We start from the raw sequence: 115,343 nt of genomic DNA, 5'->3' as shown, positions 1-115,343 counted from the left end.
TCATTTGTACCGTGTGTAAAAGATTGTAACGCTGCAGTGAAAATCTGCAATCTACGGAATCCTTTATTAGTTCGGTACAAATTCAAATCTCTGAAAATCACTTTGAAAATTGACATCATGATGAAACCGGCGATGATTGCGATAAATGGTGAGAAGATCAATGCTTTGATAATTTTGATAAAACCTTCATAGTTCAAAATAGCAAAACCTGCAGCAGCGATTGCTGCTCCTGCTAGTGAACCGATTAGGGCATGTGATGAACTGGATGGGATACCATAGTACCAGGTTACTAAGTTCCAAATAATGGCGGAAAGCAAAGCAGCTAAAATAATAACAACCCCATTGTCGATTGCAAATGGGTCAACGATATCTTTTGCTAGCGCTTTTGCCACGCCTGTGAATGTAATAGCACCTACAAAGTTCATAGTTGCGGCCATTAGTACAGCTACTCGAGGTGGTAAAGCACGAGTAGAAACAGCTGTAGCAATGGCATTTGCAGTATCATGAAAACCATTAATGAAGTCGAATACTAATGCGAAGACAACGACAAGAACGGTCAAAAATAAGACAGTATCCAATATTTCTACATCTCCTAGGCGTTACGCATTATAATCGTATCCATTGTTTTGGCAACATCTTGACAGTAATCAGCTACCTCTTCAAGTTGCTCATAAATATCTTTGAATTGGATAATGCGAATAGGATCCTTTTCATGTAAAAATAATTGTTTAATTGATGTACGAAGAACTTCATCACATTTTCGTTCATAATCTTTAATAAGAATGGCATGTTCACGCATAGCCATTAGTTTTTTGTTTGCTAAATGTCCCATAGCAAGGACAATTTCATCTGTGCTTTTTACAATATATTTAAGGAATTCACGCATATATTCGTCTACCTCTGTTAATGAGAACATTTCAAAGTGAGCAATACAGCCTTCGATGCCATCAAGAACATCATCCATACGTACAGCTAATTCCAAAATATCTTCGCGTTCGATCGGTGTCATAAATGATTTGTTCAACATGAAAATTAATTCATGAATTAATTTATCTCCATCGGTCTCATACCGTTTTAATGTTACGCTAAGCTCTTTTAAGTCAGCGATGCTTGTAATTTTAAAGTCATTTGCATAATGTACAGCTTCATTAACTGTTTCAGCAATTTTCAAAAGCGACGCAAAGAAAGGGTCTTGTTTTTTTGAGCTAAACATGTGAATCCTCCTAGGTTAAATATCAACTAATAAATCTCTTTTTAATGCTTCATAATCATAACAAAATGACATAAAAATCCCTACATTATTTACATGAATTCGACTAAAATTTACATTCCTGTAATATAAGAAAAGTTCACGAAATAATTATGTGAATTATTAGGAAAAATGAAACTTTTCTTTTGCTTAACCGTATAACATAGTGAAAGAAAAATAACGTGAATATGAGAGGTGAGTCGAATAGAACTGTTTGGAATGGCAATCGAACAAGTATATTTATATTCCCTAATAATTCTAGCAATATGCATGGTATTATTTTTATTTTTTGGTGATGTAGTCGATGGTATTGGAGAAGGTATTCCGTATTTTAATCCTGCAGTTATTCTTTCTTTTCTAACATTCTTCGCAGCTGTAGGTTTTATCTTCGAAAGTTTAACGGCATTTTCAAGTATCATTAATATGGCAATTGCAGTAATTATCTCTACCGTATTAAGTGTTTTACTGTATTTCTTTATACTACTGCCGCTGAAATCTGCAGAAGTATCGATGGCGTATACAGATGAGTCATTGGCTGGGCAGATTGGTAAGGTGATTGTACCTATTCCTATTGATGGTTTCGGTGAAGTTGTCATTGAAACGGTGAATGGTTTGATTTCAAAACGTGCTGTAGGTTTTGATAATGAAGAAGTTGAGTATGACAAAAAAGTTCTCATAGTAGAAGTAAGAGAAGGCACGGTGTATGTCAGAGAATATGAACCAATGTTTTCAAAAATAGATTAAAGGGGGAAATGGAATGAATTTCGACAATATAGGGTTATTAATCGTAATTGGAGTTGTAGCATTCGTGCTATTAGCAATTATTGGTGTTTACGTAACAAAATATCGTACAGCAGGTCCAGATGAAGCATTGATCGTGACAGGTAGTTATTTAGGATCAAAAAATGTACATACAGACGAATCGGGTAATCGTATTAAAATTATCCGTGGTGGAGGTACATTCGTATTGCCTGTATTCCAGCAAGCAGAACCACTAAGCTTATTATCTAGTAAACTAGAAGTGACAACACCAGAAGTATATACGGAGCAAGGTGTGCCAGTTATGGCAGATGGTATTGCAATCATCAAAATTGGCGGGTCTATATCTGAAATTGCAACAGCAGCAGAGCAATTTTTAGGCAAGCCAAAAGTAGAACGTGAAAATGAAGCGAAAGAAGTTTTAGAAGGTCATCTACGCTCAATTTTAGGTTCAATGACAGTGGAAGAGATTTATAAAAACCGTGATAAATTCTCGCAAGAAGTTCAACGTGTAGCATCGCAAGATTTAGCGAAAATGGGCTTAATCATCGTATCGTTTACTATTAAAGATGTACGTGATAAAAACGGTTACCTAGATTCATTAGGTAAACCGAGAATTGCACAAGTTAAACGTGATGCAGATATCGCAACAGCTGATGCAGAAAAAGAAACGCGTATTAAACGTGCAGAATCAGATAAAGAAGCACAAAAAGCAGAACTTGAGCGTGCAACTGAAATTGCAGAGGCGGAAAAAGAAAACCAATTAAAAGTGGCAGAATTCCGTCGTGAGCAAGATGTCGCTAAAGCCCGCGCTGACCAAGCATACGAGCTAGAAGCAGCTAAAGCAAAACAAGAAGTAACAGAACAAGAGATGCAAGTTCGCATCATCGAGCGTCAAAAGCAAATCGAATTAGAAGAAAAAGAAATTCTACGTCGTGAGAAGCAATATGACTCTGAAGTGAAGAAAAAAGCTGATGCGGATCGTTATGCGATAGAGCAAAATGCAGAAGCAGATAAAATGAAGCAATTAGCACAAGCCGATGCGGAGAAATATAGCATTGAAGCAAGAGCGAAGGCCGATGCCGAAAAAGTACGTTTAGATGGTCTTGCAAAAGCCGATTCAGAACGTGCACAAGGTGAAGCAGAAGCGGATATTATCCGTCTTAAAGGTCTTGCAGAAGCAGAAGCGAAACGTAAGATTGCCGAAGCATTCGAGCAATACGGCCAAGCAGCTGTGCTTGATATGGTCATCCATATGATGCCTGAATATGCGAAACAAGTTGCTAGCCCACTTTCTAACATCGACAAAATTACAGTCGTTGATACAGGTAGCGGTGGCGAAGGTGGCGGTGGTGCCAACAAAGTCACTGCTTACGCAACAAATTTAATGTCAACATTACAAGAATCGCTAAAAGAAACATCAGGTATCGACATGAAAGAACTAATAGAAAACTACTCTGGTAAAGGTACAATTCGCCCGAGTATTGAGCGCCTAGCAGATGAAATTCAAGGCAAAAAGAACCCGACTCCAATTATCGAAACAAAAAACGAAGCAGAATAAATGAAGGGCTGTCTCATGAAAATGAGGCAGTTTTTTATTTTTAAGGAAATTATAAAGTTGTGCAATGTGCATAACATTACTACGAGGCGTCGACTGCATCCAGATCCGAGCGCTCTACACTTTTGGTCTGTAAATCAGAGCTAAGACAAGAGTACACGGAAAATCTAAAGAAAAATAATGTTCCTGAATTGCCATATAAGTTGTGATTCATAATAAGGTACAATAGTGGAAAAGTGTATGAAGGAGTTTTAGCAATGAAATTTAGATGGTTTACGTTGTTATTAGCGGGCTCCATGTTACTGACAGCTTGTAGCAGTGATCAGGACAAGGCAGATGAGCCGGTAAAACAAGAGCAGCACAAAGAAGAGCAAGCAGGGCATCAGCATACTGTGGCCAATGGTGATATACAAGAGACAACGGCTTCAGCAGATGATTTACCTAACTTTTTAGATACACAATCAGATGATTTGAAGCTGGTCTATAAAGCTACTGGACAAGCGACTGAAATTTTACAATGGATCCCTTGCTATTGTGGTTGTGGGGAAAGTGCAGGCCATAAAAGTAATATGAATTGCTTCATCAGTGAAGTAAAAGAGGATGGCTCAATCGTTTGGGATGATCACGGCACACGTTGTGTAGCATGTGTAGAAATCGCAATTCAATCGATTAAAATGGCACAAGAAGGAAAAACTTTAAAAGAGATCCGTCAATTTATTGATGAAACTTATAAAGAAGGTTACGCTGAACCAACGCCAACACCATTCCCAGCTTAATATCTTTATCCAAATCTTGTACTAGCTTTTTGGTACAAGGTTTTTTATATCTTTATCCAAACACAATATAAGACAATTCAATGAGAAAACGCTATCATAAATAGTTGAGGGGGAAACAAATTTCGTAGAAAAGCAAGGGAGATGAGTGGTATTGGATTATCGTATTGAACATGATTCTATGGGAGAAGTAAAAGTACCGGCAGCACATAAATGGGGTGCGCAAACGCAACGTAGTAAGGACAATTTTAAAATTGGTACAGAACATATGCCAATTGAATTTATTTATGCGTATGCACTTCTTAAAAAAGCGGCCGCTACTGTCAGTGCAGAGCTTGGTAATTTGTCGCAAGTGAAGGCGAAAGCTATCGTTCACGCAGCGGATGAAATTATAGCGGGTAAGTGGGATGAAGAATTCCCACTTGTCGTATGGCAAACCGGCAGCGGCACACAGACGAATATGAATGTAAATGAAGTCATCGCACATCTTGGAAATGCGTATTTGCAAAATCAAGGCAGTGAAGAAATGCTTCATCCAAATGATGATGTTAACAAATCCCAAAGCTCAAACGACTCGTTCCCAACAGCGATGCATATTGCAGCTGTTACTGTTGTAACGAATGATTTACTACCAGCTTTACAAGAAATAAAAGCAACATTGCTCGCAAAAGCTGAGCAATTTAAAATGAAGATTAAAATTGGCCGTACTCATTTACAAGATGCAACGCCATTAACACTTGGCCAAGAAATTAGCGGCTGGCTGCATATGATTGAGAAGTCAGAGCAGATGATTACGGAAAGTAAAGAACATTTACTAGAGCTTGCCATCGGTGGCACGGCTGTAGGAACGGGCATCAATGCACCTAGCGAATTCGGTGAAAGTGTTGCACAAGCGCTATATGAAGAAACGGGACTTCATTTTGTTTCATCTGAAAACAAATTCCATGCACTCACTAGCCATGATCAAATCGTTCATGTGCATGGTGCTTTAAAAGGTTTGGCAGCAGATATGATGAAAATCGCCAATGATGTACGATGGCTTGCAAGTGGTCCGCGTAGCGGAATCGGTGAAATTACGATTCCTGAAAATGAACCGGGCAGCTCTATCATGCCGGGCAAAGTGAACCCAACGCAAAGTGAAGCAGTCACGATGGTTGCAACGCAAGTTATGGGTAATGATGTCACGATCGGTATTGCTGCTAGCCAAGGGAATTTTGAACTCAATGTGTTCAAACCGGTTATTCTCTACAATTTTATGCAATCGGTTTGCTTATTAAGCGATGTCATCCGTAGCTTCAACGAGCATTGTTTAGTAGGCATTGAGGCAAATGAAGAGAAATTAGACCATTTTGTAAAAAATTCGCTGATGCTAGTGACAGCACTTAACCCGCATATCGGTTATGAAAATGCAGCTAAAATTGCAAAGCATGCACATAAAAATGGCCTGACATTAAAAGAGGCAGCTCTTGCAACTGGATTATTAACCGAAGCGCAATTTGATGAGATTGTTGATCCAGTAAAAATGATTCAATTCTAAAAAAGAATTAAAAAGGCCTTGCACAACTATTGCGGATAATCGCTGTGTGCAAGGCTTTTTGTCATTTAATATAGTAGTTACTAATAAGGTCTTTTTGAATAATGCTTGTTGGGATTTTGAATTGTACAGTACCCATAGAACCCGGTGCTACATCATATTCATTAAAGTAGATAATTAGTTCATGATCCTTTGTAATAGAGAAGTTTTGATTAGGACTAATTTTATCAAAACCGCCATCAACCTCTTCTTCTCCTGCAATGAAGTAACTCTTAGAATCATCTGCTGCCATTTGCTTATGCATTTCAACCTTAATGTAAGCTGAGATGGAACTGATATAAGCATTGTCTTTGAATAGGCTTGGTAAAGTGATGAGTAGCTCATTCTTTTTATCAATTGTATCGTTATGAAGTGTTTCATAACTTGAAGCTTGTGTTTCGACAGTATAGCGGCTAATTGATAGTAAAGCATCTGTGTCAGTTAATATTGTATAGCCCGAGTCTACGCCTAAATGGCCTCCGCCTTGTTCTTTGATTGCTGCCATATCTTTTTGGAATTGTAAGTATAGCTTGGCATTTTCTTGCTCATATTTTGCATTTAAAGTTTGTTCTAGCTCTTTATTTTCAAGACCTGTAATTTTGGGGGTCGAAATTTTAGCTTGTGAGTTATCATTGCCATCAGTTAGTTCATCAATTGTAATGACTTTGATAATGGAGTTCAAGACAGGTATATTAGCCATTGATTGTGCAAATGCGGGGCTTATGTTCACGCTACCTGTGAATAATAATGCAGCAGCTGCAGCACCAATGCCGAATTTTTGAACAGGGTTGATTTTTTTGCGTGTATTTTTTTTCATTGGGTTGGCTTCCTTAATCGCTTTTTGGACGACAAAATTTAGTTCCTCTGGAATTTCAATATTATCGTATTTTACTTTGGCGTCGTTTAATTTACTCATGCGTCCACATCCTTTTTCAATTCTATACGTAGCTTACGTAATGCGGTATATAGCCTTGTTTTAATCGTGTTGCTATTTTCTCCGAGTGTTACAGCAATATCATCGATTTTCATATCTTCGAAGAAGCGCAAAATGATAATGGTTTTGTAAGGTATGGGTAAATGATCAATGGCGTCATATAAATCTAAATCATGCAGTTTGTTTTCTTGATTGGGTAAATGGAAATCCAATATGTCATCTGGAGCGACAATAGTGCGTTTGTTTCTGTTTATATAATCTATGGATGTATTGATCATAATGCGGTAAAACCAAGTTTTAATATATTCAGTTTGCTCTATATAATCGATTGATTTGAGGGCCTTCATAATACTTTCCTGTATGATATCTAGTGCATCTTCTTTGTTTTTGACATAGCTAAAGGCTAGTCGGTAATATGATTGCTGGTTTTCTAGGATAAATGCTTCTACAAGCTTGTATTTTTCTTCTTTTGTCATGACTAGTTAACTCCTTTACAAATATAGCGCATCGCGAAAACACTACATTGATTTGACTGAGAAGTGCCTCGAAAAGTTTGCTTCTATATAAAAAATTATTTAACCAATTTCAACTATTACTATTAAAGTGGTAGGTTGATTTCCGCTACGGGATGCTCGATTTCCGCGGGCAAGCGTACTGAGCCGCTTCCTTCGCTACGCTCCGTGCAGGGTCTCGGTACGCTTGCATTTCCCGCAGGAGTCGAGCACTCTCCGCTACAATCAACTAAAATATGTAGTAACATACGTTAGTGAAAAAATCATTTTAACGGTAAATAACAACCTAATATTCCCCTAATCGACACACCTGATAAAAAATATAGAAATACCGTAACGCCACTATATTGAATCTTAAGAATTTCTTCATCTTTACCCTTCATATTACTTAAGATTCTTACTGTATACTTAATTTTAGTAAGCAAGTAGAGAGGGGCTTAAATAAATTGATAGAAATAAAAAATGTTAGTCATACATTTGCTATTGGGAAGAAGGGCAAGGAAAAAAAGGTGCCTGTGTTAAAGGATTTATCATTTGGTATTGCTAGAGGAGAAATCGTGTCAATTGTTGGTAAGAGCGGTTCCGGAAAATCAACATTGCTTAATACTATTGCAGGGTTTATGGCACCTGAGCAGGGGTCAATTGTGGTTAACGGTCAAGAGACAGCTTCTATGAATGAGGTTACACATGCACAGTTTCGATTAGAAAATTTCGGGTTCATCTTCCAAAACTTTCAACTAATGCCAGGACTAACGGCATTGGAAAATGTTGAGTTACCATTGAAGATTAAAGGTATCCCGTCGGCAAAGCGTAAGGTGAAGGTAAAAGAACTTTTGCAACAAGTTGGATTGGAGAACGTTTCGGACCATTATCCAAATGAATTATCAGGTGGCCAGCAACAACGTGTGAGCATTGCGCGTGCATTAGTGACGAATCCTCCGATATTATTGGCGGACGAGCCAACAGGAAGTCTAGATTCAGAAACAGAACAAGATATTTTACTACTTATTCAAAGTCTTAACAAAGCACTGAATTTAACGTTTGTCATCATTACACATGATGAAGAAGTGGCTAATATAGCACATCGCAAATTCAGAATGCACGATGGCGAATTAGTTAAGGAGGTATTGTAATATGTTATTTAAGGATCAAGTAGATTTTGTTAGACAACACTTAAAGAAAAATAGGCTACGTGTGTTTACAACTATTTTAGCAACCACTATGGGCTGTGCGTTTTTAATTGTATTAGCATCCATTGGTTTTGGTTTACAAGGGTCGATGGAAAGAGGAATCTTAACAGATCAAACAGTGACTGAAATTGAGGTATACGGAGATCCTCAAAAGAAAATCGATGTAGATGCCATTAGAAAAATGGACAATGTCAGAGCAGTGGTTGAAAAAACAAATGCACAACTATCGGCTAACGTAAAATTTGAGGAACGTACAAATAGCGTACCAGTAAACATGACTGATTTTGATAACGAAGAAAAGATCGGGAGTAAATTATCTGAAGGTCGTCTACCTCAAAATTCTGATGAAATTGTTGTCGGTTATCATTTTGCAGAGAATTTATTATCGAAAGCCGAGTTGAAAGAGCAGGAAAAGTTATATGAGGAATCTGCAGAAAATGACACAACTTCTACTAAGCAAGCAAAGAAACTTGGTTACAAGGAATCGCTAGTAGGTAAAACAATTTCAGTAAAACTACAAGATTATGATAATGATAAGGCAATTAATAAAGAGTTAACATTCAAAGTGGTTGGTGTATCAGAAAAACCGGCAAAAGATTGGCTTATTAAAAATACGATACTATTTAGTCATGAACTAAAAGGCGAGTTTTATAATATTTATAAGGCATCTGTAAAAGATTCGAAAAACATAAAAGCTGAAAAAGATATGTTCTATCCGGAGATAAAAGTACATGCGACGAATTTAGAAGCAGTAAAAGGTGTAATAGCCAAACTGAAGGATAAAGGTTTAAGTGTTTACTCAGTTACTGAGCAATTAGATGATATCAATGTTATATTCTTAGCATTTAAAGTAGGTTTAATCTTTGTAGGGACGATTGCTGTATTAATTGCTTCTATTGGTATTTTCAATACAATGACAATGGCCGTTACTGAGCGTACTCGTGAAATTGGGGTCATGAAGGCGATTGGGGCAAGTCCGAAATTGATCCAGCGATTATTCTTAATGGAAAGTGCTTGGATTGGTATTTTAGGAACAGCGATTGCAATTGTTATATCATACGGTATTAGTTTCTTATCAAACTGGCTATTGCCAATTATTATTGATATGGCTACTGATTCAAAGCAATTCCAAGAAGCGGATATTGTATTCTCACATATTCCTTGGCAACTAATACTTGTAGCTTCAGCTATTAGTATTGGAGTAGCATTACTTTCTGGCTGGAGACCGGCACGTAAGGCCACAAAAATTGATGTCATCCAAGCTTTAAGACAAGAATTATAATTATAAAAAGAGCGATTAGCCATTAGGCTGATCGCTCTTTTTGATAGTCTCATACAGCCGCTTTTTCGTTACGGCGTTTGTAGAAGAATGTTGTGATTACTAAACAGATTAATATCGCTTGTCCAATGAGTGTTTCAACTGTAGGGTAGAATCCCGTTGAAGCCCAAACAGGAAGGCCACTAATAATTGTTGTTGGTAGTACATCCGTTAATTGCAATGTATGAATACTTACACCGATAATTTTAAATGCTAATAGATAGATTAATACCGTTGCAACTGCAAAGAACTGGTGTATTGGTATTTTGCCACTTGCTCGAAGTAATACAACCGCTACGACAGCTAAAATAACAAGTGCAATGATAATCCCTAATGTGAAGTCAAAAGTCGACATTTTAGGTGCAATCCCTGCATAGAAAACAAGTGTTTCAGCACCTTCGCGGAATACAGATAAGAAGCTGATAAAGGCCATAGCCCAAACACTTTGTTTAGACATTGCATGATTCATTTGTTTTGCAATGTAGTTGTTCCAAGAATTGATATTGGATTTACTGTGCATCCAAACACCGACACCAATCATCATAGCAGCAGCAGCTAGACCAATATAGCCTTCTAGCATTTCACGGCTTGTGTTAATTGTTGCCGAGTTAAATAATGTCGACATTAAAATAGCTGCGACAGCACTTAAACCAATCCCGATTCCAGCACCGATGTAAATCCATTTTTCCATATATGTTTGTCCTGATTTTTTTAAGAAAGCAACAAGTGCGATGATAATTAATAAAGCTTCAAGACCTTCACGTAGAAGGATTAACGCTGAATCCCAGAAACTATAGTTTTGGTCACCTTGAATGAGTTGGATTTGCTGTTTAAAACTGTTTAGTTGAGAAGTGATATCCTCAGCATCCACATTGTCTTTCATTAAGTCACTAGCGATGATAGGCATATCACTTTCTATTTTCGTGTATAGGCTAGCGTTTTTCGTGCGAATATCACCTTCAACATTAGGCCATGTTGTGATGAATTTTTTAATAGTAGCAGATGCTTTAGAGTATTCCTCATCAGCAATTTGATCTTTTGTATCTTCGATTAGATCAAGTAATGTTTGCAGGGAATATGAGCCTGTTTTGGCCTCTGTTTTTTTCCCAGCAGCAAAATCTTCAATTTCTTGTTTTAATAAGTTGAATTGATCTTTGAACGTATCAATGCTTGGGTTCTCATCTGCAAGTGTCATTCGCATAAATGAAATTTGTGTTTCGATTTGGCCGTATGCAGCGATGTCATGCTCACGTACCGGTCTTTCTTTTTTATTCCAAAAGGTATTGAATTGGTTGTACTGTGTTTCGATTTTTTCTAAGTCGCTCGTTTGGATCGCTTCATCTAGCAAATTTAGTGCAGGCGTTATAATTTTTAAAAATGCTTTACGTTCAGCTTTTTCATCTACTGGATTTTCAGCCTTTTCAAGAGCAGTTAATGCTTTAGAAAGTTTAGTTAGTGCAGTGAGCCGGCTTTCTTTCGATGAGGCATTTAGTGCTGCATCCAGGGCAGTTTCAATTGCTTTCGTTTCAGCAGATGATTTGATAGGTACCTTTTCCCAGTCAGACTGAAATATTTTAATAGCATCTACGGCTTCTGTGGTCTTTTCTTGTTTAGAGTTCATAATAGCATCACCTATAGAAATATATAAATGACTATATGATTCAGCGGCATATGCAGGGCGCAATGCTGTTAAAACGATTAGTACAAGGATAATCGCAAATTGACTACAGTGTTTTAAAAAGTGCTTCACCGATATAACTCCCTTTTTGAATACCAGGGAAGCATGCAAAGACTGCACTGCCTCGATGGGTAATATATTCATTCAATTTGTCTATACGACCTAGACTATTTTGGATCTTAGTAAATTGATCCGGATTTTTTTGGAATGAAAGAAATAACAAACCAGCATCATATGAACCAGTTGAATCCATTATTCCAGAAGAGTAAGAAAAAGCACGTCTTAATATACGTGCATCGACAGATTTCGCCAAGAAGGCATGAGAAGTTTCAGGAACTACAAAATTACCTTTGTCATCTTTGCGGTCGATATCCATTGCTTCGAATTCATCTTTTTTACCAATTGGTGCACCGCTATCACGATGACGGCCAAATGTGTTCTCTTGTTCTTTTAAAGCGGTACGATCCCAAGTTTCCAAGTGCATTTGAATACGACGGGCTACTAAATAAGAACCATCAGTCATCCAATTTTTAGATTCACCAGATTGTACCCAAACAACTTCGTTCATATCTTTTTGACTAGAGGTAATTGGATTTTCAGTACCATCTTTAAATGCAAATAGATTACGAGGTGTTTGTTTTTTGTTATTTACTACTGGAACTGAATTAAAGCCTGCTTGTGACCATTTCAATGAAACTTTCCCTGAAGCAGCTCGTACAAGATTACGAACGGCATGGAAAGCAACTTGAGGGTCATCAGCACACGCTTGAATGCAAATATCCCCACCTGTATAAGTATCATCTAGCTGATCTTTTGGAAAGTGAGGTAAGTCTTTTAATTGAGCTGGTTTTTTAGATGTTAGACCAAATTCCTTTTTCTCGAATAGTGATGGTCCGATACCGAAAGTAATACTTAGATTAGCAGCATCAAGGCCTTTTGCTTCTCCGGTATCTTTTGGAGGAATCATACCATTTGTCATTGAATCGCCAATCATTTCGCCGTTCATCAAACGAACAGCAAGAGGTGTCCACATTTTGAACAACTCTTGCAATTCTTGTTTTGATTTAACTAAAACGATTAAAGAAGCAAAATAGATATTTTTTTGAACATCTGTTGCAATTCCAGATTGGTGCTTACCATAGAAGGTTACTTTATTGGTAACTGTTGAATCGTCATCTAAGAAATCCATACCGAAAGTTTTGATGACACCTCCCAAACCTGTAGCCCCAATTGCCACACCAGCAGCGCCAAGTCCGGTCATTTTTAACATCTGTCTACGTGAAAATTTTTTATCAAGTATTTTTTCGCCTTTAGTTTCAGTCATTGTAATATCACTCCAAAATGATTCCCATTTGACTTAGTGGTTCTCCAAGGTGATTTACTGCTTCGGCTAAAGCTTTAGTGTCTTCTTTAGTAAGCTCAGTATAAGAAACGTAACCATTTTTCGTCTCATATTTAGCTAGTAAATCATTAACTGCTTTAAATTTTTCAGTTAGGTTTTTAGCTAATTCAGGGTCTTTTGCTTCGATTTTATCTTCTAAAATAGTGAAGATTTTATCTGCCCCTTCAATGTTAGCTTTGAAGTCATATAAGTCAGTGTGAGAAAAGATTTCTTCTTCGCCTGTAATTTTAGACGTAGAAACTTCGTTTAACAAGTCTACTGCGCCAGTCATCATTAGTTTAGGAGTTACTTCAACTGTTTCAACACGAGCACGCAATTCTTTTGAATCTGCAAGTAGTTGATCAGCAATTTTTTCGTAACCTTTAGTTGTATTATCCACCCATAGGCCGTACTCGATTTTGTGGTAACCAGTCCAGTTTTCTTTGCCTTGTCCTTCTTCCTCTAAGTCAGCTAAACGAGCATCAATACGTGGATCAAGGTCACCGAAGCTTTCTGCGATTGGTTCAGAACGTTCAAAGAACATGCGAGCAGTTGGGTAAATTCCTTTTGCTTTTTCAATATCCCCTGATTTTACAGCGACAACGAATTTTTCTGTTTCAGTTGTGAATTGATCCATTTGATCAATAGCAAACTCTTTATATGCATCCACTTCAGCTTGTAAGTCAATGGCTGTTGTTTCATTAGTTGTTGCTAAAGTTGAAGATTTTTTTTCAGTTGATTCATCATCTGAACTGTTACATCCTGTAACAATTACGCTTCCTGCTAATAAAATGGCTAATAATGATTTTGACTTCATTGATATCCTACTCTCTACGATTCGATTTTATCTATAATAGTAATGATAATCATTATCAATGAAAAGTCAATAGTTATATGTTAAAAAAATCAATAAAATGGAATTAGTTAACTTTTATTGTGGAATTGTATCATGTAAATGAAAGGGTGGATATGATCTTTCTCACAGGATATTGTGAAAATAGTAAGAGGTTAAATACAAAAAAACTCCTACACCAAATATAGGCATAGGAGAAATCATTACTGAATGTATTCCTTTAATTCTTTTTCTAAAAATGGTTCTGCTGATAAAAATTTAGTGAAAGCGTTATAGCGTGCTTTTTGAACAACTGTTTGTTTTTTACCAGTGTAGTAAGCTCGAATCAAAATATTCTTAGGCGTATTTTCTATGTCGATAAATTCTAGAAGTTGAGCTTCGTAACCAACGAGTGATAAAATTTCTGCACGAATCGAGTCTGTAGCTAAAGCTGCAAAGCGCTCTTTCACTAGACCGTGCTGCAGCATAATATCTAATGGTGTAGATTGTAGCTGTGAATTCAATTCATGCTGGCAGCAAGGAACACTCAAAATAACTTTTGCGCCCCATTTGACTGCACGAGCTAATGCCATATCTGTAGCAACATCACATGCATGTAAAGTAACGACCATATCAACGGCAGTTTCATCATTGTAGTCATTAATATCTCCGACTAAAAATTCAAGTTGATCATAATTTAAGTCCTTGGAGATTTGCGCACAATCCTCGATAACTTCTTTCTTCAAATCTAATCCTGTTACTCGAATATCTAAACCTTGCTCGATTTTCAAATAATGATAAAGTGCGAAAGTTAAATACGATTTGCCAGAGCCGAAATCGAGAATACGAATAGTACGGTCTGTTGGTAAATAATCTAGTGAGTCATGGATAAATTCGATAAAGCGATTAATTTGCTTGAACTTATCATACTTTTGCTTTTTCACTTTGCCATCAGAAGATTGTACACCTAGGCGGATAAGGAATGGGTAAGCTGTTTCCGGATCTAGTAAGTAATTTTTTTTACGATTATGCGAAAGGTTAACAACTTTCTTTGCTGTTTGCTCAACTTTCCAAAGTACTTTGTTTTTCTTAGAAAGTTGAAGTTGAATATTTTCGTTTGTGAATTCCCCATGTAACTGGCGGAATTGCTCAAATAGCTCATTTAGTGTTGTTTCAATTAAAGTTAGTGGTATATTTTCATGCTTTAAAATGCGTTCATATTGATATTCGAGCTGAATATGGTAAATGCCTTTAAGCTCGATTGGCTTTAATTTTACACGTTTAATATCATTTGACTTTGTGCGTGGTTGGCTAATTGTAGCAGTGACCAATTCTTTATCCAACAGACGCTGTAATAACTGTTGTTTCATTTCTTGAAAATCCATTGTTTCTCGCCTTCTTTATTATTTAATAGTTGGCATTAGTGTACCATAATTCAACACTATCAAAGAATATAAGGGCTTCATCGTTTATTTTTCGTCAATGTATGAAAGTGTCTTACCAGTCCAGCCAAATACGATTGTTAGGATCGGTGATAAAAGGCAGAAGAAAGCAAATGGGAAGTACGCCCAAGTTGAAACATCTAATACATTTGTGATGAAAATACCACATACACTCCAAGGAACAAGTGGATTCACGACAGTACCTGCGTCTTCCATAACACGTGCAAGGTTTTTACTTTTTAAGCCAACCTTTTTGAACTGCGCTTGGAATGCTTCACCTGTTAATAAAATCGATAAGTATTGTTCGCCGATTAATGTGTTAATGCCGATTGCTGTAACAGCGGCACCAGTAATAACAGAGCCAGCACTTTTAAAGAAACTTTCTACTTTTGATAATAGAGCTTGTACGATACCAAGTGTGAACAAAAGACCACCCATACTAAGCGCTAGAAGCACAAGGGCGATTGTGAACATCATACTATTAATACCACCACGTGAAAGTAGAGAATCAACGTCTTTAAGCCCAGTAGAAGATTTATAACCTTCAAATAGAATGTTCATTACTTCACCAAATCCAAATTGCGTATGGAAGTAGGAAACGAGAATAGCTGCAATCGAGCTAGCTGCTAATGTCAAAATAGCGGGTGTTTTTTTCAAAGTTAAAATGATTAAAACGACAAGTGGAATAAGCGTATACCAATGCACCATACCTGTTTGCAATAAGCCGTTTTGGAATGCATCAATTTTGTCTGCATGCTGTAAGTCTTTATTTGGTGAAATAACACCATAAATAATTAATGAGATGAAAAAGGCGGGAATCGTCGTCCAACCCATATTTTTAATATGTTCAAATAAATCTACACTGACGATGGCGGATGAAAGATTTGTCGTATCCGAAAGAGGCGACATCTTATCACCGAAAAACGCACCAGAAACGATAGCACCAGCAGTTACCGCTAAAGAAATATCCATCGTATTGGCCATACCGATAAATGCGACACCAACTGTTGCGATAGTTGTGAGTGAGCTACCAATCGCAACACCAACAATGCAAGTAACAAGGAATACAACGGCATAAAAGAAATGCGGTGTAATCGTTTGGAATCCTAAGTAGATCATCGTTGGTATTGTGCCACCCATCATCCAACTACTAATAAGAATACCGATAAAAAAGAAGATGAAAATAGCACTGAGACCTGCTTTAGAACCTTCAACTAAGCCATCTTCTAGTTGCTTATAAGGAACTTTTTTGAATGAGCCGTAAGCCATTAAAAATAAAATGATCATAATAATAGGCATATGTGGTACTGCACCGAACTGACCAATACTAATCGCCATTGTCGCAATAATGATTGCTATAAGTGATGTTGCTTCCATAAATGACGGTGTAATTTTAGCTTGAATACGAAACATGATAATCCTCCTAAATAATAAAATGGCATAAAAAAATCCTTCTATCCCTATAAACAGGGACGAAGGAGAACTCCGCGGTACCACCCTAATTGTTGAATAATTTTATCCAACCACTTCATTTAAAACGAGTATCTAATGGTGTAATTCATCTATAGAACAGACCTAAGCTTGCACCAATTACTTAGTCTCTAGTTGCTGTCTGTAAAATACCTACTATGTCCATCGCTCGGAATATTAACTTTGTTGCTTCAACGCATTGAAGTCATAAGAAATTCTACCACGTTTTAGTTTATAGTCAATAGATTTGACATTAATATAATATTTAAAACAGTATCTTATAATTTTAGAGAAGCATGATATTATCGTATTTTTGAGCAATTCACAAATTAACTACAAGTATTAAAAAAAGCTATTGACGAAAAGATGTCAATAGCCGAGTAGATTGTATATTATGCTTTGATTGAATTTGCTACTTCATATGTTTGATTAACATAGTCCGCAATTTGGGCTTGTTCATCTGTTAGATTAACAAGTGTTGCGTTTAACTCTTCAAGGGCGGCTGTACTTTCTTCAATAACGGCTGCAAATTCAGTTGTGCTATGCTGAATCGTTTCCGAATTGCCTTCAATTTGAGTCATACTTGTTAATAGTTGAGTCATTTGTTGCTGCAGTGTTTCCATAGTATGGCTTAGTTCATTAAAAGCAGTAGTAGAGTGTTCCGCTTCTGTTACTTGTTTATATACTTTGTTCATCCCATCCTCTAGTTTGAGAAGTGTTACATCGTTATATTCATTCACATTACGTAAGTTCGAGTCAATTTTAACGAGCGTTTCATCGGTTACACTAGCAAGCTTACGAATTTCATCTGCAACTACTGCAAAGCCTTTGCCATGTTCACCAGCACGTGCAGCTTCAATAGAAGCATTTAATGCAAGTAAGTTCGTTTGCTCTGTGATTTGACGAATGGCCACTGTAAATGAGTTTGTTTCAGATATTTTTTCTGTTAAATCTTTGAAAGATTTACTTAAGTCGATGAAGAATTTAGTAAAGTCATCAATATCATTTTTCATACCTTGCATGATCGTCGCACCGTCATTAGCTTGGTTACCTGCCTGGCTCGATTGTTGTACGGCATCTTTTAATGATCCCGAAACGCTACGAATGGTCTTTGTAGTAGCCTCAGAATTTTGGACGATATCCGCTATACGATCGGCCTGTTGTTCAGAGCCAGCGCTAATCTCATTTACAGCAATAAGCATTTCGCGTTGTGCTACTGTCGTACTTTCTGTATTTTGTGTAATACTTTGAAGATTCGTTGTAATCATTTGTACAGAAGTAGAAAGTTTGTCCATTAAGATTGTTTCTTGCTGTGCCTTTTCTTCTAATTGTATAAATAACTTATTTGTATTATTAGCATTATGTGCATTTTGATGGATTTGTAAAAAAAGTGCTAGGCCAGATAGGAAATGAACAAGTATTAAGTTTTTAAATTGGTTAGCCATCATATCCAATTCTTCAAAATAGATTTGGTTGAAGACCATGGTAATAGCACTCAAAATATACCCGAAGATTAAGAGTTTTTTGCTTGAATGAATACTAGAGATCATAAGTAAGAAAAAAGATATTGCTATCGTCGCTAACGTACTAGCTCCTTGTCCGAGTATAGAACCGATAATGGTGAAAAAAACTGTCAATAGGATAAAGTGTGGGAAGAAACGTTCGAATATAACTACTTTACGTTCAATCATAAAGGAAATTAAAACAAGGGCGAAAATAATGCCTATAACAAGTTTGACCATAGGCTTTGAGTCAAATAGTAATTGTGCAAGAAAGCCTATGCTAGAAGCAAATACAGCTACTAGAAAAATAAAAAAGTTCTTTCTTTTCCAATCTTCTCTCGATAATAAATCAGTGTTCAAAATAAAATAGCCTCCTTTAGGCATGATGGTGAAATTTATTTTTAATTAGGTAATAAGTATCTATATTAAAATGCATTAACGATTCATATGTAACATAATAAGGTAATTACTAGTAGAATGCTATACTTTGCGGGAAAAATAATAATAACTCTGTAGTCCTACCATCTTAACAAGCTGACTAATCAGAATCTTGTGATAAAATAATAGAGATGATACTTCTAACAAAGGGGGGTTTTTATGTTATTACATAAGACTGTGGGGGAAGTTTTACGTAACACGGTGGAAGCATTTCCGAATAATGAGGCGTATGTGTATCCGGAAAATGGAGTGCGAAAAACATATGCGGAATTTGATCAGGAAACAGATGATTTAGCAAAGGCGTTTATCGGCATGGGTATTGCAAAAGGGGAGCATATTGCCATTTGGTCCGATAATAAGAGGGAATGGTTACTTAGCCAGTTTGCTTCGGGTAAAATGGGGGCTGTGCTCGTAACAGTAAATACTAATTATCAAGAAAATGAGCTTGAGTATTTATTGCGGCAATCGGATACGACAACATTGATTTTAGGGGAAGAATTTAAAGGGACTTCATATATTAATATCATCCAAAAGATATGCCCTAGATTAGCTACTTCTGAAAAAGGGAATATTCAATCAGATAAAATACCTCATTTCAAACGTGTGATTGTGATGAGTGAAAATGAATATCCAAGTATTTATAAATGGAGTGAACTACTAGAATTTGCTGGACTTGTAACAGATGAAGAGCTTGAAGAACGTTACCAATCGCTTGATCCAGATGAAGTTATTAATATTCAGTACACATCAGGTACAACAGGTTTTCCTAAAGGTGTAATGCTTACGCATAATAATGTCGTAAATAATGGTCGACTCGTTGGAGATTATATTCATCTAACAGAGCATGATCGCTTATGTATTCCAGTACCATTTTTTCATTGCTTTGGCTGTGTGATGAGTACGATTGCATCTGTATTACACGGCTCCACAATGGTCGTACTAGAACAGTTTGAACCACTTAAAGTACTCCAAATCGTTCAAGATGAGAAGTGTACTGCATTGCACGGTGTGCCGACAATGTTCATCGCTGAATTAAATCATCCCGACTTTGAAAAGTTTGATTTATCATCGCTCCGTACAGGCATTATGGCGGGTTCAATTTGTCCAATCGAAGTGATGAAAAAGGTCATCAATGATATGGGCGCGCGTGAAATTACGATTTGCTATGGACAAACCGAATCTTCTCCAGTTATTACACAAACGAGCACGGATGATGCAATTGAAAAGCGTGTATCAACAGTAGGGAAACCACATCCAAATGTCGAAGTGAAAATTATCGACCCCATCACTGGGGATGAGGTAATGGTAGGGACACCAGGAGAGTTATGTGCGCGTGGTTATTTGATAATGAAGGGCTATTACAATAATCCAGAAGCGACGCATGCAGCAATTGATCATGAAGGATGGCTTCATACAGGTGATATCGCAATCATGGATGAGGATGGCTATATTGATATTACAGGTCGTATTAAAGATATGGTTATTCGTGGCGGTGAAAACGTTTATCCGCGTGAAGTAGAGGAATTTCTGTATGAGCATCCCCAAATTCAAGATGTGCAAGTTGTTGGTGTGCCCGATGAAAAGTATGGTGAAGAGCTGATGGCTTGGGTCATATTAAAAGAAGGGGCTTATGTCACGGAAGATGAGCTCAGAGCATATTGTAAAGGGAAGATTTCCTATCATAAAATTCCTAAGTATATTCAATTTACAGATGCTTATCCAATGACTGCATCAGGTAAAATCCAGAAATTTAGATTGAGAGAATTATCGCAAGAATATATAGCACATTAATTAGTACTAGGAACAGGGCATATGGCAAAAAGGCGTATTTCCTGTTCTCATATTTTAGGGGATCTTGTAGGAAAGCAATATATAATTGTGAGGAGCGAAAATAAGATTCTATCTACTTATGATTGAACAATCATGATAAAATAGCTATATTACACAGCTAAAGGGGGACTTAGCATGTCAGATAATATGTATCAACTTATAGCCATTGTTATTTATATGATTGCAATGTTAGCAATTGGCTGGTATGCATTTAGGCGTACATCGAATTTGACTGATTACATGCTCGGGGGACGTTCACTTGGACCGGCAGTTACAGCATTAAGTGCTGGGGCGGCTGATATGTCAGGTTGGTTATTAATGGGGCTACCTGGTGCAGTTTACGCAAGTGGATTGATAGAAGCATGGATTGCAATTGGTTTAACTGTCGGAGCTTATTTAAACTGGGTGTATGTTGCTCCGCGTTTGCGTATGTATACGCAAGTTTCAAATGATTCGATTACCATTCCGAGTTATTTGGAAAACCGTTTAAGAGACAAAACGAAGTTGCTCCGTATTGCTTCAGGTATAATTATTCTTGTCTTCTTTACATTTTATGTATCTTCAGGAATGGTTGCAGGTGGTGTGTTTTTCGAGAGTTCGTTTGGCTATAATTATCATACTGGTCTATTAATATCTTCAGGTGTTGTTATTGCTTACACATTATTTGGTGGTTTTTTAGCGGTTAGTTATACAGACTTTATCCAAGGATTAGTCATGTTTTTAGCGCTTATTATCGTACCGATTTTCGGTTTATTTTTAACTGGTGGGGTTGGGGAAACAATAGCTTCTATTAAAGAAGTGGATCCTAAATTTCTAAGTTTATTTGCAGGTACAACGATTACAGGTATTATTTCTACAGTGGCATGGGGACTAGGTTATTTCGGTCAGCCACATATTATCGTTCGCTTTATGGCGATCAAGAGTGTTAAAGAGACGAAACAAGCTCGTAGAATCGGTATTAGCTGGATGTTCCTTAGCTTATTCGGTGCTATTGCGACGGCACTTGTTGGAGTTGCTTATTACCAACAAAATAGTGGGGAATTAAAAAACCCTGAAACAGTATTTATTGTTTTAGGTCAACTCTTATTCCACCCGTTCATTGCAGGTGTTATGCTTGCGGCTATACTAGCGGCAATTATGAGTACGATTGCATCTCAATTAATCGTAACTTCATCTGCATTAGTGGAAGACATTTATAAAGCTGTATTTAAATCAGATGCTTCTGATAAACAATATGTATTCTTGGGGCGTATGGCGGTACTTTTAGTGTCTGTTTTTGCTATGGCTCTTGCTTGGAAACAAGATAACAAAATTTTAGATTTAGTGTCTTTTGCTTGGGCTGGTTTTGGCGCTGCATTTGGTCCTATTATTTTGTTAACATTATATTGGAAGAAGATCACAAACTGGGGCGCTTTAGCAGGTATGGTCACTGGTGCAGTGACAGCTTATGTTTGGGGTACAAATGATAGCCTTAAAGCGGCTATGTACGAAATTGTACCAGGCTTTATAATCTGTCTACTTGTTGCAGTTGTAGTTAGTTTGCTTACATACAAACCAAATAAAGAAATTGAAGAAGAATTCGATAAAACAATTGAATTATTAAAAGAAGAACGAGAAGGCTAATCATTCTTGTGTCCGTAGTTGGCTATGCTTGCATATATACAGCTACGGACTTTTCTATATACATAAGGGGTGAGGAGATTGTTTGAATTAGACCATGTCGTATATTTCACAACGAAGAATCCACAGCAGATTGTAGAACAAGAACAAATTGAAGGCATACATCCAGTTAAAGGTGGCCAGCATTTACATTGGGGAACGTATAATGCGCTATTTTATACAAAGAATAGTTATATCGAATGGCTGGCAGTAGAGGATGAAAATATTGCCGAGCAATCAACGCAGCCTTTAGTAAAACAACTTTTATATGATATTGTCGATGATGAAGGTTTCGCATCATTATGTTTACGCTCGAATGACCTAGAAAAGAAAAATCGATATTTTAAAAAAATGGGCTATCGTACCTCGGGTATTATTCATGCGGAGAGAAAGACGGATAGCGGTGAATTACGTAAATGGAAGATGCTATTTATCGATCATAAAATCAATCACACATTACCGTATCCGTTTTTTATAGAATGGGAGAAATCGATTGAAGAACGCTATGCTTCACTAAGAGAAGATGGTACGATCAAACCTGAGAATGAAGAATTAGCGATAAAACGTTGTATCTTCCATGTGAAAAACGTTGAGGAGAAGCTAACGCATTGGTCAAGATTACTGTCATTACCAACAAAGGGTAATACATTGAAGCTAGCGAATACAACATTTGTTTTTGAAGAAAAGCTTGATAGCAAGGAACGTTTGCATACAATCGAAATTGTGAAAGGTTGAGTTTGCAACACTTTGTATGTTAGGATAAATTTAACTTTTTGGAATGGAGGTTTTATAAATGGTATATAAGCGTATCCGTTTGAACACTTTGCGATGAAACTGAATAATGCAAAGCACCGCGACTGAGCGGAGTAATTAGGATACGTCTGTCCATTTAGAAAATCTCATACTTTATGTGTAGAGGAGAGTAGACATATAAGCTCTCCTTTTCTGTATATTTTTAATGGTAAAAAAAGGATGTTTAGTACTCTTTATTCGGCGTAGAAAGAGGAGGAATCAGGTTGGATGAAATAATTGAAAGAGCCATAATAGTAGGTGTTAATTTACGGGGAGACGTTCACTTTGAATATTCACTCGAAGAGCTTGGAAATTTAGCAGAAGCTCTCAATGTAGAAGTAGTTGGCGTTGTTACGCAAAATTTAGATCGTGTAAATCCTTCCCATTATGTAGGGACTGGTAAAATAGAAGAAATTAAAAATTTCTATGATGAAGCGGATGCCAATTTAGTCATTTTCGATCATGAGTTATCACCATCTCAAATTAGAAATCTTGAGGCTGGTTTAGAATGTAAAGTTATCGATCGCACGATGCTGATTTTAGATATTTTCGCTAGACGTGCGAAATCAAAAGAAGCGCAAATGCAAGTGGAACTAGCACAGTTGCAATATATGTTACCTCGCTTAGTTGGCTTACATGCATCACTTAGCCGTCAAGGTGGTGGTACAGGAGGCGGTTTCAAAAACCGTGGTGCGGGTGAAACGAAGCTGGAACTTGATCGTCGTAAAATCGAGGACCAAATTGCGAAAATACGCCGTGATTTAGAGGATGTAAAAGAGCAGCGAGAAACACAGCGTAAGCAACGCCGCAAAAATGATATTCCAGTTGTATCTATTGTGGGTTATACAAATGCTGGGAAATCAACAATTATGAATCAGTTATTACGAAAATCAGAGCATGAAGATCATAAACAAGTATTCGAAAAGGATATGCTTTTTGCAACACTTGAGACATCTGTTCGTCAAATTGAATTGCCGGATCATAAAAGCTTCCTATTAACAGATACGGTTGGTTTTGTTAGTAAATTGCCTCATCATTTAGTGAAGGCATTCCGTTCCACTTTAGAAGAAGCACGTGATGCGGATTTACTGTTACATGTTGTTGATTCTTCAAATGAAGAATATCAGTATATGATGGAAGTAACGAACAATACATTGCATGCTGTTGGAGTAGAAGACGTTCCAACTGTAGATGTTTACAATAAAGCCGATCTTGCCAACGCGGAGTATCCGCATGTAAGTGGTGATACGGTATGGATGTCTGCTAAAGAAGGTGTCGGATTGGACGAACTATTACAAGTTATTCGTCGTCACATCTTCTCGGATTATGTGACATGCCAAATATGCATTCCATATGACCGCGGGGATATTGTTTCTTATTTGAATGAGTATAGCACTATTCAAGAAACGGCATATGAAGAAGAAGGTACTGTATTGAAAGTGGAAATGAAGGAAGCAGATGCTAATCGCTTTGCTGAATTCATCTTGAAATAATAAAAGAGTAGAGAGTCGATGTAAATCGGCCTCTACTCTTTTTAGTTTTAATTGAATTGAATGTTGTGTAGCTTTGTGAAAATACCGTTTGCTGCGACAAGCTCATCGTATTGTCCATCTTCAGCAATGCCATTTTCTGTGACAACAATTACGCGATCAGCTTCGCGGATTGTCGCAAAGCGATGGGCGATGATAAGCGTTGTACGGTTTTTTGCTAGCTCATTTAAAGCGTGTTGAATGATTTTCTCTGTTTCGGTATCCAATGCAGAAGTTGCTTCATCTAAAATGAGAATCGGTGGATTTTTTAAGAACATACGTGCAATGGCTAGTCTTTGTTTTTGACCGCCAGATAACTTCAAACCTCTTTCTCCAATTTGAGTATTGTAGCCATCTTCAAGACCTTCGATAAAGTCCTCTAAATGTGCCTTTCTCGCGGCTTCTTCAATTTCTTCCATAGAAGCGCCTAGTTTACCGTAAGCTATATTCTCACGGACGGTTCCCGTAAATAGGAAGACATCCTGTTGTACAATACCGATTTGTGAACGTAATGATTGTAACGTCATATCGCGTACGTCGATGCCATCGATAGAAATTGTCCCGTCGGTCACATCATAAAACCTTGGTATCAAAGAACAAATTGTCGTTTTACCTGCACCGGATGGACCGACAAATGCGACAGTCTGTCCTTGCTGAATGGATAGGTTTATATTGGATAGAGTCTCTTTATAAGATTCATAGCGGAAATGTACATTATCGAACTGAATATTGCCTGCTAATGATTGAATAGCAATGGCGTTTTTAGCATTTTGTATTTCAGGCTCTTGATCGATTAGCTCGCGGAATCTTTTGAAACCAGCCATGCCTTTAGGGTAAAGCTCTAAAAGGGCGCTAATTTTATCGACGGGTTTGATTAAAACATTTGTATAAAGGACAAAGCTGATTAGTTCACCGTAAGATAATTTATTGTTGAAACTCAGCCATGCCCCGACAACTAAAACAATAAGTGTGACAAGGCGTGTCATCATATAAATGCTGGAATGAGTACCCGCCATAATTTTATAAGCACCAAGTTTAGCAAGGCGGAAGCGGCCATTATTATTTTTGAAACGCTCTATTTCAAATTGTTCATTTGTAAATGCTTGTACAACACGTGCTCCTGAAACGCTATCCTCGACACGTGCATTGACGTCTGCAACACTTTCATACATCTTTTTCCAAGATTGATTCATTTTGACGTTGCAATAAGTTACTAACCAAATTAAAAAAGGTACCATGACAATAGCGATAATAGCTAGTTGAGGATTGATACTGAACATAATGGCGAAAGCCCCGAAGAATGTCATGATGGCAATGAATAAATCTTCCGGTCCGTGGTGAGCTAGTTCACCAATATCAAATAAATCATTCGTGACACGGCTCATAATATGACCTGTTTTCGTGTTATCGAAAAAGCGGAATGATTGTCTTTGTACATGAGTGAAGAGTTCTTGTCTCATATCTGTTTCGATATTAATGCCAAGTTTATGTCCCAAATAGCTGACGATATATTGCAACACTGTACTCAAGAGATAAATGATTAATAGCAACACGCTGACGGTCACAATTGTACCCCATTCACCACTTGGTAAAAGTTTATCAATAAACCATTGTACGGCTATTGGAAAGGCTAATTCTAAAATCGCGACAATTACAGCACTCGAAAAATCGATGATAAATAATCGCTTATGTGGTTTGTAATAAGAAAAAAACTGTTTTAGCATATATTTGCTCCTTTTTAAATTCAATTATTCGTAGTATAACGAAAAACTAGGGTGTAGAGTATATAAATTCTATAATGAAGTTAAATAACTCAAAATACATAAAATTCTAAATATTATATAAAATTCTAATTTTTGACATGAGTACAAATGTCAATATATAATGGATGTAATATTTTTTAAATAAATAGATTATTTATAAAAGTAAGAAAGAAGGAGAAGTTTTTATGCCTACTAAGGAAGAAATCGTCAAATCAGTTCCTCAGAAGGGTTTTGTAGGACATCCTAAAGGTTTATTCACATTATTCTTTACTGAGTTTTGGGAACGTTTTTCATACTATGGTATGCGCGCTATTCTTATTTACTTTATGTATTATGAAGTGAAAGATGGGGGTTTAGGATTATCGCATACTGAAGCGAACTCTATTATGGCGGTATATGGATCTCTTGTATATATGTCAGGCATTATCGGTGGATGGATTTCAGACCGTTTATTAGGTACTCGTAAAACAATTTTCTGGGGCGGCGTTTTGATCATGATTGGTCATATTTGTTTAGCATTCCCTGGTGGATTAACAATATTACTTGTTTCCATGGCATTTATTATTATCGGTACTGGACTATTGAAACCCAATGTTTCTAGTGTTGTTGGGGATATCTATGCGGAAGGAGATTCACGTCGTGATTCCGGTTTCAGTATTTTCTATATGGGTATCAACATGGGTGCTTTTATTTCACCATATATTGTTGGAACGATTGGAGAACGTTATAATTTCCACTTAGGTTTTGGTTTAGCTGCAGTTGGTATGTTTGTTGGGTTACTCATTTATGTATTAACGCAAAAAAAATACCTTGGTCTTGCAGGTACAAAAATCAATAATCCTTTAACTGGTACTGAACTCAAAAAGGTTTTCATCCAATTTGGAATTGGTGCAGTAATTATTGTTATGTTAGCCATCATCTCAAAGGCAATGGGATGGCTAACAATTAATGGTGTTATTTCATTAATTTCGTTCTTGGGTATTTTGATTCCAATACTGTTCTTCATTGTTATGTATAAAAGTGAAAAAACAACCGCAGAAGAAAAACAACACGTACTTGCTTATATTCCTATCTTCATTACAGCGGTAATGTTCTGGGTCATTCAAGAACAAGGTGCAACAATCCTAGCATTATACGCGGATCAACGTACTAACTTAATGGTTGGCTCGTTCAAAATTCCTGCATCTTGGTTCCAATCTTTGAATCCATTGTTTGTTATTTTATTGGCACCAATATTTGCGGGGATTTGGATGAAATTTGGCAGCCGTCAACCAGCAACGCCTATTAAATTTGCATTATCATTATTCTTTGCAGGTTCATCATTTTTAGTGATGATTATTCCGGCGATTACTTCTGGTGGTACTGATTTAGTAAGCCCTTGGTGGTTAGTACTTTCATTCTTTTTAGTAGTAGTAGGGGAATTATTACTATCTCCAGTTGGACTTTCTGCTACAACAAAACTTGCACCGAAGGCATTCGCCGCACAAACAATGAGCCTTTGGTTCTTAACAAGTGCTGCCGCACAAGCAATCAATGCTCAATTAGTAAAAGTTTTTGATAAAGTTTCTGAAGTACAATACTTTGGTTATCTTGGTGCAATGTCCATCATCATTTGTGTCATCATGTTGTTCTTATCTCCGTGGATTTCACGCAAAATGGGAAGTATTAAATAATTTAGGTGATTTCTAAATCTCACGATAGTTAGCTGTCGTGGGATTTTTGTTTTATATACGGAATGAATGAATTTTTTAAGCATTATTTGATAATCATTCTCACAAAATGGTTGACGACACAGGTCGACATGCTATAATGGGAATTGTGAGTCAGTGATAATCATTTTCATTAAGAAGGTTATGTACTCATAAAAATGAATTTATCGGGGATTATAATGAAGAAACGATACCTATTTATAGCACTCATCTTGTTATCACTACTATCGCTTTTTGTAGGAGTGAGCCGAATTTCACCAACAGATTTGTTAGATTTTGAATCTGAAGAAACTCAAATTTTCCTAATTAGTCGCGTGCCAAGACTAATTGCCATCCTATTGGCTGGAATGGGAATGAGTATTGCAGGTTTAATCATGCAAAGTCTTAGTAGAAATAAATTTGTTTCGCCAACAACAGCAGGTACATTAGATGCTACTAAGCTAGGCATACTAGTATCGATGCTATTGTTTACGAATGCTTCTTTGATTGAGAAAATGGCGGTTTCATTTGTATTTGCGCTAGCCGGCACGCTGTTATTTATGCAAATTTTAAATCGTATTAAATTCAAGGATGCCATTTTTATTCCACTAGTTGGTTTAATGTTTGGTAATATTTTATCGTCAATAACGACGTTTTTCGCCTATAAAGCGAATATTATTCAAAATATATCTTCCTGGCTGCAGGGTGATTTCTCCATGATTATGAAGGGCCGTTATGAGCTTTTATACATAAGTGTCCCTATACTAATTATCGCTTATTTATATGCAAACCGCTTTACGGTGGCTGGAATGGGCGAAGATTTCTCGAAAAACCTCGGCCTTGCTTATAATAGGATCGTTAATTTTGGTTTAATCCTTGTGGCACTCGTTACATCAACCGTTGTGCTAACGGTTGGAATGATACCATTCCTGGGTTTAATCATCCCGAACATTGTATCGATCTTCAAGGGAGATCATTTACAAAAAACACTTCCGCACACCGCATTATTAGGTGCAATCTTCTTATTGATCTGCGATATTCTAGGAAGAATATTAATTTATCCATATGAAATTTCAATTAGCTTAATGGTTGGGGTAATCGGTAGTGGCGTCTTCCTATTCTTATTATTTAGGGGGAGGGCGTATGCGTAACAGTACGAAAATGATACTATTAGCGGCATTAGCTGTAGTATTCTGTGGATTATATTTGTTTCAAGGTTTAAATGGAAGCTATGACTATGCCTTACCTCGTCGAGGAATAAAAGTACTAGCGATGGTTATTACAGGTGTGGCAATTGCATATTCAACTGTTGTTTTCCAAACAATTACGCATAACCGCATTCTAACACCAAGTATTATGGGGCTAGATTCGCTTTATTTACTGTTGCAAACAGTGATTATTTTCTTCTTAGGTTCAGGGCATATAGCAGTCATCAATGCAAAAGTAAATTTCGTTCTATCATTAGCGATCATGGTTGTGTTTGCACTACTGCTATACAAATTTCTTTTCCGCTCAGGAAAACGGCCAATTTACTTCTTACTACTTGTTGGAATAATTCTTGGTACATTGTTAGGTAGTATTACGACATTCTTAGGAGTGCTAATTGATCCAAATGAATTTATGCGCGTGCAAGATAAAATGTTTGCTAGTTTTAATAATGTTAATGGCGACTTAGTATGGTTTGCTTTAATTATTGTAGTCTTGACGATGGCATATGGATGGCGAATGGTTCGTGACCTGGATGTCTTGTCATTAGGACGAGATAATGCTATAAACCTTGGAGTGCCATACGATAAAATTGTTAAACGTATGCTAGTTATTTCATCAATTTTAATCGCAACGTCTACTGCTCTAGTAGGGCCGATAACTTTCTTTGGTTTAATCGTTGCAAATTTGTCTTATCAATTTTTTAAAACGTACAAGCACACGGTGTTAATCACCGGTGCAGGACTAATGAGTTTAGTGGCATTGATTGGTGGACAATGGATTGTTGAGCGCGTTTTCACATTCTCAACAACATTAAGTGTTATCATCAACTTTGCCGGTGGTGTTTACTTCATCTATCTATTATTAAGGGAGAGTCGATCTGCATGATCCAAGTAAAAGAAATATCCAAACTTTTCGGAAAGAAAGCTGTAGTTGATAAGGTAAGTGTCGATATTCAACACGGCAAAATTACGTCTTTTATCGGTCCGAATGGTGCGGGTAAATCTACGCTTCTTTCGATGGTTAGCCGTTTACTTGATGCAGACACTGGAGAAGTATTACTAGATAGCTCAGATGTAAAAAAATTAAAATCAAATGATTTTGCTAAACGAGTGTCAATTTTAAAGCAATCTAACTATATGAATGTACGTTTAACAATTCGTGAACTTGTATCATTTGGCCGTTTTCCTTATTCTCGGGGTCGCTTAAATGAGGAAGACATAAAGATGATCGACCAGGCAATCGATTATATGAACCTAGAAGAAATTCAACATGACTATTTAGACGAATTATCTGGCGGTCAACGCCAACGTGCTTTCATCGCGATGGTTATTGCACAAGATACGGAATATATTTTGCTTGATGAACCACTAAATAACCTAGATATGAAACATTCAGTTCAGATTATGAAAATCTTGAAAAAGCTTGTGGATGAGCTAGGAAAAACAGTTGTCATCGTGTTGCACGATATAAATTTCGCTTCAGTGTATTCAGACCGAATCGTTGCTTTAAAAGACGGACGTGTTGTCAAAGATGGTCCAACTCATGACATTATTAATTCAGAATCATTAAAGGAAATTTACGATATGGATATCCCTATTCAGGAAATGAATAGCTGCCGTATTTGTGTCTATTTCAATTCATAATAAAAGGAGAATTTACCCAATGAAGAACTGGAAATTACTTACGTTAGTTTTTGCAATGCTTTTAGTATTAGCAGCTTGTGGCTCTAAAGAAGAAAAAAAGGACGAAACTTCAGGTGAAAAAGCTGAAGAAATCACAATTACAAATACTTTTGGTATTGAAAAAGATGATGGATCTACTGATGACATCAAAGAGGAAGTAAAAGTTAAGAAAAATCCTGAAAAAGTTGTTGTGTTTGATTTAGGATTCCTAGATACTCTTGACACTTTAGGTGTTGAAATCGCTGCATTACCAAAAGAGTTATTACCAGATTACCTTAAGAAATTTGAAGGTTCTGATTATACAAACGCTGGTCAATTAAAAGAACCAGATTTTGAAGCGATTGCTGCATTAAAACCAGATGTAATCTTCATCTCTGGCCGTCAAGCAAGCCTTTACGAAGAATTTAAGAAAATTGCTCCAACTGTATATGTTGGATTAGATTCAACTAAATACATGGAATCATTTAAAGCTAACGCAGAATTAGCTGGTAAAATCTTCGGTAAAGAAGATCAAGTGAAAGATGAATTGAAAAAAATTGACGATAAAATTGCTGGAGTTAAGGAAAAAGCATCTGCTCTAGATAAAAAGGCTTTAATCCTTCTTGGTTCAGAAGGCAAAGTTACTGCTTACGGTCCACAATCTCGTTTCGGTTTAATCCATGACGTATTTGGCTTTAAAGCTGCTGATGAAAATATTAAAATTGTAAATCACGGAAACACAGTATCGTTTGAATATGTTTTAGATACAAATCCAGATATTATCTTCATAGTTGACCGTGATGCAGCAGTCACTGAAGGTGCATCTTCTAAAGGCGCAATTGAAAATACATTAGTAAAGAAAACAAATGCTTATAAAGATGGAAAAATGATCTACTTAGATCCAGCAATTTGGTACCTATCAGGTGGCGGATTAAAATCGGTTTCATTAATGGTTGATGAAGTAGAAGTGGCACTATAATATGTTCTATCAAGTGAAACAGATAAGTGTACAGGAAGGTTTTTCTGGACAAGTTGTGGAACGGTTTAGTGGCGATACACCATTAGCAAAGCAACCTGGTTTCATTGATTTGAAAGTGCTTGTGAAAAAAGTTAGACGTGGTGACGAGGAAGTGATGATTCTCGTTCAATGGCAAAGTGAAGAGGATTGGAAAAATTGGGAGAAGAGTCCGGAACATATTGCTGGTCATAAAGCGAATATCGGCAAACCCAAACCGGATCATATTATTGAATCCAGCCAAAACGTCTATGAAGTAAAAGCAATAAAATAAGCTCTCCTAGCTTATTTCTGAAAATGCTCTAGCACTATGCTAGAGCATCTTTTTTATGATTTTTGGCCATTCTACTATTACAATGGGTTGAAAAAGGCTATAGTAAAAGAACTATTGGATGTAAGTTTAAGGGGGGATTAGTATGAGAAAGTTTTTTTATCCACTCGCGATTGTTACCGCTATTGTATATGTAGTGCTTTTTTTGAACTTGAAAAGTAATTGGGTATTGAATTTGGATCAACATATATCTGATTTATTAAAGGGTAACCAGTTCATAGAATTTTTCCATTATTTTGGTGAACCAGCATTTGTCGGTGTTGTCGCTAGTATTTTAGTATTAGTACTATGGATAAAAGATCATAATTACCGTGGTATGTTTTTTGCGCTAGTAACAATTGCAGCAGGGAATGTGCTGAATCAATTATTGAAAGTATGGGTGCAAAGACCGCGTCCGGATATACCAGATCAGATAAAAAGCTTTAGCTTTCCATCCGGACATTCGATGACCGGAATTTTATATTTATTTACACTAGCCTATATAGCGACAGAATATCAACAATCAAAAAAGGTGAAGGTATTCACTTGGATTGGTGCCATTACCATGACAATTCTGATTGGTATGTCACGTGTTGCAGGTAGCCGTCACTTTGCTACAGATGTGTTAGCGGGCTGGTCGATGGGTTACACTTGGTTTATCATCGCCGTCATTTGGTATGAGCGTAGAAAACGACTTTATAAAAAGTTAGCACAGGAAAAAGCAGTCGAATGAACGGCTGCTTTTTCTATTGGAATTGTCTATTTTGACTTGGCATCAACCTTTTATTACTGGCCTAGCATTATGTAGTTTCTGGAGTTTGATGATACAAAGTTCTACGTAAGCAGTAAGCTAGTATGAACGAAGCTAGTAGAAAGCTTATTATCATGCTAATAACACCATGCCAGCCATATCCTGCCCAGAAGATACCACCTACAGTACCACCAATGCTTGAGCCCATATAGTAAAAGAATAGGTAGAGTGATGATGCTTGAGCCTTATCGTGTGTAGCCCGTTGTCCAACCCAGCTACTTACAATGGAATGGCCACCAAAAAATCCGAATGTGAATATAGCGATGCCAGCAAATTTCACCAGTAAATGGCTTTCCAATGTGATGAGACTTCCCGTAAACATAATAACTAGAGCGATGACTAACATTTTATAACGTCCATAGAGATCTGCTAAGCTTCCAAACCAGGCAGAGCTAAATGTACCTACAAGATAGATAATGAAAATCCAACCTACTATTGTTTGGCTTAATGAAAAAGGGGGTTCCAACAATTGAAAGCCAATATAATTATAAAGCGTTACAAAGCTCCCCATTAATAAAAAGCCTATCCCAAATAAACTCAGCAATCCAGAATCTTTCATATGAAGAAGCATTGAGCGTAATAATGCTTTCATATTGAGTTCTTTCGCTTTAAAATTTTTAGAAGCTGGTAGAAGCATGTAAAAGACGAAGCCTACAACGAAACTAATCACACCAATTGCAATCATCCCAACCCGCCAACTGAATAAATCGGTCATCGTCCCTACAATAATTCGCCCACCTAAACCACCAATTGTATTCCCGCTAATATATAGCCCCATGGCAATCCCTAAGCTCTTCGGCTCTATTTCTTCTCCTAGATAGGCCATTGCAATGGCTGGTAGTCCCGCAAATACAATCCCTTGTATCACTCTTAGTGTAAGTAAAATTGAATAATTCGGTGCAAAAGCAATTAATAAAGTCAAAATAGCCCCTGCAAACATGGAGAATGTCATAATTTTTTTTCTACCCCATGCTTCTGATAATGATCCAATTACAAGCATACTGAAGGCCAATGTCAAAGTCGTTACAGATAATGATAAACTAGCTACTGCAGGTGAAATGTGAAATGCTTCTGTGAAAGTAGGGAGTAAAGGTTGTGTCATATATAGGTTTGCGAAAGTACTAAAAGCCCCGGCAAATAACGCTAAGCTCGCGTTACGGAAAGTAACTGTGCCACGTTTTATGTAATCCATAAGAGTTCACTCCAAAATAGTGATTTGTTTAAAATTCCATTTGTTTGATATACCACTTATTATAAGGAAGTATAAATCGTAATTACAATCCACACATTATGGGATTGAATCAATATGATACTAAGAAAACCCAAGAAATCTTTCCTATTTAGGGAATAGATCGGGAAGTTACTTATATGGGAGAATGTTATTTACCAGTAACAACGTAGCGGTTCAAAGAGTTTGTAATAGAATATTTCCACCGTCAGTAATGAAATTTTCGTTCGCTCACTTTATTTTACTCAGTCGAAAAATGTTGAATTAAGGAAACTTTTTGCATACAATGAGCTTAACAGTTTAAAAGAGAAAGAAGTTGAGTATATGGATGGAAATGTAGTTTTCGCTTTAGCGTTAACACTGTTTGCCGGATTGGCGACAGGAGTAGGTAGTTTAATAGCATTCTTCACATCGAGAACGAATACGAAATTTTTATCGTTTTCATTAGGCTTTTCAGCTGGTGTTATGATTTATGTTTCTCTAATCGAAATATTTGTGAAGGCAAAGGATTCTCTCGTAGGTGAATTGGGAGAGAGGCAAGGGTACACATTAACGGTTGTTGGTTTTTTTGCTGGGATGATTCTAATCGCACTTATTGATAAATTAATTCCGAAGCAGGGCAATCCACATGAAATAAAAACGGTAGAAGATATGGAGACGGGGCCAACAAATGATGAGTATGCCAAGCTAATGAAAATGGGTATTTTCACTGCGCTGGCAATCGGAATTCATAACTTTCCTGAAGGAATTGCGACATTTGCTTCTGCACTGCAAGATCCGAATCTTGGTATTGCGATTGCGATTGCGGTTGCTATTCATAATATTCCAGAGGGGATTGCTGTATCCGTTCCAATTTTCTTTGCGACAGGAGATCGCAAAAAGGCGTTTAAGCTGTCATTCTTATCAGGTTTAGCTGAGCCGGTTGGTGCATTGGTAGCCTACTTGGTTTTAATGCCGTTTTTAAATGCTGTTGTATTCGGTATGATTTTCGCTGGCGTAGCCGGTATTATGGTATTCATTTCATTAGATGAATTATTGCCAGCTGCAAAGAAATATGACGAAGCACATACATCGATTTATGGCGTTATTGCTGGTATGGCAGTGATGGCAATTAGTTTAGTATTATTAGTGCAATAGTAAAAGCAGGTTCGCTAAATTTCGCGAGACCTGCTTTTACTTTTATGCGGATGTAGTATTTAGTTTTCAGATGCTACAGTGAATCTTGCATTTACATGCTTAGGATTTTCTAGTTCATCCAATAATGCGATTGCGAAATCAGCATAGCTAACGTAGCTTTCACCTTTTTTATTGACTAATAGATGGTCAACTCCCGAGATATATTCACCAGTACGAGGACCTTCTGGATCGAAGAAAGCAGATGGACTTAGGAAGGTCCAAGTAATAGATGATGCTTTTAGGTCCTCTAAGTTTTCACCTTGATTTTCAGCTGTTGGTAAGTAGATAGCTGGGAAATCTGGTGTAGACATTACCTTCACAGTTTTATCTGGATCGATGAATAGGCTACCTGCTCCACCGACTACAAATAATTTTGTAATTGATGCATCATGTAAAATGTCGATTAGTTTGCGGCCTGCTTCCACATGTAAATGTTCCTCACCTGCTGGGGCACCAAATGCGTTGACAACTACGTCAAAACCTTGTACATCTCCAGTAGTTAATGAGAAGACATCTTTTTCTATAACGGCTACCGTTTTATCTACTAATTTTGTTGCACTACGTACGATAGCAGTTACTTCGTGTCCACGTGATACGGCCTCTTTTAAAATGAAGTTACCTGCCTTACCTGTTGCGCCAATAATACCAATTTTCATAATGATTTCCTCCTAAAATATCGATTGATGTAACTAATGCGGTTACAAGTTGTTTGTAAAAAAAGATCTCCTCTTAGTGAAAGAGTTGATCTAATACATCTTGCAGCGTTTCTTCTGTCAATTTATCTTCCATTGCTCGCTGAACAGAATGATATACGTTATTTAAAGTAGATTGAATTCTTTGCCCTACTGCACATTCTGGATTCGGGTTATCGTGAATTGCAAATAATTCTTCAGGTGCTTGTACAGCTCTGTATATATCTAATAACGTAATGTCTTTCGGTTCTTTGACTAATTGATAACCAGCAACACCTGGATTAGAGGCGATCAAATTAGCCTTTTTAAGCTGGCTACTAATCCGACGAATGACGACGGGATTAGTATTCACACTACCTGCAATCCAGTCAGATGTAAGCTGGTTAGCATCATTTGTTGTAGCGATTAGAGAAAGAATGTGTATAGCGACAGAAACACGACTGTTCACCATATCGGTCACCGCCTAACATGTAATCATTATAGTTACAGGAAAGAGGGATGTCAATGCATTTGATTTAGAAAAAGAAAAAGGATGATTGCTCATCCCTTTTAACTCTTCACAGTAAGCTGATTAGATAGTTCTTTAACTGCATCTTTACTTTTATTTGTAGCAAAGATTAATTTTTCGAGCATGACGATATTGGCTATGTTTTCACGAGTGAAAAATTCTACTTCAGTTTCATTGGGCATCTTTGGGAACATTGTTTCGACATCAAAGTTGATGGAGTTTACAACTAATGATACTGGTGATTTTGGTAGTAATTCATGCACTTTTTCTTCATTTTTACCAAGCTTGCGTAATGTTTTATTGTCTAAAACGATTTGGTATTTGTTTTTACGGATTAATATAAGATTATCCGAAAGTAGGCGTAGTAGTAGATTATGTGCTTTTAGCTCGGCTTCTGTAACGAGATTATAGCTAGCTACAACAGTGGGCTTTTTGTCTGGTAATGCCTGTTGCACAGGTGAAGTTTTAATATGCTTCTCCAAAAACTCAGTGAAAGGAATGTTTGTCATATGATGGATGAAAATCCCACCTTCAGTACAGTTATAAATAGGCACCCCAAAGTTTGGTACGATTGCTTCAAACGATTCCTTCATCATGAAGAATGGTGGATCGGTTAACACTTCATCACCATAATAGCCTTCTGCTGTAAACATACGACGAGACGCTTTATGTTCATCAGTGATTGTGTACTGACCTTTGTTGCTCTCGGCATGTGATAACATATTTGTATAAGCCAAATCTTGCCCAATCACTGCAACGGGTCCATCTGATAGGAATCGTGCGATGGAAAGAGCAAATGTCGCAACAGATGCACCACCGGCAATTGTTGAAACAGGCTCCTGCACATATTTTTGGAAATGAGCTTCTGCTTCGTGTAAGAAAATATCTTTGAAATAATAGCCACTTTTAAATTGCTTACGGATATGAGGGTGATGTACGAGATTATATAGTAGAGTCGTATTTTCGAAATAGCGCTCCTTGAAGTGATTGAAGTTCGCTTCAGAACCATCGATCGATACAACATAATCAGGCACGATATCATGATGCAATAATGTATTAATTGTTGAACCTGCTGCTATCAAAATAATGTGATTACGTATTTTCTTTAACTGCGGCAATTGCTTTGTCAAAGAGGGACCACCAGATGCGATGACCATTGGACAATTATATCTTTTATAAAGATGGTCAATTGGCGCATCATCAGCTGTATATTGCATATTACTAATATAGTTTGTCATCCACTCTGTTGAAAAAGAACGTATTGTGGAAATATCAGATTTTTTCACTTCGACGAATTGACGAATGATTTTTACTGCCTCTTCATAGTAATCGGCAAATATATGCTCATAGTTTGGTGCTATGACAATGCGTAGATTATCCGCTTTTGTGATTGTTTGGCGAAGTAACGTATCTAAATCTTTTACATCGGTACCATAGTAATAAGCAACATCGGGTACTTCTAAACGCTCTTTTAACTCAAGTGGTTCTAAGACAATTAAGTACTCTTTAGATGTCGACATGAGCGATTTAAAAGCTTCTGCATAGTAACCAAGCCCATTGCCAAATAAAATATGTACAGTATTTACTTTGAAATGCTCATTGGCATATTTTTTTGCATCCATTACTGGATTTGTATCATTATGTATTTGGTAACCATTTACGACTAACGTATCAAATCCGGAAGCCGTGGATCTTCTCTCCATTTGCATAGTTAACACCTCTTTGTTTATATCGGTTTTGAATGAAAAAGCATGATGATTACTTTAACTTTAACATATCAAAGATTTTTGCCAAGAAAAAATGCCAAGAGTTTATTTCTCTGGGCATTTTACATTGCAATTATTATGCAGTTGTCACTTGAATACCTTTTGTATCTACATGGACTGCTTTAATATCATAATTCGGGAAGAGTGGCTTCATCTTTTCAACGAAAGCATCTATACGATCTTTTGAAAGTAATGATATCACGGTTGGACCGGCTCCGCTAATAGCCGTACCATATGCGCCTGCATCCTTCGCTGTTTGGCGAATTTCATGATAATTAGGAATTAAATTTGCACGGAATGGCTCATGGAATAAATCATGCTCCATGAATATACCTGCTCTTTCATAATCTTTAATTAGTAATGAGGCTGTTAACATATTGGCATTGGCACTAGCGTGAACAGCGTAAGCTTTGTCATAGTTGGATGGCAATACTTTGCGTGCTTCCTCTGTTTTCAATTCAACGTTAGGGATGAAAACAGCAAATGCTGCATCTACATCACGGTCATTGATCATTTCTAAGTGACCGTTTGGTAATGTCGAGGCAATAGTTAGACCACCGTATACTGATGCTGCGGCATTATCAGGGTGTCCTTCAATTTTAGAAGCAAGTCTACAACGGTCTTCGATAGAAAGTTGTAAATTACATACTTGATTGGCAATTTCAATCCCTGCCACAATAGCAGAGGCGCTACTACCAAGGCCACGAGCTAGTGGGAGTTCACTTTCCATCACTACTTTACAAGCAGGGAGCTGAACGCTGTAACGTTCAGCTGTTTCAGTTGCTACTTTATAGACGAGATGGTCCTCAACAGTAAACTTAACAGGAAGATGGTCTGACCGATGCTCAAATTCCCAGTTGTCTTGTAAAGTCACTTCTAGTGTTAAGTAGAGGCCTAATGCTAGTCCAATAGAGTCGAATCCTGGTCCAAGGTTAGCGGTGCTTCCCGGAACAGAGATGGACCATTTTGTTATCATAGTAATCCCTCGATGTAAGTGCGAATTTCAGCTTCATCATTTGCTAAAGAAACCATGTCCATTGTAGAAGCTTGTACAGCTGTGTCAGGGTCTTTTAAGCCATTGCCAGTTAATACTGCAACTACGCGGCTTCCTTTAGGAATAGAGCCGTTCGCAACAGATTGAAGTACACCTGCCATAGAAGCAGCTGATCCAGGTTCTGCAAAGACACCTTCCTTAGAAGCTATTAAACGATATGCATTTAAAATTTCTTCGTCTGTTACTGCAGCGATTTTACCACCTGATTCATCACGAGCAGCTTCAGCTAGCTTCCAGCTTGCAGGGTTACCAATACGAATAGCAGTTGCAACTGTTTCTGGGCATGGAATCACTTCGCCGCGGACGATTGCTGCAGCACCTTCAGCTTCGAAACCGAAAATTTTCGGTAGACCAGTTTGCTTTTTATCATTGTATTCTTTGAAGCCTTTCCAGTAAGCGCTAATGTTACCAGCGTTCCCAACAGGAATTGCAAGAACATCTGGTGCACTACCAAGACCGTCACAAATTTCGAAAGCAGCTGTTTTTTGGCCTTCTAAACGGTATGGATTTACTGAGTTTACTAATGTTACAGAAGTGTTTTCGCTAATGTCACGAACGATTTGAAGTGCTTCATCGAAGTTACCATCAATTTCGATAATTTTCGCACCGTACATATAAGCTTGTGCTAGTTTACCAGCAGCTACTTTGCCTTTTGGAATGACAATAATTGCTTGGATCCCAGCTCGTGCTGCGTATGCAGCAGCAGCAGCTGATGTATTACCTGTTGATGCGCAAATGACGAATTTACTACCTTCTTCAACAGCTTTTGCAACAGCCATTACCATCCCACGGTCTTTGAATGAACCTGTTGGATTTAAACCTTCATATTTAACGTAAAGATCGATTTCTAATTCTTTTGATAGCGTATCTAAATGAATGAGTGGTGTATTACCCTCATGTAGAGTAAGAGCAGGTGTATTTTCTGTAACAGGTAAATATTCTTTATAGTGATCAATAAGACCTTTCCACATATATAACATTCTCCTTTTTGTTCGTCCTGAAAAAACAATTGTTTGTCTATAAAAGACATTTTAACGTATTTTGGGTAGTTATTTCAATAGGAAATCGTTAAGTTTTCGGAACAATTTGAATTTATTTTGCATCTTGTCACAAAATAAGAATATGTGTATAGTTAAGGTGTTTAGTTGTATATTCAAGTGTAAAGACACTCGGGGGAATGATGATGACAACGAATCAGCAAGCGGGAGCACAAACAATTTCACGTAATAAGCTATTAGGTATTGCAGGAATTGGATGGATGTTTGATGCATTAGATGTAGGTATTTTATCTTTTGTAATAGCAGCTTTAGCAAAGGAGTGGATGCTAACACCGGGGGAAATGGGTTGGATTGGTAGCATTAACTCAATTGGTATGGCAGTTGGTGCCTTTGTATTCGGAATTTTTGCCGATCGTATTGGGCGTAAATCAGTATTTATATGGACGCTTGTAATTTTTTCTATCGCTAGCGGTTTATCGGCATTTACAACGACATTAGTAGCATTTATGATTTTGAGATTTTTTGTCGGTATGGGTCTTGGTGGTGAATTGCCAGTAGCTTCTACACTTGTTTCCGAAAGTGTAGAGGCACATGAGCGTGGACGTGTTGTCGTGTTATTAGAAAGTTTCTGGGCTGGTGGTTGGTTATTAGCAGCACTTATTTCTTATTTTGTTATTCCAAACTACGGCTGGCGCATTGCTTTAATATTAACCGCGATTCCTGCAGTTTACGCTATTTATTTGCGAATACATTTACCAGATTCACCCCAGTTTACAGCGAAAAAGGATGTTGCACGTAGTATCGGTCAAAATATTAAAGATGTTTGGTCTAAGAAATATGCTCGTCGTACATTAATGCTTTGGATTGTTTGGTTTACAGTCGTATTTTCTTATTATGGGATGTTTTTATGGCTACCAAGTGTCATGGTCATAAAAGGCTTTAGTTTAATTACGAGTTTTAAATACGTGCTTATTATGACGCTGGCACAATTGCCAGGTTACTTCACAGCAGCTTGGTTAATTGAAAGGGCTGGTCGGAAATTTGTTTTAGCGACGTATTTAATAGGAACAGCTGTAAGTGCATTAGTTTTTGGGAATGCTGAATCGATTGGTATTTTACTTGTGTCAGGGATGTTCTTATCATTCTTTAACTTAGGTGCTTGGGGTGCATTATACGCATATACACCAGAGCAATATCCGACAGTTATTCGTGGTACGGGTGCTGGAATGGCTGCCTCTGTTGGCCGGTTAGGTGGAATTTTCGGGCCATTGCTAGTAGGTTCACTTGTCGCAAAAGGTTACGAATTGGGCTTTATTTTCGGTATCTTTTGTATTGCTATTATCATTGGTGTAAGCGCAATTTTAGTACTCGGTACCGAAACAAAACAGACCGAATTAGAGTGAAGTATCAACAGGTGTCCTTTGAAGTAAACAATAGAATATAAAAAACGAGCTTTTGACGCTCTTTAACTGCACCCTTAAAATTTCTATTTTTAAGGGTGCAGTTTCTATATTAGCTAAAAATACTTTTTATTATTTTTTTGCTCCGTAATTTTAGGGAATAAGCATACAGATAAAGTGATTAGAAGGAGAAGTATTTCAAACATGAAATAAGTGTATACGCTAAAGTATTGACTTAACATGTACGAATAGGAACGATGTTGTGCTGTTAATCTAATCATGACCAAAGATTGAATTGTAAACCAAGAGAATATCCCTGATTATACTAAAATTACCCTATGCCCCTTTGAAACTTTTGGCATTTCTCTAGCGTATAAAAGTTATACATAAAGGAGTGAGTGATATGGATGTAAAAGAATTTTACGTATCAATTGAGCCGGAAAGTGTATTAGACCTTATTCAAACGCACATTGTGGATGGCAGTTTTTCAGGAAAAGTTATTGATGTATATGAACGCATTGTAGGGAATCAACAGCTTGTTGTGTGTATAATCGAAAAGTATTATATGCGTTCTAGTAATCGTGCAAGCTTAACAATAACAGTTGATAATTTAGAAGGAAAAACGAAAGTCCACGCAGTAGCTTCTGGTGGTGGAGAAGGGGCATTTTTCCGTTTTGATTGGGGAGCGGGCAATAGCTTTGTCAATAGCGTAGTAAGGGCTTTGGAAGAGTATATAATTGAAAACTAGTAAGGCTAGGGGGCATGCTCAATGAAGTACCCAGCAAGACATAAAAGAGTTTTAATTATTGGATCTGGTGGAGCAGGGAAATCAACGCTATCACGTACTTTAAGTGAGCTGTCAGGATTACCTTTAATCCATTTAGATGCGATGTATTGGAAGCCAGGCTGGCAGAAATCCGATAAAACAGATTTTAAGGCAAGACTACAAGTAGAGCTTGAAAAACCTGCTTGGATTATTGATGGGAATTTTGATTCGACTCTTGACATGCGAGCAAAATATGCAGACCTTATTATCTTCCTTGATTTCTCGAATAAGCTCTGCACATATCGCGTTTTAAAACGTACAATTCAATATCGCGGGCGAACAAGACCTGATATGGGAAAGACTGTCTGGAAAAAGTAGATATAGAATTTTTGCGCTGGATTTGGCGATTCAAAATTGATGCTAGGCCAGGTATTGTGGAAGTCGTAAAACGAGAAAAAGTGGATAGTGTAATATTTTCTTCCCCTAAACAATTAAAAACCTGGTTGAAAAATGTAGAAAAAGGGAAAAGCTGTCTCATATGAGGCTGCTTTTTTTCTTGTCTTTTTGAAAGTAAAGCTGCTATAGGGCATTTTCATGACCTTTTAGTTCAGAAAATTCCATTTTATAAGACGTGGAAGGGTAGCTATTTCGATTTTTGTTAAGGAGAATTATTTGTATGGACGAAAATAAAAAAACATATTGAGACGTGACTTTTTGAAAACGACTGGTATTGCAACTGGAACATTGGTAAGTGGTGGAATAATAGGTGGCTTAATTGGCTGCAACAAAAATAAAACAGTCACGCCTTCTAAAGAAAATTAACGCCAGTACGAGTGAGCATGATGGAATACCAGCACGAATGTTTTTCATGAATCAAGTAGATTTTAAAGTTTTATCAGATACAACTGAACGTATCTTCTTTTTCGCTGTATTTGCAACGGTTAATTGGTGGTTTCCTTTTATCACAAAAGGGAATTCACTTGTTATTTTAGGGCCTCTAGAAGTTATAAAGTTTTATATGTCTATCACTAGTACGATTGCTCTTGGGTTAACATTACCGTTTTTAATGCACTTTCTATGGAGTTTTGTAAAGCCAGGATTAAAGAAAGAGGAGAGTCGATGATTTTGCTTTATGAAAGTAGTATTTCCCAAGTGAAAAAGATTGAGCGGAAACAAATGTTAAAGGCTGCGATTAATGAATGAAGAAAGTAATTTATTGACCTTTCAGATAGTCAGTATGATTTGAAAGGTCTCTTACTTTGATTTACTTAACAAAAGATAGCCAAGAAAAAAGCTGGTAAAAAATCTAACAAATAAAAAATACATCTCGAAGTATTTTTTACATAGTGAGCGAAGAAAATTAATATTATTGCGATTGCATAACTTGAATTCTAGCAGAATATATTTTAACGTTTACGCTTTCATTATTTCGTTATTAAAAAGGAGGAGTACGGTATGTCGACTTTTATGGCTGAAGTAGTAGGAACAATGATATTGATCTTGTTCGGTGGTGGTGTTGTGGCAGCTGTTTCTTTAAAGGGCTCTAAAGGCAAAGATGGTGGTTGGATTGTTATAACGGTTGCCTGGGGTCTTGCTGTAGCTATGGGTGCATTTGCAGTTGGTGGCATTAGTGGTGCACATTTAAATCCTGCGCTGACAATCGCCCTGGCGACGATTGGTAAATTCGAATGGTCAGAAGTTCCGATGTTCATCCTGGCACAGATGATTGGCGCCATAATCGGTGCAATTTTAGTGTATCTAACTTATTTGGCGCATTGGAAACCAACTGATGATTCAGATGCAAAACTAGCGGTATTTTGTACATCTCCCGCATATAATCATCCGTTATCAAATTTAACGACGGAGATGATTGGCACATTTATCTTAGTACTTGGTATTTTAGCCATCGGAGCGAATAATATTACGGACGGTTTAAATCCATTAATCGTTGGTGCATTAATTATCGTAATTGGTATGGCACTAGGAGGTCCAACTGGTTATGCTATTAACCCAGCGCGTGATTTAGGCCCGCGTATTGCACATTTCTTCCTACCGATTCCCGGAAAACGAGATTCGAACTGGAGCTATTCTTGGGTACCGGTTGTAGGCCCAATTATTGGTGGTGTGTTCGGTGCACTATTTTATCAGCAAGTTTTCGAAGGGCAAAATAGCATTGCATTTTGGATAGTAGGAATTATCATTTTAGGAATCTTCGTATCAGCACAGTCTACAGTGAATAAAGCAGTTTAATAAAATAAAATCTGGAGGTCACATATGACAAAAAAATATATTATGGCATTAGATCAAGGTACTACAAGCTCACGTGCAATTTTATTTGATGAAGAAGGCAATATTTTCAATACTGCTCAGCAGGAATTTCCTCAATATTTTCCAAACTCAGGATGGGTAGAGCATAATGCAGAACAAATCTGGAGCTCCATGCTATCTGTCATCGCTGGTGTCCTTTCAGAGAAAAATGTTAGTGCGCATCAAGTGCAAGGCATTGGTATTACAAACCAACGTGAAACGACGGTCGTTTGGGACAAAAACACAGGAATGCCGATTTATAATGCAATTGTTTGGCAATCACGTCAAACAGCTGGTATTTGTGAAGAATTAAGAGAGAAAGGCTATAGTGATTTATTCCGGGATAAAACGGGTTTACTAATAGATGCTTATTTCTCAGGTACAAAAGTGAAGTGGATTTTAGACAATGTTGAAGGTGCTAGAGAGAAAGCTGAGAATGGTGATTTATTATTCGGTACAATCGATACATGGCTTATCTGGAAGTTGACGAGCGGAGAAGTACATGTAACGGACTATTCAAATGCATCGAGAACATTGATGTACAATATTTACGATTTAGAGTGGGATGAAGAGTTATTAGAAATACTTGGTGTCCCAGCGTCTATGCTACCTGAAGTTCGCCCTTCATCGGAAGTATATGGTGCAACTGATGGCAATCACTTCTTTGGTCAAGAAGTGCCAATTGCAGGCATTGCAGGCGATCAACAAGCTGCACTATTCGGGCAAGCATGTTTTGAAAGTGGTATGGTAAAAAATACCTATGGTACAGGTTGCTTTATGCTTATGAACACTGGTGAAAAGGCTGTTAGATCAAATCATGGTCTATTAACAACCATTGCATGGGGTATCGATGGTAAGGTGGAATATGCTTTAGAAGGAAGTATTTTTGTAGCGGGTTCTGCTATTCAGTGGTTACGTGATGGTTTACGTATGCTCCGCGATTCAAAAGAAAGTGAGCGCTATGCGGAAAAAGTTGACTCAACTGAGGGTGTTTATGTTGTTCCAGCATTTGTTGGATTAGGTACACCATATTGGGATAGCGACGTTCGCGGTGCTGTATTTGGTTTAACACGCGGTACACAAAAGGAGCATTTCATCCGTGCAACACTTGAATCTTTGGCATATCAAACAAAAGATGTTCTAGATGCAATGGAAGCTGATTCAGGCATTTCTTTAAAAACATTGCGCGTTGATGGTGGGGCGGTCATGAACGATTTGCTAATGCAATTCCAAGCAGATCTACTAGATGTACCGGTAGAACGCCCATCAATTAATGAAACAACAGCACTTGGTGCAGCATATTTAGCAGGATTAGCTGTTGGATTTTGGAAAGATAGAGACGAAATTTCGAAGCATTGGCGTTTAGATAAACGCTTCATTCCAAATATGGAAGAAGACAAACGTGAAGGCTTGTACAAAGGTTGGCAAAAAGCTGTTTATGCGGCTCAAGCGTTTAAATAATAGTTATACACATGGAGCAGTTCACGGTTTAAAGGTGAACTGCTTTTTTTATGCATATTGTGTATAGTGGGGATAAAACTGTGAATAGTGGATAAAAAAATGGTTTATATTTAGTTTTTTTTGTACGATGTGTATAATTTTTGAGTTTGTTTTTACTTTTATGTTGAAAATGTGGATATCTCCTTGAAGATTGTTAACAATTTTTATTTTACAGTTAAAGAATATTATTTTATAAGAAAGGGTATCTTATTGATGCTCTTTCTTTATGTTTGGAAAATCCCATTTGAATAGAAAGATTATGTTATTCTAAGGGGAAGATGATATTTTTAAGTAAAATTATTGCTTATTGTAGAAATAAGGAGGATTTTTCATGACAGGAATTTTTCAAAGACAATACAAGGCTAAGTTAAAGAAGCCGGAAGAGGTCTTTTCATATATTAAAGACGGAGCAGATATTATTGTGCCGATTTCAAATGGAGAACCAGTGAAGTTATTAGATGTATTGGAAGAAAATGCGGAGCGACTAAAAGCTGTACGCATTCACCAAATGCTGACGATGCATCCGCGTAAGTATATTGAAGGCGCGTATAAAGAGCATTTATCACATGTCTCTTACTTTTTGAGCGGCGCTACACGTAAAGCTTATCAAAATGGACATTGTGAATTGATGCCGAACTATTTTCATGAAGTACCACGTATTATGAAGCAATATACGAAAGCATCTCTTGTAATGGCGGTTGCTTCGCCTATGGATGAGCACGGGTATTTTTCGCTTGGAACACAAGCAGATTATGCAGCTTGCTTTATCGGTAATGCACCCTTTTTCCTGGAAGTGAATGAACATATGCCAAGAACTTTCGGTCAAAACTTAATACATATTAGTCAAGTGGAGGGCTTTATTGAGCATCATATACCCCTTGTGAAAAATCCAGACCCGATTATTGGTGAGAAGGATTTGCGTATTGCTGAGTATGTTGCAGAATATATTAATAATGGAGATACATTGCAAGCAGGGATTGGTTCGATTCCAGATGCAGTTATTAGTTTATTGAAGGACCATCGAAATCTGGGTATTCATACAGAGCTTATTACAGATGGAGTTGTAGGCTTAGTAGAGAAAGGTGTCGTAGATGGTTCCAGGAAGAAAACGAATAAGGGAAAAGTCGTTGGAACATTTGCGCTAGGAACGGACAAGCTATATAAATTCCTTCATAACAATCCAATCGTGGAATTCCAAACAGTTGATGTAACGAATGACCCTCGCTTAATTGCACAGGAGGATAATATCGTTTCAATCAATGCTACGACGGAAGTGGACTTATATGGTCAATGTGCTTCTGAAACCGTTGCGGGTAAATATTACTCTTCAACAGGTGGGCAATTTGATTTTGCGCGTGGAGCGAACTTTGCAGAAAATGGACGAGGTTTTATATGCATGCATTCGACGACGAAAAACGATACGATCTCTCGTGTAAAAGTATTATTAACAAACGGGTCGATAGTTACAACGTCCAAAAATGATGTAGATAAAGTCGTGACAGAGTACGGTGTAGCTGAGTTAAAAGGAAAATCTGTTTCAGCAAGAGCAAAAGCTTTAATCGATATTGCGCACCCTAAGTTCAAAGAAGAGCTTATTTTTGAAGCAAAAAAACTACATTTAATGTAATTCTAATAATTGGGCCCGCTTTTTTATTAAGCGGGTTTTTTGATGAATATTAAACATTTTTCACGATACCCGAACTAAATGTTACATATATATACCTATAAGAGAGAAATAGTATAAGTTGAATTCCTTCTCAAAACAGAGAAATAAGGAAGATATATTTTGATAACGAATAGAAAGGGGACGTCGAGATGAAGGAGCAGTTATTAATGCTTGAACCTCAATTGCATAGGATATTCAAGTATTTGCATGAAAATCCCGAAGTTAGTTGGAAAGAGAGGAGGACAACCGAATATATTAAAGGGATATTAGAACAGGAAGGCTATGAGGTGCATACTTTTGTAGATAGTACTGGGCTATATGTAGAGATTGGTGAAGGTAGGCCAGTTGTCGGGTTGCGTACGGATATTGATGCATTGTGGCAAGAGGTTGATGGTGAATTTTGTGCACATCATTCTTGTGGGCATGATGCACATATGACTATGGTGATTGGGGTTTTATTATTATTGAAGCGTTTGAAAAACACGGGGATAGGGACCATTCGTGTGTTGTTCCAACCAGCTGAAGAAAAGGGGCAAGGAGCATTGTCATTTGTTGATCGTGGATTGGTAGATGATATGGATTATTTATTTGGTGTACATGTTCGGCCGGTACAGGAGCTAAGTGATGGTACTTTTTGTCCGGCACTTTATCACGGTGCATCAATGCTTATAAATGGCCAAATTAACGGTGAAGAATCACATGCTGCAAGACCTCATTTAGGTAAAAATGCAATCGAAATTGGTGCGAGTTTAATCGAAGCTTTAAAAACGATTCATATTGATACGATGATTCCATTTTCAGTGAAGGTGACGAAGTTTCAAGCTGGTGGGGAGTCGGGCAATATCATCCCAGCGAAGGCTTTTTTCTCAATTGATGTACGTGCCCAAACAAATGAAGGGATGGAACAATTACATGATGGCATCGAGCGCACCGTACGAGCAATTGAGTCACTGTATGACATTAAAATTGATCTACATGAACAAATCCGAGTTGCCGCTGCTGAAGTGAACGAAGGTGCAAAGGAAATAATAGAACAGGCAATTATTGAATCAGTTGGTGAAGACTATTTACGTCCACCAATTATTACGCCAGGTGGAGAGGATTTTCATTTTTATACGGTTAAAAGAGAAAATGTGAAGGCGTCGATGTTAGGGCTTGGTTGTGGATTGACTCCGGGTTTGCATCACCCAAAAATGACGTTTAATGAAGCTCAACTTATTGTCGGTGTTGAAATTTTAGCACGTACGGTATTAGGTGCATTTGCACATGCAAAAAATGAAGCTCTGTCTTGCTGAAAATCCTTTCTTAGCGTATGTTCTTATAAAAGCACTACACTAGAAGGAGTAGGGAAAGGGCGGCAGTGTGAAAATTACAGAGGTTACGATTCGACAACTAAGTATGCGTATGAAATCACCATTTACAACAAGTTTCGGTACAGTGCAAGATAAGCAATTTTTAATTTTAGAGGCAAAGGATGAAAGTGGACTTTCTGGTTGGGGAGAAGGGGTTGCTTTTGAAGTCCCTTGGTATACAGAGGAAACGGTGAAGACGAGTTGGCATATGCTTGAAGATTTCCTTATTCCATTAGTACTGAACAAAGACGTCCAGCACCCAGATGAAATTAGCGCTATTTTCAAAGTAATCCGCCAAAATAATATGGCAAAGGCGACACTTGAAAGTGCGGTTTGGGATTTATACGCAAAGCGTACAGAGCAGTCACTTGCACATGCCTTAGGCGGGACAAAAGAGAAAATTGAAGTAGGAATTAGTATTGGTATACAGCCTACAACAGAGCAGCTATTACAGCTTATTGAAGAGCACGTTACAGCGGGTTATAAACGCATGAAGGTGAAGATTAAGCCGGATAAAGATATTGAAGTAATCCGAGCAATTCGTGCACGTTTTCCAGAAGTACCTTTAATGGCTGATGCCAATTCAGCTTATAGTTTGGATGATATTGAACTGCTGCAGCAGTTGGATGAATTCAATTTAATGATGATTGAGCAACCTCTTGCGTCGGATGATATTATCAATCATGCAAAGCTACAAAAGCAGTTGAAAACACCAATTTGTTTAGATGAAAGTATTTGCTCTTATGAAGATGCACGCACCGCGATTGAGCTTGGAAGCTGCGGAGTCATTAATATTAAATTTGGCCGAGTAGGTGGTTTAACTGAAGCGAAGCGCATTCATGATTTATGCATGCAGCATGGCATTAAAGTCTGGTGTGGGGGTATGTTAGAATCCGGTATTGGTCGAGCGCATAATGTAGCACTAACGACACTTCAAAATTTCGTATTACCTGGAGATACAGCAGGTTCTAATCATTATTGGGATCAAGATATTATTTCACCTGAAGTTATTGTTGAAGACGGTTATATTAAGGTGCCAGAAGGTTATGGTGTTGGCTATGAGCCGAATATGGAATCGCTGGAGCAGTTTACAGTTAGTAAGAAAGTGTATCGTTAAAGAAAAAATGCTATGCATATTATGCATAGCATTTTGTAATTATCAGTCATTCAATAACTTACTCATATAAAGTTCATCTTCATATACATCATTGATTTTCAATGACTGAAGGCGCTCGCCATCAATAGTAAAGCCGAACTTTTTGTACATATTAAGGGCAATTGCATTCGATTTGCATACACTTAATTCGAGACGTTTAATAGCATGTGAATTTGCCCACTTTTCGGCATCTTTCACCAGTGCTGTACCGATACCCTGGTTAGTGAATTTTTGCATAACACCGAGAAAAATGGATGCACGGTGTTTGGCACGTTGCGCTTTGTTTCCTGAAATGGCAATCATACCACCAATTTGCCCATTTACAACGGCTACTAAAATCGAGCTAGAGTTGTCTTTTTTCCAGCTAGTGATTTTCTTGCGTAAGCTTTGTATGGATTGCCCACGTTCATCTTCACCGTAAAGCATATAATTGGTTTCGGCATCTATTTTAGAAAATAACTCAACTAAATTGCGTGCATCGTCAGTTTCAATTGGGCGAATGACGTATGCGTACTTTGTATTTTCAGGGCAATCGATTACAATATTAGTGCTTTTAGATGGTTTTTCAAATGTTACGTAAAAACCAGGTTGAATAGCGGATACATAATAACCTTGCTCAACCCAAGCTAAATAATGTTTTAGAGGGGGTTTTGTTTTTTTCCACCAGCTCTTATTTAAATAGGAGGCATTTGGTAATGGCTGTCCCATAATTGTTTCGATTTCTGTGAAAGAAAGTTTAATTTTTTCATCTGTTGCCGAGCTGAAATATTCAGCTAGCGGTATGTATTTTTTTTCAATCTTTTTTTCCATTAATACCCCTCTTTATTGCGTACATTTACTATATAAAAAATAGTAACATAGTATTACCGTAATTTACATGATTTTTGTTGTATTTATCAAATTTGTTAGATAAATAAGCCTATTCACTTCCGTGATAATAGTATAATGTTAATTTTAAAAAAATATAATTATCTTGATATAATGAAATGTAAGGATAATAATATGTTTTAGCAGGCGTGTTGATTAACCAATGTTAACCTTTACTATTAAAGTGGGTTAATTTCCGCTACGGGATGCTCGCCCGCTGGCAAGGACCGAGCCGCTTCCTACGCTACGCTCCGTGCAAGGTCTCGGTTCGCTTGCATTTTCCGCAGGAGTCGAGCACCCTCCGCTACAATCAACTAAAAAATGTAGTAACATACGTTAATATTAAACATAAAAAAACCATTTTAACGGTAAATAATAACCCAATGTTTCCCGAAAAACACACCTGATGTTTTAGAAAAGTAATTTGATGAGAACTGACTAATTAACGATAAGGTGCATATCATACTTTTTCAGTGCTATATATGATAAAATGTAGTCGGAAATTAGGGAAATCTAGGAGGCAAAATTTATATGAGTAAAGTACTTGTATTCGGACACAAAAACCCAGATACTGATACAATCACATCTGCGTTAGTATATGCATATTTAAAAAAACAACTAGGCGTTGACGCTGAAGCTGTTCGTCTTGGCGAGCTAAACAATGAAACAGCATTTGCTTTAGAAAAATTCGGTTTTGAAGCACCACGCTTAGTGGATAAAGTTGCAGGAGAAACTTCTCATGTAATTTTAGTTGACCATAACGAGCGTCAACAAAGTGCTGATGATATCGCTGAAGTTCAAGTAACTGAAGTAATAGATCACCACCGAGTCGCTAACTTTGAAACAGCTGATCCATTGTACTACCGTGCTGAACCAGTTGGTTGTACAGCAACTATTCTAAATAAAATCTTCAAAGAAAATGAAATTGAAATTCCGGCTAACTATGCAGGCCTTATGCTATCTGCAATCATCTCTGATACACTATTATTCAAATCACCAACATGCACAGAGCAAGACGTCAAAGCGGCTAATGAATTAGCTGAAATTGCAAATGTTGATGCTGCTGAGTATGGTCTTGCAATGTTAAAAGCAGGTGCTGATTTAAGCGACAAGTCATTAGAAGATTTACTTTCCCTTGATGCCAAAGAATTCAGCATGGGTGAGCATAAAGTTGTCATCGCTCAAGTAAATGCTGTTGATGTAACTGACGTTTTAAACCGCCAAGCTGAACTGGAAGTCTTATTAAACAACGCTGTTGCAGAAAAAGGTTTAGATCTTTTCTTCTTCGTAGTAACTGATATTCTAAACAATGATTCTGTTGCTATTGCAATTGGTGCACAAGCTGAAAAAGCGTATGCAGCATTCAACGTTGCAGCGGATAATAACCGTGCGCTATTAAAAGGCGTAGTTTCGCGTAAAAAACAAATTGTCCCAGCATTAACGGGTGCATTAAAATAATCCTCATATAAGAGGAGACGGCCTGATCGCATATGATCAGGCCGTTTTTTATACATATTAGTATTCATAGTCCGCTTAAATCTAATGGATAAACAGCAGGCCCCTCAAGTACTGCACCATCCTTTGAAAAACGTGATCCATGGCAAGGACAATCCCATGTTTCATCCGCTTCATTCCATCTTGTTTTACAGCCTAGATGAGTACAACGAGGCATAGCACGACGCGCGACATGACCACCCACGAAATCTTTTGTTACTTTTCCGCCAAGTTTCAAAGCCTGCATAACGGCATCACCAAATTTCGTATGCTTAGGAGAATACAGAGAGAGCCCAGCATTTGGTTTACCAACAATCCCATCACACAGCAGTTGTGATGCGACAATTGAATTGGCTAACCCCCATTTTCGAAAGCCGGATGCCATCCAAATATTCGGCAGACGCGCACTAATTTGCCCGACATACGGAATCAAATCCACCGTTTCGGGATCCTGTGCTGACCAGTGATAGTTGCACTGTGGTGCTGCAAATTTCTCCTGTGCCTCTAGTTGTAAAGCTTCATAATACATGGATGTATTGGAAATAGTACCTGCAGGGTGGCTGTCACCAGCTAGTAATATAAAAGGTTTGTCATCAATTAAAGTTGTTCGAAGAGAACGTCCAGGTTTGTCGACTGATAAATATTGCCCTTTATAAAGTTCACTTGCTTCAAAGGCAACTAAGTAAGAACGAGTTACTTCAAGTTTTAAAATTTGCATACCGATAATAGCTTCAAGTGGATAATGTGAGCATAAAATAAGCTCGTTATAGCAAACAGTATGACCATTTTCGAGTTCCACACATGGTTTTAATATATTGACCTTCTTCACACGGGAATTTTCATATAATTTGGCACCTGCTTGCAATGCCTTTTCAGCGATTGTTTGCCCGAAACGTACTGGATGAATTTGTGCTTGCTTCGGCATTTTCAAGGAGCCAGTAACATCGTACGGAATCTCACAGTGAGCGTTAAGCTCTCCTAGAATGCCAAGTGTCTTATAAGCTTGCCATTCATCTTCTAAAGCTGCTATTCCTTCAGCTTTTTGAGTATATAAAAATGAATCAGTATGTTGTACACAATCGGAATTTGCCAAATCAAATGATAGCTCCACAGCATGCTGGTTAAGCTCATAATATTGCTGAGCAGCTTCGACACCAAATTTAGCAATAAGTTGACTATATAATAGGCCTTGCTGTGCTGTTACCTTCCCTGTAGAATGGCCGGTAGCACCTGATAATATTGTATTACCTTCTAATAACGTAACCTCTTTACCTACTTTTGAGAGGAAGTAAGCTGTTAATATGCCAGAGATGCCACCGCCGATTATACAGATATCTGTTTTGATCGATTCTTCGAGTGAAGGTCTTGAAAAAGGTGTTTGGTTGTCTAGCCAAATTGACGATGTCATGAAGTACCTCCAAGTCCATTTTTCTTAGTATGTGGATTTTTTAAGGAAATATGTATAAGCAGATAAATTGCTGTTTCATACGTTCCCATTTAAAATATCTGCTAGAGGTGAGCAATGATGAAAATTGAAGTTTGGTCAGATTATGTCTGTCCATTTTGTTATATTGGTAAAAGACAACTAGAGAAAGCTTTACAAGATACAGGATTCGGTGAACAAACAGAAGTGGTGTTCAAAAGCTATCAGTTAGACCCAAGTGCTCCAGTTACTTCTAAAGAATCGGTTTATGAAATGCTGGGAAAAAAATATGGCTCTACAATTGAAGAAGCTAAAGCACAAACAATTGGCATTGCTGGCCGTGCGAAAGAAGTAGGTTTAGATTATGATTTCGATCATATGAAAACAGCAAATACGTTTAAATCACATCGCTTAGCAAAATACGCTGAAGCAGAAGGCAAAGCTGCTGAAATGAGCGAGCGTTTACTACATGCTTATTTCGTTGAGGCAAAAGAAATTGGCTTAACTGAAGTATTAGTAGAGCTTGCGGTAGAAGTTGGTTTAGATCGTGAAAAAGTGTTAGATGTATTAAACTCAGAAGACTATGCAGTAGAAGTATTAGCAGATATTCAAGAGGCTTCACAAATAGGTGTAAGAGGCGTCCCATTTTTTGTTCTAAATCGTAAATATGCGATTTCAGGCGCTCAACCACAAGAATTATTCGAAGAGACAATTCGTAAAGTGGCAGCTGAAGAGGAGATTCAACCTGCACTTAAAATGGTTGGAACTGAAGATACAGGCATTTGCCAAGATGGCAAGTGTGAGCTTTAATCTTCAGTCAAAAGTCTGAGAGCAGATGCATTGACAGTGTATCTGTTTTTTTATAAGATAATATTATCTCGAATTTGAGATATTTAATATTAGGATTATAATTAAGAGAGTGAGAGATTAAATTGACAAACTTATTAGTCGTTAAAGCAAATAACCGTCCTTCTACTGAAGGCGTTTCTAGTAAAATGTATGAAGTATTCATGGAGGAAGTAAAAGGTGCACAAGATTTAAATATTACTACATTTGATGTATTCGCAGAAGATCTACCATACTTCGGTCAAGATTTATTCAATGCATTCGGTAAAGTACAAAATGGTGAAGAACTTACAGATTTAGAAGGTCGCCTTCTTGCTGCAAAACAAAAAGCAATGGACGCTTTAACTGCTGCTGATATAGTAGTATTCGCATTCCCATTATGGAACTTAACAATTCCAGCTAAATTACAAACTTTCGTTGATTATGTATACCAAGCAGGATTTGCTTTCAAATATGATGCAGAAGGTAATATGATTAACTTAATGCCAGGGAAAAAAGCGATTCTATTAAGTGCTCGTGGTGGTATTTATTCGACTCCAGAAACAGCGCCAATGGAAATGGCTGTGAATTATATGCGTACTGTATTCGGCGGCGTATTCGGTATGTCAGTTGAAGAAGTAGTAATAGAAGGTCATAACGCAATGCCAGACAAAGCAGAAGCAATTATCGCTGAAGGTATGGAACGCGTTAAGGCAGCGGCAAAATCATTAACAGCTGTTCACGCATAATTTTAAAATAATAATGAATGCCTAATTTTAGTATGGCTATTCATAAATAAAAGAGGAAGGCCCATTACAACCGGGCTTTCCTCTTTTTCAATAACCTCTTTTAAAACCTTTATAGCGTGTACCTTGGTAGGTTAAGGTGCCGATATCACCTTCTACAAGTATACCGAATTCTCGACCGCTCACTGGCAACTCAATTAGGTTACCGCTCTGTACCTCAAAGGTCGTATAATACCGAGTGCTAGCTGCAGAATCTCCAGAGCCACCAGACGTCTTAGTACGTTTTGTAACAACCTCTGCAGGCACCGTTAAAATAGGAGAAGCATTATTTTTAGACCACTGAGAAATACTTTTGACAATTGTAAAAATGATACCCAAAAAAACTATAATAAAAATAATTGAAATAAATATACCGCCGAATCCAGCCCCACCAAAAAAGCCACCTGTAGAAAAAAATGAATTTCCTTCATATACTACAGTTTCCACGAAAAGCACCCCTATGTTATATATATTACCATTTACGAAAATGCGATAAAAATAGTTTCAAATTTACAGTTTAAATGATTTTAAAAGTTGGATGAGCAACATTAAGGGAATCTGATTAGGAATATCATAGGGTTGTACCAATAGAAATGTTTCTAGATTTGTTTTGAGTGATTATATAACAAAAAACCAGTCACAGAAGTGTGACTGGTTAGGATGGCTAGGCTAATAGCAATTAATTTATAAGTTTTATACTGACTTAAGCAGGATTAGCTTCAAGTTCGATTTTAATTTTGATATCTTCGCCAACTAGTACGCCACCAGTTTCAAGTGCGGTGTTCCAAGTTAAACCGAATTCTTTACGGTTGATTTTAGCTTCAGCTTCGAAAGCAACAACTTCTTGACCCCATGGGTTAGTACCTTTACCACCGTATTCAGCTTCAAAAGTGACAGATTTAGTTACGTCTTTAATAGTGAAGTCACCAGTGATTTCATATTCGCCGCCATCAATTGATATAATTTTAGTCGCTTCGAAAGTTATTTTAGGGAACTGTTCAACATCAAAGAAGTCAGCTGATTTCAAATGGTTATCGCGATCTTCGTTGTTTGAATTAATGCTTAATACTTCAATTTCAAATTTGATTGATGCACCAGTTAAATCTTCTGGGTTAGCATCGATATCAGCAGTGAAAGAACCAAAGTTCCCTTTTACTTTTGAAATCATCATATGTTTTACTTGGAAACCTAAATTAGAGTGTGCTTGGTCAACGTTATATTTTGTCATTATAAATTCCTCCTAAAAAGTGTTGTTATTTAGTATATTTAGCATAATACAATATTATCTCGAAATAAAGAGTTTTGAATTAAAGATAATATATCCGTTATATTACAAATTAAATTTATGCTTGTGTATAGAAAATCATGTCGTTATTATTCAAATCTTTTACAAATAAATCCCCTTCAACTTCAGAGAATGAAACATTTTGAGCAAGTAAATTTTGCTTCAGTTTGTTTAGTTCATCTGTTGAAGAAAGAATGAGTGAGAAGCTCATTAAGCCTGTCGCAATTTTCGGTGGGAGCGGTGCGCCGACACCTTGCCAAATATTCGCAGCAATATGGTGATGGTAGCCACCAGCGGACATAAAGAAAGCTGAATCCATAAAGTTGGTCATTAAATCTAAGCCAACAGCTTCTAAATAGAAATGGCTTATTGCATCGTCTAAGTTAGTAACATTTAAATGTATATGGCCTAATATTGTACCTGTAGGAAAACCTATCCACGCACGTTCTGGATTGTACAAAGCCATAATGCCTTGAAAATCAATTGGTTCAGTTGCAGTATTCACTTGGCCATCTAGCTCAACTTGCCATTCATTTCTTGGTAAATCACGGTAAATTTCGATGCCATTGCCTTCTGAATCACTTAAATAGAATGCTTCGGAGTAAAGATGGTCGCCAGCTCCTGAAATAGGGGCACCAATTTCTAATAAATTCCCGATAACATGAGCCAAATCTTCACGGCTTGGTACTAAAATAGCAAAGTGAAAAAGACCTGTTGTACGTGATGGTCTCGGAACAACATCCTCCTCCGCAGTTAATATAAGAACTGGGGTAGTACTACCTGAACCAAAAATAATTTCTGTTGCGGATTCTTGAATAATAGTAAAGCCTAACAGTTTATAAAACGCTTTTTGATTTTCGAGAGATTGTACACGTAATTGTACATAGCCTAATGTCATTTTGGGATCTAATTTGAAAGTCAAAGTAGCTCCTCCTTCCAGTTTATTATTCAATACTTACTTTTCGTAACTAACTATATAAAAATAAATAAGTTACGTCAAGTAAATTAGTTACCGAAAGTTTACTTTTTTGAAAAACCTCGCTACAATAGCATATATAGAGGTGAATGGAAATGAAGGAAACAGGATTATGTCCTCGTTTAGCAAAATCAATGGATTTGATAGGTAAACGCTGGATGGGCTTGATTTTATATCAATTATTAGACGGGCCACAGCGTTTTAATGAAATTGAATCGGCATTGCCAATCAGTGGCCGACTTTTATCAGAACGTTTAAAAGAGCTTGAAAAAGAAGGTCTTGTTGAACGCCATGTGTATACTGAAGTACCTGTTCGAGTAGAATATACATTGACGGAAAAAGGCCAAGATTTAAAAGCTGCGATTGATGAGATTGAAAATTGGTCTAAAAAATGGCTTTAAGTGAAAATCACTTGTAAAAATGCCATTGTCTATTCATACTATGTAGGAATAGAAGTTTAGAAAGGAAAGGTCTTTCAATAATGAAACAACAATGGGCTACAAAATTATCTACTATAGTAAATCCAGCAAACGTAAAAATAGATGAACCATTAGAACAATATACAATGACAAAGCTTGGCGGTAGCGCCGACGTTTTTGTCATGCCTTCGACTGAAGACGAAGCAGCAGCAATCGTGAAATACGCATCTAGCAATGATATTCCGATTTTATTATTAGGAAATGGTTCGAATATGGTTGTACGCGATGGTGGCGTTCGAGGAATCGTCCTTAACTTTGCAATGCTTGATACAATTCGCATCGACGGCACAACTGTATATGCACAAGCAGGCGCATTGATCAAAGACGTTTCGAAAGAAGCAGCAGCAGAAACACTAACAGGTCTAGAATTCTCATGTGGTATCCCGGGTTCAATTGGCGGTGCAATGGCGATGAATGCAGGAGCATATGGTGGCGAAATTAACGACGTAATCGTACATTCAACGGTACTTACACTAACAGGTGAGAAGCTTGTCTTAAATAAAGAACAGCTTGAGCTGGGCTACCGTAGAAGTATTATCGCTAAAAATGGCTACTACGTATTATCATCTGAATTTGAATTGCAAAAAGGGAACCAAGAAGAAATCGATGCGAAAATCGCTGAACTAACATTTATGCGTGAATCGAAACAACCACTTGAATATCCTTCAGCAGGAAGTGTTTTCAAACGCCCTCCAGGTTACTTTGCCGGTAAACTAATTCAAGATAGTGAACTACAAGGTAAAGGTGTCGGAGGTGCAGAAGTTTCTACAAAACACGCTGGCTTCATCGTAAATAAGGGTGGCGCAACAGCTACTGATTACATCGACACAATTAAAATGGTGCAAGCAACTGTAAAAGAAAAATTCGGTATTGATTTAGAATTAGAAGTGAAAATTGTCGGAGACGAGCCCGCTAAAAATTGAGCAATGCGGACTTTTCCAAACTGAAAATTACAGATCACGCCTTTCGTATTACCATACGGAAGGCGTATTTACATTCAAAGGGGAATGCATTATGAAATTCATATCATGGAATGTTAACGGTATTCGAGCATGCTTGAAAAAGGGTTTTTTAGATTATTTCAATGATATGGATGCAGACTTTTTTAGCATCCAAGAATCAAAATGTCAAGATGGGCAAGTTGAGTTAGACTTGCCAGGTTATGAACAATATTGGAATTATGCAGAGCGTAAAGGCTACTCAGGTACAGCCATCTTCACAAAGCATACACCGCTATCTGTAAAATATGGTGTTGGTGATCAAGCATCACAAGATGAAGGTCGTATTATTACATTAGAATATGAAAATTTCTATTTAGTAAATGTTTACACACCAAATTCAAAACGTGATTTAACACGCCTTGATTATCGTATTGAATGGGAAGATAAATTACGCGACTACTTAATATCCTTAGACCAAGTAAAACCTATCGTTTATTGTGGTGATTTGAATGTTGCGCATGCAGAAATGGATATTAAAAATGCGAAAGCGAATATGGGTAACTCCGGCTTTACAGATGAAGAGCGTGGTCGCATGACGACATTGCTAGGCTCAGGATTTACTGATTCCTTCCGGTATTTATACCCAACCCAAACAGATACCTATACATGGTGGTCTTATATGAATAAAGTGAGAGAACGTAATATTGGTTGGCGTATCGATTATTTCATCGTATCAGACAGTTTGCAGGAGCAAATTAAAGATGCAGAAATACATACAAGTATACTTGGAAGCGATCATTGCCCAGTAGTATTGAACTTGAAATAATATACTCAATATGAAGAAACCACGCTTTTTGTCGAAAAAGCGTGGTTTTTTATTTTGTTAAAAAGGGAAAAACCTTTCGGTAACCGAATATAGTAGAAGTAAGGGGGGCGATATGATGGTCAAAGATAAAAAGCGTGGCCGAATATGGAAATGGCTTAGCTGGATCGTAGGAATTTTAGTGCTCATTGCATGTGCAGCACTTATTTTTGTCAACGTTTATATTGGTAAATCAAAGCCGCAAATAGATGGAGAAATGAACGTTGCGGTGTTAGATGAAAATGTAAAGGTCGTCCGAGATGACAAAGGGGTACCTCATGTCACGGCTGAGACAGACGCAGATCTATATAGAGCACAAGGTTTTGTACAAGCTCAGGATCGTTTATTCCAAATGGATTTAGCGAGGCGTCAAGCAAGTGGAAGACTAGCGGAAGTTGTTGGTGAGGCCGCAGTAAAGACGGATAAATTTTTCCGTACGTTTAGTTTACGTTCCGCAGCCGAAAAGTCTGAAGCGGGCTATTCAAAAGAGGCGAAGCAAGTACTGGACTGGTATGCAGAAGGTGTAAATGCTTTTATGGAACAAGCAAAGGAAGAAGGTACTTTATCGTATGAATTTCGATTGCTTGGCTATGAACCGGAGCCTTGGACGGCAATTGATTCTCTAACGATTGGTAAATACATGGCTTATGATTTAGGCGGTCACTGGGATATGCTAGCATTTAGACATTGGGCCTTAAATAATTTGCCAGAGGCAGAAGCGAAGGAATTATTTATAACTTATCCGGAAAAGGCGAAGTCAATTATTGCAGCAAATAAAGAAAATCCTGTAGAGGTTGCGGGGCAGTTCGATGCATCGCTCCTTCCACATGAATTTAATGGTAGTAATAACTGGGTTGTATCAGGCAGTAAAACTGCATCAGGTAAGCCTTTACTAGCGGATGACCCGCATTTAGGTCTGAGCACGCCATCTGTCTGGTACCAAATGCATTTGGAATCTCCAACTCAAAATGTGAGCGGAGTTATTTTCGCGGGAGTACCTGGCATTATTTTAGGTCATAACGAGAAAGTGGCATGGGGTGTGACGAATGTCGGACCGGATGTACAAGATTTATACATCGAAACACCAAACCCAAATAATGCAACTGAATTTAAATATGAAGGTAAATGGGAGAAGGCTATAGTACGCGATGAACCTATTAAAATTAAAGGTGCCAAAACAGTAGAATTTGAAGTAGTAGAAACGAGACATGGCCCGATTATTTCAGATTTAGCATTTAAAAAGGAAAAGTCGACAGCTGTTTTCTCTCTACAATGGACAGCTCTAGAACCAACATTGGAATTACAGGCGATTCTCAATATGAACCGTGCAGAAAATTGGGAGCAGTTTGAAACAGCTTTAGAAGATTTCCATTCACCAGCACAAAATTTCGTTTTTGCCGCAGAAGATGGCACAATTGCCTATAAAGCAAATGGTCGTATTCCAATTCGTAAAAAGGGTGATGGACAGCTACCAGTGCCCGGGGATTCAGCGGATTATGACTGGAAAGGTTATATTGATTACGACAAATTACCAAAAGTCGTGAACCCTGATGAAGGTTTTATTGCGACAGCTAATAATGAAGTAATTGGTAAAGAATATCCATATCATATTACGGACTTTTGGGCGCAGTCGTATCGCTATGAACGGATTTACGAAGTGCTAAAAAGCAAGAATAAGCTGACAGTAGAAGATATGCAAAACTTACAAATGGATCAGAAGGATTTATATGCAGACGAGTTTTTGAAAGATATGCTAGGCTCGGTAAAAACATTAGATAGCGAAAAGGATTATAGCGATATCGTGAAAATGATGGAGGATTGGGATCAAGTCGACTCTAAAGAATCGGGTGCCCCACTAGTTTTCAACTTGTGGATGATAAATATTCAGAAGGCACTGTTTGAAGATTCCCTACCTAAAGATGTCTATGAAATGATGCCAGGTAAATACAATATTACGGATGAAATAATGCGTCGAGCCTTTGCAGGAAAGCAAAGTCCATGGGTGACAAAAGCAGGTGGGATTGACCAACTCTTGTACAATTCCTTTAAAAAGACAATTAAAGATATTAAAGGTGAATACGGAAAAAACGCTGAGAAGTGGCAATGGGGAGACCATCATCAATTAACATTTGACCATCCACTATCCGCAGCTTCGCCAATTTTGGCGAAATTGCTAAATCCAAAGCCAGTACCTATTGGTGGCTCTAAATTTACAGTACAAGCAGCAGCTTCCGATAAAGATGGTAATGTAGACCACGGTGCATCATGGCGCTTTGTTGCAGATTTAAGCGATTTATCAAAAGGTTATCATATAGTTGGACCAGGGCAAAGTGGTCATATGAAGTCCAAGTGGTATCACGACCAAGTTGACGATTGGGCGAACGGGACGTATCATGAAACCATTATTACAGGTGATGTGCCAAATGGTAAGAAGTTACTATTAAAGGCGCAATAATACAGAAGGTGTTTTTGTAAATGATAGAAATAATAATCGTCGGTATTGGCGGTATAATGGGTGCTTTGCTTCGTTATGGTGTGATTATGACAGTGCCGACTGAATGGATGTTATGGGTTGTCAATGGTGCAGGGAGTGCGGCATTAGGTGTATTAAACGGGCTATTCGCTCGTTATAAAACCGCTAATTCGTGGCGACTCTTGTTAACAACAGGTTTGTTAGGAGCATTTACGACTTTCTCCACTTTTTCAGCTAGCTGGTTTGCACTTATGCAGACAAATGTATTGATGGCTATCTTATATGCAGTAATGATGACAGTCGTTTGTGTCGCTTTAGCTTCTTTCGGTTATTTATGTACAGTGCCGAAAGCAAAAATAGGTGAACGCTCATGACTTGGTTGTTAATTGCTGCAGGTGGTGGCCTTGGTGCTATGACCCGTTACGGTGTGGTGATGTGGATGAAGCGTAAGGACCAACCATACTTTATTGCCACATTTCTTGTGAATAGTATTGGTTCATTATTGATGGGGATGGCTTTACATTTAGGTGTAGAGAATACGTCATTATCGGCGTTTTTCACAATTGGATTTTTAGGTGCATTCACAACATTCTCCACATTTGCTTTTGATGTTGTGAAATTGATAGAGGAACGTGACTTCCGTGCAGTGCTACTGTATCCGTTACTCACGCTATTTGCAGGTATTATTTTAGTAACGCTCGGTTGGCAAATATTCGCTTAATACGAAAAGAAGCTTAGGCTTAAATGCCAAGCTTCTTTTTTTACGTCTTAGAATTGTCCCTTGTTAATAATACGCCCTTGCCGTCCGACTGTCGTTTCTGCATGTAGTAAAGATTGATAAATGGATTCTTCTGTTGCTTCAATAACTGCTTGGAAGAGGTTATTCATAACGTCTGTATCATCGCGCAGTGTCTTTTGCTCTGTAACTAAGGAATCTAATGTGTGAGGAATTGTATATGCATTAGAAAAGGCAATAATTATATCACCACTTCCATTATGGATGTGAGTACCTGTTCTTCCTAAACCAATGGCGGCACGTTTAGCAAGGCGCTTAAGCTGACGTTCATTTACAGGTGCATTTGTAGCGACTACGATAATGACTGAACCGTCTGGCTTATCGAGTTGTTGTTGCTGCCAATTTGCAAATTTGCATTCATGTGCATTCCCGAAGTTCGTCAAAGATAATACACCAACCGTATAAGGATGATCGTCGTTTTCAACAATTCTTGAAGAGGAGCCGATTCCTCCTTTAACGCCGTAGCAAATCATACCTTTACCAGCACCTACTGAACCTTGATGAACAGGACCATTCTTGGCATTTTGTATCGCATTTTGTGCATGCTCTGGTCTAACTGCCAATAAGCGCATACTGTTTAAGTGGCTATCATTGCATTCCCCAACAACAATATTAAGTGAACTGGTAGAGTCCCCGATAGACGGATTTTCTTTTAACATATATTGTAATGTTCCTTCTAAAACTGCGGCAACGCTAAATGTGTTAGTCAACATGATTGGAGATTCTAATAAGCCTAATTCTTCTATTTGAATAAGACCAACTGTTTTACCAAAGCCGTTCAATACAAAGCTTGCAGCGGGTACCTTTTGCTCGAACGGATTTTGGTTATGAGGCAGAATAGCTGTGACACCAGTGCAAATTGTGTCTTCTTCATTTACTTTTTTATGTAATGTTACATGCCCCACTTGTACATTTGGGACGTCTGTTATCGCATTCCATCGGCCTGTATTCATAATTGATCGCTCCTTATGTGGTTTTTAATAATTGTAATGAATATTCAGATAATAAACAACGCAGGAGAAAATTTAAAATTTTAGTGAACATTCAAACAATCATTTGAATAAAATATGTAAAAAATGTATACTAGCATTAACAATCAAACCGATATTTGAATGAGGAGGTATATGATGGCGAAAGATATATGTGAAGTAACGAAAGTACATGAGGAAGCTGTAGAAAGGGTACAGAGTCAATTGCCTGAGCTACAAAAGTTAGCGCAATTTTTTAAAGCATTTTCAGATGAAACACGCTTGAAGATTTTATATGCATTAACGATTGAAAAATCATTATGTGTTTGTGATGTAGCGGCTATTATTGGCTCGTCGTCCGCTACAGCTTCGCATCATTTACGTTATTTACGTGATAACGCTTTAGCGAAGTCACATCGTAAAGGAAAACTAATTTATTATGAACTAGCAGATGATCATGTTGAACAGCTCGTTAAAATTGCTTATGAACATTCGAAAGAAGGGGACTGCATTGAAGAAAACTGAACAACAGGAATATCGATTACAAAATCTATCTTGTGCAAATTGTGCTCGTAAATTTGAAAAGAATATTCAAGACATCCCGACTGTGGACGGTGTACAGTTGAATTTTGGCGCAGCAAAGCTCACAGTTGTCGGTGAAGCATCACTTGAACAGCTGGAAGAAGCAGGTGCTTTTGATGGCATAAAAGTAAAACGTGCTGATGATAGAACACGAGAGGAACATACACCTTTTTATAAAAAGAAGGAAAATGTTTTAGCAGGTATTTCATTAATATTTGTTTTAGCAGGTTATATAGTTGCATCATTTAAAGGTGATGAACATCTACTGACAATTGGGCTGTTTCTAGCGGCAATTGTGATTGGCGGCTATGATATATTCAAAGCAGGGTTTAAAAACGTAGTTCGTTTTGAATTTGATATGAAAACGTTAATGACCATTGCAATTATTGGGGCGGCTATTATAGGTGAGTGGAAAGAAGGAGCGGTTGTTGTCTTTCTATTTGCAGTGAGCGAAGCATTAGAAGCGTATTCGATGAATAAAGCGAGACAGTCGATTAGAAGTTTAATGGATATTGCACCTGCAACTGCAACAGTACGTAGAGGCAATCAATTATTAGAACTTGCAACAGAGGATATTCAAATTGGTGATATATTAATCGTTAAGCCTGGTCAAAAAATCGCCATGGACGGTGAAGTGCAAAGTGGCATTTCAACTGTTAATCAAGCACCCATTACAGGTGAATCAATTCCAGTGAAAAAGGAAATGGGCGATGAAGTATTTGCAGGCACATTAAATGAAGAAGGCGCCCTAGAAATCATTGTAACAAAACATGTAAAGGATACAACAATTGCGAAAATTGTTCATTTAGTAGAAGAGGCACAGGCAGAAAAAGCACCATCTCAAAAATTTGTTGATCGATTTGCAAAGTATTACACACCAGCGATTATTTTAATTGCAATAGTAGTTGCGGTTGTACCGCCATTATTTTTGGGAGACTGGAATCACTGGATTTACCAAGGGTTGGCAGTTTTAGTAGTAGGTTGCCCATGTGCACTTGTCATTTCAACACCAGTTGCCATCGTCACAGCAATTGGGAACGCAGCAAGACAAGGTGTACTGATAAAAGGTGGAGTCCATCTTGAACAGCTTGGTCGTATAAAAGCAATTGCGTTTGATAAAACAGGTACATTAACGAACGGGATTCCAGAAGTGACAGATGTATTAGTAGCGGATGGTGTAACAGAAGAGACAGTGATTCGTTTAGTAGCTGCAGTGGAGCAATCATCTCAGCACCCTCTAGCTCGAGCAATTTTACAATATGCAAAAGAACAAACAGTGCAACTAGCTATTGCTGAACAATTCCAATCGGTAACAGGTAAAGGGGCTTATGCAGAAGTTGAAGGAGCCCACATCGCAGTAGGTAGTTTACAATGGATTCAAGAAACAGTAAGCGTTCCTGAAGCTATGCAAGCTACTATTAACCATCTACAGAATGAAGGGAAATCTGTTATCGCTGCAATGTCTGGGGGAACTTTCCTTGGTTGTATCGCAATTGCAGATAAAGTTCGTAGTAATAGTGCTAGTGTAATCCAAGAGTTAGGTGCTAATGGCGTTAAACATACGGTTATGTTAACAGGTGATGCGGAGCCGACAGCAAGAGCTATTGCGCAGGAACTCCAGTTAACGGATATTCGCGCAGGATTATTACCTGAAGACAAATTACAAGCAATGAAAGAGTTGCAATCACAGTATGGTTCTGTTGCTATGATTGGAGACGGTATTAATGACGCACCTGCTTTAGCTACAGCTACAGTCGGTATTGCTATGGGTGGAGCCGGTACAGATACCGCTTTAGAGACAGCAGATGTAGCATTAATGGCGGATGACCTAGAAAAATTGCCTTATACGATAAGACTTAGTCGAAAAACGTTGCGAATTGTTAAAGAAAACATTATGTTTGCATTAGGGTTAAAAATGATAGCGTTATTGCTGATCATCCCAGGATGGCTGACATTATGGATTGCCATTTTTGCAGATATGGGTGCAACCTTATTAGTAGTATTAAATTCGTTACGTTTAATGCGCGTACAAAAATAATTGTATTGCGTAATCGGAGGTCGAGTATTGTGAAACTAATAGAGTGGACAATGGAAGAACAGGAACAGTTAATTCATTTTATGACGAGGAATGCTTGGCCATATCATGTCAATTCACATCCAGGTCGTGAACTAATTGAAAAAGCGATTGATGAAGGTGGATATGAATCGGATGAAGTGAAGACGTTCTGGTTAGAGAGCGATGAAGGCGAAAAGGTAGGTATGGTGAAAATCTATGATCTACACGATGAAATACCCCTTTTCGACTTAAGGATCGCGGAAAAATGGCGTGGGTTAGGACATGGTACAGTTGCATTAAAGCTTGTATCAGATTATGTCTTCCGTATGCCTGAAAAGAAGATTCGTCTTGAAGGGCATACAAGACAAGATAATTTCCCAATGCGAAAAACATTTGAACGTGCTGGATTCTTAAAAGAGGCACATTTAAGACAAGCTTGGTTCGTACCAAAAGAGTATGCGTACTATGATGCGGTCACATATGGTATCACGCGCGAAGACTTTTTAGAAGGCAAAACAACGCCAGTTAGTTGGGACGACGAAAAAGTAAAAGAGGAAGTACGTTTCGTGAAAAATTGGGAATTCGCTAATACGTTTGATTCTGAAAGATTGATTATTCGTATGCCACATATGGAAGATGCGGAAGCTGTCTGGGACGCGATTATGCAATCAGCGGATTCGTTAAAACCATATATGCCATGGGCACAAACATTGCCTAAATCTGAGGAAACAAGAGAAAATATTCGTCAAGCCATTGCTGATTTCATGGCAAGAAAAGATTTGAGATTGCATATGTTTTTAAAAGAAACAGGCGAATTTATTGGAAGCTCTGGTTTACACAGAATCGATTGGGCTATTCCAAAGTTTGAAATTGGCTATTGGCTGGATGTGCGTCATGAAGGTAAAGGCTATATGACGGAAGCGGTTGAGCGAATTTCGCAATTTGCCTTTGAGGAATTACATGCAGCACGTATAGAAATTCGTTGTGATAGCGATAATATTCGTAGCAGAGCTGTTGCAGAACGTGCACAGTATGAGCTAGAAGGTATTTTTAGAAATGATTCACTGTCAGCCGATGGTAAGGCATTAAGAGATACTTGCATATACGCAAAAACACAATAAAAAATAAGGATGCCAATGCATGTGCGCATTGGCATCCAAATGTTATAATGACCTTTTTCTAGTCATCAGTTGAACGAAGAACACAATACCTGCAATAACTAAAATAATGTGGATAAGGCCGCCACCAATTTTAAAAAGTAAGCCTAGCAGCCAAAAAGCGATTAGAATACAGATAATCCACCATAGCAGTTTTCCCATCAGGAACACCCTTTCTGTCGATATGTATAAACTATCCCCCATTGTGAAGAAATTAAACATAAAGGAACTGCTCTAAGTACTTGAAGGAGAGATAATATGACGGAAAAAATGAAACCCTCGACAGTTACAGAAGAAGCAAAATTGCTAAATGTAACCGAGGAAATCGTGCGTGGACTAGTGGCATTTAGTCTTCATGGTCCAGACTATCCAACATTTTGTCGCTGCCGAAAATGTGAATTAGATATTAATGCAATTACGTTAAATCATTTAGATAATCATTTTGTGACAACAAAAGAAGATCGTGAAAAAGCGTACGCTATTTTAAAAAAACCAGATAGCATTGCGCTAATTAATAAACATATCATACGTGCGATTCATATTGTTGGTCAAAAACCAGTCCATTAATGGGCAATCTTCAGTAATGAGAGTGCTCATTTACTGTTTTAGGTTACGTTTTATGAGTGCGTGTAGTAAACTATACAGTAGGATATGGAAAGAGAGGGACATGAGATGCCGACACCGAGTATGGAAGACCACATCGAACAAATTTATTTATTAATTGATCAAAAGGGCTATGCACGCGTATCGGATATCGCTGAAGCGTTGTCAGTTCTTCCTTCCTCTGTTACCAAAATGGTTCAGAAACTAGATAAAGATGGTTACTTAGTGTACGAACGTTATAGAGGCCTTATGTTGACAACTAAAGGCTCCAAGCTAGGCAAGCGTTTAGTAGAACGACATGATTTACTAGAACAGTTTTTAAGACTTATTGGTGTAGACGAAGAACGAATTTACAATGACGTAGAAGGAATCGAGCATCATCTGAGCTGGAACTCCATAGACCGCATTGCAGATCTAATACAAGTAATGGAAGAAAATCCTACATTTATTCATAAACTTGAAGAGTTAAAAGCTCAACAAAGTGAATGATACGTCATATGAAGGGAGCTAGAAGTATGGCAGAATTACAATCAGGCGATATCGTTAAATTATTCGTGAAAGAAAAACAGGAATCCAAGTATATTCTTACTAATGATCATGTTGATGTTCCACTTAATAGTTCGGAAGTAACGGAGCTTTTAGAAGTGAACAGCAAAATTGAGGTATTTTTATATGCTGACCGTAGAGGAAATCTTTCCGCTACTACAGCTATTCCTCATATCAATAAAGACGACTACGGTTGGGCACGCGTATTGCATGTAAAAGACCGTGATGGTGCTTATGTTGATATCGGAACATCAAGAGAAGTACTAGTTCCAGCAGAAGATTTACCGAAGCTTAAACCACTATGGCCAGAGCCAGGTAATCATTTATTCATCACATTACGTACAGACCGTGACGGTGGGTTATTCGGACGCCTTGCTACAGAGGAAAAAGTATTGGAAATGTATGAAGATGCAGAACCAGAACTTTTTAACCAAAATATCATCGCTCGTCCATATCGTTTATTACCAGTTGGGACATTCCTAATTGGCGTAGATGCCCCGTATCGTATTTTCGTACACGAATCAGAACGCGTTGCAGAACCACGTCTAGGTGCAGACATTTCAGTACGTGTTATTGAAGTGAAAGAAGACGGTACGATTAACGCCTCTATGTTACCGCGAAAATATGAACGTCTATCGGATGATGCTGAGAAAATTGCTACTTACTTACAAGAAATTGGCGGCAAGATGCCTTTCAGTGATAAATCGTCACCAGAAGAAATTAAAGAGATGTTCCATATGAGTAAAGCTGCATTTAAGCGTGCTTTAGGGACATTGATGAAGGCTGGAAGAATTACACAAACAGACGGTTGGACAGAAATTAAAGAATAGCATTAACGGGGCAAAAGTAGAAAGTTACAACACTTTCAGAAACTTTTTGCTCCTTTTTTCGTAATAGTACATAGAGGTGAGAAAATGAGTAAAACAATAGTATGTGGCAATTGTCATCAGCAGATTAAAAAGAACGATGATTTAGTTACATCAGGTGGTTTATTGAAACTCGAACCGTTTTGTAGTAAATGCTATGCTACAAAGGAAAAATCCTTTGTGGGATTATTTTTCAATGAGCAACCGGTTAATAGTATAGGGAACATCGTTTTCATGGTCTTTATGATAGGCATGGCTAGTATAGCACCATTCCTTGATTGGGCTTGGGGATCACTATTGTTTGGATTACTCGCACTCATCACAATCATTGAAAGAGTTTACTCTTATTGCGTATATGAAAGACATGTAAATTAAGGAGGAAAAATAGGGATGAAAAAGAAATTTCTAGCCGTTTTAGCGGCCATGTGTATAGCAACTTCTGTTGTGACACCTTCGATTAGTTTTGCAAGTACTAATGATACATCAACAACAAAAGAGATTAATGAAAAATTAGGTGTCCCAATCGTCGTTTATGGAGGTAACCTATCTGCTGCTGAAAAAGACATAGTGAAGAAAGATTTAGATGTTGCAGGCGAAGCAGAAGTAGAAGAAATTACAGTAACCGGTGCCGATTTGATAAAGTATATTTCAGATGGCGATTCACGTGCTCGTATGTATTCTTCAGCAAAAATTACGCGTAAAGATGCCGGAGCTGGTTTAGTCATTAAAATCGTGACACCACAAAATATTACACAAGTAACTTCAGATATGTATTCAAATGCCATGTTGACAGCAGGTATTGAGGATGCTGTAGTAGAAGTAGCAGCTCCTAAAGCGGTAACAGGTCACTCAGCACTTGTAGGAATTTACAAAGCATATGAAGTGACAACAGGTGAAAAATTAGATACAGAACGTACTGACGTAGCGAATGAAGAACTATCAGTCGCAACAGACTTAGCACAAAAAGCAGGCGTTGACGATGAAAAAGTTAGCCAACTATTAACTGAAATTAAAAAGCAAATTGCTGAACAAAAACCTGCAACAAAAGAAGACGTTGAAAAAATTGTTAACGAACAACTAAGCAAATTAGAAATTAACTTAAGCGATAAAGACCGCCAACTGTTAATCGATTTGATGAATAAAATCAGCAAATTAGATATCGACTTCAGCAAATGGGGAAATCAACTAGAAGACTTAAGCAGCTCACTGAAAGATAAACTAGGAAGTATCTCAGAAGACATCAAAAGCGACACAGGCTTCTGGGCAAGCGTAAAAAACTTCTTCCAAAAAATAGCGGATGGAATTGGAAGTATTTTCAACTAGATGCTGAAGCGGCCCGTTTAGTTGTTATGACTGGGGCCCTAGCTTCTATGACTCAGGCGAGCTGTAATGACTCAAGCGCAATCTATGATGACTGAGAGCATAACTGTTATGACTGGAGCTCTAGCTTTTATGACTCAGGCGAGCTGTAATGACTCAAGCGCAAACTATGATGACTGAGAGTGTAACTGTTATGACTGGAGCTCCAGCTTCTATGACTCATCCGAGCTGTAATGACTCAAGCGCAAACTATGATGACTGAGAGCATATCTGTTATGACTGGTGCCCGAGCTTCTATGACTCAGCCGAGCTGTAATGACTCAACCGCAATCTATGATGACTGAGAGTGTAACTGTTAGGACTGGAGCTCCAGCTCTAAGACTCAGGCGAGCTGTACTGACTCAAGCGCAAACTAGGATGACTGAGAGCATATCTGTTATGACTGGTGCCCGAGCTTCTATGACTCAGCCGAGCTGTAATGACTCAACCGCAATCTATGATGACTGAGAGCATAACTGTTATGACTGGAGCTCTAGCTTCTATGACTCATCCGAGCTGTAATGACTCAAGCACAAACTATGATGACTGAGGGCGCAACTGTTATGACTGGAGCTCTAGCTTCTATGACTCATCCGAGCTGTAATGACTCAAGCACAAACTATGATGACTGAGGGCCGCATTGTTATGATACGAATCGAACCTACTCTAACCCAGAGTAGGTATTTTTATTGAAAAAAAGAGCATAGATCATCGATTAACGAGCATAGTAATCAAGATTTCGAGGGTAGAATAGCAGCACTTAAAATAGCCAAAGCAGCGCAATTGCATTCGAAAGCGATGATAATATGAAAATAATAAATTATTTTGAATCCGAGATATATTCGAAGTGATTTTTATATAATAGGAGGCATTTACGATGTCATTACATTTAGCAGGTATCCACCACGTTTCAGCAATTACAGCTAATGCAGAAAAAAATCATCATTTTTTCACAAAAATTCTAGGCATGCGCCTTGTAAAAAAAACAGTTAACCAAGATAATACTTCTTCATATCATTTATTTTACGCTGATGCAGTAGGAACACCGGGTTCTGATATGACTTATTTTGATATTCCAATGGCAGGTCCCACATCTCCAGGAGTATCTAGTATTAGTAACACCTCTTTCCGCATAAAATCAGAGGAGGCGCTACAATATTGGATTAAGCGCTTTGACGAATTAGAAGTAGAGCATGGTGAGACTTTGGATCGCTTCGGTCGACAAACGTTAACCTTCCAAGATTTCGAAGGTTCACGTTTAATGTTAGTTGTAGATGATGGAAAAGGAGTACCTTATGGAGAAGCTTGGGTGGGTTCAGATGTACCAGCAGAATTTGCAATTGTCGGTTTAGGACCAGTGACATTAACAGTCCATAAGGAAGCACCCACTGGGACAGTATTAACGCAAGTTTTGGGCTTTGAAAAAGCGGGTAGTTATTCATCCTTGGTACCAAATATGCCGGACATCACCGTTTATACAACAGGTGAAGGTGGTCCTGGTGCTGAAGTGCATATTGAAGAACGTTCAGACCTTCCGAGAGAACGTCCAGGAAGAGGGAGTGTACACCATGTAGCTTTCCGTGTTAATACGTATGAAGAATACGATTTATGGGAAGGGAAATTACGTGAACTAGGTTTCCAAACTTCAGGTAAAGTGGATCGTTTCTATTTCCGTTCCATTTACTTCCGTGAACCAAATGGCATTTTATATGAACTAGCAACAGATGAACCGGGTTTCACATCAGATGAGCCGCTTGAAACTTTAGGCGAAGAATTAGCATTACCACCATTTCTCGAGCCTCATCGTGAAAAAATTGAAACAAAGTTAAGACCATTAACTCTAATGGAATAATTTATGATAAACTATAGTTAAAAAAAGGATGTGTGTCATATGGAATTTCAATTAAGCAACCGTGGCAACGAAGAATCAGCATTTGAATACAAAGAAAACGATGAAGTATTAGCTGAAATTATTTGGACGAAATTAGGCGATATTATGGTTGTTGAACATACATTTGTATCAGAGAAATTACGTGGACAAGGTGTAGCAAAACAGTTGCTAGATCGTACAGCTGACTATGCTAGAGAGAAAGGCTTCAAAATTGAAGCAGTTTGTTCATATGTAGTAGCAGCTTTCGAAAAATCAAATGCATATGATGACATTAAAGCATAATCTTTTTAATAAAATTAAATAGTCCTTTTAGCAAAATAGCTCACTATATTTGTAGTGGGCTATTTTTTACAAAAAAATGAAACTAAATAGAAGGGTAATCCGTATAGTAAGAAGAAATGATAATGAAGAGGTGATTAGATGAAGAGAACTGGGGAAATGGCTTTAGGTATTATTGGTTCCATTTTTAACGTATTGGTAATTATTTTAATTTCTATAATGATGATGTTTATCTCAACTGCTGCAGAGGATACAACGTTTCAAGATGGGTTGAGAACAGAATTAGAGAATAACCCAACTCTAAGTGCAGAAGATTTAGATGTTTTAGTAGATGATATGCCGTATTATTTAAATGCATTTGGATGGGTTGGCATTATTGTGTTACTTGCATCAACTGTATTTGGTATTTTAGGTATCGTGTTTATCAAAAAAGATGGTAAACAAACAATGGCAGGCACGTTCTTTATATTGGCGGGTGTCTTTTCAGGGGTTATCTCAATAACTGCAATTCTATTCTATATTGCAGCTATTATGAGCTTTGTAAGAAAACCAAAAGTTGAAGAAATTGATACTTTTTATGTAAACGAATAAACGAAAAGAGCTCCCAGCTAATTGCTAGGAGCTCTTTTTTATTGTTGGAACAGTTTTCCTTCTACAATGCTAATAAGCGTATGGCGAATATCTTCAGGAATATCCTGGAGGTTAAGTGTTGGTTCGTAAATACGTTTATGCGTAAGCATTGCGAGAAAAGATCCAATTATTCCTACTTGAAAGAGAACAAGATCAAGCTTAGGTAGCTGACCTTTATCCATACGTGTTAACAATTCTTTATCAGCATTTGTTAGTTGATGAAGATGTCGAATATAGTTTTCGGATAGTTCAGGGTGTCTTGGAGACTCCGAGAAAATAATCGTATATTGTGGACGGTTATGGAAAACTGTTGAGATTAGTTGTTCAGTCCAAGCACCTAATAAATCTAAATTAGAAAGGGTAGAAAAATAGCTTACCTCTTGATCATGCGGACGTTCAGGCTCGACTGTTGCAAGTAACAGTGCCATCTTACCTTTGAAATGCTTATATAATGCGGCTTCTGAAACGCCTACTTTTTTAGCGATTTGAGCAGTAGATGTTGCAGCAAAACCTTGTCTATAAAAAAGGTCACGCGCTTCTACTATAATTTTGTGCTTTGTTATAGCACCTTTTGTTTGTTTATTTGAATGATGCGTATCCATCATCAAGCATGACCACACTTCCGTTAATAACATCTGCCTCTTCCAATGATAGCAGATAAACGGCATTGGCAATAGCTTCGGGTTGGATTAAATCCCCACGCATTTGGTTACTTTTTAATTTGTCAGTTAATCCAGCATCCTTAAAGCCTTGAACGATCGGGGTATCGACGGTTCCAGGGGCAACACCTACAACGCGAATGCCATATGGAGCTAATTCAAGAGCACCTGTTTGACACATCATACGTACGGCACCTTTAGATGCTTGGTATGCAAATGTATATTGATTTGAGAGATAACCAAATACCGAAGCTGTGTTGATAATAACACCTTTTACACCAAGGTCGCGCATTTTACGACCAGCTGCTAGCATGCCATAGAATACACCATTCTGGTTAACGCCAATGACGCGTTCATAATCTTCTACTGTATAATCTAGAAATGGAATAATTTTACCAATACCGGCGTTGTTAAAAACAACATCTAAAGAACCGTATAACTCAATAGATTTTTCTACCATTGCTTCTACTTGATCAAATTTAGAAACGTCTACTTTTACGAAAGTAGCTTCGCCATTTGCAGCTTTAATCATATCAACAGTTTCTTGGCCGCCTTTTTCATTGAAATCAGCTACAACTATTTTGTCACCTTTACGTGCAAATTTAACAGCTGTTGAACGACCAATACCGCTACCTGCACCTGTAATAACTACTACGCGTTCTGCCATAATAAAATCTCTCCCTTAATAAAATATAGAAAGTTAGTTAGTATTCACTTACTTAATTTAATATACTGTTTTGAAACTGTTTTCGCAAATGAAATGCTTTTATGAAGATAAAATTTACTTAGCTGTTTGGAGCAGAGGATTGTCGAAGAGCGCTTCAGAGGGCTATTAATTAGGAGCTTACAGAGTTGGAACTAATAAGACCTATGTTCTCCAACATTTTTAATTAAAAGAAGAGTAGAGTACTCTAAACGCTTTGAACGCATTATCTCAATGCAAGCTTAAGCTAAGAAAGGATTTGAAATATCCTTCGGTAAAATATATTCATGTGTAAAATGCCAATTTGCTTCTGTCACTTTTTGTACCGCTAGATTATTACTTTGCTGCATTGTACGAATCATCTTCAAAACTTCTCTAGTATTAATTGGTCGAAAAGGTATAGAATATGTGAAATAATAAATAATAAGGAGTGATAAATAATGGCATGGAAAGAACAAAAATTTGAAGACTTAACAACGATAGAGCTATACCGCATCTTACAATTACGTATTAATGTGTTTGTAGTTGAGCAAGAAGCTTATTATGCAGATTTGGATGATCATGATCAAAATTGTATACATTTGTCATATGAGAAGGATGGCAAACTAATTGCTTATGCACGTGTTGTTCCACCGGGAGAAAAATTCGAAATGGGCTCGTTTGGACGCGTAATCGTTTTACCAGAAGCACGAGGGACAGGTTTAGCACAAGAACTCTTAAAACGAGTAATGGCTATTTTAGAACGAGAATGGCCTGAAGCGGACTTGTTTATAGAAGCACAAGCTTATTTACAAAAGTTCTACGGTTCATTTGGATTTGAGGCTGTTTCTGAACCGTATATTATGGAATGTTTACCTCATATTAGTATGGTGTGTAAACGATAAAAATTGCATTTTCGCAAAGTTAACATAATTGTCATGTTTTGTTGTTTGGACATAGGGTATATAACATAGTATGATGAGAGAAAATATTGGAAGGAATGATGTTCAATGGCAAAAGGTAAATCTTTAGTGATCGCTGGTATCGCAGCAGGTGCATATGCATATTTCCGCAAAAAAGAAAACCGTGATAAAGCTGTAGTTGCATTTAATAATACGAAAGTGAAAGTCAATTCATTTATTGAAGCACAAAAACACAATCTTTCTGATTTAACTGAAGCAGGCCACCCGGACCCATATGATGAGGGTGACAGTAGAATGGTAGACGAAGGGGCGCTGACAAGCGTTCGATATTACAATGCAGAAGTGCAGGATGATGGACAAGATAATTCTTTCAACGATCCAGAACAACCTGTAGAAGATAAAGAATAATAAATTAGTAAAAGCCAATCGTAAGAAATTTGCGATTGGCTTTATTTATATTCGTGTTTATGAGTGGTGAAAAAAAGACTGCCAAATATTTGGCAGTCTCACATTATTACGCTTTCAGAGCTGAATTATTTTACGTCTTCAGTTTCTGGTGCTAGCATTTGACCGTATTTAGCAAGGTTAGTGTGGAATTCGAAAGCTTTTTCCAATACGTGTGGAGTTTGCCCACCGCGTGCTGAAGCTTCTTCTACATATGCATTTAAAGCATCTTTGAATTTAGGGTGTGCACAGTTTTCAATAATTACTGCAGAACGTTCACGTGGAGCAAGTCCGCGTAAATCAGCATAACCTTGTTCAGTTACAATTACGTCAACGTCATGTTCAGTATGGTCAACGTGAGGTACGAATGGTACTACTGAAGAAATTTTGCCACCTTTAGCGTAGGATTTTGTAACGAAGATAGCAACTCGTGAGTTACGTGTAAAGTCTCCAGATCCTCCGATACCATTCATCATTTTAGTACCGCTTACGTGAGTTGAGTTTACGTTTCCGTAGATATCAAGCTCAAGGGCAGTATTGATCGCGATTAACCCCATACGACGAATAAGTTCAGGGTGGTTAGAAATTTCTTGTGGACGTAGTACTACTTTATCTTTGTATTTTTCTAAATTGTGATAAACAGAATCCATTTTCTCTTGAGAAAGTGTTGTAGAGCATCCACTAGCAAATTTTACTTTTCCAGCGTCGATTAAATCGAATACAGCATCTTGTAATACTTCAGAGTAAACTTCTAAGTCTTTGAACTCAGAATCTAACATACCGTGAAGTACAGCGTTTGCTACTGAACCAACGCCGGATTGCATCGGAGCAAGTTCTTCTGTTAAACGTCCTTCTTTGATTTCGTTACGTAGGAAGTCAAGTAAGTGAGAAGCGATTTGGTCTGTTTCAGCATCTGGTGGTACAATTGCAGATTCGGAGTCTTCTTGGTTTGTAATGACAATACCAGCAACTTTATCAAGGTCTAAAGGAATACCGATTGTACCAATACGATCAGAAGCATTTAACAATGGAATTGGTCCACGTTCTCCTTGGTTTCCAGGAACGTAGATATCGTGCATACCTTCAAGTGCTGGATAAGAAGCAAGGTTTAACTCGATAATTACTTTGTCTGCAGTTGAAACGAAGATTGGTGAGTTACCAACAGAAGTTGTTGGGATCAAAAGACCATCTTCAGTAATTGCTACTGCTTCAATGATTGCTATGTCTACGCCTTTCATAGCGCCTTGGCGTAAGTACTCAGCTGTAATAGATAAATGTTGGTCAATATAGTACATGTCACCTTTGTTGATATGTCCACGCATTGCGCTATCAGATTGGAAAGGTACACGTTTACCAATAATACCTGCATCAGACATGATTGTATCTATATCAGAACCTAGAGAAGCTCCTGTATATACATCAACTTTGAACTTTTCATTTTTAGAGCGTTCAACTAAAGCCATTGGTACAGCTTTTGCATCTCCTGAACGAGTGAAGCCACTTAGTCCAAGTGCCATACCATCTTTAACTAGAGCTGCAGCCTCCTGTGCTGTAATTACCTTTTTAGCAAGTTCTGCATGACGAAGTCTTTCCTCGATTTTTACTGTCATTACTATCATCCTCTCTGCTTAATGAATACTTTCGAATCATTATTACATAAAATTGCTACTTCAAAATGGTAGCTTGGAATGAAAAAATATACCTAATTTTTATATTATCATCGAATTGTCACATTTGCTTGGAAAAAGCATGAAAAGGCTTAAAAAACGCGTAAAAGAGAAGAAAAGCGCGCAAAAGAGAAAAAGCCTGTCTTGAGAGACAGGCTTTTTCAAATATTAGTTTAAAATCCTAGTGAACGACGGAAATAACTTGCGTAACGTTGGCTTACAGGAATTCTTGTACCATCTTTCATAATTAATAGGAAGGTTGAATGAGAATCTGGTTGGATTTCTTCAATATAATCGATATTAACAATGTATGAACGGTGACAACGAATGAAAGAGTCTGGAGATAAGAATAACTCAAGATCACTTAAATTCAATCGGTGATAGCCCTCTTTGTGCATTGTTTTCACAAAAGTTTTGCGAAGTTGAGTTTCTAAATAGATAACTTCCTTATGTTTGACGGGATACCAGCAGTCATCAATTTTAATCGTAATATAATTTGTAAGGAAAGGTGAAGGTTTTTGCGGGAAAATAGCTGTGATAGCACCTTTTGTTTCCCCTTCTTCCATTAATGGAATACTCATTCCATAGTAAGGAACACCGAATACTTCAGGTTCAATAAATGAATTGATTTTTTGGCCATAATGAAGAGCTTTGTGTGTTGCTGAACCTTCAGGGATTTGATCACCTGGTTTGATTTTTAAATCAACTTTTTTGCTTGGCTGATAATATAAGTATTCTTCAGTGTCTGAAATAACGATTGAAGTGTTATCAGGGAAAAACTCCTTAATAATCTGTATCAATTCCTCAATAGATCGTGGATCCATTAATCCATACCTCGTTTCTTTCCATTCTTAAGTACTTTCCTAACATTCTACTATAGTTTAAAGTCAAATTTAAGTAAAGAAAATGATTCGAATACTTAGACATTAGTGAATGTGACAAATACGAAACAAAATATGCATATTTTAGGAATTCAATACTATAGTTTTGGATAGGAGTTGATAGGGTATTGTAGCACCTCTTCCGATACAAATAGCTTAAATTACCTTTAATTTCTATCTATGTATAAAATTTATAGAATTCAAATATTTAAACTGTAAAATATGTGAGAATAACGACCTAGATTATCTTTTTTTACATTTTTTGCTTAGAAAGGTATAAAACTATTTTCATATTACCAATTTCGTTATATAGTTAACTAAAGTCTATTATAAAACATGCGTATATTGTAGAAAGATGGGGAGTTTATGCTACAACACCAATATTCTATTTCAGAAGCTATTTCAAAGAGGTATTTCCAAGAGATTGAAACAATGAATCGTTATGATGGTATTGAAAAATTTTTTGAGATTGAATCCCAATTGTTGAGAGAAATTTATCAGCTTGATGCTGAAGCATCTAAGGAATCATTGCGCCGTTTAATCGACATTTTATCAGAGCGGTCTGGGAAGCACTTTTTCAGAACAATTCGCCACTATTTTGTCATACTATCGTCAGTCGTCACAAGAAGACTTATTGAAAATCAGGCACCATCTAAAAAGGCATTTGCCTTTAATGTTGCATGCGTTGAAATGATTGATCAACGTATGAATGACGCAGAATTTTTACAGTTTGCAGATGATTTAATAGAGTTCTATATTTATGTAATCTCTGAAAGAAAACAACCTTCTTACAAGCATCAAACCGTTAATAAGGTAATAATGTTTATTGATGATGAGGTGGAGACAGACTTATCTGTAGAAGATATTGCTTTGTACTTTACAATTAGTACGAGCCATCTGTCGCGTATCTTTAAGGAGCATGTGGGGATTACGTTAGTAGAGTATTTGAACGTGAGACGTGTCGAGGAATCGCAGTATTATTTAAGACATACAAACAAAAGTATTTCGAATATTTCAGAGCAATTCCATTTCTGTAATCAAAGCTATTACACACGTATTTTCAAAAAGTATGTGGGACTGACACCGAAGCACTTTAAGGATCAAGCAAATCATGATTACTTTCGTTTTCAATTACCAGACAGAAATATTTGAAAATAAGGATTGTTAACCCCTTCTTTAATTTGATATGTACTATATATTTAAGGTATACTTCACTATAGTTTGAGAAAATGTAGGTGAAAAAATTGAAGAAGAAACTTGGGTTACTCTCAATGCTTGGTTTAGTGTCATTTGTGCTAGCTGGCTGTGATTCAGTGAAAAACAAAGAAGGCTTTTTTTATAGTTTGTTCGTAAAACCAATGGAAATTGGTTTGGATTTCTTTGGGAATACGTTATTTGCAGATAGTTACGGATTAGCGATTATTTTGATTACGGTTCTTATTCGTCTTATCTTAATGCCTTTTATGCTTAAAAACTATAAACAGCAACAAGGTATGAAGTCGAAAATGGATAAGTTAAAACCTGAAATGGATGCTATCCAAAAGAAATTAAAAGAAGCAAAAACGAAAGAAGAACAAACAGTATTGCAACAAGAAATGATGGGCTTATATCGTAAGCATGGTGTCAATCCTTTGAATATGGGTTGTTTACCAGTGGTGATTCAAATGCCGGTCATTATGGGTCTGTACTATGCAATCCTTTATTCAGGAGAGGTTCAAGGGCATCAGTTCTTATGGTTTAGTTTAGGTAAACCAGATATTATTATGACTTTGATTGCCGGGGCGATTTACTTCGTTCAAGCGCAAGTTTCATTATGGACGGTTCCTGAACAACAAAAATCGCAGATGAAGTTGATGATGTATATTTCACCAATTATGATCATGTTCATTTCATACACTAGTATGGCGGCATTACCGCTATATTGGTCTGTCAGTGGTGCGATTTTAATATTCCAAACATATCTTGGTCGTAAGTTCTATTCCGAACATCCGGAAAAAGCAGCAGAATAGTTGTACAATGATCGGGGCCAATAGTGTCCCGATTTTTTTGGAGGGAAAATACGTTGAACGTAAAAAACATTACCGGTGTACTTGTAGGTGTTACGAGTATACTTGCGCTATATTTCATCATAAAGCAGAATTTTAACGTAGCAATACTGTTCATTACGCTAATGTTTACGGTGACAAATACTTTTAGAGCAAAGGATTTTAAAGACAAGGGGTATGAAAAAGAGGCTAAATGGATGAGGGGGATGGCAATCTTCTTCGGCATCGCTACATTAGCTATTTTAGTCGTAAACTTCATGTAACCTCTTACTACCAAAAACGATATCTTGCATATGCCAGGTATCGTTTTTATTGTTAGATGAAACATTCTAATAATAAGAACGTCTATATAAATGACGAATTGGAAATTGATGATTCAATAGAATTATGATTAAAATAGTCAAAAACGAACAAAAGAAGGATAAGGAATGATTTAATGTGAGTAAAAATAACTATTGTGAGTTTCCATTTAAAATGATGGCTTCATTTGCTGTTTTTGCATTAATAATGTCAGGTTGTGGAAATGGTGACACTAAAAAAACAGAAGATCAATCATCAAAAACAGCTGAAACATCTCAAAATAATGCAACGGCACAAGAGGATTTAACAACAAAGAATACAGAGAAAAATGAAGAAGTAACACGTGATGCAGGAGGATACATTGTAGACCAAGAGTTACCTAAAGAAGCAACTTATATAAATGATCTTTTAATAGCTAGCAAAAAATATCCATTACCTGCCGATTTTGCGCCAGGTGAATCAGACGAAGCACGAGCAGCTTTTGAAGAATTAAAAGCAGCAGCTTTGCTTGATGGCTTTACATTGAGTGCATTTAGCACATACCGTTCTTACGACCGCCAAGTAGAGCTCTATGCTAATTATGTAAACAGAGATGGCCGAGAGGCGGCGGATACGTATAGTGCTCGTCCAGGTTATTCTGAACACCAAACAGGATTGGCGTTTGATATTGGTGAAGTAGGGAATGAGCAATATTTTGCAGATAATGGCTTTGCAACAACAGCAGCAGGAAAGTGGCTTGCAAAAAATGCCCATACGTATGGTTTTGTAATGCGCTACCCTAAAGGCAAAGAAGATATTACAGGCTATATGCATGAATCATGGCATTTCCGCTATGTAGGTAAGGATATTGCTACAGATATTTATAAAAACAACAGTACGTTGGAAGAATATTTAGAAATCGGAAAATAGTATACTAGAAAACAGGAAAGCCTTCTGAGAAAACTCAGAAGGCTTTTTTATCTACAAAATAGGTGATAGTAAGCGTGATACGGATTCTTTCATCTTAATAATGCGAGAACGGTTGGCATATTTTTCGGGTGTCAATTCAGTGCATAGCAGCATATCTTGTTCAAATAATTCAGCTAATTGATGGGAAGTGTTGCGATCATAGATGAAGGCATTTACTTCGAAATTCAGTTTGAAGCTACGGAAATCTATATTTGCTGTACCAACTGTAGATGCTTCATCATCTATGACAATCATCTTCGTGTGCAAGAAGCCATTTTCATAAATATAAATTTTTGCTCCTGCTCGAATTAGTTCGCCAACATTAAAATAAGTTGCCCAGTAAACAAACATATGATCAGGTTTATTGGGAATCATAATACGTACATCTATACCAGATAAGGATGCTATTCTCACAGCATCCATAAAGCTATCATCAGGAATGAAGTAAGGTGTTTGAATATAAACGTATTTTTTTGCCATACCAATTAGTTTTAAATAGCCGTTTTTAATTTGCTCCCATTCTGAATCAGGTCCGCTTGAAACGATTTGTAAACCCACTTCACCTTTACGAGCAAACGTTGGGAAGTAACGGTCAGAGTATTCAATGTCTCGTTTATCAGAAGCTTGATTCCAGTCTAGAATGAAGCGCGTTTGTAATGGGTGCACAGAGCTTCCTTCAATACGTAAATGTGTATCGCGCCAGTAGCCGAACTTTTTATTTAACCCGAGATATTCATCACCAACATTGAATCCGCCTATGTATCCCGTTCTGCCATCAATAATAACAAGTTTACGGTGATTTCGGTAATTCATACGAGGATTAATAAGTGGCAAAATGGAAGGAAAGAATACTTCAACCTCACCGCCAACTTCTGTTAAACCCTTGAAATGTTTTTTATGTACACCTCTTGAACCCATTTCATCATATAGTAATCGTACTTTGATACCTTGCTTTGCTTTTTTGATTAAAGCATTTAAAATATGTGTTCCTAAATTGTCTAATTTGAAAATATAGTATTGAATATGGATATGATCCTTTGCTGCTTCAATATCTTTTAGGAGGGCTTTGAATTTCTCCGCACCATCAGAATATATTTTCACCGCATTATCTTGCGTTAATACAGCGTGATTATTACTTAAATGCATATAGATAAGATCTTTATAATGAGAGGCATCATCTAGGCGATATTCAAATGTGCCATCTTCAATTGCTTCCATTTGATAATCGATTAATTTTTCAATCCCAATTTTCTTACGTCCTTCCCAGCGGAAAAGATGCTTTTTACGTAGTTGGCGACCTAACAATAGATATAAGAAAAAACCTACGACCGGTAAGAAGAATAGGACTAATATCCAAGCCCATATAGAGGATGGTTCACGTCGTTCTAAAAATATAATGGGGATTGCTAACAAGATGTTCAGCGATAAGATGACGGAGACAATAATAGAGAAAAACGCTACAGCCATACATTACACCTTCTTCCATTATTTATTTCCTTCAGTATATCTTATATATCCAAAAGAAAGAAGAATGTAGCAGGTTTTGAGAAACTTTCAGTAAAACCTACTTGACCTATAGGATTTAATAGTTTAAGGTAATCAATATATTAATTACTATCATCATATGGATTTATTCACTAGGAGGATTTACTTTGAGTATTTTATTGACATCACTCAATGTTGTAGTACTTTTACTACTCATTGGTTTATTAGTTATTATGCATCGCAAACATGTATCGTTTTCTAAAAGGGTATTTGCTGGTTTAGGTCTAGGTATTGTATATGGATTGATTTTGCATTTTGCGTATGGAGTTGATGCAAAAGTTTTAACGGATTCAGTTGGTTGGTTTAGTATCATCGGATCAGGTTATGTGAAATTGCTTCAAATGGTTGCTATGCCATTAGTGTTTATCTCGATTCTTTCAGCATTTACGAAAATCATTATCGGCAAAAATTTTGGTAAGATGGCATCACTTATTTTATTCATTTTAGTTGGTACGACAGCAATTGCGGCAGCAGTTGGTATTACTTCAGCAGTTGGTTTCCAATTAGATGCGTCACAAATTGTTCAAGGTGATGCAGAAATGCAACGCGGTGCAGATATCGCTGCAAAATCCGTCGATATGGGTGAAAAAACATTACCACAACAAATTTTAGATTTATTTCCTGCTAATCCTTTCTTAGATTTAACAGGGGCACGTTCTTCTTCGACAATTGCAGTTGTTATTTTCTCTGCATTCTTAGGTTTTGCGTATTTAGCAGTTCGACGTAAAGATGAAAAGACAGCAGATACAATTAAAATAGGAATTGATGCGATTTATGCTTTAGTAATGGGCGTTGTGAAAATTGTATTACGTTTAACGCCATTTGGTATTTTGGCTATTATGGCAGCTACAGTTGCAACATCTGACTTTAACGCAATTTACAATATGGGTAAATTTGTGATCGCATCTTATGTAGCATTAATTGTCATGTTCATCGTTCAATTAATCATTTTGACAGCATCAGGATTAAATCCAATTACTTATGTAAAAAAAACGGCAACAACATTATTATTTGCCTTCACTTCACGTTCTAGTGCAGGGGCATTACCACTTAATATTCAAACACAAACAAATCGCTTAGGTGTTTCAGAAGGAATCGCAAACTTCTCTGGTTCATTTGGTTTATCAATCGGTCAAAATGGTTGTGCAGGTATTTATCCAGCGATGTTAGCAGTTATGATCGCACCAAGCGTAGGGATTAATCCACTAGAGCCATCATTCATCCTAACATTGATTGCAGTAGTCGCAATTAGTTCATTCGGTGTAGCAGGTGTTGGTGGCGGTGCAACATTCGCAGCTATTATTGTATTATCTGCGATGGATTTACCTATAGCTCTTGCTGGTGTATTAATCTCAGTCGAACCATTAATTGATATGGGTCGTACAGCGTTGAATGTAAGTGGTTCAATGACAGCTGGTGTAGCAACAGCACGTGTGACAGGTGAGTTAGATAGAGATGTCTACAACGCTGAAACAACGCAAGAATTAACTGAAATCTAATGTAATCAAAGAAAGTCTGTTCCGTTGTAATTTGGAGCAGGCTTTTTTATGTCTAGGGATCCTTTTCAAATAGGTCTCAGGTCCGATATGGCATAACTTGCTTTTTGTTATAGTAAATATAAGGAAATGAGGTGCTGTAATGAAAAAATTACTAGTAAGTATATTTTTATTGGCGATTATAATTATAAGTGGCTTTAATTTTTTTACAGGAATGAAAATGAAAGATGCATTAATCGAGAAGAAGATTGCGGTAAAGGACGTTGATACGGTCGAAATATTAAGCTCGTCAATTGATATTAAAGTCGTTGAAGGTTCAGGGGATGAAGCGGTCTTTACTTTATCAGGGAAAACGAGTTCAAATTTAGCGAGGAAAATATCTTTGGATGTAAAGAAAAGTGGTCATTCAATCGTCGTTAATACGAAATTTAAAAGAACAATATCGTTTTTTAATTTTAACAAAGGCTCTGTTCACTTAAAAGTGGCGTTGCCAAAAGCTGCATATGAGAAAATATCCGTGAATACCTCGTCAGGTGATGTGGCGTATGTAGATGTTGCTGTGAAAGATTTGACTATCCAAACAGCTTCTGGAGATATTGCAGGCCGGAATATTACTGCAGATGATGACGTTGAATTAACTAGTTCTAGTGGAGATATAATCGTCCAAGATATGAAAATGAAGAACATCATAATGGATGCAACTTCAGGAGATATTACAGGTCAAAGTATTACTGTAGATGGTGACGCAAAATTAACTAGTTCTAGTGGAGATATAAGCACTCAGGATTTGCGAGCAAAGAGAATAGAAATGAATACTACTTCAGGAGATGTGGCAGCAGATTATTTAGCTGGAGAAATTAATGCTAAAACAAGCTCTGGAGATATTGCAGTGTTATTAGATACAGCTGACGAACATATAACACTTAGTACCTCTAGTGGAGATGCCACATTTGTATTGAAAAACAAGTCGGATAATTTAGGTGTTGATTTTAGGAGCAATTCTGGAGATGGAACCGTAATATATTCCGGAATGACTTTTAAAGAGAAAAAAGATCATAGGATTATAGGTGGAATCGGTAGTGGAAATCCATTAGTAAAATGCCAAACAAGTTCAGGAGATTTTGAATTAATTGCACAATAAAATAAAATAGGAAATTCCCTCCTTTTTTTCATAGCCATTTAGCTATAAAATGAGAGTAGTAGAAAATATTCCTGTTTTGTATGCCTGTAGCATAAATATGGAAACTTCTATTAGAACATTTCGTTATTATAGTAAAACGTAAAAGGGGCTTTTCTATGTATTGGTGTAAAGTTGCGCAAACAGAATATGAATTTGATGAAATCGCCAAACTTAACTACGAAACATTCGTAGAAGAAATTCCTCAGCATAAGCCAGACCCAAGTGGACGACGTGTCGATGCTTTTCATCACGAAAATATGTACTTAATTGTGCTAAAGGATGAAGAGCTTGTCGGAATGGTTGCTTTTCGTAATCATCGGCCTTTCTCTTTAGATAAAAAGATTGGCCCGGTGGAGAAGTTATTACCTGCGGATGCGCTATTAGGGCAGCTTTGCGAGGTGCGCTTGCTAGCTGTTAAAAAGGAGCATCGTAACGGTCGTGTGTTTTTTATGCTAACACGAGCGTTAATTGACTATGCTTATGAGAACGGCTATGGCGCGGCAGTCATTTCAGGTACTGTGCGCGAAGAAAAATTGTATATGCAAATGGGTTTTGAAGCATTTTCAGAACCAGTCGGGGTAGAGGACGCAAGATTTATCCCGATGGTGTTAACGACAGAGCGTTACGAAAAATCGTTAGCAGGTCGTTTTAAACAAAGACGTTATTCCTTCTATCCGGGGCCAGTAAAATTAGTAGAGGATATCCAATCGCCCTTACTAAAAACGCCTGTATCTCATCGTTCCTATTCTTTTTCAAGAACGATTGAGCAAGTGCGCAGTAATCTTGAAGCACTAAGTGGAGCAAAGTATGCACATATGCTTTTAGGGAGCGGTACATTGGCGAATGAGGCTATGATCGCTCAACTTACAAAGCTCTCTGGAAAAGGTTTAATCGTTACAAATGGTGCTTTTGGTGAGCGTTTGCAGCAGCAGGCGAAACGTTGGAACTTAGAACATGAATGGCTATGCTATGATTGGGGACAATCTTTTAATGAGTCAGAATTAGAAAGTATGTTAAAACAATCTGATTATGAGTGGTTGTTAATAGCTCATGGTGAGACATCTACCGGTATGTTAAATAATTTAGATATGGTGCAAAATTTATGCGATGCATATAATGTGAAACTTTGCATGGATTGTGTCAGCTCTTTTGGGACATATCGTTTTTCAATGAAGAAGGTATTTTTGGCAACAGCAGTTAGTGGTAAGGCAGTGGGCACAATGAGTGGTATTGCTGTTGTATTTTCAAATCATGTTATTGCAAAAAGTGAGCAACTTCCAACGTATATTGATTTAGGCAATTATTCTAATCATCATATTCCATTTACGTATCCAGCGCAGTTGATGGAGAGTTTTAACAATGCGCTATTAGCCTATACTGAAGGAAATCGCTATGACTTATTGCAAGCACGGTATGAAAAATTACAACAAGCAGTTACTGATGGTGACTTCACTTTCTTAACGACTGAAGGCTATCCAATGATTGTCACGTTGAAGGCAGATGAATCACTAACGAATATGGCAGATGCCGCTTCAATGAATGGCTTCCATTTACATTATGAAAGCACCTATTTAAAAGAGCGCGGCTGGGTACAAATCTCAATCATCCAACCAGATTTTGATGAAGCATGGGGACGATTTAAGAAGTGGTATAGTAAATATAAAGAATATGGGAGAATTAAATGCTGAAGCGGCCCGTTTAATCCCGACAAGCACTATAGCTCTCGAATCAAAAGCATCACTTCAGCTAGACTGCTCCGCGCTTTTTAAGTGTGGAGCAGTGGATTCGAGTATAGCAATGCATTATCTATGGTAAAAATATCCGTTATGAGCGTAAAATCAAGTTGAACGAGCGTAATTCTTTGCTGAACGAGCATAAAAGTTCGAAAGTTGAGCGTAAACTTAAAAGAAAACAGAAATAACCTCAAATTCTCAAAAAAAGCAGATGGAGCTAACGCCCATCTGCTTTCTTTTTTAACTTTTCGTATGTGTCATTAATAAATCGCTTATAAGGTGTATCGATAAAAGGCTCGACTAAATCTACGCCTATTTTTGCTTCTTCTAATGCCTGCGCTAATTGCCCTTGTTGCTCATAGCACAAAGCTTTATAAGCATATAATTCATTTTGCATAGATAAATCATATGGGTGATGAATGTAATTAGGAAACCCATCGATTTGTTCAAATGCTTCAAGTGCTTGAGTATAACGCTTCATCCCGAACAATGATTTACCTTTTTCAATGTAGTAAAAGGCCATTGTTTTAGTTGCTTCGCCTTCATCGAAGTCGTAGTATTGCTCCGCAAACTCATTTCCTTTTTCATAGTCTTTTACAAAACTGTTATAGTAATGAGCTTGCGTGAAAAGGATAAAGCCTTTTGTTGTAACATCATCTGTGAAATCCGCATATTGATAGAGCTTTTTAAAATAATATTGTAAGTCTTGTTCATTACCATCCATCATTGCCTTGAATGCGGCTAATCGATACAGATCATCTATGCGATAGAAAATCCGTGTTTCTTTCGACAGTTTTATTGCTTCGTCCATGACTCCAAAACCGTCTTCGTCCATACCAACTGCTAAATATTCAACTGCGACCCTATAAAGTAAGTCGAGGTTAGTTAGAGTATCGATTACATAGTGATTCAATTCTATTTCTTTTTTTACTGCTAGTAATATATCTAGCGCCTCTTTGTAATTATGTCTAACAAATTCCGTAGATGATTTTTTTATATAAGCACGTAGCCAATCATTCATTAAGTTCATTTGCTTAAACATTTGAATAGCTCTTTTTAGTGGTTCTTCCCAACCGGCCTTATCTACATCATGTTTTGCATCAGCATAGAACACTAGTAGTTGTCCAGCTTCGTAGCTAACGGGGAGTCGGTCTACATAAGGCTCGATTAGTTCTAATCTTTCACGTTGGGGATCAATTGTTTTTAATAGCTTAGGGACCGTGATACTTTTTACTTTCTCAAGTAACTCACGCAACTCAGATGCGCTGACTTCTTCCAATAATTCACTTATTTCAACTCCGAGCTGTTCTGCAATATATGCCAAGCTATCCATAGAAGGATTGGCTTTATCATTTTCAATTAGGCTAAGCATACCTTTTGTTAAGCGATCGCCTGCTAGCTCTGCTAATGTAAGCTTTCGCTCTTTGCGGATTTTACGTATACGCATTCCAAGAGTCTCCATACAGACACCTCACTATTTTTTATTTTGTTTAACTATATTAAACTTTAGCTTGCAATGGAAGTCAAGTGCATGTTATTATTTGTTTAATTACATTAAACATTTAAATTAAATTAAACTAAAGGTGGAGATGGCAAGTGGATGAGGCTTTAAAATTAAAGAAAGCGACTTATCATTTATGGACTTTTACGATTAGTAAAATGATTTCTACATTGGGTTCCAATGTATTAACGTTTGGTATTAGTTTATACATTTTGGCGATGACGGGATCAGCGACTTCTTTTGCCGTGAATATGATTTGTTCCATTATTCCAAGGACTTTGTTAGCACCAGTCGCAGGTATGATGGCAGATAAATATTCGAAGAAACACATCATATTAATCGCTCAAGCATGTACCGTATTAACTATGGGTGGACTCCTTACGTATGCATCTATATTCGGGATGTCAGTAACAGCAATCTATATTACAACAGCAATTTATTCAATTACATCAACATTTACCGGCATTACTTTTTCTTCTTCTATTGCAAATTTAGTCGATGGAGAACGTTTGCAAAAGGCGACTTCATTTAATCAAGCTTCATTGTCTGTAGCGGCAATTGGTGGTCCTGCATTAGGTGGGATGATGTATGGTTTTGTTTCGATAGAAGTATTCTTAATGATTCATATGGCTGCTTACGCTACAGCTTTTTTACTCGAAGCAACAATGGATTTTAAATTGTATACAAAAAAAGAAGATAAAGGTGAAGAAGATAAAGAGAGCTTTTTGCAAAGTTTTAAAGAAGGATTTAGATATTTAAAAACAAAGCGTGTCGTCTCAATTATTATATGGGTAGCGCTATGGATTAACTTCTTCTTCTCGGCTTTGAACGTGGGTGGAACTTATGTGTTAGTTGAATTATTACATGTGAATTCACGACATTTCGGAATTATTGAGGCATCAGGTGCAGTTGGGATGCTTATAGCTTCTATTTATTTTGCGACAAGAAAGCAAGTAAAGTATCCGTTATTATTTTCAAAACGATTTATATTGTTAATGGCCATATCATTGGGTTTAATGACTATTCCACTTTGGATAGAGTTCCCGTATATTTGGATAGTTATTTTCTATATAACTATTTTTATAAGCTTTTCAGTATTTGCTGTATTTACGAATACACCAATTGGCGTCATGATGCAAACGGAAGTAGAGGAAGAATATCGTGGCAGAGCATTCGGTATTCTAGAAACAATGGCGGGGGCGATGATGCCAATTGGAACGCTGCTGTTTGGGTTATTATTTGATAAATTCCCGGCGCAGTGGATCTTACTCGGCTCAAGTAGTATTCTTATTGTTATTACGCTTTATATGCTAAGATCTTCTGTATTAAAAGAAGCATATCCGGAGCTAGCAAAAGAAACAAAGTCTATAAAATTGACAGAAAAAATCCAGCATCCTTAATGGCTGCTGGATTTTCGTTGTTACTCTGTAATACGTAATGATTTTTTGTTTGATTTGAAAAGCAGGATGACTAGAATACTTGCTATCGCTAGTGAAGCAGAGATGAAATAGGTTAAGTTCACTTGCATCGTGAGTATCCAAGTGAAGAATAGAGGTCCGATAATACGCCCCATATTATCTAGTGAATATGTGATGCCAGCCGCTGTCCCGTATTTACCGCCAGATTCTTTTGATGTTAACGAAACGGTTAATGTTCTTGCTAAAGCATTACCTGCTGTGAAGACACATAGTGCAAAACCTGCAAATGCAAGGCTTGTTGTGAATGGAAACAGTAATAAGCCAATTGCTGTAATGATTTGCGCGATCGTTAACCATTTTGCTTCAGTCCCGTCTTTAATACGACGGACAAGACCCCCTTGGACTAGGAAATCAACAAATCCGCTGAATAAGAAAAGTGATCCAAGTTGAGCTGAGGTGATGTTGATTTTATCCATTTGAAATAATTGCAAAGTAGATTCAATACCAGCAAGTAAGAATGTCACGACGAATGAGAATAGGAATAAGTAACGCACGCGATATTTGAAAAGGGTAGAGGCCCCTTTTGGAACGATTGCGCGTTTATTTGCTTCGCCGAGGCGTTCAGGTTCAACTAATACAATGCTTGCATAAATGAACAATAGGAAGATTAAGATGGCTGAAGCTGTAAATGGCAAACTTAAGCTATAATGACCAAGTAATCCCCCGATAGCTGGCCCGAAGATGAAACCTAGACCGATTGACATTCCCATGAAACCCATGTACTTATTGCGGTTTTCTTCTGTAGACATATCACCTATAAAGCCTGTAACAGCTGTATAAAGTGCCCCAGAGAATAATCCACCAACAATTCTTGAAAAATAAAGCATTGATAGTGAATCGATAAAGAGTGAAATTAATAAGAAACTAGTGCAGAAACCAAGAAGTCCAATTAAGATTAATTTTTTACGGCCTATTTTATCAGATAAGATCCCCCAAAGAGGTGCTGTAAAGAAGCTTGCTAAAGAATAAACGGTTAATAATCCCCCTACATGCATTTTGTTGAAGCCTTGTTGAACGACAACTTCGGGCAAAATAGGAATGATTAAACCAAACCCTAAATAAACGAAAAACTGCACGGACATTAATAATAGAATGGATTTTTTCATATAATCCCCGCTTTCTATAACCATCAGTAAGTTCATTCTACCGCTGTATAAAAGTAGAAACAACTATCAGTGATAAAATAAACAAGCTTTCGACTATAACGAATAGAACGCTTGTAATCCCAAAACTAAAGTTTTACTCGTTGTAAACGTAAAGCGTTTAGTACGACGGAGACGGAACTAAATGCCATTGCGGCACCTGCTACCCATGGTGCAAGAAGGCCAGCAGCGGCAATTGGAATCCCAATTGTGTTATAAGCTAAAGCCCAAAATAGATTTTGTTTAATATTACGGACTGTTAGTCGGCTTATTTGAATTGTGTCTACAACACGAAGTAAATCCCCGTGCATAATCGTAACGTCGGCTGTTTCAATGGCAACGTCTGTACCTGTACCCATAGCAATCCCAATATCGGCTTTTGCTAATGCTGGAGCATCGTTAATGCCGTCGCCAACCATTACGACACGATGGCCTTGTGCTTGCAATTTTTCGATTTCACTCGCTTTTTCCGTGGGCAATACTTCAGCAACGATTCGATCAATGCCAACTTCTTTTGCAATGAATTGTGCAGTAGCATGTTGATCACCGGTTAACATAACAACATAGATGCCGAGAGTTTTTAATTTAGTGATTGCTTCTTTAGATGTTTCTTTTACTTCATCTGCGACGGCGATTGTCGCTGCATGTTGACCATCAATAGCCGCGTACATAATTGTTTTACCTGCTTTATCAAAATCTTGAGCATCATGCAGGATAATATCTTTTTTTGTAAATAATTTTGCTGTTCCGATGACGATGTCTTTATCTTGAACGGTTGCTTCAATACCGTGACCAGGGATGGCTGTGAAATGAGTAGGGGAAGGTAGTTTACCCGCGCCTTCTCCGTAAGTTGTGATTGCTTTTGCAACAGGATGCTCTGAAGAACTTTCTGCTGCAGCGATTAGTTGCACGACTTCTTCTTTATCATAATGTGTTAGGACAAAGAAATTTGTGACAACTGGTTGGCCTTTTGTAATTGTGCCTGTTTTATCGAAAACAATTGTATCGATTGTACGAGTATGTTCTAGTGCTTCAGCTGTTTTAAATAGTACACCGTATTCAGCTGCACGACCTGAACCAGCCATTATCGATGTTGGTGTTGCCAGACCTAAAGCGCATGGGCAAGCAATAACAAGTACGGCAATAGTTCGCTCAAGTGCTGCTGTGAAATCACCTGGAATAGTGATGAAATAGGTAATAATAAATGTTAGGACAGCAATACCTACGACGATTGGGACGAAAACACCTGAAATTTTATCAGCTAAACGTTGTATGGGGGCTTTTGAACCTTGTGCTTCCTCAACGATACGAATAATGCTCGATAGCACCGTATCACGACCGATTTTACGTGCTTTTACACGTAGCATACCGTTTTCATTAACAGTTGCCGCGAAAACTTGATCGCCAGCCTTTTTATCCACAGGTAAACTTTCACCGGTTAACATCGCTTCATTAACAGCAGATGTTCCGGAAAGGACTTCTGCATCAACAGGTATAGATGCACCTGGTTTTATAATTAAAATGTCGCCTGCTGCTACTTCTGAGATTGGAATTTCAATTGTTTCATTATCGCGCTCTACAGAAGCTGTTTTTGGCTGTAGCTTCATCAATTTTTTTATGGCATCCGAAGAGTGGCCTTTTGCGCGCGCTTCGAATAATTTACCGAGTAAGATTAATGTAATTAAAACAGCACTCGTTTCGAAATACAAATCTAAATGATGTGTGCCGATATGTTCAAGATTGATCATCACAATATAAGCGCTGTAGAAATATGCTGCAGATGTACCGAGAGCAACTAGTACATCCATATTGGCACTCTTGTTACGTAGAGCATAGTAAGCGCCTTTATAAAATTGCCAACCGATGGTGAATTGTACAATAGTTGCAAGTACCCATTGGACATAAAGATTCATTAAAATAGGGGGTACATACAAACCTGATGTGAATGAAAAATGCGCAACCATCGTCCAAAGTAATGGTAAAGACAGTATCGCTGAAATAATGAATGTGCGTGTTTTTCTTTTTATCTCGGCTTGCTTATGATCGGGTGCATCTGCATCATCTTCTTTACGTACGTTAGCATCATAGCCAAGTGCTTGGATTTTTTTGATGACCGCTTCTTCATCTAGTGTATTTGTATCGAATGCCACATGACCAGTTTCTAAAGCTAAGTTGATATTTGCTTGTTCAATACCCTCCATTTTATTAAGCCCGCGTTCAATACGCGAGGAGCAGGCTGCACAGGTCATGCCTTGAATTTCTAATGTGACTTCTTTCTGTTGTTCACTTGCCATCTGAAAAACTCCTTCCATATACCTATAAGGGGTATATAATATTGAAAAAAATAACTGCTTGGGGGCAGTTATTTTGTTATGTCCATTAAAACGAACGCTGATCTTTAAGAAGGGTAGACTAAGCCTTTAACTGTATAGCCAGCTTCTTCAATGGCTTCTGAAATGTCTGTTTTATCTAATGTTGCATCATCAAAATCTACTTTGACTAAGTCTTGCTCAAGGTTTACTGCTACTTTACCAACGCCTGCAAGTGCACCAACACCTGTTTCAATTGCTTTTACACAGTGACCACAAGACATACCATCTACTTTTAATTGAACTGTTTCTGCCATTCTAAAAACTCCTTATTTTCTCATCAATTTTTGTATAGTTGTGACAAGCTCATCTAGAACTTCGTCATCACCTTCTGCTAATCGTTCTTTTACACAGCCTTTTAAGTGACCATCTAGAAGCACTTTTGCGACGCTATTTAGAGCAGATTGTGTAGCAGATAATTGTGTAATAATATCATCACAGTAAACATTCTTTTCAACCATGCCCTTAATGCCGCGGATTTGACCTTCAACGCGATTAAGGCGGTGGATTAAATCTGTTTTTACATGCTCTGGATGGTGACTTTTACGACAAGAATTATCCTGGCATTCGTTCGTCATAGTGTCCCCCCTAATGTTGATAAATCCATACTAACATACCGCTAGGGGGTACGTAAAATGGTTTGTTTGAAAAAGGTTTTAAAATAACTTAACAGAGGTATGGTAATAATAACTTTGTTGGTGTGAGAAGAAGTGGTTATTTTCTCCTGAAAATTAATGATTATAATTAAAAAAAGGGAAAATACAATGCAATAACGAAATAAGTTAGGTGCATATTCTAAGGTGATGTAATTATTATCAAGGAATACTTTTCTTCGGACATAATGGTAATGAATATGTAATCATCAGCAGAGGGATTTCTGTTGAACTCTCCATTGTCAATAAGACTTAACGTGTAGTATGATTTACTTTTCCTTAACATATGTAACAATATTGAAAAATTTTAGATGGTGAAAAAATGTTATGATAATAACATGCATAAAACAAGTTATAGTTGGGTACGATGTAGTTGAAACCTTTTAAGGGACACTACGTCTAAAATATAAAGAAAAGAAGAGGTGGAAAGTATGGGAAGAGAAGTAGATTTGACTAAAATTGTTTCTAATTTATCAAAGCTAGGCGTTAAAGCAACGACTACAAAATCACGCTTGGAATTACTTAAAGCAATTGCACCACCAAAACAATCACCACAAACACAAAACTAAAATGCACCGCTTCGACAAATCGATGTCGAAGTTTTTTTATTTATAAAGAAAGCCCAGAGAAAGTAAATCTTCTCTGGGCTTTAACTATTTGTATTAAAAATCTTCATCCTCATCATGATTTCCGAACATATAGGTACGGTGATGGTACTTCATACTAAATACTAAGCCTAATGCCAGTGCATTGCCCATCATCGAACTACCACCATAGCTGATGAATGGCAATGGAATACCTGTAATAGGCAATAATTGAATCGTCATACCGATATTTTCAAATACGTGGAATGTTATCATCGCGATAATCCCCGCACAAACATATGTACAAAATGGATCTTTCATTTGCAAAGTTAGTTTAGTTAAATGGAAGATCAAGAAGAAGAATAAGCAAATGACGACGCTTGCGCCGATAAAGCCGTATTCCTCACCAATCACACTAAAGATGAAATCGGTATGGTTTTCTGGTACATACACTTCACGGCCTTGGTAGCCTTTACCGAAAATCTCACCGGAGCCAATGGCGTTTAGTGAGGAGATTAAGTGATAACCATCACTTGAAGCGTATGAATAAGGGTCTAGCCAAGAATAAATACGTGCAGATTGATAGGGGTCAAAGCCTAATTTATGTTGCAGGAAGTCCTGCATATAAAGAGCCATCCATAGTAAGCTACCACCAAGTGCAGCTGCACTACCAGCCACTGGTAATATAATTTTCCATGAAATACCTGCTACAACTATAGTTGCTGCAGTAATTGCAAAGAATACTAATGCAGATCCTAAGTCAGGTTGTTTCATAATAAATGCTAGCGGAATTAATAATACCCCAAAGATTTTACCTAATAAGATGAAATCAGTTTTTAAAGATTTCATCGTATACTTTTCATGATGCTTACTAACCATTCGGGCGAGAGCAAGTATGAAGAAGGTTTTCATAAATTCAGAGGGCTGAATATCCCCAACAGGTAAGTGGAACCAGCTTTTCGCACCATTTCTGCGTTCAGCAATTTGATTTACTCCATCAGGAGCGATCAACAGTAGAGCTAAAAGTAAAATACCAGCACCGTACAAATACCAGGACATTTTCTTGTATTGGTCGGGTTCAAAATATATCATCACACTAATAATACATGCTCCGATAAAGTACCAAAACAATTGTTTTGTTACATAGTTTGCTGCATACTGACCTGAAGTTATCGCTGAAGCAATTGCTGTAATACTAACAATACAAAATAACAGCAATATAAAAGCGAGCGTCCAGTCAAATCGATCGGAAAATTTTTTATTTGTATTCATATAAGTCACCTAAATTATTTAGTTTAATATTACTTTTTATTATAGCGTAAATCATTGTATCACGCTTAAGTATAAAGATGTGACGAAATCGATTCACAAATGTTTCAAAATATGCTAATTCATCTTATAATGAGATGTGGAAATGAGGTGATCGACTTGGCAAAAAAAATGCGTGCTGCAGATGATTTTTTGCACCACTTGTATGTACATATGAATGAAATTAATCAATTTGTTATATTTAGTGGTTTAACGTTTCACGAATTCGTTTCTTCAATCGGTCCGCTTCAGAATATATTACTCTTGAAAAATGAGTATGAGGACGGTTCATTTAACATGCATACACAGTTAGAATTTGTTGAAGAAAGAAGTATTCGCAAATTTACGAAAAAAGCCACAGATTCAAAGGCTGAGCTATGTTGGATTGATTTCTCTGACGAAAAACGATTAAATCTTTTAACGCCACAAGAACAGGCTGAGCTTCTGTATATAGGACATAAAAAGGAGCCTATTCGTTCGCCGTTTTATCACCAGTTACAAAATAAATTTGTTTACTTGGCCAATGAAGATGAGAAGATGTCTAAGATTTATTTCCGTGATTTACAAGATGTCGAACAATTATTAGCTAATTTGTTTAATGCCATTATTCAAGATAAAGAACGTTCAACGACATTTTGGAGAAGAAAAGTAAAAGAAAGTATTCCTAGTTTTACTCCGGACATGCTTTCAAACTTCCGTGAGGATATTAAGGACGGTATTATATTTTCGATGTATAAGATTGAAAAACCGAATCTTGCTTATGTATTAGAGCTACGCAATATTTCTGATTTCCCGTTCCCTGATGAAATTTGGGGCGAGCTAAATACAATTTTAAAGAAAAAAGCAGAAAAGATTATTGAAGTCCATTGATCATCAACTGTTTTTTTAGAATTCTCCACGGATATTTCTGTGGAGAATTTTTTCGTTAATGCATGCATAAATTTTCTAGAGTGCTATTATAAGTAAAGATATTTTTAGTAAGAAAAGATTTAAAGTCCCTCGACTTTTCACGATGAAATCATTTCATGAATCATTTCGGTTCGTGATAAACTAAAAGTACAACAAACTGGAGGACAACTAAACTATGAAGAAAAAATTAGGCTTATTATATGGCGGTAAATCAGCTGAGCATGACGTGTCTTTATCAACAGCGAAAGCAGTCACTCAAGCATTAAACTTTGATAAATTTGATGTATATCCTATTTTCATCACGCGTGAAGGTGAATGGAGAAAAGGCGTGCAATTAACAGCACCAGCAGAGTCAATTGAACAATTACAATTAGGTAAAGATACGGGGAATAGCATTCCAAACGATGTATCAAGCTTTTTACTAGATAAAGATGAAAAAGAATTCGACGTTATTTTCCCATTATTGCATGGTACAAACGGGGAAGACGGTACAGTGCAAGGTTTACTAGAAGTATTAAATTTACCGTATGTAGGAAATGGTGTATTAGCCTCTTCAGCAGGTATGGATAAAGTTGTTATGAAGCAATTATTTGAACATGCTGACTTAAAGCAAGTTCCTTATGTGTACTTCATCCGTAAAGAATGGAACAAGGATCAAGAAGCATTAATCGCGAAAATGGAAACTGAGCTTACTTGGCCAATGTTTGTAAAACCTGCAAATTTAGGTTCTAGTGTGGGGATTAGCAAAGCATCAAACCGTGAAGAGCTAATTAATGCAATTGATATCGCCTCTAAATATGACCGTAAAATCATCGTTGAAACGGGAATCGTTGCACGTGAAGTAGAGATGGGGGTACTGGGAAATGATTCGCCAACCGTATCAGTCCCTGGTGAAATCAAACCTGTGACTGATTTCTATGATTACGATTCAAAATATAATGATGACAATACAGGTCTAATCATTCCAGCTCCGATTACAACAGATGTTGAAGGACGTATGAAAGATATGGCTATCCGCGCATTCAAAGTGCTAGATTGCTCAGGTCTTGTTCGTGCAGATTTCTTTGTAACAGCTGAAGACGATATTTTAATTAACGAAGTAAATACAATGCCAGGCTTTACTCCTGTTAGTATGTACCCGATTCTATGGCAAAATACAGGTGTTACTTATTCAGAGTTAATTGAACAATTGATTGACCTTGCGATTGAAAGACATGACGAAAAACAACAGCTTCAATACCAATAAGACTCGAGTGTGATAAAACGATGAAAAAAACATTAAAGCAAATTGTAAACTGGTTAAATAGCGATCAACAAATAGTTGATGACGTGGTTGTAACGGGTATTTCGATTAATACACGTACATTGCAAGTAGGGGACTTATTTATCCCTTTTCGTGGTGAAAAAACAAATGGACATCGCTATGTAGAGCAAGCTTTTGAAAACGGTGCAGCAGCATCATTTTGGCTAAAGGATGAACCAAATCCGCCTGCAGGTCTGCCATTACTTTTTGTAGATAATCCTGAAGAGGCTCTACAACAAATGGCCACAGCTTATCGTCAAGAGCACTGTGCGAAATTCATTGGTATAACTGGTTCAAATGGTAAAACTTCTACGAAGGACTTAGTGGCAGGTGTTTTATCTCCTTACTACAAGGTACAGAAAACAGAAGGAAACTTTAATAATGAGCTAGGGCTACCATTAACAATTTTATCGTTAGATGAGGATACAGATTTTGCTGTTCTTGAAATGGGTATGAGCGGTTTTGGTGAAATTGAATTTTTGACTAAACTAGCAAAACCACATTTCACAGCGATTACGAATATTGGAGAAGCGCATTTGCAAGACCTTGGCTCAAGAGAAGGCATTGCGAAAGCAAAATTCGAAATCGTTCAAGGTTTACAACCTGGTGGCAAGCTGTTTTATGATGGTGATGAGCCGTTGTTATCACCGCTTGTAGCGGGTGAAAAGCATTTACAAGCACTATCGTTTGGACTTGAAGGTTCAAATGATTTATTAGCGACAAATATTACGACAACTGAAAACGGTAGTGCATTTACTGTTGAAGGTCTGTTGGATACGGACTTCTTCATTTCGGTATTAGGTAGTCACCAAGTGAAAAATACATTGGTAGCGATTTTGATTGCACGTGAGGTGGGCTTATCAACAGAGCAAATTCGAGAAGCTTTAAAAGATATTTCATTAACAAATATGCGTATGCAATTAGTAAATGGTGCGCAAGGGATATTATTTGTTAATGATGCGTACAATGCAGCTCCTACTTCAGTGAAGGCAGCATTACAATTTATAAAAGCGACAGATATACGTACAGATAAATGGGTAGTGCTTGGAGATATGCTAGAGCTAGGTGAGCTAGAGCAACAGTTCCATGAGGAGATTGCTTTAGCGATTGATGTTGAGAATATTCACCAAGTCTGTTTATATGGCCCGCGTATGAAGTGGTTATATGAAAAGTTACAAAGTGTTTTACCAGCGGGTCGTTTACTATGGACAGCTGAGGATTATGCACCTATTATCAAACATCTTCGTGAAAATGCAGGAACAGATTCAATTGTCTTATTAAAAGGTTCACGTGGTATGGCACTTGAAAATGTATTAAAGGCATTTAACGATTAATTTATTGTTTAAAGCATCTAAAAAGGTGGATTTCCTTTTAGGTGCTTTTCTTTTTTATAATAATGGGTAATATATAGGCGGGGGCGAATGTGATGACAACAGGTATATTATGTATTCATGGCTTTACAGGTGGACCACATGAAGTGCAGCCTTTTGTAGATTTTTTACAGAAAAAAACGGATTGGGTTGTGTACGTGCCGACGTTGTCAGGGCATGGTGATAAGTTAAGTTTAGAGAATTATAAAGCAGAACATTGGCTAATGGATGCGGAGCTTGCTTATAAGAAGCTTGCAAAAGAAGTAGATGAAGTCATTGTTGTAGGCTTTTCAATGGGCGGGCTAATTGCTCTTTACCTAACTTTGCGCTATAACGTGAAGAAATTAGTATTACTAAGTGCAGCGGCGAAGTATATAAGCGTACGTCAGTTGTTAAAGGATTTTAAAACTCTCGCCAATGATTTATTTCAAGGAGAACTTGCAAATAATGAATTATTCCATCGCTATGAAAGTAAAATTAGCCATGTACCTATGGCATCTACTGTAGAGTTTTTACGTCTTGTGCGTAAGGTAGAACCTTATTATGAGAAAATTAAAGTGCCAGTTTGTTTAGTACAAGGAGAAGTGGATGGAATAGTACCAGCTATAACGGCACAATTTTTGTATGACAAATTAGGATCAACAGATAAGCAACTGATTATTTCGCCTAATGGCAAGCATCATATTTGTTATAGTGATGACTGCAATGAGTGGTTTCAAAACGTATTAAACTTTATATTAAAGCCATAAAAAGAATCTGATAATTTTGACTGAGGGATATTGATTGCATAGTGCAGATACTCATGTTAGACTATTGAAAGCAATGGATACATTTTGTGTGAAGGCTCTCCGAGATGATGGGGAGTGCTTTTTTTTGAACATTACGGTTTATTCTAGATTTTGGGTTAGAATTCCCCGAGAATTGAACCGCTCGGCAAAGACCGGGCTTTACTTTATATATATAAAATTCCTCTGGTAAGACAGCAGAGATATATTAAGAGACGGAAACGTTCCTCTCACAAGGCTCGATTTGCCCTATTTTCATCTGAAAATGTAACCATTTGTCAAATGCATGAGCAAAAAGGAGAATGAGAAGTTTGACAAATTTTTCAGAATTAAACGTAAGCGCTTCTATCCAAAAATCTTTACAACGTATGGGTTTTGAAGAAGCAACCCCTATCCAAGAAGGTACAATTTCATTTGCGAAAGAAGGACGCGACATTATCGGTCAAGCACAAACTGGTACTGGTAAAACTGCAGCGTTTGGTATTCCGCTTATCGAAAAAATTGATATCAACAATCCCGCAATCCAAGGCTTAATTATTGCCCCAACTCGCGAATTAGCAATCCAAGTTTCTGAAGAACTTCATAAAATTGGTTATGATACACGTGCAAGAATTTTATCAGTTTACGGTGGACAAGATATTGGCCGTCAAATCCGTGCTCTTAAAAACAAACCACAAATTATTGTTGGTACTCCAGGTCGTATTCTTGACCATATCAACCGTCGTACATTGAAATTAGATCAAGTTCAAACACTTGTATTGGACGAAGCTGATGAAATGTTAAACATGGGATTCATCGAAGATATCAACACAATTTTAGAAAGTGTTCCAGCTGAACGCCAAACATTACTGTTCTCAGCTACTATGCCTGGACCAATTCGTAAAATTGCTGAAAAATTCATGAAAGACCCAGAAATCGTTAAAATCCAATCTAAAGAAATGACAGTAGAAAATATCGAACAATTTTTCGTTAAGTCTCAAGAACGTGAAAAATTCGATATCCTTTCTCGTCTATTAAATGTTCACCAACCAGAATTAGCGATCGTATTTGGTCGTACTAAACGCCGCGTTGATGAATTAGCTCACGCTTTAAGCATTCGTGGTTACCTTGCAGAAGGTATTCATGGTGATTTAAGCCAAGCAAAACGTATTTCTGTATTACGCCAATTTAAAGAAAACAAAATTGACGTATTAGTAGCAACAGACGTAGCAGCTCGTGGTCTTGATATCTCAGGTGTTACTCACGTTTACAACTTCGATATTCCACAAGATCCGGAATCTTATGTTCACCGTATTGGACGTACAGGTCGTGCTGGTAAATCTGGTATGGCGATTACATTTGTAACGCCACGCGAAATGGGTTACCTACGTATCGTTGAAGAAACTACTAAAAAACGTATGACAGCTCTTCGTCCACCAACGGCGGATGAAGCATTAGTTGGTCAACAAGCTCTTGCAGTAGAACAATTAACTGAATTAGTTGAGAAAAATCACTTAAGTGATTACCGTTCAATGGCTGAAGAATTGTTAACTAAACATGATGCAATTGATTTAGTTGCAGCAGCAGTTAAATCAATGACTAAAGAGCCAGATGATTCACCAATCAAAATCACTGAAGAACGCCCATTACCACAACGTGGCGGACGTTCAGGTGGTGGTCGTGGCGGTCGTCCAAGTGGCGGCGGTGGCGGCGGTTACCGTGGCGGTGGTCGCTCAAGTGGCGGTCGCTCAAGTGGTGGAGATCGCGGAGGACGCGGTGGAAACCGTGGAGAACGTGGTGGAGAACGCGGCGGAGAACGCGGCGGAGATCGTGGTCGTCGTGAAGGCGGCAGCGGTGGTAGTCGTCGCGAAGGCGGTTCTAGCCAAGGCGGACGCTCTCGTGCACCTCGCAAACGTAGTGAAGACTAAGATTTATCAATATGAGCTATCCCATCTCGGTGGGATAGCTTTTTTGTTTTTTCGTCACAAATTACTAAAAAATGATTGTTGTGGCTAGTGATTTTTGATGACGGTGATGGACAGTTACGCAGTCTCTCTGTAGACTGAAAATAAACGAAACATTTTCTATATTCCAATCGTATAAAGTAATATAAAAAAATTGAGGTGGACAAGATGAGCGCAGAACCAAAGTATCAAATTTCAAGAAAGGGATTATCGGTATGGCGTGTTTATGGTAGTATTCAAACGTTAATTATTTTATTAGTAGCAATAGGTGCTGGTGTTTTAACGTGGCTTTTTGAATGGTATTGGTGGATATACATAGTTTGTGCAGTAGTGCCGATAGTTTTTGGTTTTTTATTTATTTACTTATTTCCGAAAATACGTTGGGATCATTGGCGTTATGAAGTACGTGAGCAAGAAATTGAAGTACAGTATGGATTATTTATAGTCGTCCGAACATTAGTGCCAATGGTGCGGGTGCAACATGTGGATACTGCCCAAGGACCAATTTTAAAACGTTATGGATTAGCTGAGATTACAATTTCAACAGCAGCAACAACGCATACGATCCCAGCCCTCATCATGGCTGAGGCAGATGATTTACGGGCGCGTATATCTGAGTTAGCAAGGGTGGCAGAAGATGATGTCTGATGAAAAGTTTCGATTACACCCAATTTCAGCCATCATCAATTGCGTTAAAGGGTTAAAGGATTTACTCATTCCGTTCTTTATTATTTTTGTTGGTAAAGGTTTTAAGTTTAATTTTGATCCTCATGATGAAGGCTTTTTTTGGGATAGTTTACCTATATTGATTGCTGGAGTTTTATTGGTGCTGAACTTTGTTAGTGGAGTTGTGAAATGGCGCCGCTTTGTTTACTGGTTTGAAGACGATGAATTGCGAATAGAGTATGGGCTTTTTGTAAAGAAGAAACGCTATATACCATTCGAACGCATTCAAAGTTTGAATTATCAAGAGGGGATTTTGCATCGTCCGCTCCAACTTGTTAAGGTCAGTGTAGAAACGGCTGCTAGTAAAGATAAGAAGGCTGAAGCTGAGTTAACCGCCATTACTCGAACCGCTGCTGATATGATTGAGTTAGAAATGAAGCGAGCAAAGAGAGGGAAGCAACAAGTAAAGCAAGGATTAGCTCAAAATGAGTTACTACATGAAATTGATCATGATAATAAATCGGAGATTGATGGTGATTCAGCTTCTGTTTCAAGTCAGCAAGAGTTTCGAATTCAAGAAGATGAAATCGTGCAAAGGGAAGTTATCCATCGCATGTCGGTAAAGGATTTACTTATTTTGGCAACGACATCTGGTGGCGTCGGCGTAGTATTTTCGGGGTTAGTCGCTATTGCATCACAATTTGGAGATATTATTCCATACGATTATTTGTACGATGAAATTCGTGTATTTGTTAAAGTGGGTGTATTGCTAGTAATGCTAGCGGTATTTTTAGTACTTTTTGTAGCTTGGGGGGTATCTTTCGTTTTAACGTTGTTTAATTACTATAGTTTCATAGTAGAGCGTGAGAATGATAAACTTATCATTACGAGAGGTTTATTGGAGAAAAGGCGTGTAACTATACCTCTTAATCGTATCCAGGGTATTAAAATTGTTGAAAATCCATTGCGTCAAATGTTTGGCTACGCAACAGTTACTGTTGAAAGTGCTGGTGGATCGATGCAAAACGGTGAGAAGAAAATTATTCTTATGCCACTTGTGAAAAAACGCGATGCTATTGCAGCATTACAGCGGTTATTCCCTGAAATCAATTGGTTGCCAACATTAACACGTTCTCCTAAAAGAGCACGTCCATCTTACTATAAAATTGGTCTTCTATGGATATTACCAGTGACGGCAGTGGTTAGTTATTTGTTCTTCCCATATGGTTTATTGTCACTGCTCATTATACCTCTATTGATTTTACTAGGTGTATGGCAGCATAAGACGGCGGGGTATGCATTAGATGGTTATCAGCTTACCGTTGTTTATCGTACAATTAGCAGAACGTCATTTTTTATGGAGAAAAAACGTTTACAACAGATGACTATGAGACAAACTTATTTTAAGAAAAGAATAGGTATTGCATCACTCAGAACGACGATTATGTCAGGTTCAATGGGTGCATCTGCTACCATTGCGCATTTTGAAAAAACAGATATAGAAAAATTAATGGCTTGGTATGAACCAAATGCGAAATCTGCTTATGATGTTGAAAAGTCAATTAGTGAGCCATAAGAAAAAGCTGTTGAGCACGAAACTCAACAGCTTTTCTTATCTTTTCTCTTTCAATCGCCAATTTAAAATTCTGCTTGGATGGAAGTCGATCAGCCCAATAATGAAACCGGTCACCATACCTGCAACATGAGCAGTTACGTTAATATTGGATTGTAGGAACGTCATAACCAAACTGATTACGATAATCGGCATAATTGTTTGCTTTAGCTGTGGCATTGTATTTCTCGTATAATAAACGAGTGCTGCAAATGCACCGAAAATCCCGAAAATGGCACCACTAGCACCAACGCTGACATAGGAAGGTGGCTGTATTAAATATGTTAGTACATTACCCATCAATCCTGCTATGAAATAAATGGTGAAGAATCGCATTTTTCCAGCAATTTTCTCAAGCTCAGGACCAAATAAATAAAGAGAAAACATATTAAATAGCAAATGTAGTAAACCAGCATGAAGAAATATTGGAGTCACCAGTCGCCAATACTCCCCGTCTGCGATTAAATAATTCGCACCGAATCCTAACCCAAATACGTTATCACCAATGATGGGTATGAGACTCATTATATGGATTAAAATATTCAACGCGATTAATAATGAAACAACAGGATAATATTTTATATACTGTGAAAAATTCTCTCTACGAACAAACATGTATTCACCTCTATTTTGTATGATTATTATACATTGTTTTAGCTAATGAATGAAAGGGGAACCTTATATGATAAAAGGAATCGGATTAGATATCATCGAAATTACACGTGTTAAGAGATCCAATGACCTTAGCGAAAAATTTAGACAGCGCATTTTAACGAATAAGGAGCTCGCAATTTTTGATACTTTAAAGGCACGGCGTCAAATGGAGTTTTTGGCTGGGAGGTTTTCAGCGAAGGAAGCTTATTCAAAAGCAAATGGAACGGGAATTGGTAAGAAATGTGGTTTTCTAGACATCGAGGTTTTACCTAATCCGCAAGGACAACCGACACTCTATTTTAAAGGTAAATCTGTAAAAGGTTATGTCAGCATTACCCACTCAAAAGAATATGCTGCTGCTCAAGTTATCCTTCTAGCATAAACGCTTGGCTTTTTTCATAAGATATCTTAACGGATTGAATTGAGAAGGGATGGGAAATTGCGAAAACGTTTTGTAGTGTTAGCGTTGCTAATGATTGTATCACTAGTTTTAGTAGCATGTGGTTCAAATTCTAAGGAAGCAGTTTTGAAAAAAACGAGTAATAAATGGACAGAAACAAAGGGGTACGATTTATCAGCCCAAATGGAAATCAAATCAGGAGCAGAACCGCGCACTTATGATGTAAATGTATGGCATACAAAGCCTGATTTTTATCGTGTAGCTGTTGCACAGCAAGGTGAAGAGGATTCTCAAATGATTATACGTAATGAGGACGGTGTATTTGTTGTGACACCTTCTATGAAAAAAACGTATAAATTCCAGAGTGATTGGCCAAAACAAAATAGTCAGGCTTATTTAATTGGTGCACTTGCAGAAGATTTAAAGGCAGATGAAAATGCGAAAATGACAGAAACAGAAAAGGTGTATGTTTTTGAAGCGAAAACACGTAATAACCACTCGAAGATGCTACCATATCAGCAAATCTTCATAGATAAAAAAACATTGCTGCCAACTAAGGTCGCTGTATTAAATGAGGCGAAGGAAGAACAAATCGTTATTACCTTCAAAAAAATCTCACTAGGAACATCGAGAAAAGGAACAGACTATGCTGTGGAAGATTTCTCTAAAAAGGGTACATCAGATAAAGGGACAATTGAAGGGAAAGCAACTGAAGAAAAAGCAACTGAAGGGAAAGCAACTGAAGGAAAAGCAACTGAAGAAAAAGCAACTGAAGGAAAAGCTTCTGAAGAAAGTACAACTAATAAAGAAAGTGCAACAAGTGATTCTGATGAAACGTCTGAAAATGTAACGGAAAATGATAAGGGTGAAACGCAAAGCGTTACAGGAGATGCGCAAGCTGGAGCGGAAATTGAAAATCCTGAATTCCAAACGCATTATCCAGTCCTCAAATGGGATAATCTAAAAATAATTGATGAAAAAACAGTTGCTGGGGTAGATAGCGAAAGAAGAATTATAACATACGATGGTGGAGATAAATCATTCACTGTAATTCAACAATCAGCAGCGAAAAATCCGCAAGCAATACCAGTATTTGCACCTGGTGATCCAGCAGATTTAGGATTTACTATCGGAGCAATTACAGATAATTCGATTAGTTGGGAGAAAAACGGGGTATCGTTCTTTATAGCGACTAATTCTTTATCCCGTGCAGAAATGGTGGAAGTTGCTTCATCCATGGTAAACGGAGAAGTAAAGTGAGGAAACATTTGACCTAACCTTTTGCAGGGCGGATAATAGAAAAAAACCATTTTTAAAGAGGGATCATCTATGTATCAGCTTCCAAACTTCCGTCCTACTAAGGCAGTAATTGATTTAGCGGCGATTAAATATAACATCGAACAACTGCGCAAGCATTTACATTCAAATATAGACATTATTGCAGTTGTTAAAGCGAATGCATACGGTCATGGTGATATTCAGGTAGCAAATGCCGCATTGCAAGCAGGTGCTTCAATGCTAGCAGTGGCAACTCCTGAAGAAGCACTTCATTTACGAGAGTTTATAAAAAATACACCTATTTTAATATTGGGGGCATCACCTGTATCTTTTGCGCCTTATGCGGCACAATATAATATTACGTTAACAGTCTTTTCGGTGGATTGGCTAAGTGAAGTTGCTAAACAAGCAAAGAACTTTGAAAAACCATTGAAGCTACATATTAAAATTGATAGTGGTATGGGGAGAATCGGTGTTAGAAAGCAAACTGAGTTAATAGCATTATATAATGCCATCGTAGCTAACAAGCGATTGATAATCGATGGCATTTTCACTCATTTTGCATCAGCAGATGAAGAAAACCCTAAACAATTCAAAGAACAATTAGCGACTTTTAAAGCGCTCGTAGCCAGTTTACCCGAGAAACCACGCTTTGTACATGCTGCCAATACAGCAGCGTCGCTTATTAAAGACGATGTACAATTCGATGCCGTAAGATTTGGTATTGCTATGTATGGACTAGTACCATCACCATATGTGGAAAAGCATCTACCATTTATTTTGAAACCGGCATTGTCACTTGAGAGTGAGCTCGTTCATGTGAAGAAAATTGAGCGGGGTGATACAGTAAGTTATGGTGGCAATTATGTAGCGGTTGAAGAAGAGTGGATTGGTACAATGCCGATTGGCTATGCCGATGGTTTAGTAAGAGGACTTGCTGGTCAAGAAGTGTTAATTCAAGGGAATCGTGTACCAATTGTTGGGCGTATTTGTATGGATCAATGTATGGTCAAGCTACCATATAATATGGTGGTTGGAGAAAAGGTAATATTAATTGGTCAACAGCATCAAGAAATGATTAAAATAGAAGAATGGTCAGAGAGACTTCATACGATTGTGTATGAAATACCATGTATGTTAACATCTAGAATTACTAGAATTTATAAATAATTTGAACATCTTTAAGTCTTTAATAGCAATGATAGCAGCCGACAAGTAAAAACAATTCCACCCACAATGTCAAATTCTTACCTTTCTTGTCTATTCAACATTTACTTTCAATGTTAAGATAGGGGTAAGTTGTAAGTTGAATTGAAAAAGATGGAATGTTTTGTCGGAGGTGCTGGCCGTGAATAAGAAGAGAATAAGTGAAGTTATCTTAGAGCTTCCTAAGCATAAGATAGCAGAGAATATTGAACAAGCTTATAAACAAATTACGACAGAATGCGATGAATTCGTTTATACACCAACAAAGAGATACAAAAGAGAATACAAACAAAATCAAATACGAGAAGCAATGGTTAAAGGCTATGTAGAGATGTCGCAAATTAACTTATCCATATGTAGTGAATGCCTACACTTAGAGTATGAAGCAGAACATATGGTTGAGCGTCTCGTAAGCGGAGGATGAAAACTTGATCGTAAAACGTGGTGACGTTTTTTTTGCTGATTTATCACCAGTTATCGGGTCTGAACAAGGTGGTACTAGACCCGTCCTGGTTATTCAAAATGATATAGGAAATCGTTTCAGTCCAACTGTAATTATTGCGGCTATAACGGCGCAAATTCAAAAAGCAAAACTACCGACTCATGTCGAAATAGATGCTAAGCAATATGGTTTCGAAAGAGATTCGGTTATTTTGCTTGAACAATTGCGTACAATAGATAAATCCAGATTGACTGATAAAATAACACAACTGGATGAACCTTTAATGGAAAAAGTAGAAGAAGCACTGGAAATTAGCTTAGGACTTTTGAAGTTTTAACGGCATACATAAATGTTAAGCACTAAAGTGAAAGTTACTTTAGTGCTTTTTTCTATGGAAAAGTTTTTATCATGTCAGCCTATTCTACTGGTTTGAATTCTCAAGTTATTGAGTTATAAAAGCGTGATAATCGACATTTTAATATGCAATTAGATAAATTAATTATAAAAACGTTTAACAGGGCGATTCAATTAATCTTCAAACGAATGATTTGATTATTATCATGACAGATGGTGTTATAGAATGTAAAACGGGCGAGAATTTTATCGAAAGGTCTATAAATTACTTCATTAATTCATTCGGTTAAAAATTAATATACACGAGTTATTGTTGATACTAAAAGAAGTTTAAAGATTTATAAATGGTGGTAATATTTATTGATAGTTGAATCAAAAAAGAAACAGGAGAAAGACTAGGTATTTCTCAAATGCATATTTCCAGATTACAGAGGAAAACAATTAAAAAACTACAACAGGCAATAGTCTCCGCCGGTGGTGTACATTAATACTAAGAAATAGTATAAGTACTTTAATTAAAATGTTGATAATCGGCAAGCTCCAATTAAACAATGGTAGTGCAAATTTTGATGTAGAAGTCTGCTCTTTTAGAGTAGGCTTTTTGTTCGCTGCAAAGTCCAGTAGGGCAAAGTTGTGCTAGGTGACGTGACGCGGGTTTTTCGACTTAGCTATATGATAAGATAAAAAGAGAGAGAAAGGTTGTGATTGAATGGACAATAAAAAAATGCAGCAATTAATTTCTAAGGAACTAAGCATCCGGCCAAAGCAAGTAGAGTCTGTTATTGAATTGTTAGAAGGCTCCAACACGGTGCCGTTTATCGCACGTTATCGTAAAGAAGCAACTGGCTCGCTTGATGAAGTCCAAATTAAAGCAATTGAAGATCGTTATCATTATTTACAACAATTGCAACAACGTAAAGAAGAAGTCCTTCGCCTCATTGATGAGCAAGGTAAGTTAACTGAAGAGCTGGCAAAAGATATAGAAGTAGCAACAGTTTTAAAACGAGTAGAAGATTTATACCGTCCATATAAACAAAAACGCAGAACTAAAGCGACAATCGCCAAAGAAAAAGGGTTAGAACCTTTAGCGGACGAGCTCATGAAATTTGCACCAATTACTCTTAGTATTTTAGCGACACCATATGTGAATGAAAATGTGGAATCGACCGAGGAAGCATTGCAAGGAGCAAATGATATTTTGGCAGAACGTTTTGCGGATGATGCAGCAATCCGTGAGAAAATTCGCAAGCTGTCATGGCAAAGTGGAAAAATCATTTCAACTGTAAAAGATCAAAGTCTAGATGAAAAATCAGTTTATGAGATGTACTATGAATATGAAGAGCCAATTAATAAAATTGTCCCTCACCGTACATTAGCTATCAATCGTGGTGAAAAAGAAGACGTTTTGAAAATCAATATAGCTGTACCGGTAGAGCGAGTACATCAATTAATATGTACAGAATGGATTCCGCGCACATCCTCACCGGCATCTAAGCAAGTTGAGTTAGCTATTGAAGATTCGTACAAACGTTTAATTCAACCTTCTATTGAAAGAGAGCTGCGCGCGGAGTTGACGGAGAAGGCAGAAGCTCAGGCTATCCATATCTTCTCTGAAAACTTACGCAATCTACTATTACAACCGCCACTAAAAGATCGCTTTGTATTAGGGCTAGACCCGGCATATCGAACGGGTTGTAAATTAGCGGTTGTGGATGATACGGGTAAAATGCTCGAAATTTCTGTTATCTACCCACATCCGCCTAAAGCGAATTCTATACAAGCGAAAAAAGTATTCCAGGATATATTGCAAAGATATCCGATATCCATTATCGCTATTGGTAATGGGACAGCATCACGTGAATCAGAACAGTTTGTGACTGAATGCTTAAAAGAGTTAGATAGTGAAACCGCGTATGTTATTGTAAACGAGGCAGGGGCAAGTGTATATTCTGCATCTGAAGTAGCTCGTGAGGAATTTCCAGATTTACAAGTGGAGCAACGTAGTGCAGTTTCCATCGCAAGAAGATTGCAAGATCCATTAGCGGAACTTGTGAAAATCGAACCGAAAGCAGTTGGTGTCGGCCAATATCAGCATGATGTATCACAGAAAAAACTAGCGGAATCATTAACGTTTATCGTTGAAACAGCTGTTAACCAAGTAGGGGTAGATGTGAATACGGCCTCTGCATCCCTTTTACAATACGTATCAGGACTTTCAAAAACAGTTGCTGAAAATATTGTGAAAGTACGTAGTGAGAACGGGAAATTCACAGCTCGCACACAGCTAAAGAAAATTCCGCGTCTCGGTGCAAAAACTTATGAGCAAGCAATCGGTTTCCTCAGAGTCCCTGAAGCAAAAAATCCATTTGATGCAACGGGCATTCACCCAGAAAGCTATGATCTCGCTAAAAAACTATTAGAAGCAGTTTCTATTGAGAAGGAGCAGTTTGGTACACCGGCTGCAGAACAAGCTTTGGCAGATTTAGATATTTCCGCTTTAAGTTCACAATGGGATATAGGGGAAGTTACTTTAAAAGATGTCATCGACACCTTGATGAAGCCCTCGCGTGATCCGCGTGACGCCTTCCCACAACCATTATTGAAGAAAGATATTTTGAAAATGGAAGATTTACAACCGGGCATGGAGATGCAAGGAACAGTCCGCAACGTAGTAGATTTCGGTGCGTTTGTCGACATCGGCGTGAAGCAAGATGGACTTGTCCATATTTCCAAATTAAAAAGTGGTTTTGTGAAGCATCCGTTAGACGTAGTAGCACTCGGAGATATTGTAACAGTGTGGGTAGAAAAGATTGAAAAAGAAAAAGGAAGAATATCTTTAACAATGCTTCCACCAGCAAAACAAATTGATTAAAATAATATAAAAAACAAAACCTCGCCATAAAGCGGGGTTTTATATTATATATGAAGGGAGACGATAAAATGAATGATACAGAGCTACAAATACTTGTAAGCAAAATCTCCACCGAAGTATTTCAAAAACCATTTGCGCATCAAGCCTATTTCAACAAACGGCTACGTACAACTGGAGGTCGCTACTTATTACGATCACATAATATAGAAATAAATCCAAAAGCATTTGAAAAACATGGCATTCTTGAAGTAGAAGGAATCATTCGCCATGAACTATGCCATTATCACCTTCATATAGAAGGAAAGGGATATCAACATCGTGACGCAGATTTTCGGAAGCTTTTAAAGAAAACAAATGCGCCTAGATTCTGCTCTAATTTAACTGAGCCAAATAGAAGGACTTCGAGTAAGAGCTATACATATATGTGCATTAAATGTGGTATAAACTATATTAGAAAGATTCGTATGAACCCCGCTAAATACCGCTGTAGCAAGTGTTCAGGGCATCTTAAACAAATTGAATGAAAGTTTTTTAGAAAAACGCTTGACCTTTTCTAGATACCTGTCTATAATAGTAAAAGTCGACAAGGTGATGACGACAAAATGAAACATAGTTTTCCGAAGTAGCTCAGTGGTAGAGCATCCGGCTGTTAACCGGACGGTCGTAGGTTCGAGTCCTACCTTCGGAGCCATATGGCCCCTTGGTCAAGCGGTTAAGACACCGCCCTTTCACGGCGGTAACACGGGTTCGAATCCCGTAGGGGTCACCAATCAAATTTAAATGGTCCGGTAGTTCAGTTGGTTAGAATGCCTGCCTGTCACGCAGGAGGTCGCGGGTTCGAGTCCCGTCCGGACCGCCATTTACTTTTTGGGGTATAGCCAAGCGGTAAGGCAACGGATTTTGATTCCGTCATGCCCTGGTTCGAATCCAGGTTCCCCAGCCATTTTCATTATTTTAGCTACGAGTCATTAGCTCAGTTGGTAGAGCATCTGACTTTTAATCAGAGGGTCGCAGGTTCGAATCCTGCATGACTCACCATTTTAACTTGACATTACGTTTATAGAATGATATTATAGATTGTACCTGTTCGATTAAAATGCGGCCGTGGCGGAATGGCAGACGCGCTAGGTTGAGGGCCTAGTCGAGGTTAACTCGGTGGAGGTTCAAGTCCTCTCGACCGCACCAAGAAAATATAATATGCGCCCGTAGCTCAATTGGATAGAGCATCTGACTACGAATCAGAAGGTTGTAGGTTCGACTCCCGCCGGGCGCACCATATAAATATAATAATAGTAATTACTTTAACGCGGGTGTAGTTTAGTGGTAAAACCACAGCCTTCCAAGCTGTTGATGAGAGTTCGATTCTCTTCACCCGCTCCAAATAATTTATGAACCTTGAAAACTGAACATGCAAGACGTTAAT

109 protein-coding genes, 8 tRNA genes and 1 pseudogene (1 of these 118 running past the window's edge) are annotated in these 115,343 nt (G+C 37.5%); 82 read left to right on the top strand and 36 right to left on the bottom strand.

The genetic code is table 11. The features are described 5' to 3' along the window. Together JFL43_RS07040 and JFL43_RS07035 are read right to left on the bottom strand one after the other, a co-directional pair. A protein-coding gene (locus JFL43_RS07040; protein ID WP_100795606.1) for an inorganic phosphate transporter crosses the window boundary here: on the bottom strand, positions 1-578 show its 5' portion. Its footprint begins 421 nt before the window's first position; 578 of the gene's 999 nt are visible here — the first part of the coding sequence; its start codon is at positions 576-578; its stop codon lies beyond the left edge, outside the window. A gap of 14 nt (positions 579-592) precedes the next feature. Next, on the bottom strand, positions 593-1,213 hold the full coding sequence (locus JFL43_RS07035) for a DUF47 domain-containing protein (protein WP_200748446.1): 621 nt from the start codon (positions 1,211-1,213) through the stop codon (positions 593-595). Between the two features lie 240 nt (positions 1,214-1,453). Here JFL43_RS07035 and JFL43_RS07030 point away from each other — a divergent pair, with 240 nt between their 5' ends. The 4 genes from JFL43_RS07030 to fumC all read left to right on the top strand — a co-directional run bounded on the left by JFL43_RS07030 (position 1,454) and on the right by fumC (position 5,876). Next, on the top strand, positions 1,454-1,993 hold the full coding sequence (locus JFL43_RS07030; protein WP_325166649.1) for a hypothetical protein: 540 nt from the start codon (positions 1,454-1,456) through the stop codon (positions 1,991-1,993). A 13-nt stretch (positions 1,994-2,006) separates the two neighbouring features. Then, positions 2,007-3,569, top strand: a complete 1,563-nt coding sequence (locus tag JFL43_RS07025) for a flotillin family protein (protein WP_100795609.1) — start codon at positions 2,007-2,009, stop codon at positions 3,567-3,569. A 254-nt stretch (positions 3,570-3,823) separates the two neighbouring features. Then, positions 3,824-4,342, top strand: a complete 519-nt coding sequence (locus JFL43_RS07020) for a PCYCGC motif-containing (lipo)protein (RefSeq protein WP_200748445.1) — start codon at positions 3,824-3,826, stop codon at positions 4,340-4,342. A gap of 151 nt (positions 4,343-4,493) precedes the next feature. Next, on the top strand, positions 4,494-5,876 hold the full coding sequence (gene fumC / locus JFL43_RS07015; protein WP_200748444.1) for a class II fumarate hydratase: 1,383 nt from the start codon (positions 4,494-4,496) through the stop codon (positions 5,874-5,876). Positions 5,877-5,937: 61 nt separating this feature from the next. Here fumC and JFL43_RS07010 read toward each other — a convergent pair whose 3' ends face one another. Together JFL43_RS07010 and JFL43_RS07005 are read right to left on the bottom strand one after the other, a co-directional pair. Further along, positions 5,938-6,828 (bottom strand): RsiV family protein, encoded by an 891-nt coding sequence (locus tag JFL43_RS07010; protein ID WP_200748443.1) that lies wholly within the window; start codon positions 6,826-6,828, stop codon positions 5,938-5,940. Then, positions 6,825-7,322: an RNA polymerase sigma factor gene (locus tag JFL43_RS07005; protein WP_200748442.1), complete on the bottom strand. Its 498-nt coding sequence runs from the start codon at positions 7,320-7,322 to the stop codon at positions 6,825-6,827. Before JFL43_RS07005 ends, JFL43_RS07010 begins: the two co-directional genes overlap by 4 nt. A 482-nt stretch (positions 7,323-7,804) precedes the next feature. Between JFL43_RS07005 and JFL43_RS07000 the strand changes: the two genes are divergently transcribed. Both JFL43_RS07000 and JFL43_RS06995 read left to right on the top strand, forming a co-directional pair. Then, positions 7,805-8,491, top strand: a complete 687-nt coding sequence (locus JFL43_RS07000; RefSeq protein ID WP_200748441.1) for an ABC transporter ATP-binding protein — start codon at positions 7,805-7,807, stop codon at positions 8,489-8,491. A gap of 1 nt (position 8,492) precedes the next feature. After that, positions 8,493-9,830 carry an ABC transporter permease gene (locus tag JFL43_RS06995; RefSeq protein ID WP_200748440.1) on the top strand — a complete coding sequence of 446 codons (1,338 nt, stop codon included), beginning with the start codon at positions 8,493-8,495 and terminating at the stop codon, positions 9,828-9,830. Between the two features lie 49 nt (positions 9,831-9,879). Here the strand turns inward: JFL43_RS06995 and JFL43_RS06990 are convergent, their stop codons facing one another. The 6 genes from JFL43_RS06990 to JFL43_RS06965 form a co-directional block, all read right to left on the bottom strand. After that, positions 9,880-11,616, bottom strand: coding sequence for an FTR1 family iron permease (locus JFL43_RS06990; RefSeq protein WP_200748439.1), 1,737 nt, complete (start codon positions 11,614-11,616; stop codon positions 9,880-9,882). Then, entirely contained in the window at positions 11,591-12,868 is a 1,278-nt protein-coding gene (gene efeB, locus JFL43_RS06985) for an iron uptake transporter deferrochelatase/peroxidase subunit (RefSeq protein WP_200748438.1), read from the bottom strand. The genes JFL43_RS06990 and efeB overlap by 26 nt, the downstream gene beginning before the upstream one ends. A gap of 7 nt (positions 12,869-12,875) precedes the next feature. Beyond that, positions 12,876-13,742, bottom strand: a complete 867-nt coding sequence (efeO, locus tag JFL43_RS06980) for an iron uptake system protein EfeO (protein WP_200748437.1) — start codon at positions 13,740-13,742, stop codon at positions 12,876-12,878. A 239-nt stretch (positions 13,743-13,981) separates the two neighbouring features. Then, positions 13,982-15,142 (bottom strand): class I SAM-dependent methyltransferase, encoded by a 1,161-nt coding sequence (locus tag JFL43_RS06975; protein WP_200748436.1) that lies wholly within the window; start codon positions 15,140-15,142, stop codon positions 13,982-13,984. 84 nt (positions 15,143-15,226) lie between these two features. After that, the gene (gene nhaC / locus JFL43_RS06970) at positions 15,227-16,612 is read right to left on the bottom strand and encodes a Na+/H+ antiporter NhaC (protein ID WP_200748435.1); all 1,386 of its coding nucleotides are present in this window, start codon (positions 16,610-16,612) and stop codon (positions 15,227-15,229) included. A 449-nt stretch (positions 16,613-17,061) separates the two neighbouring features. Further along, positions 17,062-18,531: a methyl-accepting chemotaxis protein gene (locus JFL43_RS06965; protein WP_200748434.1), complete on the bottom strand. Its 1,470-nt coding sequence runs from the start codon at positions 18,529-18,531 to the stop codon at positions 17,062-17,064. A gap of 237 nt (positions 18,532-18,768) precedes the next feature. Between JFL43_RS06965 and JFL43_RS06960 the strand changes: the two genes are divergently transcribed. From JFL43_RS06960 to hflX, 4 genes are all read left to right on the top strand, one after another. After that, positions 18,769-20,400 carry an AMP-binding protein gene (locus tag JFL43_RS06960; RefSeq protein WP_200748433.1) on the top strand — a complete coding sequence of 544 codons (1,632 nt, stop codon included), beginning with the start codon at positions 18,769-18,771 and terminating at the stop codon, positions 20,398-20,400. 174 nt (positions 20,401-20,574) lie between these two features. Beyond that, positions 20,575-22,062, top strand: coding sequence for a sodium/proline symporter PutP (gene putP, locus JFL43_RS06955; protein ID WP_200748432.1), 1,488 nt, complete (start codon positions 20,575-20,577; stop codon positions 22,060-22,062). A 69-nt stretch (positions 22,063-22,131) separates the two neighbouring features. Continuing rightward, on the top strand, positions 22,132-22,833 hold the full coding sequence (locus tag JFL43_RS06950) for a VOC family protein (protein WP_325166646.1): 702 nt from the start codon (positions 22,132-22,134) through the stop codon (positions 22,831-22,833). 281 nt (positions 22,834-23,114) lie between these two features. Next, positions 23,115-24,383, top strand: coding sequence for a GTPase HflX (gene hflX / locus JFL43_RS06945; RefSeq protein ID WP_200748430.1), 1,269 nt, complete (start codon positions 23,115-23,117; stop codon positions 24,381-24,383). A 47-nt stretch (positions 24,384-24,430) separates the two neighbouring features. Here hflX and JFL43_RS06940 read toward each other — a convergent pair whose 3' ends face one another. Beyond that, entirely contained in the window at positions 24,431-26,143 is a 1,713-nt protein-coding gene (locus JFL43_RS06940) for an ABC transporter ATP-binding protein (RefSeq protein ID WP_200748429.1), read from the bottom strand. A 224-nt stretch (positions 26,144-26,367) separates the two neighbouring features. Here JFL43_RS06940 and JFL43_RS06935 point away from each other — a divergent pair, with 224 nt between their 5' ends. The 7 genes from JFL43_RS06935 to JFL43_RS06905 all read left to right on the top strand — a co-directional run bounded on the left by JFL43_RS06935 (position 26,368) and on the right by JFL43_RS06905 (position 32,798). Next, positions 26,368-27,855, top strand: coding sequence for a peptide MFS transporter (locus tag JFL43_RS06935; protein WP_200748428.1), 1,488 nt, complete (start codon positions 26,368-26,370; stop codon positions 27,853-27,855). Between the two features lie 215 nt (positions 27,856-28,070). Further along, on the top strand, positions 28,071-29,021 hold the full coding sequence (locus JFL43_RS06930) for an ABC transporter permease (RefSeq protein WP_100795627.1): 951 nt from the start codon (positions 28,071-28,073) through the stop codon (positions 29,019-29,021). Beyond that, positions 29,014-29,964 carry an iron chelate uptake ABC transporter family permease subunit gene (locus JFL43_RS06925; RefSeq protein ID WP_200748427.1) on the top strand — a complete coding sequence of 317 codons (951 nt, stop codon included), beginning with the start codon at positions 29,014-29,016 and terminating at the stop codon, positions 29,962-29,964. The genes JFL43_RS06930 and JFL43_RS06925 overlap by 8 nt, the downstream gene beginning before the upstream one ends. Beyond that, the gene (locus tag JFL43_RS06920) at positions 29,961-30,722 is read left to right on the top strand and encodes an iron ABC transporter ATP-binding protein (protein ID WP_200748426.1); all 762 of its coding nucleotides are present in this window, start codon (positions 29,961-29,963) and stop codon (positions 30,720-30,722) included. Before JFL43_RS06925 ends, JFL43_RS06920 begins: the two co-directional genes overlap by 4 nt. 19 nt (positions 30,723-30,741) lie before the next feature. Beyond that, positions 30,742-31,719: a siderophore ABC transporter substrate-binding protein gene (locus tag JFL43_RS06915; protein ID WP_200748425.1), complete on the top strand. Its 978-nt coding sequence runs from the start codon at positions 30,742-30,744 to the stop codon at positions 31,717-31,719. 1 nt (position 31,720) lies between these two features. Then, positions 31,721-32,029 (top strand): antibiotic biosynthesis monooxygenase family protein, encoded by a 309-nt coding sequence (locus tag JFL43_RS06910; RefSeq protein ID WP_100795631.1) that lies wholly within the window; start codon positions 31,721-31,723, stop codon positions 32,027-32,029. 142 nt (positions 32,030-32,171) lie between these two features. Next, positions 32,172-32,798, top strand: coding sequence for a phosphatase PAP2 family protein (locus JFL43_RS06905; protein WP_200748424.1), 627 nt, complete (start codon positions 32,172-32,174; stop codon positions 32,796-32,798). Positions 32,799-32,865: 67 nt separating this feature from the next. On the opposite strand, the gene JFL43_RS06900 is transcribed toward JFL43_RS06905, so the two are convergent. Next, entirely contained in the window at positions 32,866-34,068 is a 1,203-nt protein-coding gene (locus JFL43_RS06900; RefSeq protein WP_200748423.1) for an MFS transporter, read from the bottom strand. Positions 34,069-34,428: 360 nt separating this feature from the next. Here JFL43_RS06900 and zupT point away from each other — a divergent pair, with 360 nt between their 5' ends. Continuing rightward, on the top strand, positions 34,429-35,241 hold the full coding sequence (gene zupT, locus JFL43_RS06895; protein WP_200748422.1) for a zinc transporter ZupT: 813 nt from the start codon (positions 34,429-34,431) through the stop codon (positions 35,239-35,241). A 59-nt stretch (positions 35,242-35,300) separates the two neighbouring features. On the opposite strand, the gene JFL43_RS06890 is transcribed toward zupT, so the two are convergent. The 5 genes from JFL43_RS06890 to thrC form a co-directional block, all read right to left on the bottom strand. Next, entirely contained in the window at positions 35,301-35,936 is a 636-nt protein-coding gene (locus JFL43_RS06890) for an NAD(P)-dependent oxidoreductase (protein ID WP_200748421.1), read from the bottom strand. Positions 35,937-36,009: 73 nt separating this feature from the next. Beyond that, positions 36,010-36,423 carry an Rrf2 family transcriptional regulator gene (locus JFL43_RS06885; RefSeq protein ID WP_200748420.1) on the bottom strand — a complete coding sequence of 138 codons (414 nt, stop codon included), beginning with the start codon at positions 36,421-36,423 and terminating at the stop codon, positions 36,010-36,012. A gap of 98 nt (positions 36,424-36,521) precedes the next feature. Then, positions 36,522-38,189, bottom strand: a complete 1,668-nt coding sequence (locus JFL43_RS06880; protein ID WP_200748419.1) for a motility associated factor glycosyltransferase family protein — start codon at positions 38,187-38,189, stop codon at positions 36,522-36,524. A 133-nt stretch (positions 38,190-38,322) separates the two neighbouring features. Then, on the bottom strand, positions 38,323-39,222 hold the full coding sequence (gene thrB, locus JFL43_RS06875) for a homoserine kinase (protein ID WP_200748418.1): 900 nt from the start codon (positions 39,220-39,222) through the stop codon (positions 38,323-38,325). After that, a complete protein-coding gene (thrC, locus tag JFL43_RS06870; protein ID WP_200748417.1) occupies positions 39,219-40,271 on the bottom strand; it encodes a threonine synthase in 1,053 nt (350 codons plus the stop codon). Before thrC ends, thrB begins: the two co-directional genes overlap by 4 nt. A 206-nt stretch (positions 40,272-40,477) precedes the next feature. Between thrC and JFL43_RS06865 the strand changes: the two genes are divergently transcribed. From JFL43_RS06865 to menC, 10 genes are all read left to right on the top strand, one after another. Then, a complete protein-coding gene (locus JFL43_RS06865; RefSeq protein WP_407701965.1) occupies positions 40,478-41,701 on the top strand; it encodes an MFS transporter in 1,224 nt (407 codons plus the stop codon). A 400-nt stretch (positions 41,702-42,101) separates the two neighbouring features. Next, positions 42,102-42,446, top strand: a complete 345-nt coding sequence (locus JFL43_RS06860; RefSeq protein ID WP_200748415.1) for a DUF6054 family protein — start codon at positions 42,102-42,104, stop codon at positions 42,444-42,446. A gap of 21 nt (positions 42,447-42,467) precedes the next feature. Further along, positions 42,468-42,842, top strand: a complete 375-nt coding sequence (locus tag JFL43_RS06855) for a P-loop NTPase family protein (RefSeq protein ID WP_234447638.1) — start codon at positions 42,468-42,470, stop codon at positions 42,840-42,842. A gap of 321 nt (positions 42,843-43,163) precedes the next feature. Beyond that, on the top strand, positions 43,164-43,286 hold the full coding sequence (locus tag JFL43_RS23425; RefSeq protein WP_407701964.1) for a twin-arginine translocation signal domain-containing protein: 123 nt from the start codon (positions 43,164-43,166) through the stop codon (positions 43,284-43,286). Beyond that, positions 43,240-43,587, top strand: coding sequence for a twin-arginine translocase subunit TatC (locus tag JFL43_RS23420; protein ID WP_407701963.1), 348 nt, complete (start codon positions 43,240-43,242; stop codon positions 43,585-43,587). Before JFL43_RS23425 ends, JFL43_RS23420 begins: the two co-directional genes overlap by 47 nt. Before the next feature lie 332 nt (positions 43,588-43,919). Continuing rightward, positions 43,920-44,714: an MIP/aquaporin family protein gene (locus tag JFL43_RS06840; RefSeq protein ID WP_200748413.1), complete on the top strand. Its 795-nt coding sequence runs from the start codon at positions 43,920-43,922 to the stop codon at positions 44,712-44,714. A 24-nt stretch (positions 44,715-44,738) separates the two neighbouring features. Beyond that, on the top strand, positions 44,739-46,232 hold the full coding sequence (gene glpK / locus JFL43_RS06835) for a glycerol kinase GlpK (protein ID WP_200748412.1): 1,494 nt from the start codon (positions 44,739-44,741) through the stop codon (positions 46,230-46,232). A 370-nt stretch (positions 46,233-46,602) separates the two neighbouring features. Then, entirely contained in the window at positions 46,603-47,898 is a 1,296-nt protein-coding gene (locus JFL43_RS06830) for an acetyl-CoA hydrolase/transferase family protein (RefSeq protein ID WP_200748411.1), read from the top strand. Between the two features lie 188 nt (positions 47,899-48,086). Further along, a complete protein-coding gene (locus tag JFL43_RS06825; RefSeq protein WP_100795646.1) occupies positions 48,087-49,232 on the top strand; it encodes a M20 peptidase aminoacylase family protein in 1,146 nt (381 codons plus the stop codon). A gap of 67 nt (positions 49,233-49,299) precedes the next feature. Further along, complete coding sequence (menC, locus tag JFL43_RS06820) at positions 49,300-50,406, top strand: o-succinylbenzoate synthase (protein ID WP_200748410.1); 1,107 nt, start codon at positions 49,300-49,302, stop codon at positions 50,404-50,406. A 42-nt stretch (positions 50,407-50,448) separates the two neighbouring features. Here the strand turns inward: menC and JFL43_RS06815 are convergent, their stop codons facing one another. Beyond that, complete coding sequence (locus tag JFL43_RS06815; RefSeq protein ID WP_200748409.1) at positions 50,449-51,255, bottom strand: GNAT family N-acetyltransferase; 807 nt, start codon at positions 51,253-51,255, stop codon at positions 50,449-50,451. 588 nt (positions 51,256-51,843) lie between these two features. Here JFL43_RS06815 and JFL43_RS06810 point away from each other — a divergent pair. Continuing rightward, a complete protein-coding gene (locus JFL43_RS06810) occupies positions 51,844-52,770 on the top strand; it encodes a manganese-dependent inorganic pyrophosphatase (RefSeq protein ID WP_200748408.1) in 927 nt (308 codons plus the stop codon). Positions 52,771-52,834: 64 nt separating this feature from the next. Here JFL43_RS06810 and JFL43_RS06805 read toward each other — a convergent pair whose 3' ends face one another. After that, a complete protein-coding gene (locus JFL43_RS06805) occupies positions 52,835-54,214 on the bottom strand; it encodes an FAD-dependent oxidoreductase (RefSeq protein ID WP_200748407.1) in 1,380 nt (459 codons plus the stop codon). 117 nt (positions 54,215-54,331) lie between these two features. Here JFL43_RS06805 and JFL43_RS06800 point away from each other — a divergent pair, with 117 nt between their 5' ends. Beyond that, complete coding sequence (locus JFL43_RS06800; protein WP_200748551.1) at positions 54,332-55,039, top strand: DsbA family oxidoreductase; 708 nt, start codon at positions 54,332-54,334, stop codon at positions 55,037-55,039. Positions 55,040-55,161: 122 nt separating this feature from the next. After that, on the top strand, positions 55,162-55,803 hold the full coding sequence (locus tag JFL43_RS06795; protein WP_200748406.1) for an FMN-dependent NADH-azoreductase: 642 nt from the start codon (positions 55,162-55,164) through the stop codon (positions 55,801-55,803). 87 nt (positions 55,804-55,890) lie between these two features. Here JFL43_RS06795 and JFL43_RS06790 read toward each other — a convergent pair whose 3' ends face one another. From JFL43_RS06790 to JFL43_RS06780, 3 genes are all read right to left on the bottom strand, one after another. Next, positions 55,891-56,286 (bottom strand): DUF2500 domain-containing protein, encoded by a 396-nt coding sequence (locus tag JFL43_RS06790; RefSeq protein ID WP_200748405.1) that lies wholly within the window; start codon positions 56,284-56,286, stop codon positions 55,891-55,893. A gap of 256 nt (positions 56,287-56,542) precedes the next feature. Continuing rightward, positions 56,543-57,067, bottom strand: a complete 525-nt coding sequence (locus JFL43_RS06785) for a YceI family protein (RefSeq protein WP_200748404.1) — start codon at positions 57,065-57,067, stop codon at positions 56,543-56,545. Between the two features lie 115 nt (positions 57,068-57,182). Then, positions 57,183-58,046, bottom strand: a complete 864-nt coding sequence (locus JFL43_RS06780; protein WP_200748403.1) for a VOC family protein — start codon at positions 58,044-58,046, stop codon at positions 57,183-57,185. Between the two features lie 149 nt (positions 58,047-58,195). On the opposite strand from JFL43_RS06780, the gene JFL43_RS06775 reads away from it, so the two are divergent. The 6 genes from JFL43_RS06775 (at position 58,196) to crcB (ending at position 63,576) form a co-directional block, all read left to right on the top strand. Continuing rightward, positions 58,196-58,501 (top strand): winged helix-turn-helix transcriptional regulator, encoded by a 306-nt coding sequence (locus JFL43_RS06775; RefSeq protein ID WP_200748402.1) that lies wholly within the window; start codon positions 58,196-58,198, stop codon positions 58,499-58,501. A 77-nt stretch (positions 58,502-58,578) separates the two neighbouring features. Further along, complete coding sequence (gene murB, locus JFL43_RS06770; RefSeq protein ID WP_100795656.1) at positions 58,579-59,502, top strand: UDP-N-acetylmuramate dehydrogenase; 924 nt, start codon at positions 58,579-58,581, stop codon at positions 59,500-59,502. 91 nt (positions 59,503-59,593) lie between these two features. Beyond that, on the top strand, positions 59,594-60,346 hold the full coding sequence (locus JFL43_RS06765; protein ID WP_200748401.1) for an exodeoxyribonuclease III: 753 nt from the start codon (positions 59,594-59,596) through the stop codon (positions 60,344-60,346). A 115-nt stretch (positions 60,347-60,461) separates the two neighbouring features. Beyond that, the gene (locus tag JFL43_RS06760) at positions 60,462-62,837 is read left to right on the top strand and encodes a penicillin acylase family protein (protein WP_200748550.1); all 2,376 of its coding nucleotides are present in this window, start codon (positions 60,462-60,464) and stop codon (positions 62,835-62,837) included. Between the two features lie 20 nt (positions 62,838-62,857). Then, positions 62,858-63,229 (top strand): fluoride efflux transporter FluC, encoded by a 372-nt coding sequence (locus tag JFL43_RS06755; protein WP_200748400.1) that lies wholly within the window; start codon positions 62,858-62,860, stop codon positions 63,227-63,229. Continuing rightward, positions 63,226-63,576 (top strand): fluoride efflux transporter CrcB, encoded by a 351-nt coding sequence (gene crcB, locus JFL43_RS06750; RefSeq protein WP_200748399.1) that lies wholly within the window; start codon positions 63,226-63,228, stop codon positions 63,574-63,576. Before JFL43_RS06755 ends, crcB begins: the two co-directional genes overlap by 4 nt. 47 nt (positions 63,577-63,623) lie before the next feature. Here crcB and JFL43_RS06745 read toward each other — a convergent pair whose 3' ends face one another. Beyond that, complete coding sequence (locus JFL43_RS06745) at positions 63,624-64,604, bottom strand: P1 family peptidase (protein WP_200748398.1); 981 nt, start codon at positions 64,602-64,604, stop codon at positions 63,624-63,626. A 174-nt stretch (positions 64,605-64,778) separates the two neighbouring features. Between JFL43_RS06745 and JFL43_RS06740 the strand changes: the two genes are divergently transcribed. The 3 genes from JFL43_RS06740 to JFL43_RS06730 are packed head-to-tail and all read left to right on the top strand — an operon-like array spanning position 64,779 to position 68,378. Beyond that, entirely contained in the window at positions 64,779-65,144 is a 366-nt protein-coding gene (locus tag JFL43_RS06740; RefSeq protein WP_100795663.1) for an ArsR/SmtB family transcription factor, read from the top strand. After that, positions 65,104-67,239 carry a heavy metal translocating P-type ATPase gene (locus JFL43_RS06735; protein WP_234447652.1) on the top strand — a complete coding sequence of 712 codons (2,136 nt, stop codon included), beginning with the start codon at positions 65,104-65,106 and terminating at the stop codon, positions 67,237-67,239. The genes JFL43_RS06740 and JFL43_RS06735 overlap by 41 nt, the downstream gene beginning before the upstream one ends. A gap of 29 nt (positions 67,240-67,268) precedes the next feature. Next, positions 67,269-68,378 carry a GNAT family N-acetyltransferase gene (locus tag JFL43_RS06730; RefSeq protein WP_100795665.1) on the top strand — a complete coding sequence of 370 codons (1,110 nt, stop codon included), beginning with the start codon at positions 67,269-67,271 and terminating at the stop codon, positions 68,376-68,378. A gap of 42 nt (positions 68,379-68,420) precedes the next feature. Here the strand turns inward: JFL43_RS06730 and JFL43_RS06725 are convergent, their stop codons facing one another. Continuing rightward, entirely contained in the window at positions 68,421-68,576 is a 156-nt protein-coding gene (locus JFL43_RS06725; protein WP_198517855.1) for a lmo0937 family membrane protein, read from the bottom strand. Positions 68,577-68,672: 96 nt separating this feature from the next. Between JFL43_RS06725 and JFL43_RS06720 the strand changes: the two genes are divergently transcribed. The 8 genes from JFL43_RS06720 (at position 68,673) to JFL43_RS06685 (ending at position 74,549) form a co-directional block, all read left to right on the top strand. Beyond that, positions 68,673-68,981 carry a late competence development ComFB family protein gene (locus JFL43_RS06720; protein ID WP_234447636.1) on the top strand — a complete coding sequence of 103 codons (309 nt, stop codon included), beginning with the start codon at positions 68,673-68,675 and terminating at the stop codon, positions 68,979-68,981. 105 nt (positions 68,982-69,086) lie between these two features. After that, positions 69,087-69,506, top strand: coding sequence for a transcriptional regulator MntR (mntR, locus tag JFL43_RS06715; protein ID WP_100795666.1), 420 nt, complete (start codon positions 69,087-69,089; stop codon positions 69,504-69,506). A 26-nt stretch (positions 69,507-69,532) separates the two neighbouring features. After that, positions 69,533-70,393 (top strand): CvfB family protein, encoded by an 861-nt coding sequence (locus tag JFL43_RS06710; RefSeq protein ID WP_200748396.1) that lies wholly within the window; start codon positions 69,533-69,535, stop codon positions 70,391-70,393. Positions 70,394-70,477: 84 nt separating this feature from the next. Next, positions 70,478-70,804, top strand: coding sequence for a hypothetical protein (locus tag JFL43_RS06705; protein ID WP_200748395.1), 327 nt, complete (start codon positions 70,478-70,480; stop codon positions 70,802-70,804). A 15-nt stretch (positions 70,805-70,819) separates the two neighbouring features. Next, positions 70,820-71,752: a DUF1002 domain-containing protein gene (locus JFL43_RS06700; protein ID WP_200748394.1), complete on the top strand. Its 933-nt coding sequence runs from the start codon at positions 70,820-70,822 to the stop codon at positions 71,750-71,752. A 913-nt stretch (positions 71,753-72,665) separates the two neighbouring features. Beyond that, positions 72,666-73,640, top strand: a complete 975-nt coding sequence (locus tag JFL43_RS06695) for a ring-cleaving dioxygenase (RefSeq protein ID WP_200748393.1) — start codon at positions 72,666-72,668, stop codon at positions 73,638-73,640. A gap of 39 nt (positions 73,641-73,679) precedes the next feature. Further along, positions 73,680-73,961 carry a GNAT family N-acetyltransferase gene (locus tag JFL43_RS06690; RefSeq protein ID WP_200748392.1) on the top strand — a complete coding sequence of 94 codons (282 nt, stop codon included), beginning with the start codon at positions 73,680-73,682 and terminating at the stop codon, positions 73,959-73,961. A 138-nt stretch (positions 73,962-74,099) separates the two neighbouring features. After that, positions 74,100-74,549, top strand: coding sequence for a DUF4064 domain-containing protein (locus JFL43_RS06685; RefSeq protein ID WP_200748391.1), 450 nt, complete (start codon positions 74,100-74,102; stop codon positions 74,547-74,549). Between the two features lie 38 nt (positions 74,550-74,587). On the opposite strand, the gene JFL43_RS06680 is transcribed toward JFL43_RS06685, so the two are convergent. Further along, positions 74,588-75,193: a TetR/AcrR family transcriptional regulator gene (locus JFL43_RS06680; protein ID WP_200748390.1), complete on the bottom strand. Its 606-nt coding sequence runs from the start codon at positions 75,191-75,193 to the stop codon at positions 74,588-74,590. Continuing rightward, positions 75,168-75,914, bottom strand: coding sequence for an SDR family NAD(P)-dependent oxidoreductase (locus JFL43_RS06675; RefSeq protein WP_200748389.1), 747 nt, complete (start codon positions 75,912-75,914; stop codon positions 75,168-75,170). Before JFL43_RS06675 ends, JFL43_RS06680 begins: the two co-directional genes overlap by 26 nt. A gap of 476 nt (positions 75,915-76,390) precedes the next feature. Here JFL43_RS06675 and JFL43_RS06670 point away from each other — a divergent pair, with 476 nt between their 5' ends. Continuing rightward, positions 76,391-76,834 (top strand): GNAT family N-acetyltransferase, encoded by a 444-nt coding sequence (locus JFL43_RS06670; RefSeq protein WP_100795675.1) that lies wholly within the window; start codon positions 76,391-76,393, stop codon positions 76,832-76,834. 105 nt (positions 76,835-76,939) lie between these two features. Continuing rightward, positions 76,940-77,260: a hypothetical protein gene (locus JFL43_RS06665; protein ID WP_100795676.1), complete on the top strand. Its 321-nt coding sequence runs from the start codon at positions 76,940-76,942 to the stop codon at positions 77,258-77,260. Positions 77,261-77,385: 125 nt separating this feature from the next. Here the strand turns inward: JFL43_RS06665 and JFL43_RS06660 are convergent, their stop codons facing one another. Further along, positions 77,386-78,906 carry an acetyl-CoA hydrolase/transferase family protein gene (locus tag JFL43_RS06660; protein WP_100795677.1) on the bottom strand — a complete coding sequence of 507 codons (1,521 nt, stop codon included), beginning with the start codon at positions 78,904-78,906 and terminating at the stop codon, positions 77,386-77,388. Between the two features lie 230 nt (positions 78,907-79,136). After that, the gene (locus tag JFL43_RS06655; protein ID WP_100795678.1) at positions 79,137-79,787 is read right to left on the bottom strand and encodes a LytTR family DNA-binding domain-containing protein; all 651 of its coding nucleotides are present in this window, start codon (positions 79,785-79,787) and stop codon (positions 79,137-79,139) included. A gap of 423 nt (positions 79,788-80,210) precedes the next feature. On the opposite strand from JFL43_RS06655, the gene JFL43_RS06650 reads away from it, so the two are divergent. The 4 genes from JFL43_RS06650 to JFL43_RS06635 all read left to right on the top strand — a co-directional run bounded on the left by JFL43_RS06650 (position 80,211) and on the right by JFL43_RS06635 (position 83,098). Further along, a complete protein-coding gene (locus JFL43_RS06650; protein ID WP_200748388.1) occupies positions 80,211-80,996 on the top strand; it encodes an AraC family transcriptional regulator in 786 nt (261 codons plus the stop codon). Positions 80,997-81,088: 92 nt separating this feature from the next. After that, a complete protein-coding gene (yidC, locus tag JFL43_RS06645) occupies positions 81,089-81,853 on the top strand; it encodes a membrane protein insertase YidC (RefSeq protein WP_234447635.1) in 765 nt (254 codons plus the stop codon). 53 nt (positions 81,854-81,906) lie between these two features. After that, positions 81,907-82,152, top strand: coding sequence for a hypothetical protein (locus JFL43_RS06640; protein ID WP_100795680.1), 246 nt, complete (start codon positions 81,907-81,909; stop codon positions 82,150-82,152). Between the two features lie 175 nt (positions 82,153-82,327). Next, positions 82,328-83,098, top strand: a complete 771-nt coding sequence (locus JFL43_RS06635) for a M15 family metallopeptidase (protein WP_325166645.1) — start codon at positions 82,328-82,330, stop codon at positions 83,096-83,098. Between the two features lie 51 nt (positions 83,099-83,149). On the opposite strand, the gene cls is transcribed toward JFL43_RS06635, so the two are convergent. Next, positions 83,150-84,604, bottom strand: coding sequence for a cardiolipin synthase (gene cls, locus JFL43_RS06630; protein WP_100795682.1), 1,455 nt, complete (start codon positions 84,602-84,604; stop codon positions 83,150-83,152). A gap of 251 nt (positions 84,605-84,855) precedes the next feature. Between cls and JFL43_RS06625 the strand changes: the two genes are divergently transcribed. The 3 genes from JFL43_RS06625 to JFL43_RS06615 all read left to right on the top strand — a co-directional run bounded on the left by JFL43_RS06625 (position 84,856) and on the right by JFL43_RS06615 (position 89,046). Beyond that, positions 84,856-86,181 carry an L-cystine transporter gene (locus JFL43_RS06625; protein WP_100798098.1) on the top strand — a complete coding sequence of 442 codons (1,326 nt, stop codon included), beginning with the start codon at positions 84,856-84,858 and terminating at the stop codon, positions 86,179-86,181. Positions 86,182-86,320: 139 nt separating this feature from the next. Then, the gene (locus tag JFL43_RS06620) at positions 86,321-87,319 is read left to right on the top strand and encodes a DUF4097 family beta strand repeat-containing protein (RefSeq protein WP_200748387.1); all 999 of its coding nucleotides are present in this window, start codon (positions 86,321-86,323) and stop codon (positions 87,317-87,319) included. Between the two features lie 155 nt (positions 87,320-87,474). After that, positions 87,475-89,046 (top strand): aminotransferase class V-fold PLP-dependent enzyme, encoded by a 1,572-nt coding sequence (locus tag JFL43_RS06615; protein ID WP_200748386.1) that lies wholly within the window; start codon positions 87,475-87,477, stop codon positions 89,044-89,046. Between the two features lie 262 nt (positions 89,047-89,308). On the opposite strand, the gene JFL43_RS06610 is transcribed toward JFL43_RS06615, so the two are convergent. Beyond that, positions 89,309-90,538: a helix-turn-helix domain-containing protein gene (locus JFL43_RS06610; RefSeq protein WP_200748385.1), complete on the bottom strand. Its 1,230-nt coding sequence runs from the start codon at positions 90,536-90,538 to the stop codon at positions 89,309-89,311. Between the two features lie 149 nt (positions 90,539-90,687). On the opposite strand from JFL43_RS06610, the gene JFL43_RS06605 reads away from it, so the two are divergent. Further along, positions 90,688-91,992 carry an MFS transporter gene (locus JFL43_RS06605; protein WP_200748384.1) on the top strand — a complete coding sequence of 435 codons (1,305 nt, stop codon included), beginning with the start codon at positions 90,688-90,690 and terminating at the stop codon, positions 91,990-91,992. Between the two features lie 20 nt (positions 91,993-92,012). Here JFL43_RS06605 and JFL43_RS06600 read toward each other — a convergent pair whose 3' ends face one another. The 4 genes from JFL43_RS06600 to JFL43_RS06585 all read right to left on the bottom strand — a co-directional run bounded on the left by JFL43_RS06600 (position 92,013) and on the right by JFL43_RS06585 (position 96,159). Continuing rightward, positions 92,013-93,176 carry an MFS transporter gene (locus JFL43_RS06600; protein ID WP_200748383.1) on the bottom strand — a complete coding sequence of 388 codons (1,164 nt, stop codon included), beginning with the start codon at positions 93,174-93,176 and terminating at the stop codon, positions 92,013-92,015. A 125-nt stretch (positions 93,177-93,301) separates the two neighbouring features. Next, entirely contained in the window at positions 93,302-95,506 is a 2,205-nt protein-coding gene (locus JFL43_RS06595) for a heavy metal translocating P-type ATPase (RefSeq protein ID WP_200748382.1), read from the bottom strand. Between the two features lie 104 nt (positions 95,507-95,610). Next, positions 95,611-95,838 (bottom strand): copper ion binding protein, encoded by a 228-nt coding sequence (locus tag JFL43_RS06590; RefSeq protein ID WP_100795688.1) that lies wholly within the window; start codon positions 95,836-95,838, stop codon positions 95,611-95,613. Between the two features lie 12 nt (positions 95,839-95,850). Further along, entirely contained in the window at positions 95,851-96,159 is a 309-nt protein-coding gene (locus tag JFL43_RS06585; protein WP_200748381.1) for a metal-sensing transcriptional repressor, read from the bottom strand. 506 nt (positions 96,160-96,665) lie between these two features. Between JFL43_RS06585 and JFL43_RS06580 the strand changes: the two genes are divergently transcribed. Further along, entirely contained in the window at positions 96,666-96,803 is a 138-nt protein-coding gene (locus JFL43_RS06580) for an Lmo0850 family protein (protein ID WP_164491933.1), read from the top strand. 93 nt (positions 96,804-96,896) lie between these two features. Here JFL43_RS06580 and rodA read toward each other — a convergent pair whose 3' ends face one another. Beyond that, positions 96,897-98,090, bottom strand: a complete 1,194-nt coding sequence (rodA, locus tag JFL43_RS06575; protein ID WP_200748380.1) for a rod shape-determining protein RodA — start codon at positions 98,088-98,090, stop codon at positions 96,897-96,899. Positions 98,091-98,237: 147 nt separating this feature from the next. Here rodA and JFL43_RS06570 point away from each other — a divergent pair, with 147 nt between their 5' ends. The 7 genes from JFL43_RS06570 to JFL43_RS06540 all read left to right on the top strand — a co-directional run bounded on the left by JFL43_RS06570 (position 98,238) and on the right by JFL43_RS06540 (position 106,678). Then, positions 98,238-98,996, top strand: a complete 759-nt coding sequence (locus tag JFL43_RS06570) for a hypothetical protein (RefSeq protein WP_325166644.1) — start codon at positions 98,238-98,240, stop codon at positions 98,994-98,996. Between the two features lie 214 nt (positions 98,997-99,210). Next, positions 99,211-100,281, top strand: coding sequence for a D-alanine--D-alanine ligase (locus JFL43_RS06565; RefSeq protein ID WP_200748379.1), 1,071 nt, complete (start codon positions 99,211-99,213; stop codon positions 100,279-100,281). A 20-nt stretch (positions 100,282-100,301) separates the two neighbouring features. Then, positions 100,302-101,672, top strand: a complete 1,371-nt coding sequence (locus tag JFL43_RS06560) for a UDP-N-acetylmuramoyl-tripeptide--D-alanyl-D-alanine ligase (RefSeq protein ID WP_200748378.1) — start codon at positions 100,302-100,304, stop codon at positions 101,670-101,672. 92 nt (positions 101,673-101,764) lie between these two features. Then, positions 101,765-102,457: an alpha/beta hydrolase gene (locus JFL43_RS06555; protein ID WP_200748377.1), complete on the top strand. Its 693-nt coding sequence runs from the start codon at positions 101,765-101,767 to the stop codon at positions 102,455-102,457. A 347-nt stretch (positions 102,458-102,804) separates the two neighbouring features. Then, positions 102,805-104,400 carry a DEAD/DEAH box helicase gene (locus JFL43_RS06550; RefSeq protein ID WP_200748376.1) on the top strand — a complete coding sequence of 532 codons (1,596 nt, stop codon included), beginning with the start codon at positions 102,805-102,807 and terminating at the stop codon, positions 104,398-104,400. A gap of 204 nt (positions 104,401-104,604) precedes the next feature. Next, complete coding sequence (locus tag JFL43_RS06545) at positions 104,605-105,084, top strand: PH domain-containing protein (protein WP_100795695.1); 480 nt, start codon at positions 104,605-104,607, stop codon at positions 105,082-105,084. Then, entirely contained in the window at positions 105,074-106,678 is a 1,605-nt protein-coding gene (locus JFL43_RS06540; RefSeq protein ID WP_325166643.1) for a PH domain-containing protein, read from the top strand. Before JFL43_RS06545 ends, JFL43_RS06540 begins: the two co-directional genes overlap by 11 nt. A gap of 36 nt (positions 106,679-106,714) precedes the next feature. On the opposite strand, the gene JFL43_RS06535 is transcribed toward JFL43_RS06540, so the two are convergent. Further along, a complete protein-coding gene (locus tag JFL43_RS06535) occupies positions 106,715-107,329 on the bottom strand; it encodes a rhomboid family intramembrane serine protease (RefSeq protein WP_200748375.1) in 615 nt (204 codons plus the stop codon). Between the two features lie 67 nt (positions 107,330-107,396). On the opposite strand from JFL43_RS06535, the gene acpS reads away from it, so the two are divergent. The 16 genes and pseudogenes from acpS (at position 107,397) to JFL43_RS06455 (ending at position 115,300) form a co-directional block, all read left to right on the top strand. Beyond that, entirely contained in the window at positions 107,397-107,750 is a 354-nt protein-coding gene (gene acpS, locus JFL43_RS06530; RefSeq protein ID WP_100795698.1) for a holo-ACP synthase, read from the top strand. Between the two features lie 57 nt (positions 107,751-107,807). Next, positions 107,808-109,028 (top strand): LolA family protein, encoded by a 1,221-nt coding sequence (locus JFL43_RS06525; RefSeq protein WP_407701962.1) that lies wholly within the window; start codon positions 107,808-107,810, stop codon positions 109,026-109,028. A gap of 69 nt (positions 109,029-109,097) precedes the next feature. After that, the gene (gene alr / locus JFL43_RS06520; RefSeq protein WP_200748374.1) at positions 109,098-110,216 is read left to right on the top strand and encodes an alanine racemase; all 1,119 of its coding nucleotides are present in this window, start codon (positions 109,098-109,100) and stop codon (positions 110,214-110,216) included. A 178-nt stretch (positions 110,217-110,394) separates the two neighbouring features. Continuing rightward, positions 110,395-110,676: a transcriptional regulator gene (locus JFL43_RS06515; RefSeq protein ID WP_325166642.1), complete on the top strand. Its 282-nt coding sequence runs from the start codon at positions 110,395-110,397 to the stop codon at positions 110,674-110,676. Between the two features lie 4 nt (positions 110,677-110,680). Further along, entirely contained in the window at positions 110,681-111,031 is a 351-nt protein-coding gene (locus JFL43_RS06510; RefSeq protein WP_100795702.1) for a type II toxin-antitoxin system PemK/MazF family toxin, read from the top strand. 391 nt (positions 111,032-111,422) lie between these two features. Next, a pseudogene (locus JFL43_RS06505) lies at positions 111,423-111,536 on the top strand (sigma factor-like helix-turn-helix DNA-binding protein); the annotation flags it as partial. Between the two features lie 221 nt (positions 111,537-111,757). Beyond that, on the top strand, positions 111,758-113,920 hold the full coding sequence (locus tag JFL43_RS06500; RefSeq protein ID WP_200748373.1) for a Tex family protein: 2,163 nt from the start codon (positions 111,758-111,760) through the stop codon (positions 113,918-113,920). Between the two features lie 68 nt (positions 113,921-113,988). Continuing rightward, on the top strand, positions 113,989-114,444 hold the full coding sequence (locus JFL43_RS06495; protein WP_200748372.1) for a SprT family protein: 456 nt from the start codon (positions 113,989-113,991) through the stop codon (positions 114,442-114,444). Positions 114,445-114,536: 92 nt separating this feature from the next. Then, positions 114,537-114,611 (top strand) — tRNA-Asn (locus JFL43_RS06490). A gap of 3 nt (positions 114,612-114,614) precedes the next feature. After that, positions 114,615-114,689, top strand: a tRNA-Glu gene (locus JFL43_RS06485). Positions 114,690-114,702: 13 nt separating this feature from the next. Further along, a tRNA-Asp gene (locus JFL43_RS06480) sits at positions 114,703-114,779 on the top strand. A gap of 9 nt (positions 114,780-114,788) precedes the next feature. Continuing rightward, positions 114,789-114,863, top strand: a tRNA-Gln gene (locus JFL43_RS06475). A 19-nt stretch (positions 114,864-114,882) separates the two neighbouring features. Further along, a tRNA-Lys gene (locus JFL43_RS06470) sits at positions 114,883-114,958 on the top strand. Between the two features lie 60 nt (positions 114,959-115,018). Continuing rightward, positions 115,019-115,105 (top strand) — tRNA-Leu (locus tag JFL43_RS06465). Between the two features lie 14 nt (positions 115,106-115,119). Next, positions 115,120-115,196, top strand: a tRNA-Arg gene (locus JFL43_RS06460). Positions 115,197-115,226: 30 nt separating this feature from the next. Then, positions 115,227-115,300, top strand: a tRNA-Gly gene (locus JFL43_RS06455). The last annotated feature ends 43 nt before the right edge of the window (positions 115,301-115,343 follow it).

Source organism: Viridibacillus soli, from assembly GCF_016612995.1.
GTDB lineage: Bacteria > Bacillota > Bacilli > Bacillales_A > Planococcaceae > Viridibacillus > Viridibacillus soli.
The sequence above is the reverse complement of the archived record's forward strand: the minus strand, read 5'-3'. Positions and strand labels throughout refer to the sequence as shown.

Bases quoted from the DNA above. Each gene is read 5' to 3' on its own strand.
- JFL43_RS07035 (WP_200748446.1), bottom strand. From the start codon at position 1,213: ATGTTTAGCTCAAAAAAACAAGACCCTTTCTTTGCGTCGCTTTTGAAA.
- JFL43_RS07025 (WP_100795609.1), top strand. From the start codon at position 2,007: ATGAATTTCGACAATATAGGGTTATTAATCGTAATTGGAGTTGTAGCA.
- JFL43_RS07020 (WP_200748445.1), top strand. From the start codon at position 3,824: ATGAAATTTAGATGGTTTACGTTGTTATTAGCGGGCTCCATGTTACTG.
- JFL43_RS07010 (WP_200748443.1), bottom strand. From the start codon at position 6,828: ATGAGTAAATTAAACGACGCCAAAGTAAAATACGATAATATTGAAATT.
- JFL43_RS07005 (WP_200748442.1), bottom strand. From the start codon at position 7,322: ATGACAAAAGAAGAAAAATACAAGCTTGTAGAAGCATTTATCCTAGAA.
- JFL43_RS06995 (WP_200748440.1), top strand. From the start codon at position 8,493: ATGTTATTTAAGGATCAAGTAGATTTTGTTAGACAACACTTAAAGAAA.
- efeB (WP_200748438.1), bottom strand. From the start codon at position 12,868: ATGACTGAAACTAAAGGCGAAAAAATACTTGATAAAAAATTTTCACGT.
- efeO (WP_200748437.1), bottom strand. From the start codon at position 13,742: ATGAAGTCAAAATCATTATTAGCCATTTTATTAGCAGGAAGCGTAATT.
- JFL43_RS06975 (WP_200748436.1), bottom strand. From the start codon at position 15,142: ATGGATTTTCAAGAAATGAAACAACAGTTATTACAGCGTCTGTTGGAT.
- nhaC (WP_200748435.1), bottom strand. From the start codon at position 16,612: ATGTTTCGTATTCAAGCTAAAATTACACCGTCATTTATGGAAGCAACA.
- JFL43_RS06960 (WP_200748433.1), top strand. From the start codon at position 18,769: ATGTTATTACATAAGACTGTGGGGGAAGTTTTACGTAACACGGTGGAA.
- putP (WP_200748432.1), top strand. From the start codon at position 20,575: ATGTCAGATAATATGTATCAACTTATAGCCATTGTTATTTATATGATT.
- JFL43_RS06940 (WP_200748429.1), bottom strand. From the start codon at position 26,143: ATGCTAAAACAGTTTTTTTCTTATTACAAACCACATAAGCGATTATTT.
- JFL43_RS06935 (WP_200748428.1), top strand. From the start codon at position 26,368: ATGCCTACTAAGGAAGAAATCGTCAAATCAGTTCCTCAGAAGGGTTTT.
- JFL43_RS06930 (WP_100795627.1), top strand. From the start codon at position 28,071: ATGAAGAAACGATACCTATTTATAGCACTCATCTTGTTATCACTACTA.
- JFL43_RS06925 (WP_200748427.1), top strand. From the start codon at position 29,014: ATGCGTAACAGTACGAAAATGATACTATTAGCGGCATTAGCTGTAGTA.
- JFL43_RS06920 (WP_200748426.1), top strand. From the start codon at position 29,961: ATGATCCAAGTAAAAGAAATATCCAAACTTTTCGGAAAGAAAGCTGTA.
- JFL43_RS06915 (WP_200748425.1), top strand. From the start codon at position 30,742: ATGAAGAACTGGAAATTACTTACGTTAGTTTTTGCAATGCTTTTAGTA.
- JFL43_RS06910 (WP_100795631.1), top strand. From the start codon at position 31,721: ATGTTCTATCAAGTGAAACAGATAAGTGTACAGGAAGGTTTTTCTGGA.
- JFL43_RS06905 (WP_200748424.1), top strand. From the start codon at position 32,172: ATGAGAAAGTTTTTTTATCCACTCGCGATTGTTACCGCTATTGTATAT.
- JFL43_RS06900 (WP_200748423.1), bottom strand. From the start codon at position 34,068: ATGGATTACATAAAACGTGGCACAGTTACTTTCCGTAACGCGAGCTTA.
- zupT (WP_200748422.1), top strand. From the start codon at position 34,429: ATGGATGGAAATGTAGTTTTCGCTTTAGCGTTAACACTGTTTGCCGGA.
- JFL43_RS06890 (WP_200748421.1), bottom strand. From the start codon at position 35,936: ATGAAAATTGGTATTATTGGCGCAACAGGTAAGGCAGGTAACTTCATT.
- JFL43_RS06885 (WP_200748420.1), bottom strand. From the start codon at position 36,423: ATGGTGAACAGTCGTGTTTCTGTCGCTATACACATTCTTTCTCTAATC.
- JFL43_RS06880 (WP_200748419.1), bottom strand. From the start codon at position 38,189: ATGCAAATGGAGAGAAGATCCACGGCTTCCGGATTTGATACGTTAGTC.
- thrB (WP_200748418.1), bottom strand. From the start codon at position 39,222: ATGATAACAAAATGGTCCATCTCTGTTCCGGGAAGCACCGCTAACCTT.
- thrC (WP_200748417.1), bottom strand. From the start codon at position 40,271: ATGTGGAAAGGTCTTATTGATCACTATAAAGAATATTTACCTGTTACA.
- JFL43_RS06865 (WP_407701965.1), top strand. From the start codon at position 40,478: ATGATGATGACAACGAATCAGCAAGCGGGAGCACAAACAATTTCACGT.
- JFL43_RS06860 (WP_200748415.1), top strand. From the start codon at position 42,102: ATGGATGTAAAAGAATTTTACGTATCAATTGAGCCGGAAAGTGTATTA.
- JFL43_RS06855 (WP_234447638.1), top strand. From the start codon at position 42,468: ATGAAGTACCCAGCAAGACATAAAAGAGTTTTAATTATTGGATCTGGT.
- JFL43_RS06840 (WP_200748413.1), top strand. From the start codon at position 43,920: ATGTCGACTTTTATGGCTGAAGTAGTAGGAACAATGATATTGATCTTG.
- glpK (WP_200748412.1), top strand. From the start codon at position 44,739: ATGACAAAAAAATATATTATGGCATTAGATCAAGGTACTACAAGCTCA.
- JFL43_RS06830 (WP_200748411.1), top strand. From the start codon at position 46,603: ATGACAGGAATTTTTCAAAGACAATACAAGGCTAAGTTAAAGAAGCCG.
- JFL43_RS06825 (WP_100795646.1), top strand. From the start codon at position 48,087: ATGAAGGAGCAGTTATTAATGCTTGAACCTCAATTGCATAGGATATTC.
- JFL43_RS06815 (WP_200748409.1), bottom strand. From the start codon at position 51,255: ATGGAAAAAAAGATTGAAAAAAAATACATACCGCTAGCTGAATATTTC.
- JFL43_RS06810 (WP_200748408.1), top strand. From the start codon at position 51,844: ATGAGTAAAGTACTTGTATTCGGACACAAAAACCCAGATACTGATACA.
- JFL43_RS06805 (WP_200748407.1), bottom strand. From the start codon at position 54,214: ATGACATCGTCAATTTGGCTAGACAACCAAACACCTTTTTCAAGACCT.
- JFL43_RS06800 (WP_200748551.1), top strand. From the start codon at position 54,332: ATGAAAATTGAAGTTTGGTCAGATTATGTCTGTCCATTTTGTTATATT.
- JFL43_RS06785 (WP_200748404.1), bottom strand. From the start codon at position 57,067: ATGACAAAATATAACGTTGACCAAGCACACTCTAATTTAGGTTTCCAA.
- JFL43_RS06775 (WP_200748402.1), top strand. From the start codon at position 58,196: ATGAAGGAAACAGGATTATGTCCTCGTTTAGCAAAATCAATGGATTTG.
- JFL43_RS06765 (WP_200748401.1), top strand. From the start codon at position 59,594: ATGAAATTCATATCATGGAATGTTAACGGTATTCGAGCATGCTTGAAA.
- JFL43_RS06760 (WP_200748550.1), top strand. From the start codon at position 60,462: ATGGTCAAAGATAAAAAGCGTGGCCGAATATGGAAATGGCTTAGCTGG.
- JFL43_RS06755 (WP_200748400.1), top strand. From the start codon at position 62,858: ATGATAGAAATAATAATCGTCGGTATTGGCGGTATAATGGGTGCTTTG.
- crcB (WP_200748399.1), top strand. From the start codon at position 63,226: ATGACTTGGTTGTTAATTGCTGCAGGTGGTGGCCTTGGTGCTATGACC.
- JFL43_RS06745 (WP_200748398.1), bottom strand. From the start codon at position 64,604: ATGAATACAGGCCGATGGAATGCGATAACAGACGTCCCAAATGTACAA.
- JFL43_RS06740 (WP_100795663.1), top strand. From the start codon at position 64,779: ATGGCGAAAGATATATGTGAAGTAACGAAAGTACATGAGGAAGCTGTA.
- JFL43_RS06735 (WP_234447652.1), top strand. From the start codon at position 65,104: ATGAACATTCGAAAGAAGGGGACTGCATTGAAGAAAACTGAACAACAG.
- JFL43_RS06725 (WP_198517855.1), bottom strand. From the start codon at position 68,576: ATGGGAAAACTGCTATGGTGGATTATCTGTATTCTAATCGCTTTTTGG.
- JFL43_RS06720 (WP_234447636.1), top strand. From the start codon at position 68,673: ATGACGGAAAAAATGAAACCCTCGACAGTTACAGAAGAAGCAAAATTG.
- mntR (WP_100795666.1), top strand. From the start codon at position 69,087: ATGCCGACACCGAGTATGGAAGACCACATCGAACAAATTTATTTATTA.
- JFL43_RS06710 (WP_200748396.1), top strand. From the start codon at position 69,533: ATGGCAGAATTACAATCAGGCGATATCGTTAAATTATTCGTGAAAGAA.
- JFL43_RS06705 (WP_200748395.1), top strand. From the start codon at position 70,478: ATGAGTAAAACAATAGTATGTGGCAATTGTCATCAGCAGATTAAAAAG.
- JFL43_RS06700 (WP_200748394.1), top strand. From the start codon at position 70,820: ATGAAAAAGAAATTTCTAGCCGTTTTAGCGGCCATGTGTATAGCAACT.
- JFL43_RS06695 (WP_200748393.1), top strand. From the start codon at position 72,666: ATGTCATTACATTTAGCAGGTATCCACCACGTTTCAGCAATTACAGCT.
- JFL43_RS06690 (WP_200748392.1), top strand. From the start codon at position 73,680: ATGGAATTTCAATTAAGCAACCGTGGCAACGAAGAATCAGCATTTGAA.
- JFL43_RS06685 (WP_200748391.1), top strand. From the start codon at position 74,100: ATGAAGAGAACTGGGGAAATGGCTTTAGGTATTATTGGTTCCATTTTT.
- JFL43_RS06680 (WP_200748390.1), bottom strand. From the start codon at position 75,193: ATGATGGATACGCATCATTCAAATAAACAAACAAAAGGTGCTATAACA.
- JFL43_RS06675 (WP_200748389.1), bottom strand. From the start codon at position 75,914: ATGGCAGAACGCGTAGTAGTTATTACAGGTGCAGGTAGCGGTATTGGT.
- JFL43_RS06670 (WP_100795675.1), top strand. From the start codon at position 76,391: ATGGCATGGAAAGAACAAAAATTTGAAGACTTAACAACGATAGAGCTA.
- JFL43_RS06665 (WP_100795676.1), top strand. From the start codon at position 76,940: ATGGCAAAAGGTAAATCTTTAGTGATCGCTGGTATCGCAGCAGGTGCA.
- JFL43_RS06660 (WP_100795677.1), bottom strand. From the start codon at position 78,906: ATGACAGTAAAAATCGAGGAAAGACTTCGTCATGCAGAACTTGCTAAA.
- JFL43_RS06655 (WP_100795678.1), bottom strand. From the start codon at position 79,787: ATGGATCCACGATCTATTGAGGAATTGATACAGATTATTAAGGAGTTT.
- JFL43_RS06650 (WP_200748388.1), top strand. From the start codon at position 80,211: ATGCTACAACACCAATATTCTATTTCAGAAGCTATTTCAAAGAGGTAT.
- cls (WP_100795682.1), bottom strand. From the start codon at position 84,604: ATGGCTGTAGCGTTTTTCTCTATTATTGTCTCCGTCATCTTATCGCTG.
- JFL43_RS06625 (WP_100798098.1), top strand. From the start codon at position 84,856: ATGCATCGCAAACATGTATCGTTTTCTAAAAGGGTATTTGCTGGTTTA.
- JFL43_RS06620 (WP_200748387.1), top strand. From the start codon at position 86,321: ATGAAAAAATTACTAGTAAGTATATTTTTATTGGCGATTATAATTATA.
- JFL43_RS06615 (WP_200748386.1), top strand. From the start codon at position 87,475: ATGTATTGGTGTAAAGTTGCGCAAACAGAATATGAATTTGATGAAATC.
- JFL43_RS06610 (WP_200748385.1), bottom strand. From the start codon at position 90,538: ATGCGTATACGTAAAATCCGCAAAGAGCGAAAGCTTACATTAGCAGAG.
- JFL43_RS06600 (WP_200748383.1), bottom strand. From the start codon at position 93,176: ATGAAAAAATCCATTCTATTATTAATGTCCGTGCAGTTTTTCGTTTAT.
- JFL43_RS06595 (WP_200748382.1), bottom strand. From the start codon at position 95,506: ATGGCAAGTGAACAACAGAAAGAAGTCACATTAGAAATTCAAGGCATG.
- JFL43_RS06590 (WP_100795688.1), bottom strand. From the start codon at position 95,838: ATGGCAGAAACAGTTCAATTAAAAGTAGATGGTATGTCTTGTGGTCAC.
- JFL43_RS06585 (WP_200748381.1), bottom strand. From the start codon at position 96,159: ATGACGAACGAATGCCAGGATAATTCTTGTCGTAAAAGTCACCATCCA.
- JFL43_RS06580 (WP_164491933.1), top strand. From the start codon at position 96,666: ATGGGAAGAGAAGTAGATTTGACTAAAATTGTTTCTAATTTATCAAAG.
- rodA (WP_200748380.1), bottom strand. From the start codon at position 98,090: ATGAATACAAATAAAAAATTTTCCGATCGATTTGACTGGACGCTCGCT.
- JFL43_RS06565 (WP_200748379.1), top strand. From the start codon at position 99,211: ATGAAGAAAAAATTAGGCTTATTATATGGCGGTAAATCAGCTGAGCAT.
- JFL43_RS06560 (WP_200748378.1), top strand. From the start codon at position 100,302: ATGAAAAAAACATTAAAGCAAATTGTAAACTGGTTAAATAGCGATCAA.
- JFL43_RS06555 (WP_200748377.1), top strand. From the start codon at position 101,765: ATGACAACAGGTATATTATGTATTCATGGCTTTACAGGTGGACCACAT.
- JFL43_RS06545 (WP_100795695.1), top strand. From the start codon at position 104,605: ATGAGCGCAGAACCAAAGTATCAAATTTCAAGAAAGGGATTATCGGTA.
- JFL43_RS06540 (WP_325166643.1), top strand. From the start codon at position 105,074: ATGATGTCTGATGAAAAGTTTCGATTACACCCAATTTCAGCCATCATC.
- JFL43_RS06535 (WP_200748375.1), bottom strand. From the start codon at position 107,329: ATGTTTGTTCGTAGAGAGAATTTTTCACAGTATATAAAATATTATCCT.
- acpS (WP_100795698.1), top strand. From the start codon at position 107,397: ATGATAAAAGGAATCGGATTAGATATCATCGAAATTACACGTGTTAAG.
- alr (WP_200748374.1), top strand. From the start codon at position 109,098: ATGTATCAGCTTCCAAACTTCCGTCCTACTAAGGCAGTAATTGATTTA.
- JFL43_RS06500 (WP_200748373.1), top strand. From the start codon at position 111,758: ATGGACAATAAAAAAATGCAGCAATTAATTTCTAAGGAACTAAGCATC.
- JFL43_RS06495 (WP_200748372.1), top strand. From the start codon at position 113,989: ATGAATGATACAGAGCTACAAATACTTGTAAGCAAAATCTCCACCGAA.